Below are 111,647 nucleotides of genomic sequence, written 5' to 3'. Positions count from 1 at the left end.
TCCTCGTCCAAGGCCGCCGCCGTCGGGGGTGAGGCCGGCCGACGGCAACGGGCCCCGGCTCCCACTCGGGGAACCGGGGCCCGTCACACGACACCGCGGGTCAGCGCACGAACACCCCCGCCTGTCCCGCCAGGTCCAGGAAGTACTGCGGCGCCACACCCAGCACCAGCGTGACCGCCACGCCGACGCCGATCGCCGTCATGGTCAGGGGCGACGGAACCGCCACCGTCGGGCCCTCGGGCCGCGGCTCGCTGAAGAACATCAGCACGATCACGCGGATGTAGAAGAACGCCGCGATGGCCGACGAGATCACACCGACCACGACCAGCGGTGCCGCACCGCCTTCAGCCGCCGCCTTGAAGACGGCGAACTTCCCCGCGAACCCGGAGGTCAGGGGGATGCCGGCGAAGGCGAGGAGGAACACCGCGAACACGGCCGCCACCAGCGGCGAACGACGCCCGAGCCCCGCCCACTTGGACAGGTGGGTGGCCTCGCCGCCGGCGTCCCGTACGAGCGTGACCACGGCGAACGCGCCGATCGTCACGAACGAGTAGGCCGCCAGGTAGAAGAGCACGGACGAGACGCCGTCGGGCGTGGTCGCGATGACACCCGCGAGGATGAATCCGGCGTGCGCGATGGACGAGTACGCCAGCAGCCGCTTGATGTCGGTCTGGGTGATCGCGACGATCGCGCCGCCCAGCATGGTGACGATCGCGACACCCCACATGACCGGCCGCCAGTCCCAGCGCAGGCCGGGCAGGACGACGTACAGGACGCGCAGCAGCGCACCGAAGGCGGCGACCTTGGTCGCGGCGGCCATGAAGCCGGTGACCGGGGTGGGGGCGCCCTGGTAGACGTCCGGCGTCCACATGTGGAACGGCACGGCGCCCACCTTGAACAGCAGACCCATGACGATCATCGCGGCGCCGATGAGCAGCAGCGCGTCGTTGCCCATGGTGTCCGCGAGCGCCGGGTTCACGCTGGTGACCGTGCCGTCGACGACCTGCGCGATCGTCGCGTACGACACCGAGCCGGCGTAGCCGTAGAGCAGGGCGATGCCGAACAGGGTGAACGCGGACGCGAACGCGCCGAGCAGGAAGTACTTGACCGCGGCCTCCTGCGACATGAGCCGCTTGCGGCGGGCCAGCGCGCACAGCAGGTACAGCGGCAGCGAGAAGACTTCCAGGGCGATGAACAGGGTCAGCAGGTCGTTGGCCGAGGGGAAGACCAGCATGCCCGCGACGGCGAACAGCAGCAGCGGGAAGACCTCGGTGGTGGTGAAGCCTGCCTTGACGGCCTCCTTCTCGCTGTCGCTGCCCGGCACGGAGGCGGCCTGGGCGGCGAAGGAGTCGACGCGGTTGCCGTGCGTCACCGGGTCGAGCCGGCGTTCGGCGAAGGTGAACAGGCCGACCAGGGCGGCCAGCAGGATGGTGCCCTGGAGGAACAGGGCCGGTCCGTCGACGGCGATCGCGCCCATCGCCGCGATGCGGGCCTTGGTGGTGCCGTACCCGTCGGCGGCCAGCGCGACGACCGCGGCGAACGCCGCCGCCAGCGCCACGACGGCCACGAAGAACTGGGCGTGGTAGCGGTACTTTCGCGGCACGAAGGCCTCGACCATGATCCCGACGATCGCCGCGCCGACGACGATCAGGGTGGGCGACAGTTGCGCGTATTCGATCTTCGGCGCGTCGATCTTCGCGATCGGGTCGGCCGCGGTTGTCCACAGGCTGTGGACGGCTGCTGTGCTCACTTGGCCGCCTCCACCTCGGGCTGAGGGTCTTTCTGCTGTACGTCGGACAAGGTCTGCTTGACCGCCGGGTCGATGACGTCCGTGACCGGCTTCGGGTAGACGCCCAGGAAGATCAGCAGCACGATCAGCGGGGCGACGACGACGAGCTCCCGCACCCTCAGGTCCGGCATCGCGGAGACCTCCGGCTTCACCGGGCCGGTCATCGTCCGCTGGTAGAGGACGAGGGTGTAGAGCGCGGCGAGGACGATGCCGAAGGTGGCGATGATCCCGATCACCGGATAGCGCGAGAACGTGCCGGCCAGGACCAGGAACTCGCTCACGAACGGCGCCAGTCCCGGCAGCGACAGCGTCGCGAGGCCGCCGATCAGGAACGTGCCGGCGAGCACCGGGGCGACCTTCTGCACCCCGCCGTAGTCGGCGATGAGCCGCGAGCCGCGCCGCGAGATGAGGAAGCCGGCGACCAGCATCAGCGCGGCCGTCGAGATCCCGTGGTTGACCATGTAGAGCGTGGCGCCGGACTGGCCCTGGCTGGTCATCGCGAAGATGCCCAGGATGATGAACCCGAAGTGCGAGATCGACGCGTACGCCACCAGCCGCTTGATGTCCCGCTGTCCGACGGCGAGCAGGGCGCCGTAGATGATGCTGATCACGGCGAGGACGAGGATGGCGGGCGTCGCCCACTTCGACGCCTCCGGGAAGAGCTGGAGGCAGAAGCGGAGCATCGCGAAGGTGCCGACCTTGTCGACGACCGCCGTGATGAGCACGGCGACCGGGGCGGTGGACTCCTGCATGGCGTTCGGCAGCCAGGTGTGCAGCGGCCACAGCGGCGCCTTCACCGCGAACGCGAAGAAAAAGCCCAGGAAGAGCCAGCGTTCGGTGTCGGTCGCCATGTCGAGCGAGCCGTTGGCGCGGGCCTCGGCGATCTCCGTCAGCGAGAAGTTCCCGGCGACCACGTACAGCCCGATCACCGCGGCCAGCATGATCAGCCCGCCGACCAGGTTGTAGAGCAGGAACTTCACGGCCGCGTACGACCGTTGCGTGGACGCCGCCTTTTCGCCGTGCTCGTGGGCGCGGTCCCCGAAGCCACCGATGAGGAAGTACATCGGGATGAGCATGGCTTCGAAGAAGATGTAGAAGAGGAAGACGTCGGTGGCCTCGAAGGAGAGGATCACCATCGCCTCGACCGCGAGGATCAGCGCGAAGAAGCCCTGGGTGGGCCGCCAGCGCTTGCTGCCCGTCTCCAGCGGATCGGCGTCGTTCCAGCCGGCGAGGATGATGAACGGGATCAGCAGCGCGGTGAGCGCGATGAGCGCCACCGCGATGCCGTCCACGCCCAGCTCGTAGCGGACGCCGAAGTCGGCGATCCACGCGTGCGACTCGGTGAGTTGGTAGCGGTCGCCGCCCGGGTCGAAGCGGACCAGGACGGCGATCGCCAGGGCGAGCGTGGCGAGTGAGAACAGCAGCGCCAGTGACTTGGCGGCGTTGCGCCGCGCGGCCGGGACGGCGGCCGTGGCGATCGCCCCGATCGCCGGGAGCGCCGCCGTCGCTGTCAGCAGAGGAAAGGACATCGGTATCAGACCGCCCTCATCAGCAGGGTCGCGGCGATGAGGACCGCCGCACCGCCGAACATCGAGACCGCGTAGGAGCGCGCGAAGCCGTTCTGCAGCTTGCGCATGCGCCCGGAGAGGCCGCCGACCGAGGCCGCCGTGCCGTTGACGACGCCGTCGACCAGGGTGTGGTCGACGTAGACCAGGGACCTGGTGAGGTGCTCGCCGCCGCGGACCAGGACGACGTGGTTGAAGTCGTCCTGGAGCAGGTCGCGGCGGGCGGCCCGGGTGAGCAGCGACCCGCGCGGGGCGACGACCGGGACCGGGCGGCGGCCGTACTGGGCGTAGGCGAGCGCGACGCCGAGGAGCATCACGGCCACCGTGGACAGTGTGACCGTCAGCGCGCTGATCGGCGGGTGTCCGTGGTCGTGGCCGGTGACAGGCTCCAGCCAGTGCACGAAGCGGTCGCCGATGCTGAAGAAGGCACCGCCGAAGACCGAACCGACGGCCAGCACGATCATCGGGATCGTCATGACCCGGGGCGACTCGTGCGGGTGCGGCTCGGCGTGCTCGCCGTGCTGCTCCGCGGCCGGTTCGACGCTCGGCTCGGCCGGGGACGGGGTTCGGGCGTGACGCCAGCGCTCCTCGCCGAAGAACGTCATCAGCATCACGCGCGTCATGTAGTAGGCGGTGACGGCCGCGCCCAGCAGTGCGCAGCCGCCGAGGATCCAGCCCTCGGTGCCGCCCTTGGCGAAGGCCGCCTCGATGATCTTGTCCTTGGAGAAGAAGCCGGACAGGCCGGGGAAGCCGATGATCGCGAGGTAGCCGAGACCGAAGGTGACGAAGGTGACCGGCATGTACTTGCGGAGGCCGCCGTACCTGCGCATGTCGACCTCGTCGTTCATGCCGTGCATGACCGAGCCGGCGCCGAGGAACAGGCCGGCCTTGAAGAAGCCGTGCGTCACCAGGTGCATGATCGCGAAGACGTAGCCGATGGGGCCGAGGCCGGCGGCGAGGACCATGTAGCCGATCTGCGACATGGTCGAGCCGGCCAGTGCCTTCTTGATGTCGTCCTTCGCGCAACCGACGATCGCACCGAACAGGAGCGTGACGGCGCCGACGATCGTGACGACGAGCTGCGCGTCGGGGGCCGCGTTGAAGATCGCTCCGGAGCGGACGATGAGGTAGACGCCGGCGGTCACCATGGTCGCCGCGTGGATGAGGGCGGAGACCGGGGTCGGGCCCTCCATCGCGTCCCCGAGCCAGGACTGCAGCGGCACCTGGGCGGACTTGCCGCAGGCGGCGAGCAGCAGCATCAGCGCGATGGCGGTGAGCTGGCCCTCGGTGGCGTCTCCGGCGAGGCCCGCCTCCTCGTGCGTGCCCAGCAGCGGGCCGAAGGCGAAGGTGCCGAAGGTGGTGAACATCAGCATGATGGCGATCGACAGGCCCACGTCGCCGACGCGGTTGACCAGGAAGGCCTTCTTCGCGGCGGTGGCGGCGCTGGGCTTGTGCTGCCAGAAGCCGATGAGCAGGTAGGAGGCGAGACCGACGCCCTCCCAGCCGACGTACAGCAGCAGGTAGTTGTCGGCGAGGACGAGCAGCAGCATCGCCGCGAGGAACAGGTTCAGGTAGCCGAAGAAGCGGCGGCGCCGCTCGTCGTGCTCCATGTACCCGACCGAGTACAGGTGGATCAGCGAGCCGACGCCCGTGATCAGCAGCACGAACGTCACCGACAGCTGGTCGAGCCGGAAGGCGACGTCCGCCTGGAAGCCCTCGACCGGGATCCAGCTGAACAGGTGCTGGGTCAGCGTCCGCTGGTCGGCGTCCCTGCCGAGCAGGTCGGCGAAGAGGACGAGGCCGATCACGAAGGAGGCGGTCGCCAGCAGTGTGCCGATCCAGTGGCCGACGGCGTCGAGCCGGCGGCCGCCGACCAGGAGGACGGCCGCTCCGAGCAGTGGCGCCGCGATCAGCAGCGCAATCAGGTTCTCCACGATTCTTCCGACCCCTTACAGCTTCATCAGGCTGGCGTCGTCGACCGAGGCCGAGTGGCGGGAACGGAACAGCGACACGATGATCGCGAGTCCGACCACGACCTCCGCGGCGGCGACGACCATCGTGAAGAAGGCGATGATCTGGCCGTCGAGATTGCCGTGCATCCGGGAGAAGGCGACGAGCGTGAGGTTGCAGGCGTTGAGCATCAGCTCGATGCACATGAACACGACGATCGCGTTGCGCCTGATCAGTACGCCCGTCGCGCCGATCGTGAACAGCAGGGCGCCGAGATAGAGGTAATTGACCGGGTTCACTTCGACGCCTCCTCGGTCCGCCGGGAGTTCTTCAGGTGCGGCGGGTCGATGGCGGCCCGCTCCAGGCGCTCCTCGGCGCGCCGTTCCAGCGCCTTGAGGTCGTTCAGCGCCTCGGCGGACACGTCCCGGATCTGGCCGCGCTCGCGCAGGGTCTTGCTGACCGTGAGGTCGGACGGCGTGCCGTCGGGCAGCAGGCCCGCGACGTCCACGGCGTTGTGCCGGGCGTACACGCCGGGTGCCGGCAGCGGCGGCAGCTGCCTGCCCTCGCGGACGCGCTGCTCGGCCAGCTCGCGCTGGGTCTTGGCGCGCTCGGTGCGCTCGCGGTGGGTGAGCACCATCGCGCCGACGGCGGCCGTGATGAGCAGGGCGCCGGTGATCTCGAAGGCGAAGACGTACTTGGTGAAGATCAGGGCGGCGAGGCCCTCGACGTTGCCGCCCGCGTTGGCCTCGCCGAGGCCGTTGAACTCCGTCAGGGAGGCGTTGCCGATGCCTCCGACCAGCAGGACGCCGAAGCCGAGCCCGCACAGCAGGGCCAGCCAGCGCTGGCCCTTGATGGTCTCCTTCAGGGAGTCCGCCGCGGTGACGCCGACGAGCATCACCACGAACAGGAACAACATCATGATCGCGCCGGTGTAGACCACGATCTGCACGATGCCCAGGAAGTAGGCGCCGTTGGCGAGGTAGAACACCGCCAGGATGATCATGGTCCCGGCGAGACAGAGCGCGCTGTGCACGGCCCTCTTCATGAAGACGGTGCACAGGGCGCCGATCACCGCGACGGTGCCGAGCACCCAGAACTGGAACGCCTCGCCGGTGGAGGTGGAGTAGGCCGCGAGCTGTGTGGTGGAGTGGGCGGCGAGCTGAGCGCTCATCGGCCGATCACCTCCTCCGCCGCCGGCTCGCCCTCACCGAAGGTGGAGGCGGCCTCCTGGGGGTCCTCGCCCTGGGACACGGCGACCTGCCGCTCGGTGCCGGGCGCGGCCTCCGTCACCAGGCCCCGGTAGTAGTCCTGCTCGTCCGTGCCGGGGTAGATGGCGTGCGGCGTGTCGACCATGCCCTCGTCCAGGCCGGCCAGCAGCTGTTCCTTGGTGTAGATCAGGTTGGCGCGGCTGGAGTCGGCGAGCTCGAACTCGTTGGTCATCGTCAGCGCGCGCGTGGGGCACGCCTCGATGCACAGGCCGCACAGGATGCAGCGGGCGTAGTTGATCTGGTAGACGCGCCCGTACCGCTCGCCCGGCGAGTAGCGCTCCTCCTCCGTGTTGTCGGCGCCCTCGACGTAGATGGCGTCGGCGGGGCAGGCCCAGGCGCACAGCTCGCAGCCGACGCACTTCTCCAGGCCGTCCGGATGGCGGTTGAGCTGGTGCCGTCCGTGGAAGCGCGGAGCCGTGGTCTTCTGCTGCTCCGGGTACTGCTCGGTCAGCCGCTTCTTGAACATGGCCTTGAAGGTCACGCCGAAGCCGGCCACGGGGTTCTGGAAACCGGGCTTGGTCTCCTTGGGCTCCTCAGCCATCGGACGCCTCCTTTCCATCCAGAGATCCGTCACTCTGAGTATCGGGCCCACCACTGACAATCAGCTCCCGCTCCCGGTGCGAGCGGCGCCTGGGCACCGGCGGCAGCTCCTGTCCGGGCAGCGGCGGCACGGGGAACCCGCCCGCCATCGGGTCGAAGCCGGCGGGTTCGGCGGGCGCCTCGGCCTGCTTGCCGCGCTCGCGGAACATGTCCGCGATGAACGAGAGCAGCAGCAGGACCAGGACGGCACCGCCGACGTAGAGGGCGATGTCGGCGAAGTCGTAGTTCTCGTTGCGCAGGGTCCGCACGGTCGCGACGAGCATCAGCCAGGTCACCGAGACGGGGATGAGGACCTTCCAGCCGAGCTTCATCAGCTGGTCGTACCGGACCCGCGGGAGCGTGCCGCGCAGCCAGATGAAGAAGAACAGCAACAGCTGGACCTTGACGGTGAACCAGAGCATCGGCCACCAGCCGTGGTTCGCGCCCTCCCAGAAGCCGCTGATCGGCCAGGGTGCCCGCCACCCGCCGAGGAAGAGCGTCACCGACACGGCCGAGACCGTCACCATGTTCACGTACTCGGCGAGCATGAACATCGCGAACTTGATCGACGAGTACTCGGTGTTGAAGCCGCCGACCAGGTCGCCCTCGGACTCCGGCATGTCGAAGGGGGCGCGGTTGGTCTCGCCGACCATCGTGACGATGTACAGGATGAAGGAGACCGGCAGCAGGACGATGTACCAGCGGTCCTGCTGCTGCTCGACGATCGTCGAGGTCGACATCGACCCCGAGTAGAGGAACACCGACGCGAACGCGGCGCCCATGGCGATCTCGTAGGAGATCATCTGCGCGCAGGAACGCAGTCCGCCCAGCAGGGGGTAGGTGGATCCGGAGCTCCACCCCGCCAGCACGATGCCGTAGATGCCGACCGAGGCGACCGCGAGGATGTACAGCATCGCGATCGGCAGGTCGGTGAGCTGCATCGTGGTGCGCTGGCCGAAGATCGAGATCTCGTTGCCGGCCGGGCCGAAGGGGATCACCGCGATCGCCATGAAGGCCGGGATCGCCGCGACGATCGGTGCGAGGACGTACACCACCTTGTCGGCGCGCTTGACGATGATGTCTTCCTTCAGCATCAGCTTGATGCCGTCGGCGAGCGACTGGAGCATGCCCCACGGGCCGTGCCGGTTGGGGCCGATGCGCAGCTGCATCCAGGCGACGACCTTGCGCTCCCAGACGATGGAGAACAGCACGGTCACCATCAGGAAGGCGAAGCAGAAGACCGCCTTGATCAGGACCAGCCACCACGGGTCGCGGCCGAACATCGAGAGGTCCTCAGCGGCGAGGTACGGGCTCATGCCTCCACCTCCTGGGGGGCGTGGGCGGCGGACGTCGCCGGGCCGATGCGGACGAGGGAGCCGGGCCGTGCCCCGGTGTCGGAGGCGACGCCCCCGCCCACGGAGTTCAGCGGAAGCCACACCACCCGGTCGGGCATCTCGGTGATCCTCACGGGAAGTTCCACGGAACCGGTGGCGCCGGTCATCACGAGGACATCACCGTCCTCGACGCCGGCTTCGGCTGCCGTGGCGGCGGACACGCGCGCGTGTGCGGCGTGCCGCGTCCCGGCGAGCGCCTCGTCGCCCTGCTGGAGGACGCCCTGGTCGAGCAGCAGGCGGTGCCCGGCGAGAACGGCCTCGCCGGCGGCGGGCCGCGGCAGGACGCCCGCGGTCTCCAGGGGTTCGGTGGCCCGCGGTCCGTCCCAGGCGCCGAGCCGGTCCAGCTCCGCGCGCGCGGTGCGCAGATCCGGCAGGCCGAGGTGGACGTCCATGGCGTCGGCGAGCATCTGCAGCACGCGCGCGTCGGCCGGTGCCAGGCGGCGGGTCATCTGGTCGGGCTTGAGCGCGGCCTCGAAGAAGCGGACCCGGCCCTCCCAGTTGAGGAAGGCGCCCGCCTTCTCGGCGACCGCCGCGACGGGCAGGACGACGTCGGCGTGCCGGGTGACCTCGCCCGGCCGCAGTTCCAGCGACACCACGAAGCCGGCCTCGGCGAGCGCCTCACGCGCGCGCGCCGGGTCGGGGAGGTCGGCGACCTCCACACCGGCGACGAGCAGCGCCTGAAGCCTGCCGTCCGCGGCGGCCTCGATGATCTGCCCGGTGTCCCGGCCGTAACGGTGCGGAAGCTCGGCGACGCCCCAGGCGGCGGCGACCTCGTCCCGCGCGCGCGGGTCGGTCGCCGGACGTCCGCCCGGCAGCAGCGACGGCAGCGCCCCCGCCTCGATCGCGCCCCGCTCGCCGGCCCGGCGCGGGATCCACACCAGCTCGGCGCCGGTCGCGGACGCGGCCCGTGCGGCGGCGGTGAGGCCACCGGCGACGGCGGCCAGCCGTTCGCCGACGACGATCACCGCGCCCTCGGCGCGCAGCGCCTCGGCGGCCGTGGCCCCGGAGTCCTCCAGGCCCACTCCGCTCGCGAGGGCGTCCAGCCACTCGGTCTCGGTGCCCGGAGCGGCCGGCAGCAGCGTGCCGCCCGCCTTCTCCAGACCCCGGGTGGCGTGCGTGGCCAGCGAGAACACCCGCTGTCCGTGCTTGCGCCAGGCCTTGCGCAGCCGCAGGAAGACGCCGGGTGCCTCCTCCTCCGACTCGAACCCGACGAGCAGGACGGCGGGCGCCTTCTCCAGCGAGGCGTACGTGACGCCCCTGCCGTCGAGGTCGCGGCCGTGTCCGGCCACCCGCGCCGCCAGGAAGTCGGCCTCCTCGGCGCTGTGCACGCGCGCGCGGAAGTCGATGTCGTTGGTGTCGAGCGCCACGCGCGCGAACTTGCTGTACGCGTAGGCGTCCTCGATGGTGAGGCGACCGCCGGTCAGCACACCGGTCCGGCCGCGGGAGGCGAGCAGCCCCTGGGCGGCGATCTGCAACGCCTCCGGCCAGGAGGCCGGTTCGAGGTCCCCTTCGGCGTTGCGCACCAGCGGCGTCTCCAGCCGGTCGCGCTGCTGCGCGTACCGGAACGCGAACCGCCCCTTGTCGCAGATCCACTCCTCGTTGACCTCGGGGTCCGGGGCCGCGAGGCGCCGCATGACCTTGCCGCGCCGGTGGTCGGTGCGGGTGGCGCAGCCGCCGGAGCAGTGCTCGCACACCGACGGCGAGGACACCAGGTCGAAGGGCCGGGAGCGGAACCGGTACGCGGCCGACGTCAGTGCGCCGACCGGGCAGATCTGGATGGTGTTGCCGGAGAAGTAGGACTCGAAGGGGTCGCCCTCGCCGGTGCCGACCTGCTGGAGCGCGCCCCGCTCGATCAGCTCGATCATCGGGTCGCCCGCGACCTGGTTGGAGAAGCGGGTGCAGCGGGCGCACAGCACGCACCGCTCGCGGTCGAGCAGCACCTGTGTGGAGATCGGCACGGGCTTCTCGTAGGTCCGCTTGCGGCCCTCGAAGCGCGACTCGGCCTGGCCGTGCGACATGGCCTGGTTCTGCAGGGGGCACTCGCCGCCCTTGTCGCAGACCGGGCAGTCGAGCGGGTGGTTGATCAGGAGCAGCTCCATCACACCGTGCTGGGCCTTCTCGGCGACCGGCGAGGTGAGGTGGGTCTTCACCACCATGCCGTCGGTGCACGTGATGGTGCAGGAGGCCATGGGCTTGCGCTGGCCCTCGACCTCGACGATGCACTGGCGGCAGGCGCCGGCCGGGTCGAGGAGGGGGTGGTCGCAGAAGCGCGGGATCTCGATGCCGAGCTGTTCGGCGGCGCGGATGACCAGGGTGCCCTTGGGCACGCTGATCTCGGCGCCGTCGATGGTCAGCGTGACGAGGTCCTCCGGCGGGACCGCCGCCTCTCCCCCTCCGGCGGGAGCGTTGGTGGTCACGGTCATGCGTTCACCTCCGTGCGGTCGGCCCAGGCCGTCGACTTGGCCGGGTCGAAGGGGCAGCCGCGGCCCGCGATGTGCTGCTCGTACTCCTCGCGGAAGTACTTCAGCGAGGAGAAGATCGGCGAGGCGGCACCGTCGCCGAGGGCACAGAAGGACTTGCCGTTGATGTTGTCGGCGATGTCGTTCAGCTTGTCGAGGTCGGACATCGCGCCCTTGCCGGCCTCGATGTCGCGCAACAGCTGCACGAGCCAGTAGGTGCCTTCGCGGCACGGGGTGCACTTGCCGCAGGACTCGTGGGCGTAGAACTCGGTCCAGCGGGTGACGGCACGCACGACGCAGGTCGTCTCGTCGAAGCACTGGAGGGCTTTCGTGCCGAGCATGGAACCCGCGGCACCCACTCCTTCGTAGTCCAGGGGGACGTCGAGGTGCTCGTCGGTGAACATGGGGGTCGAGGAGCCGCCCGGCGTCCAGAACTTCAGGCGGTGGCCCGGTCGCATGCCGCCGCTCATCTCGAGGAGCTGGCGGAGGGTGATGCCGAGCGGGGCCTCGTACTGGCCGGGGCTGGCGACATGGCCGCTGAGCGAGTACAGCGTGAAGCCCGGGGACTTCTCGCTGCCCATCGACCTGAACCACTCTTTGCCGTTGTTCAGGATCGCGGGAACCGACGCGATCGACTCGACGTTGTTCACCACAGTCGGGCACGCGTAGAGGCCCGCGACAGCAGGGAAGGGGGGACGCAGCCGCGGTTGACCACGGCGGCCTTCGAGCGAGTCCAGCAGTGCGGTCTCCTCACCGCAGATGTACGCGCCCGCGCCCGCGTGCACGGTGAGTTCGAGGTCGAGTCCGCTGCCCAGGATGTTCTCGCCGAGGTAGCCCGCCGCGTAGGCCTCGCGCACGGCCTCGTGCAACCGCCGCAGAACGGGGACGACTTCACCCCGCAGATAGATGAAGGCGTGCGACGACCTGATGGCGTAACACGCGATCACGATGCCCTCGATGAGGCTGTGCGGGTTCGCGAAGAGGAGCGGGATGTCCTTGCAGGTTCCCGGCTCCGACTCGTCGGCGTTGACAACAAGATAGTGCGGTTTTCCATCACCCTGGGGGATGAACTGCCATTTCATCCCCGTCGGGAATCCCGCCCCGCCGCGCCCGCGCAGACCGGAGTCCTTGACGTACGCGATCAGGTCGTCCGGCGACATGGCGAGCGCCTTGCGGAGTCCCTCGTACCCCTCGTGCCTCCGGTAGACGTCCAGCGACCAGGACCTGTCCTCGTCCCAGAAGGCCGACAGCACGGGTGCGAGCAGCTTCTCGGGGCTCGGGTCTTTCAGCTCGGGTGCCAAGGTCATCACTCCCCCTCCTCGGCGGTGGGCCCGGCCGGGTGGGCCGGGTCGGAGGCCGACGTGTCCTGCGGCGCGTCGTGCGAACTGAGGTGCTCGGACGGTGACGGCCGGTGCACGGCGTCCTGCGGTTCGTCGTGCGGTCCGCCGTCGCGGGGGTGGACCACACGCGCGGGTGCGGTCTCGCCCTTGGCCAGGCGCAGGCCCACCAGCGACGCGGGTCCCGCGCTGCCGCTCGCCTCGACGGCTCCCTCGCGCTCGTCGGGGAAGCCCGCCAGGATCCGGGCGGTCTCCTTGAAGGTGCACAGCGGCGCCCCGCGGGTGGGCGAGACCGTCCGGCCGCCGCGCAGGTCGTCCACCAGGCGCTTGGCGCTCTGCACGGTCTGGTTGTCGAAGAACTCCCAGTTGACCATCACGACCGGCGCGAAGTCGCAGGCCGCGTTGCACTCGATGTGCTCCAGGGTGATCTTTCCGTCGTCGGTGGTCTCGCCGTTGCCGACGCCGAGGTGCTCCTGGAGCGACTCGAAGATGGCGTCGCCGCCCATCACCGCGCAGAGCGTGTTGGTGCAGACGCCCACCTGGTAGTCACCGCTCGGCCGGCGCCGGTACATGGTGTAGAAGGTGGCGACCGCGGTGACCTCGGCGGTGGTCAGCTCCAGTACGTCCGCGCAGAACCGCATCCCGGTGCGCGTGACGTGTCCCTCCTCCGACTGCACGAGGTGCAGCAACGGCAGGAGCGCGGACCGGGAGTCGGGGTAGCGGGCGATGATCTCGCGCGCGTCCCGCTCGAGCCGGGCTCGGACGTCGTCCGGGTACGCGGGCGCGGGCAGCTCGGGCATGCCCAGGCTGACGCCCCGCTCGGAAGAAGAGGTGGTCACCGGTCGACGCCTCCCATCACGGGGTCGATGGACGCGACGGCGACGATGACGTCGGCGACCTGGCCGCCCTCGCACATCGCCGCCATGGCCTGAAGGTTGGTGAAGGACGGGTCGCGGAAGTGGACCCGGTAGGGGCGGGTGCCTCCGTCGGAGACGGCGTGCACCCCGAGTTCGCCCTTGGGCGACTCGACGGCCGCGTACGCCTGTCCCGGCGGGACGCGGAACCCCTCGGTGACCAGTTTGAAGTGGTGGATCAGGGCCTCCATGGAGGTGCCCATGATCTTCTTGATGTGGTCGAGGGAGTTGCCGAGGCCGTCCGGACCCAGGGCGAGCTGGGCGGGCCAGGCGATCTTGCGGTCGGCGACCATGACCGGGCCGGGCTGGAGCCGGTCCAGGCACTGCTCGACGATCCTCAGGGACTGGCGCATCTCCTCGAGGCGGATGAGGAAGCGGCCGTAGGAGTCGCAGGAGTCGGCGGTCGGGACGTCGAAGTCGTACGTCTCGTAGTCGCAGTACGGCTGCGTCTTGCGCAGGTCGTGCGGCAGGCCGGTGGAGCGCAGGATGGGGCCGGTGGCGCCGAGGGCCATGCAGCCGGCCAGGTCGAGATAGCCGACGTCCTGCATACGGGCCTTGAAGATGGGGTTCCCGGTGGCGAGCTTGTCGTACTCCGGGAGGTTCTTCTTCATCTTCTTCACGAACTCGCGGATCTGGTCCACCGCGCCGGGCGGCAGGTCCTGGGCGAGTCCGCCGGGGCGGATGTACGCGTGGTTCATCCGCAGGCCCGTGATGAGCTCGTAGATGTCGAGAATCATTTCACGATCACGGAATCCGTAGATCATGATCGTGGTGGCACCGAGTTCCATGCCGCCGGTGGCGATGCACACCAGGTGGGAGGACATCCGGTTCAGCTCCATCAGGAGCACCCGGATGATCTTGGCCCGCTCGGTGATCTGGTCCTCGATGCCGAGGAGCTTCTCGACGGCGAGACAGTAGGCGGTCTCGTTGAAGAAGGACGTCAGGTAGTCCATGCGCGTCACGAACGTGGTGCCCTGGGTCCAGGTCCGGTACTCGAGGTTCTTCTCGATGCCGGTGTGGAGGTAGCCGATGCCGCAGCGGGCCTCGGTGACCGTCTCGCCCTCGATCTCCAGGATCAGGCGCAGCACGCCGTGAGTGGAGGGGTGCTGGGGACCCATGTTGACGACGATGCGCTCGTCGTCGGCGCGGGACGCGGACTGGACGACCTCGTCCCAGTCGCCACCGGTGACCGTGTAGACGGTGCCCTCGGTGGTCTCCCTGGGGGAAGCGTGCGAAGTGCTCACGAGTACGACCTCCGCTGGTCCGGAGCCGGGATCTGGGCGCCCTTGTACTCGACGGGGATGCCGCCGAGGGGGTAGTCCTTGCGCTGCGGATGGCCCTGCCAGTCGTCCGGCATCATGATCCGCGTCAGGGCCGGGTGACCGTCGAAGACGATCCCGAAGAAGTCGTAGGTCTCGCGCTCGTGCCAGTCGTTGGTGGGATACACCGAGACCAGCGACGGAACGTGCGGGTCGGCGTCGGGGGCGCTGACCTCGAGGCGGATCAGCCGGTTGTGGGTGATCGAGCGCAGGTGGTAGACGGCGTGCAGCTCGCGCCCCTTGTCGTTCGGGTAGTGCACGCCGCTGACGCCGGTGCACAGCTCGAAGCGCAGGGCCGGGTCGTCGCGCAGGGTGCGGGCGACGCGCAGCAGGTGCTCGCGCTCGATGTGGAAGGTGAGCTCGCCGCGGTCGACGACCGTCTTCTCGATCGCGTTCCCGGGGAGGAGTCCCTGTTCCTCCAGCGCGCCCTCGAGTTCGTCGGCGACCTCGTCGAACCAGCCGCCGTAGGGACGGGCGGCGGGGCCGGGCAGGCGGACCGAGCGGACGAGGCCGCCGTAGCCGGAGGTGTCGCCGCCCTCGGCGGCGCCGAACATGCCGCGCTGGACGCGGATCTCCTCGCCGCCCTGGCCGCGCTGACCGGGGAGGTTGGAGGCGGAGAGGTCCTTCTCGGGGTTGGTCCCGTCGGCCCCTGCGCCGGTGTCGTTGGCGTCGCTCACCGCAGCAGCCCCTTCATCTCGATCGTGGGCAGGGCCTTGAGCGCCGCTTCCTCCGCCTCGCGGGCCGCCTCCTCGGCGTTCACGCCCAGCTTGGAGTTCTGGATCTTCTGGTGGAGCTTGAGGATCGCGTCCATCAGCATCTCCGGGCGCGGCGGACAGCCCGGCAGGTAGATGTCGACGGGGACGATGTGGTCGACGCCCTGGACGATCGCGTAGTTGTTGAACATGCCGCCCGAGGACGCGCACACCCCCATGGAGATCACCCACTTGGGGTTCGGCATCTGGTCGTAGACCTGCCGCAGCACCGGCGCCATCTTCTGGCTGACCCGGCCGGCGACGATCATCAGGTCCGCCTGGCGGGGCGATCCCCGGAAGACCTCCATGCCGAAGCGCGCCAGGTCGTAGCGGCCGGCGCCGGTGGTCATCATCTCGATGGCGCAGCAGGCGAGGCCGAACGTGGCGGGGAAGACGGACGCCTTGCGCACCCAGCCCGCGGCCTGCTCGACGGTGGTCAGCAGGAAGCCGCTCGGCAGCTTTTCTTCGAGTCCCATGACTAAAGGCCCCTCAGTCCCATTCCAGGCCGCCGCGCCGCCACACGTACGCGTAGGCGACGAAGACGGTGAGCACGAAGAGCAGCATCTCCACGAGCCCGAAAAGCCCCAGGGCGTCGAAGGTGACGGCCCAGGGGTAGAGGAAGACGATCTCGATGTCGAAGACGATGAAGAGCATCGCCGTCAGGTAGTACTTGATGGGGAAACGCCCGCCGCCGGCCGGCGTGGGGGTCGGTTCGATACCGCACTCGTAGGCCTCGAGCTTGGCGCGGTTGTACCGCTTCGGACCGATCAGCGTGGCCATGACCACGGAGAAGATCGCAAAGCCTGCCCCGAGGGCTCCCAGTACGAGGATGGGCGCATACGCGTTCACCGCTCCTCGCTCCTCTCAGTCGGCACTGACTGCTGGCGATGGCATCGAGCTCACAGCCGCCCCACACGCCCCACGAACCCCGGTCGTCCCGGCGAAGATCGCGAACATGTGAAGCAGGTCACAAGCCCAACTGCCTCGCATCTTATGCCTGCCGGTCTGTGATCTGCGACACGGGGTATTGCACAAGCTTTGTGATCTCCACCACCTGACGAAGGATCATGAAGTCATATCAGCGGTGATCTTCGTACGAGATGCGTCAGAGTGATCACAAGAAGTGACATTTACGTTCGTCGTCGCAGGTCGCGCGCTGCGTCTCAATATCAAGAGAGTTCCTCTGCATGCAAATTCGCGCTGGACCCGGTGCCCTGATAGAGGCTGCGTTCACACATCAGGGGGAGCTCGGGGGCGGAGTGTGGACACGTGCACGCGTTCACGAGCGGAGCCGAGCGGTCCGTTCGCGCGGGACGCGGGTGTCGGGGTAACCGTTCCGTGACCTCCGCCACATCGGCCAGGGGTGCCCAAGAACCGGGCTTGGCCAACGGCCCCAACCGGTGGTAAGCGCGGGGCAATTCGGGCGTAACGACGAAAGCCCATGATCACAGGCTTGATCACCTGCGTCCGCAATGTCCGTCACGGCGTCAATAAAGGGTGACGTGGGAGGTGTTCGGGCCGCCGTTGAACAATTGTGGCGCAGCACACGTTTCTTGAAGGTATGGAGGAGCCCCTGATACCGCTTGTACCCATGTCCCACACCGCTCACATACGCAGCCACCGGAAACCCCGCCGCAGCGCGTCGACGATCGCGATGCGGGCCGGAGTCGCCAGTGGTGTCCTCGGCACGCTGGCCGTCGCCACGGCGGCAGGATCGGCCAACGCCGCCGAGCCGGTGACGCAGACGCTCGAAATGCCCGTGTTCACGGGTGACCTGGCCACCCAGGTCGCACAGTCCGCGCAGGCCACGCAGCAGGCCGCCGCGAACTACCAGCTCCAGGCCGAGCGTGACGCGGCCGCCGCCGCAGCGGCCAAGGAGGCCGCGAAGGACCTCGCCGCCGCCAAGAAGGCCGAGGCGAAGAAGAAGGCCGAGGAGGCCCGTCGGGCCGCCGCCGAGGCCGCCGCCTCCCGCTCCGAGGAGCGGACCGTCCTGTCCACGTCGTCGTCCTCGTCCGCGTCGACGACCGCCTCCGCCCCGGCGAGCGGCAGCGTGGCGACGGTCATCTCCTTCCTGAAGGCGCAGTTGGGCGACGCCTACGTCATGGGCGCCACCGGCCCCAACGCGTGGGACTGCTCCAGCCTCGTGCAGGCCGCGTTCCGTCAGGTCGGTGTGGACCTGCCGCGTGTCTCGCAGGACCAGTCGATGGCCGGCACCGACGTGTCGCTGTCCGACCTTCAGGTCGGCGACATCCTCTACTGGGGCGGGAAGGGTTCCGCCTACCACGTGGGCGTCTACATCGGGAACGGCCAGTACCTGGACGCGGCCAACCCCTCCAAGGGCGTGGTGATCCAGGACCTGTCCGGGTACCCGGCGTCGGGTGCCGTGCGCGTGCTCTGATCCGAGCCGCACACCTCGCACGGACAGCACACTTCAGACGAATCACACACAGCGCACGAACAGCGCACAACGCACGAGACACGACGCACAGCGCACGAACCACGCACAACGCACCGGCGGTGCAGAGTGCGCGAACCACGCACAACGCACGGATGACGCATGTCGCGCGGGTCGTCACAGATCGCGCGCAGTGCGACGATGCGCCGTAAGGGCCGCAGCCGCTCGGGGGCAGCGGCCCTTGTCGCTCTCCGGCATCCTCGGGTCGGACCGGTCGGAACTCCCACGGCCGTCCGCGAGTTGACGGAGGGACAGACAGCCCGCGACGGACGTGCCGGCCGCCCGGGCAAGCGCGCGAAAATCCCGGGTGCCCTCGATGACGAGCGGCCGGCCGTCCTTGTCGAACCCCCGCACCACCGCCCGGGACCGGCCACCGCGACGGACGCGCGGCCATCCTTGTCGAACCCCCGCACCACCGCCCGGGACCGGCCACCGCGACGGACGCGCGGCCGTCCTTGTCGGACCCCCGTACCACCGCCCGGGGCCCGGGACCGGCCACCGCGACGGACGCGTCTGCCTGGACCGGCCGTTGTGCCGGGAGCGCGGGGAGGCGATGCGGCAGTGACGGCCCGGCGCGACGAGGTCCTCGTGCGCCGGGCAACGGGCTGCGGACTCCTGACGGCCGGGCCCCGAGGTCGGGTCCCTGACCCGTCAGGCCTTCGGGGCCACCTTGCTCAGGCCGTTGATGATGCGGTCCATCGCGTCGCCGCCCGTCGGGTCGGTCAGGTTCGCGAGCATCTTCAGGGTGAACTTCATGAGCAGGGGGTGCGTCAGGCCGCGCTGGGTCGCGATCTTCATGACCTTCGGGTTGCCGATGAGCTTCACGAAGGCGCGGCCCAGCGTGTAGTAGCCGCCGTAGGTGTCCGCGAGGATCCGCGGGTAGCGCTGGAGGGCCAGTTCGCGCTGGCCGGGGGTGGCGCGGGCGTGGGCCTGGACGATGACGTCGGCGGCGATCTGCCCGGACTCCATGGCGTAGGCGATGCCCTCGCCGTTGAAGGGGTTCACCAGGCCGCCTGCGTCGCCGACCAGCAGCAGGCCCTTGGTGTAGTGCGGCTTGCGGTTGAAGGCCATGGGCAGGGCGGCGCCGCGGATGGGGCCGGTCATGTTGTCGGGCGTGTAGCCCCAGTCCTCCGGCATGGACGCGCACCAGGCCTTCAGCACCTCGCGCCAGTCGAGTTCCTTGAAGGAGTCGGAGGTGTTGAGGACGCCCAGGCCGACGTTGCTGGTGCCGTCGCCCATGCCGAAGATCCAGCCGTAGCCGGGCAGCAGACGGTCCTCTCCGGGGCCGCGGCGGTCCCAGAGCTCCAGCCAGGACTCCAGGTAGTCGTCCTCGTGGCGCGGGCTGGTGAAGTACGTGCGGACGGCGACGCCCATCGGGCGGTCCTCGCGGCGGTGCAGGCCCATCGCCAGGGAGAGCCGGGTGGAGTTGCCGTCGGCGGCGACCACGAGCGGGGCGTGGAAGGTGACCTCACGCTTGTCGTCGCCCAGCTTGGCGTGCACGCCGGTGATGCGGCCGGTGCGGTCGTCGACGATCGGGGCGCCGACGTTGCAGCGCTCGTGGAGGCGGGCGCCGGCCTTCTGGGCCTGGCGGGCGAGCTGCTCGTCGAAGTCGTCGCGCTTGCGGACGAGGCCGTAGTCGGGGAAGGAGGCGAGATCCGGCCAGTCCAGCTGGAGGCGCACACCGCCGCCGATGATCCTCAGGCCCTTGTTGCGCAGCCAGCCGGCCTCCTCGGAGATGTCGATGCCCATGGCCACGAGCTGCTTCACCGCGCGCGGGGTGAGACCGTCACCGCACACCTTCTCGCGTGGGAACGCGGTCTTCTCCAGCAGGAGTACGTCGAGTCCGGCCTTGGCGAGGTGGTACGCGGTCGTGGAGCCGGCCGGCCCCGCGCCGACGACGATCACATCGGCGCTGTTTTCGGAGAGAGGCTCAGTCACGACGGTCACGGCGGGATCTCCCCAAGTTCGACAAGTGCGTGCCGACCGGCACTGGACATGGGCAGTCTATTCAGCAGAATTGATCACCCGGCTGAAGGGCTGCCCCGTGAACCGAGTTCTCCCCGAAGTACGGTTGCGCGTCCCCACGGACGAGGACGCGGTGGCCTGGCACCGGGTCTTCGACCACCCGGACGTCATGGAGTTCCACGGCGGCCGGTCGGCGGGGCTGTCGGTCTACGAGGAACTCACCGCCCGCCAGCGCAGACACGACGCCGAGCGCGGCTTCTGCCTGTGGACCGTGCTCGACGAGTCGGGCGGGGTCATCGGCTTCACCGGCGCCCAGCCCTGGGAGCGCGCCTGGGGCCCGACCGGCGAGATCGAGATCGGCTGGCGGCTCGGCCGGGAGTACTGGGGCCGCGGATACGTCACGGCCGCCGCGCGGATCACCCTGGAGCGGGTGCGGGCGGCGGGGGTGCCGGCCGTCGTGGCCATGGTCGACGCGGGCAACGCCCGCTCGATCGCGGTGACCCGGCGGCTCGGGATGCGGCTTGCCGAGGTGTTCACGACACCGCAGTCCCGGCGCGAGGGCCACTGCTACCGCCTCGACCTCCAGCCGCCCCGGCACCCGGAAGTCACCGTCGGTAGCCGACTGTCACAGTAAGCCATCGAGCGCTTCCGGACGTCACCCCGGGGCGGTTACCCTTCCAGTACCGCTGGGGGTGACATCTGTGCTCATACGGCCCAAAACACCCGAAGTGCGCGTGCCCAGACTTGTCGGTCTGATGGCCATGGACGCGCGCGAGGCGGCCACGGCAGGAGGAGTGCTGCTGGCCGCACCCGACCGGCCCGACTTCCACCGCACCGTCGTCGACTACGTCGTACGGCAGTACCCGCCGCCCGGGGCCGAGGTGCCGCGCGGCGCGGTCGTCACCGTGTGGTTCGACTTCGCCGAGGGCGAGGGCGGCGGAGGTTCGGGCGTGCGCGAGCCGCGTCTGCCGAGCCCGGGCGGGGGCGGCATGCGGCGCGAGCTGGACCAGCCGGGAGACGCCTTCGAGACGGCCGCCGGGTGAAACCGGCGGCCGCGACGCCGGGTGCTCAGCTCTCCTTGAAGCCCCGGTGCAGGGCGACCACGCCGCCGGTCAGGTTGCGCCAGGCGACCTTCGACCAGCCGGCCTTGCGCAGGTGCTCGGCCAGCGCGGGCTGGTCGGGCCAGGCGCGGATGGACTCGGCGAGGTAGACGTACGCCTCGGGGTTGGAGGACACCGTGCGTGCGACGGGGGGCAGGGCCCGCATCAGGTACTCGGTGTAGACGGTGCGGAAAGGCGCCCAGGTGGGGTGCGAGAACTCGCAGATCACGACCCGTCCGCCGGGCCGCGTCACCCGGTACATCTCGCGCAGCGCGCCGTCGAAGTCCTGGACGTTGCGCAGGCCGAAGGAGATCGTGACGGCGTCGAAGGTGTCGTCCCTGAACGGCAGCCGCGTCGCGTCGCCCGCCGTGAACGGCAGCCAGGTGTGCTTCCTCTTGCCCACCTGGAGCATCCCGAGGGAGAAGTCGCAGGGGACGACGTAGGCGCCGGTGCGGGCGAAGGGCAGGGACGAGGTGGCCGTGCCGGCCGCCAGGTCGAGGATCTTCTGCGCGGGGCGGGCGTCGACCGCCCGGGCGACTTCCTTGCGCCACCTCCGGTCCTGGCCGAGCGAGAGGACGTCGTTCGTCAGGTCGTACCGTTCCGCCACGTCGTCGAACATCGAGGCGACTTCGTGCGGCTGCTTGTTCAGGGAAGCGCGGGTCACCCGCCCATTGTGGCAAAGCCGCACCGGGGGTCGTGCCGGAGGTGGATCGTCACCGCCGCATGACGCCCGTGGAGGGGCGGAGCGGGCCGGCCCAGGCGCAGGCGCAGGTGGGGTGGGCGACGCGGACCCTGGCGAGAACCGGCGAGGACGCGGGCGAGAACCGGTGAGGACGCGGGCGAGAACCGGTGGGGGAACGAGGCGCGGGCTATCGCCGGCGGTACACCAGGCGGCCCTCGACCACCGTCGCCACGCAGGTCGCGGCGCCGCGCTCGGGGAGGGCCGCCTCGTCCGGGACGTCGAAGACCGCGAAGCGGGCGGCGGAGCCGGGCTCCCTCGGCGGGGCGAACTCCACCGGCAGACCGCTCGCGAAGGGGTCGAGCGAGGGCACCCCGTCGGGGCGGCCCAGCCGGCCCACCACTGCGAGGCCCGAGCGCTGTACGGCGTCGCGCACCGCGCGGTTGCGCAGGGGGGTGCAGGCCGCCGCGACGGTGCCGTGCGCCAGCATGCGCTGTACCGCGCGCCGGGCGCTGCCGCCCCAGCGGACGTCGTCGAGGGACGGCGCCATGGCCGCCAGCGCCTCCCCGGTCAGCGGCTCGGTGCCGAGGTCGTCGGCCTCGCGCGGGTCCGGGTGGTAGGCCTCCTCCAGCAGCTCCGTGCCGTGCAGGTTGACGAGGCCGGGTGTGAGGATCCCGGGCCACTGCCGCACCCGCGCCCGGGGATGCGCGGCGACGAGTTCCTGGAGGGGTCCGATCCCGGCGATCCAGGCCCCCTGGACGGCGAACGCCCGTCCCGTGGTGTCGGCGTGAAGAGTCAGCAAGGCCGGGTCAGTTGGACGCGAGGATCTTCAGCTCGGGGTGCGCCGTGCCGCCCGCGATCGCCGTCGAGGAGATGTGGGAGGCGACGCGCTCGTCGACGGGGTCGTTCGCCGGGTCGTCGTGGACGACCAGGTGCTCGTACGTCGTGGAGCGCTGCGCCGGGACGCGGTCCGCCTTGCGGATCAGGTCGATGATCTCCATGCGGTTGGAGCGGTGCTTGGCGCCGGCCGAGGAGACGACGTTCTCCTCCAGCATGATCGAGCCCAGGTCGTCCGCGCCGTAGTGCAGGGACAGCTGGCCGATCTCCTTGCCCGTCGTCAGCCACGAGCCCTGGATGTGGCGGACGTTGTCGAGGAAGAGACGGGCGATCGCGATCATCCGCAGGTACTCGAAGAGCGTGGCCTGGGTGCGGCCCTTCAGGTGGTTGTTCTCGGGCTGGTAGGTGTACGGGATGAAGGCCCGGAAGCCACCCGTCCGGTCCTGTACGTCACGGATCATGCGCAGGTGCTCGATGCGCTCGGCGTTGGTCTCGCCGGTGCCCATCAGCATCGTCGACGTCGATTCGACGCCGAGGTTGTGCGCGGCCTCCATGATCTCCAGCCAGCGCTCGCCGGACTCCTTCAGGGGCGCGATCGCCTTGCGGGGGCGCGCGGGGAGGAGCTCCGCGCCTGCGCCCGCGAAGGAGTCGAGGCCCGCCGCGTGGATGCGCTGGATCGCCTCCTCCACGCTCACCTTCGAGATCCGCGCCATGTGCTCGACCTCGCTCGCCCCCAGGCTGTGGATGACGAGCTGCGGGAACGCCTCCTTGATGGCGGAGAAGTGCCGCTCGTAGTACTCCACGCCGTAGTCCGGGTGGTGCCCGCCCTGGAACATGATCTGGGTGCCGCCCAGCTCCACGGTCTCCGCGCACCGGCGCAGGATGTCGTCGAGGTCGCGGGTCCAGCCCTTGGCCTTGTCCTTGGGGGCCGCGTAGAAGGCGCAGAACTTGCACGCCGTGACGCACACGTTCGTGTAGTTGATGTTCCGCTCGATGATGTACGTCGCGATGTGTTCGGTCCCGGCGTACAGCCGGCGGCGTACGGCGTCGGCGGCGGTGCCCAGGGCGTGCAGGGGCGCGTCGCGGTAGAGGTCGAGCGCCTCCTCCGGGGTGATCCGCCCGCCTGCGGCGGCACGGTCGAGCACAGACTGGAGGTCGGCCTTCTCGGTCACCGGAGCGTCCCTTTCGTCAAGGGTTGTGGATCGTCAGGGGTTGACGGACGGACCGAACCAGCCTACGCCAGCCCTTTCCGGGCCCGGACCTCAGGCCGCGTCCGTGCGGGTGCCGGAACTCGGAGCCCCCTGGGGGCGGCTGGTCCGGGGCCGGCGGCGAGTTTTGGGGTGGTGCTCGCGACGACGGCCGGACATGGGCCACGAGCGCATGGAACGGGACATCAGAAACTAGGCGCTGCCGTACGCGCCGACCAGCAGCCCGAGGAACGTCCCCGTGATCAGGAAGGGACCGAACGCGATGGCCGTACGGCGCCCGGCCCGCCCCGCCACGACGAGCGCACCGCCGTACAGCGCGCCGAGCACCAACCCGGCCAGGGTGCCCAGCATGACGGTGGGCCAGCCGTACCAGCCGAGGACGGCGCCCGCGCCGAGCGCCAGCTTCACGTCGCCGTAGCCCATGCCGTCCGGGTTGAGCAGGTGCAGCACGAGGTAGCCGGCGCCCAGGCCGAGGCAGCCCAGCAGGGAGGTCGTCCAGTCCCCGGCGTGTCCGGGCAGCAGCGCGGCCGCTCCCAGCAGGGCCGGGACGCCGGCGGCGAGCGGCAGGGTGAGCGGGTCGGGCAGCCGCCGCACCCGCACGTCGACGACCGCGAGCAGCACCCCGACGGGCACCAGCAGCAGCCACACGACGAGTTCGGGCCGGACGCCGGTGGCGAGGGCGACGGCGACGGCGACGAGGCCGGTGCCGACGGGAAGGCACGGACCCGCGGGACCGTACGACGCCGCGCAGACCCGGCAACGGGCCCGCCCCACCCAGCCGCGCACGGGGTGCCCGTCGGGGCAGTGGCGCAGCCAGCCGGGGTCCTCCGCGGCCTCCTCGTCCTCGTCCGCCTCCCGCAGTGGCACGGAGAACCGGTAGACGGCCCGCGGCAGCACCGCTCCCGTCACCGCCCCCCACACGGCGGCGGCCACGGCGATCAGCAGGACGTCGTTCGACAGGGTGAGGTTCATGGGCGCGTCGAGCCTACCGGCGCGTGGGACGTCCGTAACCGGCTGAACCGCTTCGGCCCGACTTCGGTCCCCAGGGCCCGAGTTGGGGGAACCACTCCCCCGCCGACGGGACGGGCGGGGAGGCTCGGATCCCGGCGGGCTCCCGGGGCGGGGCGCCCTCCGGGGGCGGCGAGTCGCGTGGGGCGGCCCGGGCGTCCGGCGCCGCGGAGGTCGCCGGGCCGGTGTTCGCGCGCACGGCGGACCGGGTGGCCGCCCTCGCGGACGTCGTCCGAGCGGCTCCTCGGCCGGGCGAGCCCGGCGGCGACGTCTCCCCCGAGCTCTGGGCAGCCGTCGCACGGAAGCGAAGCCCTTCCGAGCGTTCGTCTCCGTCGGCATGACAGTCCGTCCGGGCGCGCCGCAACGGCTCTGGGCGGTCATCCGGGAAGCCTCCGGGAGGCGGTCGGCGTGGCTCTCGGAGTGCCGCCCTGAATCCTCCACACTTCGCTCACGCGGCCCCTCCGGGGTCGTGAAACGGCCGTGCCATGATCCCCAGGTGTGGCACTTCTTCCGGTGAGCAGAGGGACCCTGGCGACCGACGCGCGGGTATGGGCGGCGGTTCGGACGATCGGCGCGCGGCACGGCGTCGACTACACGGACGACGCGGGCGTGCGCGAGCTGCTCGCGGAGCGCCGGGCGGCCGTGGAGGCGACGCAGCACGGCTGGGCGGCCTGGGTGGGCGGCCTCGCGTTGACGGCGGGCGTGATCTGGCCGTTCGCGGTGCACATGGTGCCGTCCCTCGCCGCCCGGCTGCCCCTGGCGTACGCCCCTGCGGGTCCGCTGCTCGTCGTCGCCGTGGCCGCCCTCACCGCCCTGCGCCTGCGCTGGAAGCGCGAGCTGACGCACCCCGCGCTGGTCGGGTACCGGGAGGTCCTGGCCGTGGCCCGCGCCCACGGCCTGCCCCTGACCCGGATCCCGGCCTGGCTGGAGGGGAAGTCGTACGGCGGCACCGGGAAGGGGGCGGTACCGGTACCGACGTACCCGCCGGCGACGCCCGCACCGACGGCACCGACGGCACCGGCAACGCCGGGAGCGCACGCGCCGGCGGCCCCCGTGCCCGCCGTGCCGCCCGCCGTTCTCGCCTACGAGAAGGCCGTCGACGAGGGCGGCTGGCACGACGAGGCCGGCTGGCTGCTGCTCTTCGCCGGGGCGATCGGGGCGGGCTGGGGCTGGTCGCAGGACCGGCCCGTCGGTCTGGCCGCCCTCGTCCTCGTCCCGCTCGCCGTTTGGGTCTGGCTGGCCGGCCGCCGCCAGGGCAGGGAGAAGGAACGGCTCCGCGCGGAGGCCCTCGCCCACGTCCACGCCCTCACCCGGGCCCAGGCGGCCGGCGCCCCGGCACCGGAACTCCCGCCCGCGCTGCGGCGGTTGCTGGACGAGGAGGAGCAACTCGGCCGCCCCGGCGGCCCACAGCACCCGCAGCACGCCCGGCACCCGCAGCACCCGCAGAGCGAGAGCACCCCGTGAGTACCGCGACCGGAACCGGGACCGGAACCCGCCCGCGTCCCCGACAGCCCCGACGTCCCCTGAGCCGCCTCCTCGCCCTCCTCTCCGTCGCCCTCCTCTCCCTCGCCGCCCCCTGCGCCCCCGCGACAGCCGCGACGACCGCCACCGCGACGATCACCACCACCCGGCCCCCGGCAACCCCACCCGCCCCCCACCCGGCAGCCGCCACCGCCGCCGACATCGCCGCCCAGGCCGACCACCTCGCCGACCGGCTCCGGGCGAACCCCGTCCACGTCACCGACCAGCTCCCGCGCGCGGTCCCCCGTTCCACCGCCCCTGAGTTCGCGGCGCTCGCGCGGCGGACCGGGGTGCCGACGTACGTGATGGTGCTGCCGGGGTCCAGCGGCGTGGACGGCACACGGCTGATCGCCGCCGTGCACGACCGGTTGGCCCGGGACGGGCTGTACGTGCTCGTCGACGACGTGTCGGTGCGGGAGGCCACCGCCTTCGGCGTCCGCGCGCCCGTCGCGGACGCCCTGACGGCGACCAGGTACGAACTGCCCCACGACGCCGGCCCCCTTCTCGGTATGGAACGGTTCACGGAGGTCGTCGCCCAGGGCGCCGCGGAGGCGGCAGCACGGGCGGAGAGGGCGCGCGCGCAGCACGGCGGCGACGGGGACGGCCCCCCGGAGATGTACATCGGCCCCACGGACCGCGACAACCAGTCCTTCCTCACGGGCATCCTGCTGACCGCCGTCCCGCTGTCGCTGGCGGCCGTGACGGGGTACGTGCGGCGGTGGCGGCGGCGTCTGCCCCTGACCGTGCGGGTGGCGACGCGGTCGCCCCGCGGGTCGTGGTTCGCGCCCGTGTCGGCCGTGCTCGCCGCCGGGGCGGTCGCGCTCACCGCCGCCCTCGTCTTCGACCAGACACGCACCGGTGCCGCGCCCGCGCCCACCGCCGCCGACCTGTCCGCGCGGGTCGACCGGGTGGCCGCCGGGCTGGCGGAGGACCCGGTGTACCAGGATCCCGAGAGCCCTCGGATGCTGGACGAGGCGCAGGTCGACGGCGTGCGCGAGCGCATCCGCGCCTTCGCCGGCTCGGACGGCGGCGGGCCCGTGTACGTCGCCGTCGTCGCGCAGACGAGCGAGGACGAGTCGGCCGGGGATCCTGGCCTGTTCGCCGCGTCGGTGCGGGAACGGCTGGGCGAGGACGGGGTGTACGTCGTCGCCGACCCGAGCAGCGGCTTCATCGACGTGTTCAACCACGGTCTGCGTCTCGACGGCGACCGTCTCGCCTTCGACCTCCCGGAGTCCGTCGCGTACGGCGACGAAGCGGCGGACGAGGCCGACGACCACCTGCTGGGCGAGCGGCTCGACCGGCTGATGACGTACCTGGACGACTCCCCGCGCACCGCCGAGCCGGACACGCCCGTCGATCCCGCACCGGCTCCCGACCCGGTGGCGCAGACCACGCTCCGCCCTCTGTTCTCCGGCGACTTCCTGCCCGGCCTGCTGCTGGGCGCCGCGGGCGCGGGGGCCCTGCTCGTGCTCGTCGCGGGCGGCCTGGGCGTCACCGGCGCGGTTCTGCGGCGCCGGCACCCGGAGCCGCTGCCGACCGAGCTGCTGCCGTACACCGCGCCCGCCGAGCCGTCACCGTCCTACCTGCACCTGGTGGCGCGGAGCGAACTCATGACCCTGACGCGGCAGTTGGAGGCCCGGCGCGTGGACGTGGCGGCCGCCGCGCCCCGGCTGCGGGAGTGCCTGGACGCCGCGCTCCTCCTCGTCGGCGGTGACGCCGCCCGGCTCGACGACCCCGCGACCGCTCCGCGGGACCCGGCGGCCCTGGTGGCCGTGACGGTCCTCGCCCGGGCGGGCCGGGCCGCGCTCGCCGGGCAGGTGGACGACGCGTGCTGCGGCGTGAACCCGCTGCACGGCCCGGCGGTCGCCCGGCACCACGTGCGGGTCGCGGCCGAGGGTCCGCACCGGCGGATGCTTCCGGTGTGCGCGGAGTGCAAGGACCTGGCCGTCGCGGAGCCGCGCACGATCCCGGCGCTGCTGCTGCGGCTGCCCGGCGCGCGGGAGCCGTACTTCGACGGCGAGGGCCCCCTGTCGGCCGTGCCGCGGGGTGTCGCGGGGCTGGTCGCCGCCGTGCGGGCGCAGCGGAGCGGGGCGGCGGCTACCTGACCTTCGCCATGCGGGCCACGGGGTTGCCCTCCGCCGCGCTGTCGGAGGAGTAGGTGAGGTCGTCGCCCGTGGGGGTGAGGCGGATGGTGTGGGGCTCGGGATTGCAGCCGGCGTGGTTGCTCTCGTCGCCCACGGACGTGGCGACGACCTCCCGGTCCGTGACCTGCTTCAGGGTGAGGACATCGAGACAGACCCCGCCGAGCAGGTCGGTCTGCCGCAGCCGTCCCAGCTCGCCGCCCACGGCGGCCCGCTGGACCGTCAGCCGGAAAGTCCCCATCGGCAGCTTGCCGTCGAGCCCGCTGCCCGGGCCCTCCCAGGTGCCGAGGTAGCGCTCGGGCAACGCGGCGGGCCCCGCGCCGACGCTCGCACTGGCACTGGCACTTGCGCTGGCACTCGCGCTGGCGCTCGACGTGGCCGCCGGCGGTGCCGAATAGGCGTCACCGGTCGGGTCGCCCTCGTTCCCGCCACCACCCTCCCCCGGCAGCAGGTCGAACAGGAACACCGAGCCCAGCGTGACCGCCGCCATCGCCCCGGCGACGGCCAGCGCGACGGTGCAGCTCAGTCGCCGCCCGCGGCCGCCCTCACCCGGCGTCGCGGCGGCCGCCACGGTCACGGAGACCCGCCCCGGCTGCTCGTCGGCGTCGCGGGGCGCGGGAACCGCGTCGACCGGCGGCGACACCATCACTGGCGGCGGCCCGAACTCCCCCACGGTCACGGGCGCCTTCACCTCCGCCCCCGCCGAACCGCCGTCCGGCGCCCTCCCCTCCGCCGGGCCTCCGTCGGCCACCGCCGAACCGCCGGCCCCCACCCCTGCCCCGCCCCCCGCCGAAGCGGAGTCCTTCCCCGCCGGCGCAGAGGCCTCCCCCGCCGACACGCCGCCGCCCCCCGCCGAGAGATCCCCACCCCCCAGCGAAGGACTGCTGAAGCCGACCGGTCCGGACACCGGTCCCGCAAGCGGGGCGGGCCCGCCGGCCGGGCCCGCCCCGGCCGCCTCCAGGTTCAGCAGCGCGACGGCGCTCCGCCCCACCTGTTCCACCACCGGCCCCGGCAGCCAGCCGTCCGCCACCAGCCGTGCCGTGCCGCGCGGAGCGAGCCAGCGGGCCACCTCGGCGGGGGCCGGCCGGGCGGACGGGTTCTTGTCCAGGCACGCCGCCACGACCTCCCGCAGCTCACCGTCGAGCGCGCCGAGCACCGGTTCCTCGTGGACGACCTTGTAGAGCAGGGAGGCCGAGGAGTCCCCGGGGAAGGGCGGCTCGCCGGTCGCGGCGTACGCCAGGACCGCCCCCAGCGAGAAGACGTCGGCGGCGCCCGCGACCCCCTCGCCGAGGATCTGTTCGGGTGCCATGTAGCCGGGGGAGCCGACCGACACGCCGGTCGACGTCAGGGACGCGGTGCCGTCGGTGGCGCGTGCGATGCCGAAGTCGATCAGGAGGGGGCCGTCGACGGTGAGCAGGACGTTGGACGGCTTGACGTCCCGGTGGACCAGTCCGAGGTCGTGCACCGCCGCCAGCGCCTCGGCGAGGCCGGCCCCCAGCACCCGGGCGGTGTGGTCGGGCAGCGCGCCGCCGCCGGCGACGGCGGCGGCGAGGGAGGGACCCGCCGCGTACGCGGTGGCGACCCAGGGGACCGGCGCCTCGGGGTCGGCGTCCAGCACGGGCGCGGTCCAGGCGCCTCCGACCCGCCGGGCGGCCTCGACCTCGCGCCGGAAGCGGGCGCGGAACTCCTCGTCGAGCGCGAGGTGCGGGTGGACGATCTTCACGGCGACCGTGCGGCCGCCGCCGCTGCGTCCCACGTAGACGCGGCCCATCCCGCCGGAGCCGAGCCGGCCGAGCAGCCGGTAGGGCCCCACGGCGGTGGGTTCGTCGGCTCCCAGCGGCTGCATGACGTCCACCCTGCGTCCCCCTTGCCCCGTGCGCCTCACCCCGTCCGCCCGGCCGGTCGGCCGGCCGGTTCCGGCCGGCACTCCAGCAGGGTAGTGACCGCGCGGTCACGGCTGAAGCAGGTCCACCTTCACGTCGGCGGGGAAGCCGGTCGTCGGCCCGACGCGCCGGGCGAACTCCGTCACGGCCTCCAGCTGGGGCGCGCCGAAGCGGAAGTCGAGGGTGGTGAAGTACCGCTCCAGGACGCTTTCGTCGAAGGCCTCCCAGCGGGCCGCCTGTTCGGCGACCTTGCCGACCTCCTCCAGGGAGAGGTTGCGGGAGGCGAGGAAGGCCTCGTGGACCCGCCGGGTGATGACCGGTTCGCGCTCGAGGTAGTCGCGGCGGGCGGCCCACACCGCGAAGACGAACGGCAGGCCGGTCCACTCCTTCCACAGGGCGCCGAGGTCGTGCACCTGGAGCCCGTACCGGGGCCCGTCCAGCAGGTTGGCGCGCAGGGCCGCGTCGCCGATGAGGACGGCCGCGTCGGCCTCCTGCATCATCAGGCTCAGGTCGGGCGGGCACGTGTAGTACTCGGGCCGGACGCCGAAGCGGTCGGACAGCAGCAGCTGGGCCAGGCGCACGGAGGTGCGGGAGGTGGAGCCCAGGGCGACCCGGGCGCCGTCCAGCCGGTCCAGCGGGACCTGGGACACGATCACGCAGGACATCACCGGGCCGTCGCATCCGACGGCGATGTCGGGGAAGGCGACCAGGTCGTCCGCGTTCTTGAGGAACTCGACGAGGGTGATCGGACCGATGTCGAGGTCACCGTGCACCAGCCGCTCGCTGAGCTTCTCCGGGGTGTCCTTCGTGAGCTCGAAGTCGAGGAGCGTGCCGGTTCTCGCGAGCCCCCAGTACAGGGGCAGGCAGTTCAGGAACTGGATGTGTCCGACGCGCGGCCGGGTGCGGGGATTGTCCACATCGCGAGGCTAGACCCCGGGGGGTGCGCCGCGGAGTCCGCCCCCCGGGGCAACCCGTTCACGGGGTCTTCAAACCTCCGGGTGACGTGATCTTGACCTCTGTTGCATTCGGCTGCCCGCGTGCTAGGCTCGCCGCAAGTTGCAGTTTGGTTTCCCTTGCAGTACAGAGCCTGCGGAGCATGTGACCGCGGGCTCTCGTCGTTTTCAGAAGTATGCAGTTGTGCAGCACTGTTTTCACACTTGCAGGTTCTGGAGCAGGGCAACCCTTTGGGCCCAAGGAGGGCTTATGGCTACCGGAACCGTTAAGTGGTTCAACGCCGAAAAGGGCTTTGGCTTCATCGCCCAGGAAGGCGGCGGCCCCGACGTCTTCGTCCACTACTCCGCGATCAACGCCTCGGGTTTCCGCTCCCTCGAAGAGAACCAGCAGGTCTCCTTCGACGTGACCCAGGGCCCGAAGGGCCCGCAGGCGGAGAACGTCACCCCCGTGTGATCGTTCTTCCCGTGTGATCGTCCTGCGTGTGAACGCAGTCTGAGTGCAGTACCCAAGGAGCCCCGCGCCGTTCGGCCGGGGCTCCTGCCTTTCCCGGCCCCGGCCCCTCGACTTCCGGTCCTGGCTCCTCGATCTCCGGTCCTGGCTCCTCGATCTCCGGCCCCTGGGCCTCCGGCCCCTTTCGGACGCGGCCGGCCAGGTGAATTCCCGGCGAACTCTCCCCCTCGCCCCTCTCCGGCGGCCGTCTCACACGTGCTGCATCACGAGCACGAACGTCGTCCCCGGCTCCAGCGCCTCGTACAGATGGGGGACGTCCCCCCGGTACGTCAGGTAGTCCCCGGGGTCCAGTTCCACCGTCTCGCCCACCGGCCCGGCCTTCACCCGCCCCGTGCTCACGATCAGGTGCTCGACCGTGCCCGGGATGTGCGGCTCCGACGCCCGGACCGCACCCGGCTCGGCCCTCAGGTGGTAGAGGTCGCGCCGGGCGCCGGGCGGGCTGGCCGACAGCAGGGTGGCGACGTAGTCGGCCTGATCCGAGGCGACCGCGGGTCCCCGGCCGGCGCGGACCACCCGCACGGCCGGGGCCGGCGGCTCCACCAGCACGCTGAAGGGGACGCCCAGCGCCACGGCCAGGGCCCAGACCGTCTCCACGCTCGGGTTCCCGCTCGCCGCCTCCAGCTGGGACAGCGTGGACTTCGCGATGCCGGCCCGTTTGGCGAGTTCGGACAGGGAGAGCCCGACCCGGGTGCGTTCACGACGCAACGAGGCGGCGATCCAGTCGAGGGGCAGGCGGGGGGGCGGGGGGGCGGCCTCGGTCATGTCGTTCGCTCCATCGGTATGTTCGTTCGCCTTGACGAACACCATCGTCTCTGTTCATTGTAGGAAACATGCGTTCGCTTCTCCGAACACCCTCGTTGCTCCGAAACCCGCTGGTCCGCGACAGTTCCCTGGTCTGGCTCGCCAGTGGTGTCGTCGGCGTCTCCTTCGGGGCGATCTCCGTCGCCGGGGGCCTGCCGGTGTGGGTGCCCGTGGTGATGTCCCTCGTCGTGTACGCGGGCTCCGCCCAGTTCAGCGCGGTGGGGGTGCTGCTGGCCGGCGGCGGTCCGGTCGCCGCCGCGGTGACCGGGCTGCTGCTCAACACCCGGACGGCCGCCTTCAGTCTCGCCGTCGCCGACCTCCTCGGCCCCGGCCGGGCGGCCCGCCTCCTCGGCGCGCACCTGGTGACCGACGAGACGGTCGCCTTCGCGCTCGCGCAGCCGGACCCGGCGCGGCGGCGGACGGCGTTCTGGGTCTCCGGCCTCGGCCTGTTCGCCGTGTGGAACGTGGGCGTGCTCGCCGGGGCGCTGGCCGGCGGGGCCCTCGGCGACACCGCCGCCTACGGCCTCGACGCCGCCTTCCCCGCCGTCCTCGTCGCCCTGGTCCTGCCCGCCCTGCGCGCGGACCGGCCGCTGCGGCGGGCGGCGTCCGTGGGTGCCGTCGTCGCCCTGGCGGCGACCCCCGCCGTCCCCGCCGGTGTCCCGGTGCTGCTGGCGCTCGCCGGGCTGTTTCTGTACGGCCGCGGGAAGGCCGCCGTATGAACGCGTCGGTCGTGGCGGTGATCCTGGTGCTGGCGGTCGGGACGTACGCCTTCCGGCTGGTCGGGCCCGCGCTGCACGGGCGGGTCGACCTGCCCGCCCGGGTGCAGGAGGTGCTGTCGGCGGGTGCGGTGGTGCTGCTGGTCGCGCTGCTGGCGACGGGGGCGCTGGCCGAGGGCGGCGGCTTCGCCGGGTGGGCCCGGCCGGCCGGGGTGCTGGTGGGCGCGGTCCTGGCCTTGCGGCGGGCGCCGTTCCCGGTGGTGGTGCTGGGGGCGGCCGTCTCAACGGCTTTGCTGCGCGCGGCGGGTGTGGCATGACAAGCTGATCATGTGGACAACTCCGAACAGCAGGACAACCCCTCTCCCGCCCCCCGCACGCCGGTGAACACACTGGCGCTCGGCATCTCGGCCGGCACGGCCGTCGGCGTCGCGCTCGGACTGACCGTCTTCGACAACCTCGGGCTCGGGCTCGCCCTGGGCCTGGGGCTGGGCACGGCCCTCGGCCTGGGCGCGGGCGCCGCCCGCGGACGCGGCGACAGCGGCGAGGAGGGTCCGGGGCTGCCACCGCAGTCATAGGCTCCGGCCATGACCGACACCGACTTCCTCACCGCCACCCGTACCTTCTATGACGCGATCGCCGAGGACTACGCCGACCGCTTCGGTGGCGCGATGGCGTTCAGGCCGATGGACCGCGCCGTGCTCGCGGCGTACGCCGAACTCGTCGGCGACGGCGGGAGGGTGGCCGACCTCGGCTGCGGTCCGGGACGGGTGACCGGGTACCTCGCCGGGCTGGGGCTCGCGATGTCCGGGCTGGACCTGTCGGAGTCGATGCTCGCGATCGCCCGGCGCGAGAACCCGGGGATCCCGTTCGCCCGGGGTTCGATGCTGGAGCTCGACGGCCATGCGGACGGTTCCCTCGACGGGGTCGTCTCCTGGTACTCCTCCATCCACACGCCGGTGGACCGGCTCCCCGCCCTCTTCGCCGAGTTCCGCCGTGTGCTGGCCCCGGGCGGACATCTGCTGCTCGCCTTCCAGGTCGGCGACGAGCCGAGGCGCCACGACCGTCCGTGGGGCCACCCGGTGGCCCTGGACTTCCAGCGTCGCAGTCCCGACGCGATGGCGGATCTGCTGACGGCGGCCGGCTTCGCCCTCCGCTCCCGGACGGTCCGCGAGCCCGAACCCGAGCTCGACGAGCAGGTCCCGCAGGCCTACCTCATCGCCCGCCGGCCCGCCTAGGACGTGTTCTGCCGGGCCCGGGCCGGGCGGTGGTGCCCGCCCCCCGGCCCGGCCTTCCCCCGCCAGGCGGCGAGGGCCGTCTGCGCCCGGTCCCGCCGCCCGCCCCGCGGCCCCTGTCCCTGGGACGGGCCGTCCGCCACCGGGACGCGCTCGGCCCGCCGGCCCGGGCCGTCGCCGACACGGTCGTCGAGAGCTGCGCTACCCGAGCGCGATCTCGGCCCACACCGTCTTGCCGACGTCCCGCTCCGTGACGCCCCACGTCCTCGCCAGCACGGTGACCAGGATCAGCCCCCGGCCCCCCTCCTCCTGCGGGTCCCGCACGATCCGCAGCTTCCGGTCCCCGCGCGTGTCACTCACCTCGACACGCAGCGTGTCCTCCGGGAGCAGCATGAGACGCAGCTCGAAGTCCCGCCCCGGCACCCGGCCGTGCGTGACGGCGTTCGCCGCCAGCTCCGCGACGACGTGCTGCGCGATGTCGCTCACCTCGCCGTCGTGGGGGTAGCCCCAGGCGTCGAGCTGCTGCGCGGCCAGCCGCCGGGCCAGCCGGGCGCCGCGCGGAGTGGAGCTCAGACGCAGGGCGAGGGTGGAGATCTGGGTGGAGATTTGCGAGTTCACGTGACTCAGCGTGGTCCGTTGTCTCTACGCTGCCCAGGGGCGACCCGGCGACTCTGCGTAGCCGTACGGCTGCGCTTCGATCTTCGTACGGGCCGTCGGACGTGACCACGAGGACGTGAAGGCGGGTGGGGCGTGAAGGACGAACGGGAGCGGAGGCCGGAGACACCGGCGGAGGCGGACGGGACGACGGGGTTGTTCACCGCACTGGGGAAGATGCTGAAGCTCTTCCGCGAGCGGAAGGGGCTCACGCAGAAGGAGTTCGGCCAGTTGGTGGGGTACGGCCCCGACGCGATCTCCTCCATGGAACGGGGAGTGCGGCTCATCCGCCCGGAGGTGCTGGAGAGCGCGGACGAACTGCTGGACGCCGGGGGTGTGCTGAAGGAGGCGGTGCCCGAGGTGCGCGAGGCGATGGGGAGGGTTCGGACGCGGCATCCGGAGTGGTATCGGGGGTACGCGGCCATGGAGGCGGAGGCACTTGAGCTGCATCACTACTCCAACAATGCCGTGCACGGCCTCCTCCAGACGTGCGAGCACGCATACGCGGTGTTCGCGAAGCGACGGCCCTTCCTGAACGCGGAGACGATCGAGAGGCGAGTCGCCGACCGGCTCTCGCGACAGCAGATCTTCGAGCGCTGGCCCGCGCCCATCGTGAGCTACGTGGTCGAGGAGGCCGTGCTGGACCGGCCTATCGGCGGACGGGAGGTACACGCGGGGCAGTTGCAGCACCTGCTGAACGTGAGCCTTCGACAGAACGTCGAGATCCAGGTGATGCCGACCCGAGTGGACGAACACCCCAACCTGGGCAGTTCGTTCAACCTGCTGACGCCCAAGAAGCACGCCCAGGTGGCATACACCGAGGCCCAGGGCTACCCCCGGCTGATCACCGACCCGGAAGAGGTCCGCAAGATCGCTGACCGCTGTGGAATTATGCGAGCGATGGCTCTCTCGCCCAGGGAGACCCGCACGTTGATCGAAAAGAAGCTGGAGGAGCTATGAGCAGCGAGGGCCTCACCTGGTTCAAGTCCAGCTACAGCGACGGCGAAGGCGGGGACTGCCTGGAGGCCGCCTACACCTGGCGCAAGTCGACCCACAGCGACGGCGAAGGCGGCGAGTGCCTCGAGGTCGCCGTCTGCCCCGACACCGTCCATGTCCGCGACTCCAAGAACCCCAGCGGGCCCCGCATCGGTCTCTCCCCCACCGCCTGGGCGGACTTCCTCACGCACGCCGGGGCGGTCTGACGCGTCGCCACGTGTCCTCCGTCAGCACGGTCGGCGCCGCCCATGCCGTCTCGAACGCCTCGCGGGCGAAGACGAAGGGGCCGATCCCGAGCTCTCCCCACTGCTCGCGCTGCGGCTGCCGGAAGGACGACCAGGTGATCGTCGTCGGCGTCACCGTGATCCGGGCGAGCAGCGGCCAGCACTGCCAGATGCCGCACGGGCAGCCGAGGAGCGGGGCGCTGTCGGCGGCGGTGCCGAAGTGGTGGGGGCGGTCGGCGAGGTCCGGTACGCCGAGGCCGTCGTACTGGTCGCGCAGCGTCTCGGCGAGCTCGGCCTCGTCGTCCTCGTCCTCGAACTCGCCCTCCAGTTCCCGCCGCCACAGCTCCCGTGTCGCCTCCGCCGCGTACGCGCGCAGGTCCCTGTCGTCGACCCGGACGCCCCAGAGCAGGGAGACCGGGTCCTCGGACCAGGGGTACTGGAAGAACTCGACGGTGTTCACGGTCCCTGGGTATACAGGCTTTCCACCGTCTGGGCGAAGTCCCGCATGATCGCCTCGCGCCGCAGCTTCATCGACGGCGTGAGGTGGCCGTCCGTCTCGGAGAAGTCCCGGGGCAGCACGGCGAACCGGCGGATCGACTCCGGGCGGGACACCAGCTTGTTGGCCTCGTCGATCGCGCGCTGGAGGACGGCGTACAGCTCCTCGTCGCCGATCAGCAGCTCGACCGGCACCGGGTGCTTGCCGTTCATGTTGCGCCAGTGGGTGAGGCCGTCAGGGTCGATGGTCAGCAGCGCGGAGACGTAGGGGCGGCCGTCGCCGAGGACCATCGCCTGGGAGATGAGGGGGTGCGAGCGCAGCCAGTTCTCCAGCGGGGCGGGGGCGACGCTCTTACCGCCCGCCGTGATGATCATCTCCTTCTTGCGGCCGGTGATGGTGAGGTAGCCCTCGTCGTCGAGTTCGCCGATGTCCCCGGTGGCGAGCCAGCCGTCGGGGGCGGCGGACACGACACCGCCCGCCGCCGGGTCCCAGTAGCCGCGCAGGACGTGGTCGCCGGCGATGAGGATCTCGCCGTCGGCGGCGATGCGGATCTTCGTGCCGGGCATCGGCCAGCCGACCGTGCCCAGGCGGGGCTTGAGCGGTGGCGTCACGGTCGACGCGCCGGTCGTCTCCGTCAGGCCGTAGCCCTCGTAGATCTCGATGCCGGCGCCGAGGTAGAACGCGGCGAGGCGGCGGCCGAGGGGCGAGCCGCCGCAGATGGCGTGCCGGACCCGGCCGCCCATGGCGTTGCGGATCCGGCGGTAGACCAGTGGATCGTAGAAGGTGCGGGCGGCGCGCAGGGTGGCGGCGGGGCCGTGCCCGGTGCCGGTCTTCTGCGCCTCGACGGCCTCGCCGTAGCGGACGGCGACGTTCACGGCGCGGTCGAAGGAGGTCAGCCGGCCGCCCGCCTCGGCCTTGGCGCGGGCCGTGTTGAAGATCTTCTCCAGCATGTACGGGATGGCGAGGAGACAGGTGGGTCTGAACGCGGCCAGGTCCGGGAGGAGGTGCTCGGACTTCAGGCTCGGCGCGTGGCCGAGGCGGACGCGGGCGCGGACGCAGGCGATGGCCACCATCCGGCCGAAGACGTGGGACATGGGGAGGAAGAGCAGGACGGACAGGTCCTCGCCGTCGGACTTGAACACCGGGTAGAGCAGTTCGATGGCGTTGTCGATCTCGGCGAAGAAGTTGCCGTGGGTGAGCGCGCAGCCCTTGGGGCGGCCGGTGGTGCCGGAGGTGTAGATGAGGGTGGCGAGGGTGTCGGGCACCAGCATGCCCCGGCGGACGTCGACCTCGGCGGTGGGCACGTGCTGCTCGCCCAGTTCGGCGAGGCGCTCGACGTGCCCCTTGTCGATGACCCAGACGTGCTCGAGGTCGGGCAGCCGGTCGCGTTCGGGGCCGAGGGCGGCCGCCTGGCCGACCGTCTCGGTGATCAGGGCGACGGCGCCGGAGTCCTGGAGGATCCAGCGGACCTGGAAGACGGAGGACGTGGGGTAGACGGGGACGGTGACCAGGCCGGCGGCCCAGGCGGCGAAGTCGAGCAGCGTCCACTCGTAGCGGGTGCGGGCCATGACGGCGACACGGTCGCCGGGCGTCAGGCCCTCGGCTATCAGCCCCTTGGCCACGGCGAGGACCTGCGCGGCGAACTCCGCGGCCGTGACGTCCAGCCACCGCCCCTCCTCGGTCCTGCGGCTGAGGACCACCGCGTCCGGGACGGCGGCCGCGTTGTCGAAGGGCAGGTCGGCGAGCGAGCCGTACGTCACGGGACGCGCGAACGGCGGAACGGACGCCTCCCGCACGGCCCCGTCCAGCCGTCGGGTCTCGGGTTCCACGAGGGCGCGGGGAGCGTCGAAGTCTGCGGAGGTGGAGTACGGGGTGGACACGGGCAGCTCCCTGGGCGTGCAGCGACGAACTGCTTGCTGCATGACGTACGTGCCTCACACGTCGAGGCGTTCAACCGGGACGGAACCGCAGAAAGGGGTTACCGACGGTTAGGTAGGGGATCGTACGGGGCCCACGTGTGGGGGGTGTGCGGGTTCGGGGGTGGTCCGGGGCCAGGCCTGTGCAATCTCGTGAGTTACGTGAGTGACCCTCACGTACCCCACACGCCCTCCTGACCTAGACTTACCCCGGGTAACCTTACTTCGGAGTCAGCACCTGGGTCCGGGTCCGCTGGAGATCCGGGCACATGTCCTCGCGCGATCCAGGCAGACCGAGGGAGACCGACATGGCCGACCGCTATCTGAACTTCACCGGCACCGCACCCGGACGTTTCCTCACCCGGCGCCTGGGACTGCCCCAGCCGACGGCCCTGCGCCGCTGGTCCCCCGAACACCCGTCGCTGCCGGGCGGGTTGCTGCACCTGACGGCCGGATCGTCGTCCCTGGACGCGGCACCCGTCCTGGCGCGCACGGGACTCGGCCCGGCGGACGGCGCGGAGCCGGTCGCCGCGGTCGTCCTCGACGCGACCGGCGTGCGGGACGTCGACGGGCTCGCGCAGGTGCACGCGGCCCTGCACCCCGTCCTGCGGTCGGTCGCGGACAGCGGGCGGATCGTCGTCCTCGGCGCGCCGCTCGACCCCGAGGGCACCGACCACCACCGGGCCGCCGCCCAGCAGGCACTGGAGGGCTTCACCCGCTCCCTCGGCAAGGAGATCGGCCGGGGCAGGACCGTCAACCTCGTCCGCCTGACGGACGCCTCCGCCGCCGAGTCCACCCTGCGCTTCCTGCTCTCCCCCAGGTCGGCGTACGTCAGCGGCCAGGTGATCCGGGTGGCCGGCGGCCCGGGCCACCACGAGGTTCCCGCCCCCGACGACCCGGACCGGCCGTTCGCCGGCCGCACAGCCCTGGTCACCGGCGCCGCGCGGGGCATCGGCGCGGCGGTCGCCGGGACGCTGGCGCGGGACGGCGCGCGGGTCGTCGTCCTCGACGTGCCGCAGGCCGAGGCGGAGGCGCGACGGCTCGCCGAACGCCTCGGCGGTGGAGCCACGGCCCTCACCCTGGACATCACGGCCGCCGACGCCGGCGAGCGGATCGCCGCCGAACTCCCCGACGGACTGGACGTGTTGGTCCACAACGCGGGCATCACCCGGGACCGACGACTGGTCAACATGCCCGCGGAACGGTGGAGTCCCGTCCTGGAGGTCAACCTCGCGAGCGTGCTGCGCGTGACCGACGCGCTGTTCGCCAAGGGCACGCTGCGGGCGGGCGGACGGATCGTGGCCACCGCGTCCATCGCGGGACTCGCGGGCAACGCGGGCCAGACCAACTACTCGGCGAGCAAGGCGGGCGTGGCCGGCCTGGTCCGCGCCCTCGCCCCGCGCGCCCTGGCCGAGCACGGGGTGACGGTCAACGCGGTGGCCCCCGGTTTCATCGAGACGCGGATGACGGCCGCGGTGCCGCTGCTGATCCGCGAGGCGGGACGCCGCATGAACTCCCTCGCCCAGGGCGGACTGCCCGTCGACGTCGCCGAGACCACGGCCTGGCTCGCGCACCCCGGCTCCGGCGCGGTGAACGGGCAGGTCGTGCGGGTGTGCGGCCAGAGCCTGCTGGGGGCGTGATGACCACCCTGACCGCCGCCCCGTCCCTCGGCCCCCTGCTCGCCCGCGGGGCCCTGCTGTCCCCCTTCAAACGGCCCCGCCCCGGCGCGGACTTCAGCGGCCCGCTGCTGAAGCTGCCCGCTCTCGGTGTCGACCTGGCCCGTCTCGCCGTCTACGAGCGGGTGTGCGGCTTCGCCCCGACCGGCGACGACGCCCTCCCCGCCACCTACCCGCACGTCCTGGGCTTCCCGCTGGCCATGCGCCTGATGAGCGGCCGCGACTTCCCGCTGCCGCTGCTGGGCCTGGTCCACACGTCGATCGAGATCACCCGCCACCGCCCGCTGAGCGCCACCGAGCGCTACGACCTCGCCGTGCACGTCGACCACCTGGCGCCGCACCGACGGGGCACGCAGGCGTCCGTCGTCACCGAACTGCGGCAGGGCGCGGACGTCGTGTGGGAGTCGACGAGCACCTATCTGGCCCGGCACCGCACACCGCCCGGACCCGCAGTCCCCGAGGGACCCGCCGAGCCCGGGGCGCCCGGGGTGGCCGCCGCCGATGCTCCGGGGCGGGACCCCCTGCCGGTGCTGGACGAATGGCGGCTCGCCGCCGACGTGGGCCGCCGGTACGGGGCCGTCTCCGGCGACCGCAACCCCATCCATCTGCATCCGCTCACCGCCCGCCTCTTCGGCTTCCCGCACGCCATCGCCCACGGCATGTGGACCGTCGCCCGCTGCCTCGCCGCCCACGGCACCCCGCAGGCGGTACGGGTCACGGCGGAGTTCCGGGCGCCCGTCCCCCTGCCGAGCACCGTGGCCTTCGCGGCGGACGGCCGACGCTTCGAGCTGCGCGGGACGGACGGGGCCGGCCGGGTGCACGTGAGGGGGCGGGTGGATCCGCTGCCCTGAGACGGGACTCCGGGTCAGGTCTCCGGGCCAGGGTTCCGGGTCAGCGCTCCGTAGCGGGCTCCGGGTCAGCGCTCTGGGTCAGCGCTCCGGGCGGGGCTCCGGGTCAGGGCTCTGGGTCAGCGCTCCGGACGGGGCTCCGGGTCAGCGCTCTGGGTCAGCGCTCCGGGCGGGGCTCCGGGTCAGGGCTCTGGGTCAGCGCTCCGGACGGGGCTCCGGGTCAGCGCTCCGGACGGGGCTCCGGGTCAGGGCTCTGGGTCAGCGCTCCGGACGGGGCTCCGGTGCAGGATCCGGGTCAGGGCTCGGGAGCGGCCAGGGGTGGCCCGTCATCAGGTTGCCCAGGCCGGCCCAGGCGAAGTTCATCAGGGTCGCCGCCGCCTGGCGGGCCGTGACGCCGTCCGTGGTGTTGGCCCAGGCCGCCAGGGACTCGGCGGCGCCGACCAGTGCCTCGGCGAGGCCGGCGACCTCGTGGTCGGGGAGGGTGGGGTCCCGGTGCGCGTCGCGCGCGGCGACGGCGATGAGCTGGGTGACGAACGCGACGATCTCCTCGCGCATCGCCCTGACCTCGGCCGCGAAGGGCTCGCCGTGGGTGCGGGCCTGGAGGTGCAGGACGGACCAGGCGTGCGGGTGCCGTGCCGTGTGGGCGAAGAACGCCAGCAGGCCGTCCCAGAGCTGGCGGTCGGCGGGCAGGTCGGTGCGCACACCGGAGCGGACGGCCTCGACCAGCGCCCGGGCTTCCCGGCGGATGCAGGCGGTGAAGAGGTCCTCTTTGGAGTTCAGGTACAGGTAGACCAACGGCTTGGACACGCCCGCCAGTTCGGCGATCTCGTCCATCGACGCGGCCATGTACCCCCGTCGCCCGAAGATCTCCACGGCTGCGTCCAGCATCTGCTGCTCACGGACCGCACGCGGCATCCGCTTCGTCTTCACGGCACCCATGGGGCAAGACTAGTTGGGGGGACGGGGCGGTGACCCCCTCGCGCGGTACGGCCCCTAGGACGCCTGCGCCTGACCCTGTGCGGTGTCGACCGCCTCGTCCTCCTGGGAGCGGTTGGCCTCCAGGTTGGCCTTCATCCGGTCCACGCGCCGCACGACCGTCTCCGAGGCGCGGTCGCGCTCCTTGCGCAGCACCACGAAGCTGATCGGCGCGGAGAGCACCAGCGAGAGCAGGACGATCCACATGCCGTTCGACGAGCCGAGGCCGCGCGGGAAGACGCCGAAGTAGACGAGCCCCCAGACGGCCACGAGGCAGCCCGCGAAGACACCGAGGCGCATCAACGTGTAGCGGAGCATCTCAATACCACTCTTCCGATCCAAAAGGGGCCGTCGTCCAGTGAAGCACGCCGGGCGGCCGATCGTGCAGCGGGGGCGGGCCGCGCGGGCGGTCACCTCAGCGGCAGCAGCATGACGATGTCCTCGCGGTCGTCGCCCGGCGCCACGCGGATCGCGTCCGGTACCCGGCCGACCTCCTGGTAGCCGCAGGAGGCGTAGAAGTGCTCCAGGCCGAGGCCGCCGCGGCAGGTGAGCCGTATCGCGTCGATGCCGTCCAGGCCGCGGGCCGCGTCGGCGGCGGCCGCCAGCAGGGCACGGCCCTGGCCGGTGCCCTGGCAGCGGGGGTGGACCATCACGGTGTAGAGCCACAGCCAGTGGGTCATCAGCCGGTGCGTGTTGAGGGTGAGGAACGCTGCCGCCGCGACCCGCCCGTCCGCGTCCTGTCCCACCAGCAGCCGGGTGCGGCCCTCGGCCATCTGCACGAGATGCTGCACCAGCGCCGGCCGCCCGTCCTCGCGCGTCACCGGTGGCACGAAACCGACGGCCCCGCCCGCGTTCACCACGTCCGTCCACAGGTCGAGGAGGCCGTCGCGCAGGCCGGGGGTGAAGGCCGGGTCGAGAGTGAAGGTAAGCGGCACCCTGGCATTCTAGCCATTACGTCGGCTTGTACGACAAAGCGCGGGCGGCCACCGTCAGGTCCGCCACCAGCCCCTCGTACGCGGCCTCGCGGTCGTCGGAGCGCAGCACCGAGGAGGGGTGGACGGTGGGGACCAGCCGCTCGGGGCGGCCGTGGATCTCCCGCTCCAGCACCGTCCCGCGCACCTCGGTGACCCTGAACGACGACCCCAGCAGCGCCTTGCCGGCCGTCGCGCCCAGCACCACGACCAGCTCGGGCTCCACCGACGCCAGCTCGGCGGCCAGCCAGGGGCCGCACGCCGCCGCCTCCCGCAGGGTGGGCGCCTTGTGGATGCGGCGCTTGCGGGGCTCGGCCCGCGTGAACTTGAAGTGCTTCACGGCGTTGGTGACGTACGCCTCGGCCGGGTCGATGCCGGCCTCGGCGAGGGCGCGGTCCAGCAGTTTCCCGGCGGGGCCGACGAAGGGTCTGCCCTGGCGGTCCTCCTGGTCACCGGGCTGCTCACCGACGAGCATGACGCGGGCGTGCGGGGAGCCCGCGCCGAACACGGTCTGGGTGGCGTCCCGGTGCAGGGGGCAGCCCCGGCAGTCGGCGGCGGCCTTGCGCAGGGCCGTCAGACCGCCGCGGTCGGGGAGGAAGGGTTCGGCGGTGTAGGCGTCCTCGGGCGCGCGCGTGGTGACCATGGGGCCCGAGTACCCGCGCGGTGACGTCGGTCCCACGTGTGCGCCGGTGGGCGCATCCGGCCCCGCCCGCCGAGGACGCCGAGCACGGGCGGAGCCGCACGGACACCGGCCCGGCACCCCGCGGCGGGCCCGCCGCCTCGCGCGGTCACACGCGCATCGGCTGCGGGGACTCCCTGCGGGACGCGTCCGGGCCCGGGTACTCGCGGATGATCTCGTACCGCGTGTTCCGCTCCACCGGGCGGAAGCCCGCGTCGCGGATCAGGTCGAGGAGGTCCTCGCGGGTCAGCTTGTTCGGGGTCCCGTAGTTGTCCGCGTCGTGGGTGATCTTGTACTCGACGACCGAGCCGTCCATGTCGTCCGCGCCGTGCTGGAGCGCGAGCTGCGCGGTCTGGACGCCGTGCATCACCCAGAAGACCTTGACGTGCGGGACGTTGTCGAACAGCAGCCGGGAGACCGCGAAGGTCTTCAGGGCCTCGGCGCCGGTCGCCATCTGCGTCCGGGCCTGGAGCCGGTTGCGGACCTTGCCGTCCTGCATGTCCACGAAGTCGTGCTGGTAGCGCAGGGGGATGAAGACCTGGAAGCCGCCCGTCTCGTCCTGGAGTTCACGCAGCCGCAGGACGTGGTCGACGCGGTGGCGCGGCTCCTCGATGTGGCCGTAGAGCATCGTGCACGGGGTCTTCAGCCCCTTCTCGTGCGCCAGGCGGTGGATGCGCGACCAGTCCTCCCAGTGGGTGCGGTGGTCGACGATGTGCCGGCGGACCTCCCAGTCGAAGATCTCCGCGCCCCCGCCCGTCAACGACTCCAGACCCGCGTCGATCAGCTCGTCGAGGATCTCGGAGGCGGTCAGCCCGGAGATCGTCTCGAAGTGGTGGATCTCGGTGGCGGTGAAGGCCTTGAGGGAGACGTCCGGCAGGGCCGTCTTCAGTTCGCGCAGCGAGCGCGGGTAGTAGCGCCACGGCAGGTTGGGGTGCAGCCCGTTGACGATGTGCAGCTCGGTCAGGTTCTCCGACTCCATCGCCTTGGCGAGCTTCACCGCCTCCTCGATGCGCATCGTGTACGCGTCCTTCTCGCCCGGCTTGCGCTGGAACGAGCAGTAGGCGCAGGACGCCGTGCACACGTTCGTCATGTTGAGGTGGCGGTTGACGTTGAAGTGCACGACGTCGCCGTTGAGCCGCGTCCGCACCTCGTGCGCCAGGCCGCCGAGCCACGCCAGGTCGTCCGACTCGTACAGCGCGATGCCGTCCTCGCGGGTCAGCCGCTCACCGGAGCGGACCTTCTCCTCCAGCTCGCGCTTGAGCCCGACGTCCATGATCATCCCTCTCGTAGACAGTCTCCGTAAACCGTACGCCCGCACCGCTAGACCTCTTCGGGAAGGTCACCCACCCGGTTCTCCCACTTGGTGGAGAGCACGATCGTGGTCCGGGTGCGGGAGACGCCCTTGGTGCCGCTGAGCCGTCGGATGATCTTCTCCAGACCGTCCACGTCGTTGGCCCGCACCTTGAGCATGAACGAGTCGTCGCCGGCGATGAACCAGCAGTCCTCGATCTCGCTCAGGTCCTTCATCCGCGCCGCCACGTCCTCGTGGTCGGCGGCGTCGGAGAGGGAGATGCCGATGAGGGCGGTGACACCGAGGCCGAGGGAGGCGGCGTTCACCGTGGCCCGGTAGCCGGTGATCACACCGGCCGCCTCCAGCCGGTTGATGCGGTCGGTGACGCTGGGTCCCGACAGGCCGACGAGGCGCCCCAGCTCCGCGTAGGAGGCCCGGCCGTTCTCCCTCAGGGCCTGGATGAGCTGCCTGTCCACCGCGTCCATGCGATCGAAGCCTTCCGAATGAGTTCCTGAAGTGATGAGAGGTACTGCGACTTGCTCAGAGGGCGTTCACGACGTCCGGGTTCCGGTGCCGCCGCCGAGATCGCCCTCCCAGCGGCGGTAGAGGCCGTGCGCGACACCGGCCGCGTCGAGGACCCGGCCCGCCACGAAGTCGACCAGGTCCTGGATGTGGGTGGCGCCCGCGTAGAAGGCGGGGGAGGCGGGCACCACGCTCGCGCCCGCGTCGTCCAGGGCGACCAGGTGGCGCAGGGTCTGCCCGTTCAGCGGGGTCTCCCGGACGGCGACGACCAGCGTCCGGCGCTCCTTCAGCGTCACGCTCGCGACCCGCTGGAGCAGGTCCTTGGAGAGCCCGAGGGCGACACCGGCGACACAGGCGGTCGAGGCCGGCACGATCAGCATGCCCTTCGCCGGGTACGAGCCGGAGGACGGGCCGGCCGCCAGGTCTCCCGCGTTCCAGTACCGCACCCCCGTGACGTCGACGTCGAAGGCGTCCGGCTTCCCGTCGGCCCCCCGGGCCAGCCACTCCCGCAGGTCGTCCCGCCAGTGCGCGTCCCGGAAGGAGATCCCCGTCTCGTCCAGCAGGGTGAGCCGCGAGGCCCGGCTGACCACCAGGTCCACCGCCTCGCCCCCGGCGAGCAGCGCCCGCAGCACAGCCGCGGCATACGGCGTACCGGACGCCCCGGACACCCCCACGATCCAAGGCACGCGCTGCGTTTCTCCTGCGTTCACACCTTGAGCGTACCGGTGGGCGGAAAGGTCTTCAGGACGGGTGGGGCCCGCGCTGCACGGTGCCCTCGCCCCCGCACGGCACCCGCCCTCACCCGAACGGGCTACACGGTGAGCCCCCGCACCACCAGGTCCAGCAGCGCGCACACGAACAGGGCGATGCCGATGAAGCCGTTGACGCTGAAGAACGCCCTGTTCACACGGGACAGGTCGTGCGGGCGAACGATCGTGTGCTCGTACACGAAGGCCCCCGCGACGATCACCAGGCCCAGCCAGAAGAAGGCGCCCGCGCCGGTGGCCACGGCGTACCAGACGAGGAGGGCCGTCGTGATCGCGTGGCAGACGCGCGCGCCGTGGATCGCCGCCGGGACGCCGAAGCGGGCCGGGACCGACATGACACCGATCTCGCGGTCGGACTCCACGTCCTGGCAGGCGTAGATCAGGTCGAAGCCGCCGATCCAGACGCCCACGGCGAGGCCGAGGATCACCGCGTCCCAGGACCAGGAACCGGTGACCGCCAGCCAGCCGCCGACCGGGCCCATCGCCTGGGCCAGGCCCAGGATGGCCTGCGGGAAGTTCGTGAACCGCTTGCCGTAGGGGTAGACCACCATCGGGATCACGGCGACGGGGGCCAGCGCCAGGCACAGCGGATTGAGCAGGGCCGCCGAGCCCAGGAAGACGGCCAGCGCGAGCAGCGCACCGGTCCAGGCGTGCCGTACCGACATCGCGCCGGTCACCAGTTCACGCTGGGCCGTCCGCGGGTTCCTCGCGTCGATCTCGCGGTCGATGATCCGGTTGACCGCCATCGCGAACGTGCGCAGGCCCACCATGCAGACCGTGACGAGGAGCAGGCGGCCCCAGTGGATCTCGCGGTCCGTCCGGAACATCGCCGTGAGGGAGGCGATGTAGGCGAAGGGCAGCGCGAAGACCGAGTGCTCGATCATCACCAGGCGCAGGAACGCCTTGGTGCGCCCCGGCCGGGGCACCGCGGCGGAGGCGCCGCTCACAGCCCGTACTCCTTCCAGCGGCGGTCGACGAGGGCCGCCGTGCCGGGGTCCGACAGGACCATGTCCGGCCAGCCGCCGTCGCGCGTGTAGCCCTCCTCGGGCCACTTCCTCGTCGCGTCGATACCCGCCTTGCCGCCCCAGAACTGCTGGTAGGAGGCGTGGTCGAGGTGGTCGACGGGGCCCTCGACGACACTGAGGTCGCGCGCGTAGTCGGTGTTGCCGAGGGCGCGCCAGGCGACCTCGTGCAGGTCGTGGACGTCGCAGTCGGAGTCGACGACCACGATCAGCTTGGTCAGCGACATCATGTGGGCGCCCCAGATCGCGTGCATCACCTTCTGCGCGTGCTTGGGGTACTTCTTGTCGATCGAGACGATCGCGCAGTTGTGGAAGCCGCCGGCCTCGGGCAGGTGGTAGTCCACGATGTCCGGGACGATGATCTTGAGCAGCGGCAGGAAGAAGCGTTCCGTCGCACGGCCGAGCGGGCCGTCCTCCGTCGGCGGGCGGCCGACGACGATCGACTGGAGCAGCGGCCGCTTGCGCATCGTCACGCAGTCGATCGTCAGCGCCGGGAACGGCTCCTGCGGCGTGTAGAAGCCGGTGTGGTCGCCGAAGGGGCCCTCGGGCAGCATCTCGCCCGGCTCCAGCCAGCCCTCCAGGACGACCTCCGCCTGCGCCGGCACCTGGAGCGGGACGGTCTTGCAGTCGACCATCTCGATCCGCCTGCCCGCGAGGAACCCGGCGAACAGGTACTCGTCGATGTCGCCGGGCAGGGGGGCGGTGGAGGCGTAGGTCACGGCGGGCGGGCAGCCGAAGGCGATGGCGACCGGGAGGCGCTCGCCGCGCCGGGCCGCCACCTGGTAGTGGTTGCGGCTGTCCTTGTGGATCTGCCAGTGCATGCCGATCGTGCGCTTGTCGTGGCGCTGGAGGCGGTACAGGCCCAGGTTGCGGATGCCGCTCTCCGGGTCCTTGGTGTGGGTCAGGCCCAGGTTGAAGAAGGAGCCGCCGTCCTTCGGCCAGGTGAACAGGGCGGGCAGCCGCTCCAGGTCCACGTCGTCGCCGTGCAGGACGACCTCGTGCACCGGGGCGTCCTTCACCTTCTTCGGCGGGACGTGCGCCATCGCGCCCAGCTTGCCGAAGGCCTCCCGCACGCCCACGAAGCCGTGCGGCAGCTCCGGCCTGAGCAGCCCGCCGATCTTGTCGCTGATCTCCGCGTACGACGTCAGCCCGAGCGCCTTCAGCAGGCGGCGGTCGGTGCCGAACACGTTCATCGCGAGCGGCATGGCGGACCCGCGGACGTTCTCGAAGAGCAGCGCGGGCCCGCCGGCCTTCTGCACCCGGTCGACGATCTCCCCGACCTCGAGATACGGATCGACCTCCGCCTTGACGCGCTTGAGGTCGCCTTCGCGTTCCAGTGCCCTGAGCAGGGAACGAAGATCGTCGTAAGCCATGGGGCCAAGTATCCCCGAGCGACTACCCTGGCCCAGTACCTGGGGCCCGTGCTCGTGGCCCCGACGACCACTTCGCTGGAGAGGCCCCATGCTCCGGGTACTGATGTTCCTCGTGCCGCTGGCGCTGAGCGTGTACGCGTTCATCGACTGCATCAGCACCAAGGACGACGAGATCCGCCACCTGCCCAAGCCGCTGTGGGCGATCCTCGTGCTGCTCTTCCCGCTGGTCGGATCGGTTTCCTGGCTGATCGCCGGCAAGCGGCGCAGCCCGGCCGCCGAGGGCTGGTCCGGGGTCCGCGGCGGCGCCGGCCGGGCCGACCGGCGGTGGGTCGCGCCCGACGACAACCCCGAGTTCCTGAAGTCCCTCGACGGCGAGGACGACGACACGGACGGCACGGGGAAGAACAAGCGGGACGACTCCTGACGTGGAGCTGCGGCTGCTGGCCACGTTCGAGAAGGTCGCGACCGTCCTGAGCTTCACCCGGGCCGCCGCGGAGCTGAACTACGCCCAGTCCAGTGTGACCGGCCAGGTCCGCGCCCTGGAGGACTCCCTCGGCACCCAGCTCTTCGACCGGCTCGGCAGCCGCATCCGGCTCACCGAGGCCGGCGAGCGGCTGCTGCCGTACGCGCGGCGGATGCGGGAGCTCGCCGACGAGGCGCGGGCGGCGGTCACCGACGGGGAGGAACCCTCCGGGACCCTCGCGATCGGCACGATGGAGTCGCTGACCTCCTACCGGCTGCCGCCGCTGCTCGAACTCTTCCACCACCGGTACCCGAAGGTGCGGCTGACGCTGCGCACCACCCTCGGGGACGAGACCCGGCAGGCGCTGCGGCAGGGAACGTACGACGTGGGGTTCCTGATGGAGCCCGAGACCGAGCACGCCGGCCTGGAGAGCGAGGTGCTCGCCGTCGAGCCGCTGGTGCTGGTGGCCGCGCCCGGACACCGGCCGGCCGGGACACCGCTCGCCACGTCCGACCTGCTCGGCGAGTCGCTGCTCGCCACCGAGCCGGGCTGCGCCTACCGGGACCTGTTCGAGCGGGAGCTGACGGCGCTGGCCCCCGTGGAGTTCCGGGAGTTCGGCACGATCGAGGCCACCAAACGCGCGGCGGCGGCCGGCCTCGGCATCGCGCTGCTGCCCGAGGTGACGGTCGCCGCCGAACTGGACGGGGGCTCGCTGGTCCGGCTGCCGTGGGAGCCGCCGTTCACGCTTCGCACGCAGGTGGCGTGGCGGGCCGGAAAGCGGCTTCCGGCGCATGCCCGGCTGTTCCTCGAGCAGGCGCGGCGGCTCGTGGCCGAGGAAGCGTGACCTTCAGACTCGCCAGCACGATCAGCGGCACGCCCAGCGCCTGGACGAGGCCGATGCGGTGGCCGTACACCGTCGCGTCCACGACCATCGCGACGGCCGGGTAGACGAAGGCCAGCACAGCGATCTTGGACGTCGGCAGCTGGGCGTAGGCGGCGTACATCAGGACGTACATCAGGCCGGTGTGGATCAGGCCGAGGCCCACCAGCCAGCCCGCGTCGGCACCCGTGCCGCGCAGGACGGCGACGTCGGCGAAGGGCAGCAGGAGCGGGATGCCCACGACGACCTGGACGAGGGCGATCAGATGGGGCCGCACCCCCGTGATCTGTTTGGTGACGACGGTGGACAGGCCGTACAGCAGGGCGGCCAGCAGGGCCTGTCCGACGCCGAGGAGGTACCGGCCGTCGCCGCCCGTGACGTCGGCCGGGGTGACACCCGAGACGAGGACCAGCCCGGCGAAGGCGACGCCGATCCAGCCGGCCCTGGCGGCGGTGAGACGCTCGCGGAGGAGGACGGCGCCGAGCAGGACGACGTAGAACGGCTGGGTGTGGTAGACGACCGTCGCCACGGAGATGGACGTGTTCTCGAACGACGCGAAGAGCAGCACCCAGTTGAAGACGATGAACACCCCGCCGAGGACCGCCAGTCCGAGGGTGCGCGGCGTGAAGCCGTGGTCGCGCAGCCAGCCGCGGGCGGCGACGTAACCGCCGAGCGCGAGCGCGCCGAACAGGACCCGGGAGAACACGACGTCGAACGGCGCGGCACCCGACTCGACGACGAAGACACCGAGGGTGCCGGACAGCACCATCGCGGTCGTGAGCTGGGCCGTGGCCTTGTGCGGTGAGGTCATGGCCCCGAAGGTAGGAGCGGACCGTACGGCCGGTCCACGCGCCGGTGGGGCGTCCTGCCGATGGGCCCATCGGAGCTGCCGATGCCTTCAGCCCTATGGGGCCTTGCACTGTGAGGGCCCGCAGGGGCGGGCCCGCTCAGCTGGCCGACGTGTTCCGTGTCGTCTCGGCTGCCTCGGTGATGGCGCGTTGCCTGAGATCGCCGAACAGCTGCATCGTGACGGCGGCCAGGACGTCGTCTCCGCCAACGGTCCGCCGGTCCCCGCGGCGGGTGGACAGGGCCAGGAGGGGGTCCTTGAGCAGCGGGGCCGGGGCCGGCTCGCCCGGCACCACCAGACTGACCGTCCCGAACCGCTTGACCCCGCCCTCTCGGACGACCTTGGCCGCGTCCCGGGCCAGGGCCGTCAGGAACACGCTCGCGATTCCGTCCAGGTCGCGGACCATCGCCGGGACCGCCCTCACACCCCGGCTCCCCAGCAGCCTTCTCACCCCGGCCTCGAACCGGTGGGCGCCGGCCACACCACTCGGTGTACGCGCCCCGCGGCGCTCACGAAGAGACACGAGCGCACCATCGGCGTTGCGGACCTCGCCCAGCAGGCCGTGGAAGGTCGGGCTGTGCAGGTACCACGCCGATCCCACCTCCGCCTCGACGTTCCGGTCGATCGCCGAGATGAGGTCCTTGGGAATCAGCCTCTTCCTGGCCTCCTCGGCCGCCGCGCTTCTCGCGCCGTCGATGATCTCCGTCAGCACGGTCCGCGTCACCGACGCGGCGGCCCACGCGGCCGGCCGGGAGACGTGCAACGAGGTCACGTCCCTGAACACCGCTTTGACGAGCTGAGGCTTGAACGGCAGGTCGGTCACGACGGAAGCGGTCTGCGGACCGCTGCGCTCGGTGCGTGGGGGTTGTGTGGTCATTTGAGAATGCGCTTTCTGCTGTCGGAGGTGTGTCAGTGGCCCATTTCCGCACCGGGCGGCGGGACCAGAGAGCTCTGCGGAGGGCGCCGAGCCGGCACAGGGCCTGACGGGCGGGGCCGCCGGCACACAGAGGTGCAGGCGGCCCCGCCCGGATTCTCGGCGTTCCGGCGACCGGGCGTGCGGCAGGGGTGCCACCCGGGCGACGCGCTGTGGTGCGGCGCCGTGCCGGTCAGGCGACCTGGTACCTGCCGACTTCCAGGAACTGGCGCAGTGCTTCGGGTGTGTTGTCGTCGAGGGCGGCGTGCGCTGCCGCGCGCAGGGCCGGGCTGGTGGACGGGTCGGCGAGGATGCGGGCGATGGCGACGCGGTCGTCCTCGGCCTGGGCGATCCGGTAGCCGGTCTCCAGCCAGGCGCGGATCGCGTCGGAGTCGTTGGCGTCCAGGAGGGCGTTGACCTCGGCGATGACGCGCCGGCCGCTGTCGGGGTCGGCGAGCAGGCGCGTGATGGCGACGCGGTCGTCCTCGGCCTGGGCGATCCGGTAGCCGGTCTCCAGCCAGGCGCGCATCGCCTCGGGGTCGTTGGCGTCCAGGAGGGCGTTGGCTTCTCGTGTCACGCGCCGGCCGCTGTCCGGGTCGGCGAGGATCCGGGCTATGGCCACCCTCAGGTCGTCGGCGTCCGGCTCGTCCGCCGACGAGGACACCACGGCCGCCGTCACCGTGGCCGGTGCCGCCGTGGCGGCGAAGGACGGGGTGGCGAGCAGGAGGGCCGGGGCGAGGATGCCCGCGGCGATGGCGGGCGCCAAGCGATGCAGTCGCAAGGGGAATGCTCCTTTTCGTTTGCTGCGGAGGTGAGTTGAGAACGCCTCAGGGCGTTCACTCCGGTGATGCTGCCACCTGGGTCTGACAGTGGCTGTTGTCCCGCTGCGGTCGCAGGGCACGGTCGCCGCGGACGTGGCCGGTGTTTCATGGCGGCGCGCCTTCGAGAAGGGCGGCCTTGAGCGCGGCTCGTGACGGTCGGGGCATGATCGAGGCGAGACGGTGCCCGGGGGCGGTCGTGGCGTGGTCCGAGGTTGTGGTGGTGCGCGACGGGGTTCGGCTCGTCTGCCGGGACCGGGGCAGGCCGGGGGAGCCTGTCGTGCTGCTGCACGGCTTGGCCGGTCGTGCGGGTGAGTGGGAGGTGGTGGCCTCGCGGCTGATCACCCGGTAGCGGGTCGTCGCGGTCGATCAGCGCGGGCACGGCGCGAGCGAGCGTCATCCGCAGGATGTCTCCCGGGCCGCCTATGTCGCCGACGTCGTCGCCGCAGCATGCTGGGGACGACTGCGAACTTCCTTCCGGAACGATCAGTAAGTCCCCGTGCGGCCCCGGTCGTGGCCGGGCCACCCCGGGCCTCGGTGACCCGAGAGGGCGTCCCCGCGCAGCACCACCAGCGCGGTGACCCCGGACGGGATGCTGTTGTGTCGCAACTGGGCGTCGAATCCGTACAGTTCGCACAGCCGTGCCACCACGTAGAGGCCAAGGCGCTCGGTGACCGCGGCGTCCGCTGCGGTAGGCGGTGCGGTCAGCCGGTGGTTGACGTCCGCGAGGTGCTCGGGGCTGAGGCCGACGCCCCGGTCCTGGATCTCGACCATGAGGCGGCCGTCGGACAGCCAGCCCGCCCCCACCCGGACCCTGGTCGACCGCGGTGAGAACCGGGTGGCGTTCTCCATCAGTTCGGCCAGCAGGTGCGTGAGACCGGTCACGGCCCGGCCTACGACCCCGACCTCCGGGATCTCCGAGAGCGCGATCCGCTCGTACTGCTCCACCTCGGAGGAGGCGGCCCGCACCACGTCGACCAGCGGGACCGGCTCGGCGAACGGCCGGCCGGGCCGAACACCGGCCAGGACCTGGAGGACGCCGCTGGTGCGCCGCTGCCGCGTCGCCAGGTGATCCACGCGGAACAGCTTCTCCATCTGGTCGGGGTCCGACTCGTTGCTCTCCAGCTCGGTGATCAGCTCCAACTGGCGGTTCAGCAGGGCCTGTTGGCGGTGGGCCACGGTGGTGAGGACGGCCTCGTGACGGACGCGTGCCACGGCGTGCTCGGTGACGACCCGCACCGCCGTTCGGTGCAGCGCGTCGACCGCGCGGGCGACTTCCCCGACGTCGTCGGCGGTGTCGGTGCCGATCGGCTTGACGGCGGTGTCGACCTGCTCGGGGTGCGACCGCGCCAACTGGTGGGACAGTTCGGGCAGCCGCACCTCGGCGAAGTGGAGCACCGCGTCCCGGAGCTGCCGCAGCGCCGCCGACCCGTCGCCGGCCGCCGGCCGGCGGTCCTCGCTGATCCGGCGTTCCCGGTGCTCGCGTTCGGCCCGTTCCTCCGCGACCGCGAGGTCCGCCTCGAGTTCCGCGCAACTCAGCCGGACCGCGTCGCGCTCCCGCACCGCTTCGGCGAGCTCGGCTTCCCGTTCCCCGATCGTCGCGCGCAGACGCGTGCAGCGCTCCTCCAGGTCGGCCCTCTGCCGGCGGTACAGGTCGAGCCGGGTGCCCAGGTCGTGCGGATCGGCCGCGCACGCCGCCTCGATCTGCCGCAGGTGCGCCGTGAGGTCGCCCAGTTCGAGCCGGTGGTGGCAGACGTCCCGTTCGAGGTCGTGGATGCGCAGTTCGGCCTGGGCCCGCTTGAGGACCGCGTCCTCCAGACGGTCGGCGGCCATCTGCTCGTCGTAGCGGGCGGGCCGTTCGAGCCGCAGGGCGTCACGGTGGCGCTGGTACACGTGGGCCTGTAAGTCGGCGGTGACCGCACCGCCGCTGCGCTCGCAGGCCGACGTCATCAGGACGTCGAGGAACTGCTTGGGGGGAATGCGCCGGCCCTCGAGGTAGCGGGTGACGGCGGGCGGGCTGACGTGGTGGCAGGCGGCGAACTCGCGCGGGCTCAGCCCGGTGGCCTCGAACAGGCCCCGCATCGCGAGCGCCAGGCCGCGGGCCTGCGGGGAGAGGTCCGGCGGCAGCGGGCCGAACCCCTTGACGTGCTCCACATCCCCGAAGGAAGGTCCCCCACCACCACCGAACGCGTGCTTCCCCACTGACCGACCCGCCTCTCCGTGCCCTTCGAGGTCATAGGTTCCCACCCTTTTCACCGCTTTCGCGCCCGGTCGGCGAGGGCGCCGGAGAACGGCACGGCGAGGCTCGTGCCGGTTCCCCGGGGGGCGTGGGAGAAGCTCCTCCCTGGTGATCGCGGCCGGTGCCCGTGCGAGTGGACCGGCCCACGGTCCCGGCCCGGAGCGCGGGTTCCGGGGCGGGCGTCACTCGCCGATGTCCTCGTTCCACAGGGCCGGGTTCCTCTCGACGAAGTCGCGCATCATCGCCACGCACTCGGCGTCGTCCAGCACCAGCACCTCCACTCCGTGCTCGGCGAGCCAGTCGTGACCACCGTGGAAGGTGGTCGCCTCGCCGATCACCACCCGGGAGATGCCGAACTGCCTGACCAGGCCGGAGCAGTACCAACACGGGGAGAGGGTGGTCACCATCGTCGTACCGCGGTACGACCGCTGTCGTCCCGCCGCCCGGAAGGCCGCCGTCTCCGCGTGCGTCGAGGGGTCGCCGTCCTGGACGCGGCGGTTGCGGCCGCGGCCGAGGAGGGTGCCGTCGGGGCCGTGGAGCGCGGCGCCGATCGGGATGCCGCCCTCGGCGAGTCCGGCGCGGGCCTCGGCGACGGCGATGGCGAGCCAGGTGCGTGCCTGTGCCTGATCCATGCCCTCACTGTCCCGGGGCCCGGGCCGCGGGGCAACGTGCGGCCCGCACGCGTCGGCGCCCGGGGCGCGCGCTCGGAGGTCCCTGCACCATGAGCGCCTGATCAGGCCGCGTGGTCCGATGCCGTGCAGCGCGAGGCCGCGTCGTGCGGGGCGAGGGCGGCGGGGTCCGAGAAGGCGCTGTGCGCGGCGTGGAAGGCGGCGGTGGCGGAAGCAAGGGGACACGGAGGTCCCGAGGACGCCATCGACCACGAGCTCGATTACAGGGCCGGTGCGCTCCACCGTGTCGAGATTCGCCGCGAAATGTCCAGGCCAAGGGCGGGTAATCTGTGCCGATCACCGCCGCGTCTGGGGCAGTTGGGCCCCGTGGGAGGAACGGTCATGGTTGCTGCTCCGGTGCTGGAGGAGCTGCGGGAGGTCTGCCAGCCGCAGGCCAAGCTGGCGAGCCGCAACGGCGAGCACTGGGCGGGCCGGCTGTACATGCGCCGGATCTCCCTCCGGCTCACCCGGCAACTGGTGCGCACGCGGATCACACCCGACCAGCTGACCTGGACGATGGTGGTGTGCGGGATCCTCTCCGGGGCCGCGCTGCTGATCCCCGGCCTCCCCGGAGCCGTCCTCGCCGCGCTCCTCATGCAGCTGTTCCTGCTCTTCGACTGCGTGGACGGCGAGGTAGCCCGCTGGAAGGGCCAGAACAGCGCGACCGGCATCTACGTCGACCGGCTCGGCGCCTACCTCGCGGACGCGGCGCTGCTGACCGGCTTCGGCTTCCGGGCCGCCGAGTCCGGGCTCGGCGGCTGGGCGGGCTTCAACGGCTGGGTCTCCCTCGGCCTCGCCGCCGCCCTCGGCGTGGTCCTGCTGAAGGCCTCCACCGACCTGGTGGACGTGGCCCGCGCCCGCCGTGGCCTGGGCGTCGCCGACGACGAGTCCACCCGGCCGCGCTCGCAGGGTGTCGCCTCGGTCCGCCGGCTCGCCGCCGCCTTCAAGATCCACCGCGTCACCAACGGCATCGAGGCCTCCCTGGTGCTGCTGGCCGTCGCCGTGGCCGACGCGGCGACCGGCGGCATCGAACCGACCCGCTGGGCCCTGACCGCGATCGCCGCCATCACCTGGGTGATGGTCCCGGCCCACCTGCTGTCCATCCTGTCGTCCTCCCGGCTGCGGTGAGGGCGCGGGGCGGTCACGGTCGGTCCGGGCCGCCGCCGTCGAGGTGGTCGAGGTAGTCGTGCAGGCGGCCCGCGCCCGAGAGCATGGTGCGGGTGCGTGAGGTCAGGGTCCGGGCGCGGTCGGTGAGCGCCGTGCGCAGGGCCTCGGTGTCGCCCTCGCGGCGCAGGCCCTCCAGGACCGGGCGGATCTGGTCCAGGAGGTGGTGAGCGCGGCGCAGGGCGCGGACGACGCGCGCGTCGCGCACGTCGGCGGGCCCGTAGAGGCGGTAGCCGGTGCCGTGCTCGCGGGGCGGCGCGATCAGCCCGGCCGCCTCCCACACCCGCAGCGCCGACGTCCGTACGCCGAGCAGCTCGGCGACCTCCCCGATGCGCAGACCGGAGCGGGGCCCCGCCTCGGGCGGCTCATCCGCCAGCGCCTGAAGTGCCTCGCCGGTCGCCCGCAGGGCCGTGCGCTCCTCGTGCAGCGCGGCGTGCGCCGCGTCGACCAGGGCGAGGGCGCCCGGCACGTCACCGGCGTGCACGGTCCGCATGATCCGCGTCGCCGTCACCGGCCCGTACCCCGGCTGGAGCGCGCGGTACGTCAGCAGCGCCCGCCGGTGGTGTTCCCCGAAGGTCCGGTAGCCGGATTCGGTGCGCTCGGCCGGGGGCAGGACGCCGGCCTCCTCGTAGTTGCGGATCTGCTGGGTGGACAGGCCGGCGAGGCGGGCCAGGTCGACGGTGCGCAGCCGCCGTTCCTCGGTGTGGTGCCGGGCGGGTTTCGTCATCGTGGGGGGACACGGTAGCGGGGTGTGCGGGCGGTTCTGCCGGGTGGGCGGCGGCCGGGGGGGCCGGCGGGGTCGCCTCACGGGCTCAGCCCGCTCCGAACCCGCCACCGGCACGCCCCACTTCCGCAAGGGCGACGACGGCCGGTGCGCCACCCAGGTCTTCGGCGCCCCCGACCACGGCGGCTGCGCGGGCGCGTCCGCCGTCCGGACCGTGCGCGGCACGTCGGACGGCGGTTTCCGGAAGGGAAGCCCGGCCGGCCTCACGGGGTCCGGGGCAGGCCCTCGTCCGCCACCCGCAGCAGCAGCTTTCCGGTGCTCCCCCGTCCCCCCATCAGCCGGTGCGCCTGCGCGGCGTCCGGCAGGGGGAACTCGGCGGTGACCGGCAGGGTGACCGTGCCGTCGGCCACCGTGGCGAACGCCCGGCCGGTGAGGGCGCGCAGGGCGGCGGGGGCGGTCCGGGCCAGGCTCAGGACGGAGAAGCCGGACACCGACAGGCCCGTGGGGTACAGCTCCGGCTGGCCCACGCTCCACGGCTCGGCCCCGCTCGCGTTGCCGAAGGAGACCAGGCGGCCGTGGACCGCGAGGGAGGCCAGGGAGGCGCGGAAGGTGTCGCCGCCGACCGGGTCCAGGGCCAGGTCGACCCCGCGCTCGCCGGTGGCCGTCCGGACCGCCTTGTCGAAGTCGCCGACGAACACCTCGTCGTAGCCGTGGGCACGGGCGTACTCGGCCTTGGCGGCGGAGGACACCACGCCGTACACCGCGCCCGCGCCCGCCGCCCTGGCCAGTTGGCCCACGACCGTGCCGATGCCGCCCGCCGCGCCCTGCACGAGGACGCTCTCACCGGGCTGGAGCCGGCCGACGGTGTGGACCAGGGCGTACGCGGTCGGCAGCACCGTGGGCAGGGTGGCCGCCGTGCGCAGGCCGACGCCGGGCGGGAGCGGGAAGACCGTCGCGGCCTCGGCGACGGCGACCTCGGCGTAGCCGCCGCCGTCGGTCAGGGCGGTCACCTCCTGGCCGACGGCCAGGCCCTCGACGCCCGCTCCGAGCGCGCGGACCCGGCCGGAGACCTCCAGGCCCGGGCGGAAGGGCAGCGCGGTCACGCGGTAGCCCTCGGAGCGGGCCTTCAGGTCGGCGAAGTTCACTCCCGCGTAAGCCACGTCGACGGCCACCTGTCCGGGTCCCGGCTCGGGGACCTCGGCCTCCGTCACCTCCAGGACCTCGGGACCGCCGTACCTCTGGATCTCGATCGCGCGCATGCCGGACCCCCGGTTCTGTTCCGTCACGAGTGTTCAATGAAAAGCGAACACCCATGACTGTATGGTTTTCATCGAACACTTCGCAAGGCGCCGCCCGGAAGGAGCCGACCATGACGCAACGCCCCGTCGGTCACCGTGCCGCCCCCGAGCACACCCACCCCGACGACGTCCCCGTCCTCACCGCCCTCGCCGCGCTCGCCGACCCCGTACGCCTCACCCTGGTCAGGGAGCTGGCCGGCTCGCCCGAGTGGTCGCGGGCCTGCGGCAGCTTCGACGTGCCGGTCGGGAAGGCCGCCCTGAGCCACCACTTCACCGTGCTGCGCGGCGCCGGTCTGGTCGAACAGCGCGACGAGGGGGCGCGGCGGGTCAACCGGCTGCGCCGGACCGAGTTCGACGCCCGCTTCCCGGGCCTGCTGGAACTGGTGCTGCGCGAGGACTGACGCGGGCATCCGCGCACCCCGCCGGAAATTTCGTGACCAGACGGACACCACGCGATCTAGCCGACACCAACTTCCTCTCTTTACCCTGGCGTTGAGGACCGAGCCTGGGGGAGGTGCGGTGCACGGACGGTTGTACGGACGGGGGGCGCTGTTCGACGTGGAGCCGGTCGGCCTGGTGCCGCGGCTCGTCGGGCTGCGGCCGTACGAGCATCTGGCGACCAGAGCCGAACACACGGCGGAGTTACCGCTGTTGGTGCTGGCGGGCGGCAGGGGGCTCGGCAAGAGCGCGGTGCTCGCCGAACTGCGGGACGCCTACACCGAACACACCCGCAAGGGCGAGGCGCGAAGACGCACCCCGGTCGCGCTGATCGACTGCGAGGACGAGCAGTTCGCCCGGCCGCCGCACGAGGAGAACCCGGAGTCCTGGTCCCCGGTGTGGCAGGCACTGCTGGTGCTCGCCGAGCAGCTCACCGAACCGGTGAAGGCGGCCGGGCAGCTCACCTTCCCCCGGCTGACCGCCGGGCTGGTGGCGGTGCGGGCCAGCGACTGGAGCGGTCGGGCCGACTCCGAACGCATCCGGCGCGAGCTGGTGCGGATCCTGCTGCTCAACGAGCGCGGGTCGCGCTTCAGCATGGCCGGACGGTGGGCGACCCGGGTCGCGACGGGGGTCATCGGGGCGACGAGCGGGCAGGGCCCGTTCGTGGCGGCGGCCATCGAGGCCACCCTGGAGGCGCTGTCCGAGGGGTTCACCTCCCACAAGGAGCAGAAACCGTCCACCTGGTACCGCACCTACCCCAACGCGGGCGGCAACGCCAAGCGCGGCCTGCTGCTGCTCGCCGGGAACTTCCGGGCCGGCACCACCTCGCGCGAGCACGCCGAACGCTGGCTGGTGCGGGCCCTGCTCGCCGACCTAGCCGAGGCCTACTCCGGGCTCGGCTCACACCTGCGGCGGCTGGGCCGGCCCCTGGTGCTCCTGGACAACGCGCGCGGCGGGCCCGGCCCCGGCCTGCTCGACGCGGTCCTGCGGGACCGGGCCGAGGGCAGCGCCGACCAGGTCGTGTGCGTGGCCACCGTCCGCGGCACCGACCTGCCGACGCTCACCGACGCCGTGCACCGGGAGCTGCCGGAGGTGGCCCGCGCCACCGAGTGGGAGCCCGGCAGTTCGCCGTCCTCGCGGGCGCTGGTGGTGCCCCTGCCGCCGCTGTCCCCGGACGACACCCTGCACATGGTGGGCGCGGTGTGCGCCGACAGCGAGGTCCCGTCCCGACTCCCGCACGCCACACACCGGCTGACCGGCGGCAACCCGCTCGGCATCGTGCTGCTCGCCACGGCGGCCCGGCAGCACCCCGGCCTGGCCGGCTCGCCCGCCCGCCTGCTCACCTCGCGCATCCGCCTGGAGGAGGACCGGGCCGACGACCACCCCGTCTACGGTGAGCTGCTCCGCCGCCTCGTCCCGGCCGACCGGCTCGACGAGCTGACCGTGCTCGCCGCCGCCCACGACCACGACTCCGCGGTCGCCCTGGCCGCCGCCCACCTCCCGGACGACTTCGGCGCCTCGGGCGTGCGGTCGCTGCGCGTGCGCCTCGCCGAGGAGGGGCTGCCGGCCGCGCCGGGCCACTTCGTCGGCGACCCGTTCGTGCGCACCCTCCTGCTGCTGCGCCTGCACCACCGCGACGCCGACCACGGCGGCTGGCGCGAGGTCCACGAGACGCTGATACGGCACTACACCCGGGACGACGCCGATCCCGCGCACGCCCGCTACCGGCTGCACCACGAGCTCGCCCTCGGGGACACGGCCGGCGCCGTCGCCCACCTGCGCGACACCTTCGCCGTCCTCGACACCCGCACCTGGCTCGACACCCTGTGCTTCCTCGCCTCGGCGCCCTACTTCCACGCGCACGACGACGAGGGCCGCGACGCGGACGACCACGACGACCACCGCGCGGCGATCGCGCTCGGCCGCACCGACGCCGACCACAGCCCGCCGGAGGGCGCGGACGCCCTCCTGCACCTGCGCGTACGGCGGCTGCTGCACGCGGTGTGGCAGGTCACCGACCCGCTGGTGCTGCCCGATCCGAGGGTGTGCGGACGGCTGGAGTTCGAACTGCTGCAACTGTCCGACCTGCGGCCCGCCGGGGGCGCGCTGCTGTTCACCACGTCCCGGGCCTGGCCCCGGGACGCACGCGCCGGCCGCCCCCTGCGCACACCGGCCGACGACGGATCCGACGACGCGGACGGGGAGGCGTGATGGCGCGGGGCGAGGGCAGTGCGCTGGTGCGGTGGCTTCGGGAGATCTGGGAGATACGGCTCTACCGGTACGTGGCCCTGCTGGTCACGCTCGTGGTGCTCGCCGGCGCCGTCGTCGCCGTACGGGCGCTGCTGGACGAGGACCGCTCCTGCGCGCCCGGCGTGACCCGCCCCGAGGGCAGCGACGAGTGCGTGGGCGTGACCTCGACCGCGTACGACTTCGGGCGGCCGCAGTTCCGGGACGCGGCGCGGGCCATCGACCGGGAGAACGACCGGCTGAAGGACGGCACGTACGTGACGGTCGCGCTGATGCTGCCGTACACCGCCACCACGCCCTCCACCCTCAGCGACATCCAGCACGAGGTGCAGGGCGCCTACCTGGCGCAGTGGCAGGCCAACCACACCTCCAACGGGCAGGCCCCGGCGATCCGGCTGGTGCTCGCCAACCCCGGTGCCACCAGCGAGCACTGGGAGCTGCTGGTGGACCGGCTGGAGGAGATGGCCAAGGGGTCCGACCGGCTGCGCGCGGTGGCCGGGGTCGGCATGAGCACCGACAACAACAAGAAGGCCGTCGCGGAGCTGACCCGGCGCGGCATCCCGGTCGTCGGTGCCTCCATCACCGCCGACGACCTCGCCAACGGACAGGACGGCAAGGACCCCTTCCCGGGTCTCGCCCGCGTCTCCCCCACCAACACCGACGAGGCCCGCGCCCTGGCCTCCTTCGCGAAGGTGAGCGCCGGGCGGGCGCTGCTGGTGTACGACAAGCCGGGCGACCCGTACACGCGCACGCTGCAACGGTCGTTCGCGCAGCTGATCAAGGGCTCGCCCTACGAGCCGCAGCCGTTCACCCCGCCCGCCGACCGCACCCGGGAGGGCACGACCGCGAACACCTTCCGGCAGATCACCCACCTGGTGTGCGACACCTCGCGGGAGACCGACACGATCCTGTTCGCCGGCCGTCACACCCAGCTGCGGCAGTTCATCAACGCGCTCGGCACCCGGGGCTGCCAGGACCGCAGGTTCACGCTGCTGACCGGCGACGAGGGCTCGTACCTGTCCGGTGACACCAAGCTGGACCGCACCGCGCTCAGCCACAACCTGTCCGTGCGCTACACCGCGCTCGCCCACCCGGACGCCTGGACGCGGAGCCCCGCCGGGCCGGGCGGCTCGGCCCGGGACGCGCGGACCCTGACCGACCTGCTGGCCCGCAGCACGCGCGAGCCCGTCGGCCCGATCGGCGCCACCGCACTGGAGGACGGCCAGCTGATCATCGCCTACGACGCGATCCGGCTGGCCGTGCACGGCATCCGCGAGGCCACCCCGCCCGGCGCCACCGTCCCGCCGGCGGCCGACGTGGGCCTGCAGTGGCCGCAGGTCAAAGGCTCGCTGCGGGTGAACGGGGCGAGCGGCTGGATCTGCCTGGACGTGCACGGCAACCCCCACGACAAGGCCGTACCGATCGTGGAGCTCCGGCCCGAGGGAGGCTCCCGCTTCGTCCGGGTCGCGTGGCCGGAGGGAAAGCCGCCGGAGCCGGAGTGCCTGCCGCCGTCGTAGGGGGTGCTCCGAAAGTCGTGTGCGGTGGCCCGCGGTGTCCGGTGCGTGCTCTCGGCGTGCCGGACGAAAGCGCTCGTTCTGGGTGTACTCGGGCTTTCGGCCGGTGCGGCGAGAGGGCGTGGGATGCGGGACTTTCGGAACACCCCCCGGGTCGTGCCGTCGGGGACTTCCCGTGGACGCGGCCTGATCACCGCGCCAGGCCCCGGGAGCCCCTCCCCAGGTTTTCGATCAATCGTTCGAAGCGGGCGCGCCAGCCGGGCTCGCTCTCGCCCTCTCCCTCGAACTCGTGGGTGAAGCGCAGCGCGCTGGCGTCCTCCCCCTCGCGTTCCAGATGGAAGCGGATCCGGCCGCCGCCCTCCACCGTGTACTCGGCGACCCGGTCCACGTCCCAGGCGGTGACCTGCCCGGCGCCCAGGCCGCGCAGCGCGACCGTGCCGCCGAGCCGGGGTTCGAGGACGTCGACGTCGGTCCACCAGGCGCCGAGTCCCTCCGGGGTGGTGAGCGCCGGCCAGACCGCCTCCATGGACCGCGGCAGCCGCACGAGGAAGTGCAGGATGCGCGTGCTTCCGTGGGTCTGGCTGGTGCCCTGTTCGACGGAACCGGTCATGACACCAGCCTGACCCCTGCCGCAGGCTCGCGCACCCCTGAGGGCCCTTGAAGCCCCGGACGGAAAGAGAGGCCGATAAGCCCGGCGTCCGGTGCGAGCACAGAGGCCGGTTCCTGTGACCTGAGCCACGGGAACCGGCCTCTGCCGTCCGGACCTACACGCCGGCGTAGGAGTGCTTGCCGCTCACGAAGATGTTGACGCCGTAGTAGTTGAACAGCCAGCAGCCGAACGCGATCAGGGCCAGGTAGGCGGCCTTGCGCCCCTTCCAGCCGGCCGTGGCCCGGGCGTGCAGGTAGCAGGCGTAGGCGACCCAGGTGATGAAGGACCAGGTCTCCTTGGGGTCCCAGCCCCAGTAGCGGCCCCAGGCGTCACCCGCCCAGATCGCGCCCGCGATGATCGTGAACGTCCACAGCGGGAAGACGGCCGCGTTGACGCGGTAGGAGAACTTGTCGAGCGAGGCGGCCGCCGGCAGCCGGTCCAGGACCGAGTTGGCGAACCGGCCGGGCCGGCCGCCGCTCGCGAGCTTGTTCTCGTAGGAGTCCTTGAACAGGTACAGGATCGTGGCGACGGCGCCCACGTAGAACACCGCGCCGCAGAAGATCGCGGTGGAGACGTGGATGTACAGCCAGTACGAGTGCAGGGCGGGGACCAGCTGGTCACTGGCGGTGTACAGGACGGTGACGGCCAGACCGAGGTCGAGGAGGACCGTGGTGATCAGGAACAGCCCGAGCCAGCGCACGTTCTTCTTCAGCGCCAGCAGCCCGAGGTACACGCCGACGGCCACGGTGGAGAAGGTGATGTTGAACTCGTACATGTTGCCCCACGGAGCCCGCTGCACCGACAGGGCCCGCGCGAGCACACCGCCGAACTCGATCAGGAAGGCGAGCACCGTGAGGGAGATGGCGATCCGCCCGTAGAGGTCGCCCTGCTCGTCCCCGCCGTGCGCGCCCGGCCCGTCGGGCACGTCCCGTGCTCCGGCCGCCGCCCGGACCACGACCTTGGGCCGCTCCAGGACGGCGGTGCCGCCCTCCTGCTTCACGGTGACGGCCGGCCCCGCGGCCTTCGTCGTGGTGGTGGCGGTGAGCGCGGCGGCCGTGCGGCCGACCTTGCTGCGGGAGCCCAGGAGCCATTCGGCGATGTACGCGAAGAAGGCCAGGGTGTAGACGGCCATCGCGGAGTAGATCAGCGTGTTGCTGGTGTTCGCGAGGTTTTCGTTGGTGGCGGCGGCCAGCTCGGTCGCGGCGGCGAGAGTCACTTCTCAGCCCCTTCGGCAGGTACGGCTCGGGGGTCGGGGGACGCGGAGGGGTCGCCCTCGGGATCAGGTGCCCCGGGGGCCTGGTCGTACAGGGTCGCGGCGAGGTCGCCGAGTTCCTCGGGCACCTTGGCGGACTCGCTGCGGCCGAGGCCGGCCATCTCGACGACGGTCACCCCGTCCTCGCCCCCGACCGCCCGCACCCACACCCGGCGGCGCTGGATGAACAGCGACCCGGCAAGGCCGAAGATCGCCACGACGGCGCCGGTGAGCGCCCAGCCGCTGGCGGGCTGCTCGGTGACCTGGAAGTTCGCCCACTCCTTGGTGCCCTCGTAGGTGATCGAACCCGCGCCGTCCGGCAGCGTCATGGTCTCCCCGGGCTTGAGGTTCTCCCGCATCTGGAGGCCCTTGGAGTCCTTGAAGCCCTTCATGTGCTTCTTGTCGAGCTGGTACACGCTCTGCGGGATGCCCGCGTCGACGCCGAGGTCGCCGTGGTAAGGCTCCAGGTTCAGCACCGGGTTGAGCAGCGCGGGGAACGCGGAGGAGACCTCGTTGCCCTTGACGTACGTCGGCAGGAAGAAGGACTGGAAGGCGAGCTGCTCGCTGACGCCCTTGGCGTTGCGGTAGCCGTCGAGGGCCTTGATCACGCCGGACGAGGTGACGTTGGAGTCCAGCGGCAGCAGCGGCACGGCGTCGTGGTAGACGACCTCGCCCTTGCCGTCGCGCACGGTGACGACCGGGGCGTAGCCGTGGGCGGTGAGGTAGACCTTCGTGTCGCCGATCTCCAGCGGGTGGTTGACCTTGACGACGGTCCTGCGGTCCTTGCCGTAGGCGCCCACGCTGTAGGTGAGGGACGCCTGGTAGGTGCGGGGGGTGCCCTTGTTGGGGCCGGAGACCTCGTAGGTGCCGACGAAGTCGTCGAGGGTGAAGCTGAACGGCTCCAGGTCGTCGGGATCGAAGAGGGTGCCGGACTTGAAGTCGTCGTACTGGGTGAGGGTGTTGGAGAAGCCGTCGCCCTCGACGACGAGCTTGTTGCCCTCGGTCTTGAACAGCTGGCCCCACGCGAAGGCGACCAGCATCACGATCAGCGCGATGTGGAAGGCGAGGTTGCCGACCTCGCGCAGGTAGCCCTTCTCCGCGGCGACGGCGTCCCCCGCGAGGTGAGCGCGGAAGCGGCGCCTGCGCAGCAGGGCGAGCGCGGCCTCGCGCACCTGCTCCGGCTCGGCCCGGGTGCGCCAGGTCGTGTACGCGGGCAGCCGGGTCAGCCGCCGCGGCGCACCCGGCGGGCGGCCGCGCAGCTGGCCCACGAACTGCCAGGTGCGGGGCACGATGCAGCCGATGAGGGAGACGAACAGCAGGATGTAGATCGCGGAGAACCACACCGAGCTGTAGACGTGGAAGAGGCCCAGCTTGTCGTAGACGGGCGCGAGGGTGGGGTGGTCGTTCCGGAACTCGGCGACCTTGGTGGCGTCGGTGCCGCTCTGCGGGATCAGCGAGCCGGGGATCGCGCCGAGCGCGAGCAGCAGCAGGAGCAGCAGCGCGACCCGCATGGAGGTCAGCTGCCGCCAGAACCATCGGGCCCAGCCGAGCACGCCCATGGCGGGCACGCCGGCCAGGATCTCCGCGGGCGCGGTGGACAGCTGGGAGCCGGCCGCGCCGAGGTCCTGCTCGTCCGGGGACGCCGGGGTCTCGGCGGACGCCGTGCCGACGGTGCTCTTGCTCATGGATCAGATCCCCACAGTGAAGCCGGCGGACCAGGACTGCATGTCCTGCACGAGGCGGTCCCAGGCACCGGTCAGCAGCAGCAGACCGGTCACGATCATCATCGTCCCGCCGATCCGCATCACCCAGACATAGTGGCGCTTGACCCAGCCGAAGGCGCCGAGCGCCTTGCGGAAGGCGACCGCGGCGAGCACGAAGGGCACACCGAGGCCGAGGCAGTAGGCGACGGTCAGTACGGCACCGCGGCCGGCGCTGCCCTGCTGGGAGGAGAGCGCGATCACGGAGGCCAGCGTCGGACCGATGCAGGGGGTCCAGCCGATGCCGAACAGCGCGCCGAGCAGCGGGGCGCCGGCCAGCCCCGTGGCGGGCCTGCGGTGGAAGCGGAACTCCCGCTGGGTCATCCAGGGCATCAGGCCCATGAAGAAGACGCCCATGAGGATCATGAACACGCCCAGCACCTTGGACAGGACGGCTTGGTTCTCCACGAGCGTCTCGCCGAAGTAGCCGAACAGCGCGCCGCTGGAGACGAACACGGCGGTGAAGCCGAGCACGAACAGGGAGGCGCCGGCCACCATCCGCCCGCGCCGGGCCTCGGCCAGGTCGGTGCCCGCGACACCGGTGACGTAGGAGAGGTAGCCGGGGACGAGCGGCAGCACGCAGGGGGAGAAGAACGAGACGAGACCGCCGAGCAGCGCGATGGGCAGGGCCACCAGCAGCGCTCCGTTGAGCACCGTGGAGTTGTAGCCGTCCGCGGCGAGCGTGGTGACCGCGCTCACGTCACTTCTCCGCGAGGATCGGGGCGATCATGGAGCGCAGCTTCTCCTCGCTGAGCGGGGCCTGCGACCGAGCCGCGATCTTGCCCTCCCGGTCGAAGACGAGCGTGGAGGGGATCGCCTGCGGGTTGAGCGTGCCCTTCTCGAAGCGGAGCATCAGCTTGCCGGTTGGGTCGAACAGGCTCGGGTAGGTGACGCCCTGCTGCACCTCGAAGCGCCGGGCGTTGTCGGCGTTGGTGTCCCGGGTGTTGATGCCGACGAACTGCACGCCCCGGCCCTTGAGGTCGGTGTACACCTTCTCGAAGTTGGGCGCCTCGGCACGGCAGGGCGCACACCAGGAGCCCCACACGTTCAGGACGACGATCTTGCCCTTGTAGGAGGCGACGTCGAGCTGCTTGCCGTCGACGGTCCTGCCGGACAGGTCCGGGGCCGCGGACCGCTCGCCCCTGGCGACGGTGGAGATGCCGTCCGCGCCCATCACGAAGTGCGTGTCACCGCCTCCGCCGGAGGTGCCCGGGGAGGTGCACGCGGAGACGAGCAGCGTCGCGGCGGCGGCACCGGACGCCACCCAGGTGAGCACGGTGCGACGCGAGCGGGTCCGGGTGGTCGAGCTGGTCGAACGCAGGGGGGCGCGGCTGGCGGCACTCATGTGAAAAGTTTCGCATGCCCGGTCCGGGGATCTCGGCCGCCCCCCTTGTGGGTGGAAAACCGCATTTCAGGCGGCGTTCGACGGACTCCCGGAGGCCGTGTTCGCGGAGCCCGTGGACGCCGCCCCGAGGAACGTCTTCCAGCCGCCGGCCGGCCGCTCCCCCACCTCCAGGGTGCGCAGCTTGGCGAGCACCTCCGGCCTCTGGACGTCGATCCAGTCGACGAACTGACGGAAGGAGACCAGCCGCACGTCCGCGCCCTTCTCCTTCTCGCGGGCGATGTGCTTGAACGCCTCCTCGACGGCGTCCATGTAGATGCCGCCGTTCCACTGCTCGAAGTGGTTGCCGACGAAGAACGGCGCCCGGTTCGTCTCATATGCCCGCTTGAATCCCTGGATGTACGCCTGGGCGGACTGCTCGCGCCAGCGCGGGTAGTTGTGGGCGGGCGCCTTGGTGGAGTTGACCGACTGGTTGGCGAGCATGTTGTAGTCCATCGAGAGGACCTCGAAGCGACGCCCGGGGAAAGGTATCTGCTGCAACGGCAGGTCCCATATGCCCTGGCGCTTGTCGGGCCACACCTGCCGGCCGCCGGGCGAGGAGGCGTCGTAGCGCCAGCCGAGGGCGCGGGCGGTGGGCAGCAGGTTGTCCTGACCGAGCAGACAGGGCGTACGGCCGCCGACGAGTTCCTTGTCGTAGTCGAAGGGCAGCGCGGGCAGGTCGGTCCAGCCGGTGTTGGTGCGCCACTCCTTGACGAAGGCCTTCGCCTGGTCGATCTCGTTGCGCCACTGCGCCGGCGTCCAGTGGCCGACCGAGCCGTGCCCCTCGCCGCAGAAGTGCCCGTTGAAGTGCGTGCCGATCTCGTGACCCTCGAGCCAGGCACGGCGGAGGCCGGTCAGCGTGTCCTTGATGTGCCCGTCGGTGAGGTAGCCGATGTCGGAGGCGCCGCGCGGGTTGTTCGGCGGGTCGTAGAGCCGCTTCTTCGACTCGGGCAGCAGGTACAGCCCCGAGAGGAAGAAGGTCATGGACGCGCCGTGTTCCTTGGCGAGGTCGAGGAAGCGCGGGAAGAGCCCGTTGCCCACCTCTCCCGCCCCGTCCCAGGAGAAGACGACGAACTGCGGCGGCTCCTGCCCCGGCTCCAGCGGCTCGGGCGCGGCCGGCTGGTGGGGCTGCCTGCCGGTGAAGGAGGTGGAGCCGTCACCGAGGGGCCTGGCGGGGGCCGAGGGGCTGGCGGAACGATTCTTCCCCGAGCCGGAGGAACCCGTCGTCCGCGTCGAGCCCTCTGAGGGGGTGGAGTCGGCGCACCCCGCGAGTCCGGCGGCGGCGACCGCGCCGGCACCGAGTCCGAGTGCTCCCCTGCGGGTGAGAGTGCGCATGGCAATCCCCGTTCGTCACGTGCTCTGGTGGTCACCCAGTCAGAGGACGGGACGAACGGGGAGGTTCCGCCGAATCGTCAGGATTCCGTAACAGACGTAGCAAGTCGGCCGGTCGGAACCCGGGGGCGAGAGCCCGGGGGCGAGAGCCCGGGGGCGAGAGCCCGGGGGCGAGAGCCCGGGGGCGAGAGCCCGGGGGCGACTACGCCCCGAAGGCCCTGCCCTTCCCCTTCACCGGCCTGGCCCCGGCGAGCAGATGCGGGGGAACCAGGTCACGGGCGGGCTCGGTGTACCCGACGGACACGATCCGGTCGCCCTGATACGTGAACGTCGTCAACGAGGCGAGCGTGCACTGCCGCTTGCGCGGGTCGTGCCACAGACGCCTCCGCTCCACGTACGACCGCACGATCCAGATCGGCAGCTGGTGGCTGACCAGCACGGCCTCGTGGCCCCGGGCCCGGTCCTTCGCCGATTCCAGCGCCCCCATCATCCGCACCACCTGGTCGATGTAGGGCTCGCCCCAGGATGGCCTGAACGGGTTGTAGATGTGCCGCCAGTTCTCGGGCCGGCGCAGTGCCCCGTCCCCTATGCCGAACGTCTTGCCCTGGAAGACGTTGCCGGCCTCGATGAGCCGCTCGTCGGTGGCGAGGTCCAGCCCGTGCGACTTGGCGATCGGCGTCGCCGTCTCCTGCGCCCGCTCCAGCGGGGAGGCGCAGACGTAGGTGACGTCCCGGGTGGCGAGGTGCTCGGCGACCCGGTCGGCCATCCGCCGGCCCAGCTCGGAGAGGTGGTAGCCGGCGAGCCGGCCGTAGAGGATGCCGTCCGGGTTGGCGACCTCGCCGTGCCGCACCACGTGGACGACGGTGATGTCGCTGCTGCTCATTCGGTGGCCTCCGCCGCCGCTCGGGCCGCCGCCGGGAGGGCGTCGGCGATCCGCTGGATGGCCCGGTCGTCGTGGGCCGTGGACACGAACCAGGACTCGAAGGACGACGGCGGCAGGTAGACGCCGTTCGCCAGCAGCGAGTGGAAGAAGGCGGTGAAGCGGAACGACTCCTGCGCCTTGGCGTCCTCGTAGTCGCGGACGGGCCGGTCCGTGAAGAAGACGGAGAACATGTTGGAGGCGCTCTGCAGGGTGTGCGCGACACCCTCCTTGGTCAGCGCCTCCGAGACGAGCGCCTGGATCCGCTCCGAGGTCGCGTTGACCCTGGCGTAGGCCGCGTCGTCGAGGAGGCGGAGCTGGGCGAGCCCGGCGGCCGTGGCGACCGGGTTCCCGGACAGGGTGCCGGCCTGGTAGACCGGCCCGGCCGGCGCGAGGTGGGCCATCACGTCGGCCCGCCCGCCGAAGGCGGCCGCGGGGAACCCGCCGCCCATCACCTTCCCGAACGTCATCAGGTCGGGCCGGACGCCGTCGATGCCGTACCAGCCGGCGCGGCTGGTACGGAAGCCGGTCATGACCTCGTCGGAGATGTACAGGGCGCCGTTGTTCGCGCAGGCGTCCTTCAGCCCCTGGTTGAACCCGGGCAGCGGCGGCACCACGCCCATGTTCCCCGGCGAGGCCTCGGTGATGACGCAGGCGATCTCCCCGGGGTGCCGGTGGAACGCCTCCTGCACGGCCTCGAGGTCGTTGTACGGCAGGACGATGGTGTCGCCGGCCTGGGCCCCGGTGACACCGGGGGTGTCGGGCAGCGCGAAGGTGGCCACACCGCTGCCGGCCGCGGCGAGCAGCGAGTCCACGTGCCCGTGGTAGCACCCGGCGAACTTGATCACCTTGGTGCGGCGGGTGAACCCGCGGGCGAGCCGGATGGCGGACATGGTGGCCTCGGTCCCGCTGGAGACGAGCCGCACCTGCTCCAGGGGCTCGATCCGCTCGACCATCTCCTCGGCGAGCGCGACCTCGCCCTCACCGGGCGTGCCGAAGGACGTACCGCGGACGACGGCCTCCTGCACGGCCGCGATGACCTCCGGGTGGGAGTGTCCGAGGATCATCGGCCCCCACGAGCAGACCAGGTCGACGTACTCCCGCCCGTCGGCGTCGGTGAGGTAGGGACCCTTCCCGGACACCATGAACCGGGGCGTGCCGCCCACGGCCCGGAAGGCACGCACCGGGGAGTTCACGCCCCCTGGCGTGACGGCGGCCGCACGGTCGAACAGGGCCTGCGAGACGGGCGCATCGTATGAATAGGGCAATTCGCTCATGACCTGCGGCTACTCCGACCTTCTCCGACTTCTGGGACTGGGGTTGCCAGTGACATCCTCAGGGTAGGCCAGGGCCGGTCGCGGCCGGCGGGGCCGCCGACGCCACGGACCCGTGCTGACCGGACGGCCAGTCGCCGCGCGTCCGCCATCTGCGAAACTGTGGCAGGTAGACGCAGCTCACACCGACGATCGGGTCGAAGGGCTGCGAAGATCCCTGCGGACAGGTGTTTCACCGCACGTTTCGGCGGGCGGCCGTGGGGGAGGTCACTGACACGATGATCGGGTTGCGCGGCGGGGGCCACGCGTCCTAGAAAAGCAGTCGGGTGGAGATATGCATCGCGGTGGCGGACTGGGCGAGGGGACTGACGACCTGGGTCCTCGACGTGCCCGGCGGGGAAGGCACCGGCGCGACGCGGAGGAAACTGCGGAGAGTACGGAAGCACGTCAGGCACAGGCTGGACCGGGTGAACCGGAGCGGATCGATCGGCGTATCGACCGCCGGGTCGACCGCCTCCGGGCGGGGAGCAGGAATGGTGGTCGGGTGGGGGTGACGTACAAGTACTTCGGCGCGCCGGACGGCGCGACGGCGGCCCGCGTCCCGATCTCGATGCGCCCCGAGGAACTCGGCGGCGACGAGCTCGGCATGAACGGCATGTTCACCAAGATCAAGCCGGAGACGATGGCGGCGATGGTCCTCACGGGCATCGAGGGCGTCCCCCTGCACAAGGTGCCCCCGCTGGAACTGGTCGTCCTGCACCCCGACTACGCGGTCGTGAAACTCCCCATGACGGTCGTCGACCCCCTCCGCGACATAGGCGAGGAGGCCGTGGGCGCGGCGGCCTTCATCTGGTCGACGGTCCCCGACCGCGGCGGCCCCCGGGACGCGTTCAACGTCTACCAACTGCTGCACGAGTGGCAGGACTTCAGCCATCGGTTGCATGAGGCGGGGCATCAGCCTTATTGCCTGGTGTGGCCCTGAGCCACAGTTTTGCAGGGGTCGGGCGGGGTCTTCGGGCCTCGCCCTTTTCCGTGCCGGGGAGGGGCCGCCAGGCGGCCAGGGCACAGTTGCTTCTCCGGCGGTACCGATGTGTCACGGTCCCGGCCGACCGCTGGGGACCGATCAACTCCGTGACGGGGAACGCCCAGCAGGACGGGGACCGGCCTCCTCGACTCACGGGGACAGTGTCCGGGGTTTGCGGTGCTTGCCGGTGCCCGTCGGTGGCGGCTGTCTCAGGAGCCACGGTGACAGCCGCCGACGTCTTCACCATCATGGACGGCGACCCCCTCCCCGGCCGTATGCGCACCCTCATCGGCGACTTCCACCGAGACCTGCTCGTCCTGGCCCCTTCCACTACCTACGCACGCGAATGGGCAGACCGCCTACGTACCGAATGGAGCTGAACGTGATCGACCTGCGTCACTTCCAGCACGGGAACCTCCCCGAGAGCTTCCGGCAACTGCGACGTGCACGACGACGCCTACGCCGACGCCATGGACGACCCCTTCAACCAGCGATTCCCCTGGTTCGTCGACCACTGGTCAAGCATGGAGGACTTCACTTGCGTCGTGGCGTACGACGGAGACGAGCCGACCGGCTTCGCCTACGGCGCCCCGCTCAGCCCCGGCCGGGAGTGGTGGCGCTCCACTGACTACGCGCCCGGCAACGGCTATACCTCCACCTACGCGGTGTCCGAACTCATGGTGCGGCCTCAGTGACGCAAACAGGGCATCTCCGAACGCCTCCACGAAGCGCTGTTGAAGGAACGTACAGAGGACCTCGCCGTACTCCTGGTCGACGTAACCCACCCCAAGGTGCAGGCGCTCTACGAATCATGGGGATACACCAAGGTCGGCGAGCAACGGCCGTTCGCCGACGCACCGCTGCTCGCGGTCATGGTCAAAGACCTTCGGGACCGAGTCGCCGTCAGTCAGTGACGAGACGGCTGTCGAACCCGGCCCGCACAAGTCGCTCGTAGGCGTCATACACATCCGCCGGCACTTCCTGCTCCACGGCGAAGCCGAGCTTCGGATACTCGATCACCCGTTGCAGATCGCCCACCAGCATGTCCACGACGAGCTTCTCGTCGCCGATCGACTTGATGTAGTCGCCCAACTCCAGCGGCTCCGAAGCGCACACGACCTCCGCCTCGGGCCACAGCTTGCGGCAGGTCGCGTACGAACGGCGCTCCATGTACGGCTTCGAGATCAGCAGCAGCGACTCGACCCCGATGCCGGCCTCGGCCAACAACTCGCGGGAGAAGGCGATGTTCTGGCCGGTGTTCGCGGCCTTCGGCTCGACCAGGATCGCGTCGTCCGGCACGCCGAGGCTCAGCGCGTGCTCGCGGTAGTGGACGGCCTCGCCTCGCGGGAAACGGGCACGGGTTGTGGGACTGTTGCCGCCGCTGAACACCACGACGGGAAAAAGGCCGGCGTGGTACAGATCAGCGGCAGTGGTGGCCACGCCCGGATCATGGCTGCCCAGTCCGATCGCCGCCGAGCACGGGCGCAGCTCGTGTCCCATCTGGTGGTAGTTCCAGACCAGCGTCGCGTCGTGGAACTGCTCGGAGGTGATCACGCGCTGTCGGCGTACCAGCACTGTCTCTCCCTGAAGTCGGAGTCATGGAGGTCGTCCACATCATCCACGGACCCCGGCCCGATCACCGTCTGTATGCGCCCTGCTCCGTTCCAGGGCACATGACAGGGCACATGAGCCCGGGTCTGCCGGTCGGGCGGCGGCCTCGTGACGGTCCTCGCCCGTCCGTACAGCCGCTCCCCCGCGTCACGGGCTCCGTCGTGGTCGAGTGCCGCACGGCGCGGGTGGGTACCCTCGCGGGGTGAACACCTACTGGCACGTCGTTCTGCCGCCGCTCTGCGCCTGAACGGGCGCGGGCACCGGTGGTTCTGATCCCCGGCCCCGGCCACCCGCGGGGTGGCCAGGGGTTCCCGTCGTGCGTCCGTTCCGGACCCGGTCCCTGACGCATACGACGACGGAAGATCCACGACTGTGCCGAACCGTACGACCCCTCCGACTCCCGCGCGCCCGGCCCCCGCCGGCCCGCGCCCCGCCCGCGCCGGACTCCTCTGCGGACCCGCCCCCATCCTCGTCGCCGCCGTCCTGTGGGGGACGACCGGGACCGCCGCTTCCACGGCGCCGGCCGCCGCGCCGGCGGCGGCCATCGGCTGCGCCGGGCTCACCCTCGGCGGCATCCTGCTGTTCCTGACCTCTCGCGGCGCCCGCTCCCTGCCCGCCGCCTGCACGCGCTCCGAACGGTGGCTGCTCCTCCTCGGGGCGCTGGCGGTGGCCGGATATCCGGTCACGTTCTACCCGGCCGTTGCGCGGACCGGCGTGGCCGTGGCCACCGTGACCGCGCTGGGCAGCGCACCCGTGTTCACCGGACTGCTGGCCTGGATCACCGGGCAGGCCCGCCCGACCGCCCGCTGGACCTGCGCCACCGCGACCGCCGTGCTGGGCTGCGCCCTCCTGGTGCTGGGTCCCGGACTCGCCGGACACGGCACGCCGACGGACCTGACGGGCGTCGCGCTCGCCGCGGCGGCGGGGCTGTCGTACGCCGCCTACTCGCTGGTCGGCGGCGGGCTCATCACCCGCGGGCACTCCTCCGACGCCGTCATGGGCGTGCTGTTCGGCGCGGCCGGGCTGCTCGTCCTGCCGCTCTTCGCCTCCGTCGACATGCGTTGGCTCGCCACCGCTCGCGGCGCGACGGTGGCCGGGTACCTCGCCCTGTTCACCGTCTGTCTCGCCTACCGGCTCTTCGGGCACGGGCTGCGCCGCACCCCGGCGTCGGTGGCGACGGCGCTGACGCTGGCCGAGCCCGCCGTCGCCGCGGTGCTGGGCGTCGTCGTCCTCGGCGAACGCCTTCCCGTCGCCTCCCGGTGCGGGCTCGTCGTCCTCGCGGTGGGGCTGGTCCTGCTGACGGCCCCGGCCCGCAGCGGGACCGGTCGCGCGAAGCGGTAGCGGTAGCGGTAGCGGCGACGGCGCGGTGGAGCGCCTCCCACCGCGCCGTCGGTGTCGTCCACGTGCCTCCCGGGGGCCGGGTCAGGCCGCCGTCGCCAGGGCGGCGGCGGACTCCTCCGCGTCGAGCAGGGTCGTCAGCGTCGCCCGGGCGCGGGCCACACGGGAGCGGACCGTGCCGACCGGGCAGTCGCTGACCTCGGCGGCCTCCGCGTACGGGAGGCCGAGCAACTGGGTCAGGACGAACGCCTCCCGCCGGTCGTCCGGGAGGACCGCCAGCAGGTCCAGGAGGGCGATGCCGTCGTCGAAGCCCGGCAGGCCCCGCGGCTGGGCCCGCTCGACGGCCAGTTGCCAGTCCGGGACGTCCGACAGCCGCGGCCGGGCGGCCGCGTGCCGGTAGCTGTCGACGACGGCCCGGCGGGCGATGGACAGCAGCCATGAGCGGGCGGATGAGCGGCCCTCGAAGCGGTGCAGGCTGCCGAGCGCACGCAGGAACGTGTCCTGGGCGAGGTCGTCCACAGCCTGGGGATCGGCGCAGAGGTGGGCGACGTACCGCGTGACGTCGCGGTGCAGGGCCTGCACGAACCGCTCGACGGCGTCGGCGTCACCGCCGCGGGCGGCCAGCGCCCAGGCGGTGATCGACTCGTCGAGCGACTCGGTTCCGGTCCTCGCGCCGTGCGAGGTGGGCAGGGCAGACGTGATCACCTGGTGTCCTTCTCGGATCCGTGGTCCGGACCGGGGCGCGCGAGGGCGCGGGCGGTCCGGTGAATGGGGTGTCGGGCCCTACGGCGCGGCGGTCCGGCGGCGTGATGCCACCGCAGAGCCCGCGCGGGCGTACGGCCGGGGCCCGAGGCGCACACGGGCGGCCCCGGGCGAACCGGCTGCCCCAGGGCGTGTCTCGAAAGCCCCGTCCGGCCCGGCCTCCGGGCCGACGACACTGCTCTCGAAACGCGCCCTAGACGACAGCCGTCCCCACGGGCGGCCCCCGAGAAGTGATCGCGTGGACGAGAGGACGACACCGCGGCGACCGGTCCGAGCGCGGTCGGCGCACGCGACTGCGGGGGCGATCGGGGGCGACGGGCAGCGCCAGCGGCAGCCGCAGCGGGGCCGCAAGCCATCCGGCCACGGCCCGCAGCATCCGGAAGGCGGCCCGCTCGCCGTGGGCCAGCCACAGGCCGGTGAGCAGCGCGGCGAGGAGGTGGGCGGCGAGCATGCCGAACGACGACGAGCCGTCGCCGAGCAGGGGATGGCCCGTGTGGTCCGCGGCGGCGTGACCGGTGTGCCCCGGGTGGGACATGTGGGCCATGTCCATCGCGTCGCCCATGCGCGAGGCCGGGGGACCCGCCGCGTCCCCGCCGCCCACGCCGTCCCGGGGTGCCACCGCGGACGCCGACTGCGCCAGCGAGAACGCCCGGTGCAGCGCCGTCTGCGCCGCAACCACGACGGCCACCACCAGCGGCAGCCCCCGCTCCCGGCCCGCCAGGCACCAGCCCACGGCGCCGGTGCCGGCCACTGCGGCGGCCAGCACCCACGCGGTCACGTGCGCGCCGGACATCAGGACGTGGCCCAGGGCGGCGAGCAGCACGCACACGGCCGCGAACACCGCGGCCCGTACCGTGCGCGTGCACCACCCTGCCGTCATGGCGCCTCATCCTCGCATCCGGGCGTCGATCGTCGTGCGGAAGTACGGATTGTCCCCCGCCGCCCGCCCCCGGGTCCGGGTCACCGATGTCCGTGGGCCCGGATGGGGTTGACTGCCGTCATGAGTACCGATGCCGTCGCGTCACCTGAGAACCGGACGCAGACAACCGAACTGAGGCGCTTTCAGGAGCCGGACTCGGTGGAGGAGTTGACCGCGCTGCTGCATCGCGCCTACGCCGACCACGCCGCCGCGGGCCGGACCTTCCTCGCCTCCTGCCCGAGTGTGGAGGACACCCGGTCCCGACCGGGGCAGGGGGAGTGCTGGGTCGCGGTCGACGCCGGGGGCGCCCTGGTGGGGACGGTGACGGTGTCGGGCTCGCACCAGGCCCCGGAGGGGTGTCCGGGGCCGCGGGGGGCGGGCTCGTTCTGGCACCTGGCGGTGGATCCTTCGCTGCGGGGCAGCGGGCTGGGCGGGCGGCTCCTCGCGTGGGCGGAGTCGCGGATCGCGGCGCTGGGCGCACGGCACGTCGTCATCGACACCCCGTCCACGGCACGGGAACTCGTGTCCTGGTACCGGCGGCGCGGCTACGCCCCGGCGGGGTCGTCGCACCGGCCCGTCACCGACCACGACAGCGTCGTCCTCGCCAAGTCCCTGCCGCAGGACGGGCCGCGCGTGCTGAACCTCTGGCGGGGTCAGCTCGGCGCGGTCCCCGAGTCGGTCTGGGACCGCACGGATCTGGAGGTGCTGATCCTCGCCGACAACGGCCTCACCGACCTGTCCCCGCGGATCGGGCGCCTGTCACGGCTGACCACCCTCGACCTCGGCCACAACCTGCTCACCTCGGTCCCCGACGCGTTGGGCGACCTGACCGGCCTCAGCGGCTTCCTCTACCTGCACGACAACGGGCTCACCCGCCTTCCGCACACGCTGGGCGGGCTGTCCCGGCTGCGCTACCTCAACGTCGGTGAGAACGCGCTCACCGAACTCCCGGACGCCGTCGGGGGGATGACGGGCCTGATCGAGCTCCGCGCCCAGCACAACCGGCTCACCGCCCTGCCCGACGCCCTCGGCCGGCTCTCCCGGCTGCGCGAACTGTGGCTGCGCGGCAACGACATCACCGGCCTCCCGCCGTCCACGGCCGGCCTCGCCGACCTGCGCCACCTGGACCTGCGGGAGAACGCCCTCACCGAACTCCCGCCGTCTCTGGCGGAGTTGCCGCGGCTGCGCCACCTCGACGTCCGCGGCAACCGGATCACCCGGCTGCCCGACTGGCTCCTCGGCCTGCCCGCCCTGGAGAAGCTGGACCTGCGCTGGAACCCGTGCGCACCCGCACCGGCGCTGGTGGCCGCGCTGGAGGGACGGGGGTGTGTCGTCCTGGAGTGAAGGGGCGGGTGTGTCGTCCCGGCGTGGAGGGGGCGGGGTGTGTCGTCCCGGCGGAGGGGCGGGGCGCCGCCCGTCCGGGGTGGTCACTCGGTCCGCTCCGGGGGGACGCCCCTGCGGCCCGCCCCCTGCGGCCACACCACCTCCACGGGCAGTCCCGCAGCGCGGGCGTCGCGGACGGCGTCGGCCGTGCTGCCGCGTCGGCCGCTGGGCGGCTCGCCGTTCCAGACGGCGACGAAGCGGTCGGCGCGCTGGACGAGTACGGCGTTGGCAGCCTCGTACGCCCGCCGGTCGGACCGGTCGCGGGGCAGGACCAGGACCTCGTCGGCGGCCTCGACGAGCCGGTCGAAGAGGACGGCGTGCGCGGGCTCGACCTTGGTGCGGCGGTAATCCCGGGCGGGGACGACGACCGTCAGCCGGCCGCCCGCCGCCAGGACGGCCTCGGCGAAGAGCGAGTCGGCGCCGGCGGCGAGGCAGGAGACGCCGACGAGGTCGCCGTCCCGCGTGTACCGCGCGAGCAGGTCGTCCAGGGCCGCGCGGATCAGCGGGACGCTGTCCTCGGTGAGGTCGGTGTGCCCCGTCACGGCGATGGTGGTCACGCGTGCCCGCCCTTCTCCTGCCCGCCCTTCTCCTGCCCGCCCTTCTCCTGCGGGACGGGCCGCCCCGGTTCCCCCGCGGAGACGATGCCGCAGCCGCCGAGAAGTCACGTACGTTCACCCGTCCCTCGCCGGACGGGCCGCCCCCGTCCCCCGCGGACAGGATGCCGCAACCGCCGACGCGGAGGGCACCCGGCCGGCCGGCGGCCGCGCTGTCGCCCCCTCACTTCACCCCCACCGTCCGCAGCACCGTGAGCGCCACCGTCCGGGGGCTTCCGCCGACGCCGGGTATCGCGATCAGCTCCAGCAGCGCCCGTCCGACGGCCTCCTCGTCGACGGCCGCCAGCGCGGCGGCCTCCCGGTCGTTCAGCACGCGTCCGCTCCCCTCCTCGTCGGCGGCGCTCATCGCCGTCCGCACGCCTCCGCAACACGCATATGCATACGCATAACTGCTCACCTGACGACGCCGTCAGTCCCCCCGGGGGCGCGCCGCACATCAGCCGGTGACGGCGTCGGCTTCCGGGTCCGCGCGCCCGGCGTGAGCCGATGCCGCCGCCGGTTCCCGGGTTCACGCCCGGCCTCAGCCGAGGCCGCTGACGCCGTCTGCCCCTCCCCCGGCCCGCGCCCGGCCTCGGCCGATGGCACCGCCCGCCCCCGGTCCGCTCCCCGTGTCGCCCGGCGTCGCCGTCGTCCCCGGGGGTCCGCTCCGGGCGTCAGCCGATGACATCGTCGGCCCCCGAGCCCGCGCCCACCGTGAACCCGATCACCGATCCGCCGCCCTCGCGCCGGGAGGCGAACGCCGCTCCCCCGTGGGCGAGGGCCACCTCCCGGACGATGGACAGGCCGAGGCCGGAGCCCGGCAGGGAGCGGGCGTCGGCGGCGCGGTAGAAGCGGTCGAAGACGCGGGTGAGGTCGGTGTCGGTGATGCCGGGGCCGCGGTCGAGGACCTCGACGCGGACGGTTCCGGGCCGCGCCGGGCCGGCGACGTTGATCTCGATGGGCGTCCGGCCCCCACGGTCGAACTTGGTGGCGTTCTCCACGAGGTTGGACAGCGCCCGCTGGAGCATCCCGGGCCGCCCGTCGGTGGTGGTGTCGCCGCTCGCGCGGACCAGGATGCGCCGGCCGGTGCGGCGGCGGGCGATCCCGGCGACGTCCTCGGCGAGGTCGGCGAGGTCGATCCGCTGCGGGGGCTCGGTGTCGGACTGGCCGGCGGCGAGGTCGACCAGCTCGTTGACCAGGTCGGTCAGCTCGCGGGCCTCCTGGCCGAGGTCGGCGACGAGTTCGTCGCGGGTCTCGGGGGGCAGTTCGTCGATGCGGCGCAGCAGGGAGATGTTGGTCCGCAGGGACGTCAGCGGGGTGCGCAGTTCGTGGCCGGCGTCCTGGACCAGACGGCGCTGGTCCTCCTCCGACTGGGCGAGCCGGCCCAGCATGCGGTCGAAGGCGCGGCCGAGGCGGCCCACCTCGTCGTGGCCGGTGACGGGGACCTGCACACCGAGCCGGCGGGTGCGGGCGACGTCCTCGGCGGCGGTGGTGAGGATGACCAGGCGGTGGGTGATGCGCCGGGCCAGCCACCAGCCGAACAGGCCGGCGCCCGTCACGACCGCGAGCATCAGCACGATCGTGCGCTGCTGAAGCGCCCGCAGCAGGTCCTCGGTGTCGCTGAACTCCTGCGCGACCTGCACGGCGCCCCGGCCGCCGCCGAGGGAGACGGTCGCGACGCGGTAGACGTCGCTGCCGACGTCGACGTCCTCGTGCTCGGTGATCCGCCCGGCCGTCGTGGCGGCGGCGACCTCGCGGTCGGCGTCCCTGACGGGCAGCCCGGGGTTGCCGGGGTCGACGACCGCGCCGTCCGGGCCGAGGACCTGGACGTCGGTCCGGGCCGGCCGCACGATGTCGTGGCCGGGCGCGGACGAGGAGAAGTCCTCCGGGACCATCGCCCGGTCGCGGACCTCGTCCCGCAGGTCCTGCACGACCTCGTCGAACACCGACTCCTGGTCCACCCGCACCAGCCGGGCGGCGGCCCCGTACGACAGGACGCCGACGAGGAGCGTGACGGCGGCCGTCACCGCCGCGAAGGACACCGCGAAGGTGGTGCTGAGCGAGGCGAGCCGCCCCCGCCGCCCGGAGGGCCATCCGCGCAGGCCGCCCATGCCGCGCTCCTCAGTCCTCCCGCAGCACGTAACCCACACCCCGCACGGTGTGGATCAGCTGCGGGGCGCCTGGCTGGTCCAGCTTGCGGCGCAGATATCCGACGTAGACCGCGAGGTTCTTGGAGCCGGGGCCGAAGTCGTAGCCCCAGATGCGGTCGTAGATGGTGGAGTGGTCGAGGACGATGCCCGCGTTGCGCACGAGCAGCTCCAGCAGCTCGAACTCGGTGCGGGTCAGCTCCAGCTCCCGCTCCCCGCGCCAGGCCCGCCGCGCCCGCGGGTCCATGCGCAGCCCGGCGGCCTGCACGAACCGCTCCGACGGAGGTGCCGGCCGCACCACCTCGGCGGGGGCCGGGGGCGCGGTGCGGCGCAGCAGGGCGCGCAGCCGGGCGAAGACCTCCTCGACGTCGAAGGGCTTGACGACGTAGTCGTCGGCGCCCGCGTCGAGGCCGGCGATCCGGTCGGCGGTCTCCACGAGCGCCGTCAGCATGAGGATGGGCGTGCGGTCGCCCTCGGCGCGCAGCACCCGGCAGACCTGGAGGCCGTCGATGCCGGGCATCATCACGTCGAGGACGAGCACGTCCGGTGGTGTGCGGTGGGCGTGCGCGAGTGCCTCGACGCCGTCGGCTACCGCGGTGACCTCGTAGCCCTCCAGGGTCAGGGCGCGCTCGAGGGCGTGGCGGATGGCGCGGTCGTCTTCGGCGAGCAGCACGGTGGGAGGCACGCTCCTCAGTCTGCCAAGGCCCCTGTCGGTTGTGCGGCGGCCGGGGTCCCCCGGGGGCCCTTCTTACTGGGCTCTCACCGTCGGCTCGGCGCCACGAGCCCCGCCCGCCGTGCCGTCACGGGCCTCACGGGCCACGAGCCCCGCCCGCCGTTCCGTCGCGGCGCCACGAGCCGCGTCGGCCGTCGCACCCACGACGCCGCGACCCCCGTCAGCCGTCAGCCGTCAGCCGTCAGCCGTCAGACCGGAGACGGCGCGGGTCTCGACGGCCGTCACACCCGCGACGCCGCAACCCCCGACGGCCGTCACACCCTCAGTGCCGCGAGTCGCTCCTCGAACGGCACCACCGGGAGGGTGTCCCGGGTGGGACGGGCCGCCGGCAGTCCGTTCATCAGCCCGGCCAGTTCCCCGGCCGCCCGCTCGATCCGCTCGGGCAGCCCCTCGGCGCCCCAGTCCTCCGAGGCGGCGTACACCGCGGTCGGCACCACGACGGCCCGCAGGTGGGCGAAGAGGGGGCGCAGCGCGTGCTCCAGCACGAGCGAGTGCCGGGCGCTGCCGCCGGTCGCCGCGACCAGCACGGGCTTCCCGGTCAGCGCGTCCTTGTCGAGCACGTCGAAGAAGGACTTGAACAACCCGCTGTAGGACGCCGAGAACACGGGGGTGACGACGATCAGCCCGTCCGCGGCCGTGACCGCGTCCAGTGCGGCCGCCAGGGCCTTGCCGGGGAACCCGCTGGTGAGGTGGTGGGCGATCTCGACCGCCAGTTCGCGCAGCTCGACGACCTGCACCTCGACCGGGGTGTTCCGGCCGACGGCGGTGGCCAGCCGGTCGGCCAGCAGCCGGGTGGACGACGGGACGCTCAGTCCCGCCGAGACGACGACGAGGTTCATGCGACGGTCTCCTTCCGGGCGGTGGCGAGCAGGGACCGGTGGGTCGGTGCCTCCGGCGTGCCGGCCGGCCGGCCCTTGGCGAACTCCTCGCGCAGCACCGGCACGACCTCCTCGCCGAGCAGGTCGAGCTGTTCGAGGACGGTCTTCAGCGGCAGGCCCGCGTGGTCCATCAGGAACAGCTGGCGCTGGTAGTCGCCGGCGTACTCGCGGAAGGACAGCGTCTTCTCGATGACCTGCTGCGGGGAACCGACCGTCAGCGGAGTCTGCTCGGTGAAGTCCTCCAGCGACGGGCCGTGCCCGTAGACGGGGGCGTTGTCGAAGTACGGCCGGAACTCGCGGACGGCGTCCTGGGAGTTGCGGCGCATGAACACCTGGCCGCCGAGGCCGACGACGGCCTGTTCGGGGGTGCCGTGCCCGTAGTGGGCGAACCGGTCGCGGTACAGCTCGACCATCCGCTTGGTGTGGTCGGCCGGCCAGAAGATGTTGTTGTGGAAGAAGCCGTCGCCGTAGAAGGCGGCCTGCTCGGCGATCTCCGGGGAGCGGATGGAGCCGTGCCAGACGAACGGCGGGACCCCGTCCAGCGGCCGGGGCGTCGAGGTGAAGCCCTGGAGCGGTGTGCGGAACGTGCCCTCCCAGTCGACGACGTCCTCGCGCCACAGCCGGTGCAGCAGGGCGTAGTTCTCGACGGCGAGGTTGATGCCCTGGCGGATGTCCTGCCCGAACCAGGGGTAGACCGGGCCGGTGTTGCCACGCCCCATCATCAGGTCGACGCGCCCGTCGGCCAGGTGCTGGAGCATCGCGAAGTCCTCGGCGATCTTCACCGGGTCGTTGGTGGTGATGAGGGTGGTGGAGGTGGAGAGGATCAGCCTCTCCGTGCGCGCGGCGATGTAGCCGAGCATCGTGGTCGGCGACGACGGCACGAAGGGCGGGTTGTGGTGCTCGCCGGTCGCGAAGACGTCGAGGCCGACCTCCTCGGCCTTCAGCGCGATGGCGACCATGGCCTTGATCCGCTCGCGCTCGGTCGGCGTACGGCCCGTGGTGGGGTCCGGCGTGACGTCGCCGACCGAAAAGATCCCGAACTGCATGGTCGCTCACCCTCCAAATGGTTGACTGTTCAACTATACCGCTGAACAACCGCCCCGGACCCCCTGTTCCCGGGTACCCCCGGCTGTCGGTGCCCCGCCCTACGATCGCCCCATGGCCGCCCCCCGCCGTGACACCCGAGGCATCGTCGACGCCGCGGAACTCCTCGCGCGCGTCCGCTTCCGCCGCCGCGAACCGGCCGAGCCGCTACGGCCCTACCTGGAGCACTACTGGCTGATCGACTGGGACCTGGAGCAGCCGTACGCCTCCCACGTCGTCCCCCACCCGTCGGTCAACATCGTGTTCCAGCGGTACGAGGGCGAGGCCCCGTTCGCCGAACTCGCCGGCATCGGCCTCGGTCTCTTCACCCAGAAGCTGGCCGGCAGGGGGCGGGTGTGCGGGATCAAGTTCCGCCCGGGCGGCTTCCGCCCCTTCGCGCCGGCCCACCCGGTCGGCGACTGGACGGGCCGCCGGGTCCGCCTCCCGGACGCCGATCCGGAGCCCGTTCTCTCCCCCGACGACGAGGACGCCCGCGTCGCCGCCCTCGACACCTTCCTGCTGTCCCTCGACCCCCGCCCCGACCCCCGGGCCGAGCAGGCGATGGCCCTGGTCGACCGCGTCCGCGCCGACCGCGCGATCCGCCGCGTCGCGGAGCTCGCACGGGCGGAGGGCGTCTCGGTACGACTGCTGCAACGCCTCTTCGCCGCGTACGTGGGGGTCGGCCCGAAGTGGGTCGTCCTGCGCTACCGCATCCACGAGGCACTGGAACGGGCGGAGACCACGGCAGCCGTCGACTGGGCCTCCCTGGCCGCCGAACTGGGCTACTCCGACCAGGCCCACCTGGTACGCGACTTCAGGACGACGGTGGGGGTGCCGCCCACGGCGTACGCACCCGGACAGGGGCGCGGCGCCCGGCCCCCGGCGGGCCGACCGGACCCGCGCGCAACGCCCGCGCCCCCGGCGGACCCACCCGGCGGGCGCGGCACGGCCGCCCGGCCACCGGGGGACCCGCCGGGACGGCCCCACCGGCACACACCCGCCAGGACGGATCCCCGGGACGAACCGGCCAGGACGGATCCGCCCGGGCGGCTCACACCTGCTTCTCGTCGCGCGGGCGCGGCAGGATCGCCTCCAGCGTGACGTCGCGCAGTTCCTGCCAGCGGTCCATGAGGTCGATCCGCTGGTGCAGGACGTCGGAGATGTGCTGCACGCCGTAGAAGGAGGCGACCATGAGGTGGGCGGCGGCCCGCGGCGTCATGCCCTCCCGCAGCAGGCCCTCCCGCCGCGCCTCCTCGAACAGCTCGGTGAGCAGCCTGATCCAGCCGACGTACGGTTCGGGCAGCGCGGTGCCGATGAGCGACCGCTCGGACTGCAACCGGGTGGCCGCCTGCACCACGGGCTCGCCGCGGAACGCCTCGGCGGTGCGGTCCAGCAGCCGGAAGACCGTCTCCCGCGGATCGAGCCCCTCGGCGCGCACCTCGGCGAGGATGTCGGGCCAGAGCTGGTAGTTGCTCTCGACCACGGCCACGGCCATGGCTTCCTTGTTCTTGAAGTGGAAGTAGACCGCGCCCTTGGTCATGCCGACCCGCTCGGCCACGTCGACGACTGAGGTGGCGCTGTAGCCACGCTCGGCGAACAGCCGGGCCGCGGTGTCGAGCACCTTCTCACGGGTCCGCACCGCACGTTTCTGCATCGGCCGGCGCTGTTCCGTGTCATCTGCGGGTGTCGACGTGGTGGTCATGGTGGTGCTCGCTTTCCGGTGGTTTGCGCACGTCGTCAAGCGGACTGAGTCATTCGGCCGCCCTTCCGAGGATGTCAGATTTCCTCGTTGCAATATACCTTCTCGAAGGTATATTTCTTCCTCGGCGGGGCCGCGGGTCCCGCCGACAGCTTGTGCTCAGCGTCTGCTTCATCCATCTCACTGGGGGCGAGAATGAGTGTTGACGTGCTGATGGCGAGTGCGCACGGGGGTGGGCACGGACCGGACCTGGAGCGGATCGTTCCGCAACGACTGGTCCACAAGACCGCGGCGCGCGAGGTGCTGCTGACCGACGCGGTGCGCGTGCGCCCGGGGCACTTCTACCTCGCCTTACGACAGCCGGCCGGACACGGTCTGTACCGGTCCGACGTGGCGGCGGCGACCGACTCGACGCTGTTCGTGGAAGGGCTGCGGCAGGCCGCGATCTACCTCTCCCACCGCTTCTACGGAGTACCTCTCGAGCACCCCTTCATCTTCTGCGGACTCGACTTCCGCGCGGTCGTGCCGGACGAGGGGGCGGACGCGGACGAGGACGCCGACGCCTCCCCGGTCCTGGAGGTCACCTGCCGCGAGACGGCGCGCCGCACTCCGCGCCGGACGGTCATGAGCCTCGACGCCCGTCTGCTGGCCGGCGGTGAGGTCCGCGCCGAGGGCAGCGTGTCCTGGCAGGCGGTGCACCCGGACCGCTACGCGGCGGTGCGCAGCCGCGGCCTCGGAGGCGTCGAGCCGACAGCCCCCGACCGGACGAGGGGCGACGACGCGACGGGGAGCGGCGACGCGGCGGGAGGCGGCGGCCGAGCGGGAGTCGGCACCCCGAAGGCCGACGGCACCCCGGCGGGCAGCGGCGGGCCGGCGGGCAGCGGCGGGCCGGCGGGGTACCGGCTGCTCGCACCCACCCGGGTGGGCCGCGACAGCGCCGCGGACGTGGTGGTGGCCGGGCCCGCGGGAGCGGGTCAGGACCTCACGGCCACCGGGGCGTGGGGTGACGAGGAGTCGGGTGACGGAGAGTTTGCAGGAACCTTTCTTCTGCATGTCGACCAGACCCACCCCGTCTTCTTCGACCACCCCAGCGACCACGTCCCCGGCATGCTTCTGCTGGAGGCGTTCCGTCAGACCTCGCGGGCCGCGCTCGGACCGTCCGCGGATCGCGCGCACGCTTGGGTGATGTCCCGGGGCGCCGTCGAGTTCGCCGCGTACTGCGAACTGCACGCCCCGGTCCGCCTCGTCGTCCGCCGGTCCGCGGAGGGCGGCGCGGTGGTGCTCCGCATGGCGGCCGTTCAGCACGAGCGGGTCGTCGCCACGGCCCGGGCGCACTGGACGCCGGTGAACGCCGACGCGCAGCTCGCCTCCCGCCCGGCCCGCGCGAGGAGCGCGGCATGACGGGCGGCACGAGGACGGCGTCGGTGACGTCCGCGGTGACGCCGCGAGGTGCGGCTTCCGGGACGGGCACGGAGAGCGGTGTCCCCCAGGAGGGCGCCGCTCGGCACGGCGGTGCGGCCGGGCCCTCGGGGCTGCCGGCCGGGCCGACGGGAGACGGGATCGCCGCGTTCGTCGGCGGCGTAGGCGGCGCCGCTCGGCACGGCGGTGCGGCCGGGCCCTCGGGGCTGCCGGCCGGGCCGACCGGAGACGGAATCGCCGCGTTCGTCGGCGGCGTAGGCGGCGCCGCTCGGCACGGCGGTGCGGCCGGGCCCTCGGGGCTGCCGGCCGGTCCGACCGGAGACGGGATCGCCGCGTTCGTCGGCGGCGTACGTCCGGCGCGAGGGGGCGGTGGCCGTGCTACCGCGACCGCGGTCGCGGTGGCGCCGGCTCCCTCGGTCGCCGAGCAAACGGCGGGCGTACGGACGCCGGCCACGGACGGACCCGTGACCGGGGCCGTCGGCCACGTCGCCGGGGAACGGCGGATGACCGGGGTCGTCGGCCACGTCGCCGGGGTACGGCGGCCCGCCGGGCTCGGCGGTTCCTTCGGAGCCGCGGGTTTCGGCGGGGGGCGGGCGGAGGGGCTGGCGACCGGGGCCGCCCGGGTGGCCGGGGTCGCGGGCCCGCGGGCGGCGCAGGCCGACCGGCGGCGCAGGCTCGACCGTGACGTGATCGCCGAGATCACCCGGGCCGGCTTCAACCGCCATTTCGTACCCCGTGAGCACGGCGGGGTCGCGGGCTCGTTCACCACGCTGGTGTCCGCCGCCGCGCGGGTCGGCGAGAGCTGCACCTCCGCGGCCTGGGTCGCGGCGCTGTTCGCGGCGCACGGACGGCTCGCCGCCTACCTCCCCGAGCGCGCCCGCAGGGAGTTGTGGGCGACCTCCCCCGACACCCGCATCGCGGCCGGTGTCGCGCCGCCGGTGCTCGACGCCCGGGCGGTGCCCGGTGGTTGGGAGCTCACCGGGGAGTGGCCGAACGTCAGCGGGGCCGACTTCGCCGACTGGGTGCTGCTCGCGGCCCGGGCCGAGGTGCCGGGCACCCCGGTGTCCACCCTCTTCCTCGTACCGGTGCGGGACTGCACGGTGCTGGACACGTGGCAGACCCTCGGCATGCGCGGGACGGGCAGCAACACCGTCCGTGTCGACCGGGCGTTCGTCCCCGTCCACCGCACCGTGCCGCGGGAGCGGCTGCTGCGGCCGCGCGAGGCGGGGGCGGCCCGCTGCCACAGCGTCCCGTACCCGCTGGTCGCGGCACTGATGTTCGCCGGGCCCGTGCTCGGCGCCACCCGCGGCGCGCTCGCCGAGTGGGTGGGTGTGGTCCCGGACGGGCTGGCGGCAGGAGGGGTGCCCCGGATCGCGCAGGTCCTCGCCCGGTCGTCGGCCGAGCTGCGCGCCGCCGAGCTGCTGATGAAGGCGGCCGCGGTGCGGGCGGACCGGGCCGGGGCGGACGGACTGACGGTGGCGGAGAACGTACGGGACGTGGTGGCCGCCGTCGAGATGTGCGTGCGGGCCGTGGACCGCCTGTTCCGCGCCCGCGGAACCGAGGGGCAGGCCGAGGGCGACCCGGTGCAGCGCCGCTGGCGGGACGTTCAGGCGGCGTCGACCCACGGGATGCTCCGCTTCGACCCGTCCGCCATGTCCTACGCGCAGGCCGTGCTCGGAGCGGCCGTGGGCGCAGCCGGCCGGCCCGACGGGGCGTAGGGGTACCGGGACGGACGGATGCCGGAGCCGGTGGAGAGGGCCCCTCTACGAGGGTTTCCTCGGCGCCGGCTCCTCGCGGAGACTTCCGCGCGAACGTCTCCTCTTAAAGGTCTCCTCGCGAGGCTTCCTCGCGAAGGTTTCCTCGCAACGTCTCGTCGCGAACCTCTCCTCGCGGTGGTGAGGCGGTGAGCGCGGGGTCGTGGCCGGCCGGCCGGTTCGCCGGCCCGCGACGCACGAAGGGAGCGCCCCGTAGGGGGCGCTCCCTTCCGTCTGCCCGGGGCCACGGCCGGTCAGACGGGGCAGCTCGTGGCGGCGGCGGGGGTGCGCAGCGCGGCGGTCACGAGGCGCCACAGGGCCTCGATCCGGTCCCGGACGGGCAGGTCGCGGTGGGGGGCCGGTACGTGCTGGAAGCCGAAGACCAGGGACAGCACCAACTGCGCCACGGACTCGGGCGAGTGGGACGGCTGGATCTCACCGGCGGCCTGCGCCCGCTCGGCGTTGCGCACCAGGAAGTCCCAGACCTGGTCGAGCAGCCGGCCGTCCCGCCCGTCCGGCAGCTCGAACGCGAGCCGGAAAGCGGCCCGCACCCGTATGTCGGCCCAGACCTCGCAGGTGAGGGTCACCGTGAAGGCGCGCAGGGTGCACAGCGGGGTGAGCCGGGCGGTGTCGGTCTCGGCGAGCACGCGCTGCCACATCCCCGCACCGTGCCGGATCAGTGTCCGCGCGAGCTCCTCCTTGGAGGAGAAGTGCCCGTACAGGGCGCCCTTGGTCAGATCGGTGGAAGCGACGATGCCGCTCAGTGTCGTCCGGGTGTATCCGAGGGTGACGAACTCCTCGGCCGCCGCGTCGAGGATGACCTCGTACGTCCGGCGCGCACGGTCTTGTTTGACCATCCCACCTCCTCGTGTCGGCCCCCCGTGAAAAATACCATCTCAAAGGTATGTTTCCGTGGTCAGGCGTTCAAGCTCGTAGTCGGCCATGTACTCCGGCGTAAAAAACCTTCCCGAAGGTATTTGTTTGTGTATGATGGCGTCAGGCCGATCGGCGCGCCGCCCTCGGCCCGGAGCCTGTGAGAGCGATGGGGGATCGCAGCCGTGTGGAGCCGAGAGACAAGTCAGCTTCAAGCAGCCCCGGCCTACGCCGTCGTCCTGGGGCTGAGAAACGACCTTCAGCGCTACGGCATCGAACGGATGCTGCAGTCCGCCCCCGCGGTGGAGGGCATGCGGTCGCACCCCGAGTCGGCGCGTGCCGTGAGCGACGCCCGCGGCTCGGGGGCCGCCTTCCTGCTGCTGTCGGCCGGCGAGATCGACGCCGAGACGGCGGAGGCCCTCGCGTCGCTCGGCCCGGACGACCCGAAGGTGCTGCTGCTCGTCGACGACGAGGAGACCGCGGACCTGGAGCGGATCGCGTCGGTGCGCAGTGCCGGCATCCTGGCGGTACGCGACCTCAGCCCCGAGTCCCTGCACGACGTCATGCTCAGGGCGGCACGGGGAGAGGTGCCGCTGCCGGCCGGGCTGACCCGGCGGCTGCTCGCGCCCGCCCGGGTCACGGCCGAGACCAGGCCGCTGCCACGGCTCACTCCGCGGGAACGCCAGACCCTCGACCTCATGGTGGACGGGTTGAGCAACAAGCAGATCGGCCGCCGCCTGCTGATCTCCGAGCACGGCGCGAAGCGGCTGGTGGCCAACGTCCTGGCCAAGCTGGACTGCCCCAACCGCACGACGGCCGTCGCCCGCGCCTTGCGCGAGGGTCTGTACGGCGGCTGACAGGGCCCGCGTCACCTGCCACGCCCCATCGAACGGAACCGCCAGCAGAAGGGACCACGCCCCACCATGGAGACCACCCGTGCCTTCACGTCCGCGGCGTTCTTCGACGTCGACGAGACCCTGATCACGGTCAAGAGCATGTTCGAGTTCCGGCGTCACTGGCTGGCCGCGCACGGCGACGACGACGGCAGCGCGTACGCGGCGGAGTGGGCGGACACCAGAGCCAGGGCCGAGGCCGGCGTCGACCGCAGCGAGATCAACCGCGCCTACTACCGGCGGTTCGCCGGCCGCACCCTCGCCGAACTCCTCGACGCCGGGCACGCCTGGTACGAGGAGTACCGCCGGCGCCCCGACGCCTTCGTCGCCGCGACGATGCGCGCGGCCGCCGAGCACCGCGCCGCCGGCCACGCGGTGGTGCTCGTGTCCGGCTCCTTCCGCGGCGTCCTCGACCCGCTCGCCGAGGAACTCGGCGCCCACCGCGTGCTGTGCACCGAGCCGCTGACGGACGCCGACGGGGTCCTCACCGGAGAGGTGTCGCGCCCGATGATCGGCCCGAACAAGGCTCGGGGCGTCCGCGAGACGATGGCCGATCTGGGCGTGCGTCCGGAGAACTGCTTCGCGTACGGCGACCACTCCAGCGACCTGGAGATGCTGGACCTGGTCGGCAACCCCCGCATGGTCGGGTCGGACCCCGTCCTGGCCGAGCACGCGCGCCGACGCGGCTGGCCCGTCCTGCCCGCGGCCGCCGGCGCGGCGGCGTAGGCGGACCGCCCCACGCCCCACGACCGCCCCCTGCGCCCGCGCCCGCGCCCGTGCACCGGTCCGCCGGATCGCGGCGCCGCACGGCGACCTCCACGACCACGCCACGGCCCAGCCCTGGCCACACCACCAGCACCAGCACCAGCACCAGCACCAGCACCAGCACCAGCACCAGCAACCACAGCAACCACAGCAACCACAGCAACCACAGCAACCACAGCGAAAACGGCTGTCCGCCTCGCGCGGGCAGCCGTTCTTCTTTTTTCCGCCCCCCTTTCCGTCGCATCCCGGTGTTTCTCCTCCGCATCCGGCGCTCTGGAAATCCAGGTATGCCCGACCGGCCATACCCACCGGCGCAGTAGCCGTCCAGTGATGCCAAGTGCGGCGCACCAAAGGGCCGTTGTGGACCTTCGTCGCCCCGCCTAGGCTCGAACCGAATTCAAACGGACCGAATGACCTTTCCCTTTCCTGAGGCAGTTCTTCCCGGATCCCCGTCTGAGTTCCGGCCCTTCTCACAAGGCGGCAGCCGGCCGCTCGAAACATGGGAGAGAAGTGTGGCGACATCTCTGGTGAACCGCATGGCGCGCTTCGGCGACGCCGACGCCGTCGTCTTCGACGGCACCACCTACAGCTACAACCAGTTGCTCGGCATGGTCGACGACTGGCGGAAACTGCTCGACGCCCACGACGTGCGCCCCGGAGAGGTGGTGACCCTGGAAGGGGCGTACTCGCCACAGGCCTGCGCCGGTCTGGTCGCGCTGATCGAACGCTCGGTGGTGGTCGTGCCGCTCACCGTGCTGCCGGAGGCGAAGCGCGAGGAGTTCCTCGACGTCGCCGAGGTCGAGGTGACCCTCACCATCGACACCGACGGCAGCCACGGCGTGCGCCGCACCGGCCGCCGCGCGGAGCACGCGCTCTACGGCCGGCTGCGGGCCGCTCAGCGCCCCGGGCTGGTCCTCTTCAGCTCCGGCACCACCGGCCGCAGCAAGGCCTCCGTGCTGGACTTCGCCAAGGTGCTGGCGCGCTACGGCGAGGGCGGCAAGCCCCGGCGCATCCTGTCGTTCCTCAGCCTGGACCACATCGGCGGCATCAACACCCTGCTGCACACGCTCACACAGGGCGGCACCGTGGTCACCGTCGGGGAGCGCACGCCCGACTCGGTGTTCGCCGCGGTCGAGCGGCACGGCGTGGAGGTCCTGCCGACCACCCCGACGTTCCTGAACATGGTGCTGATCTCGGGCGCGCTGGAGCGCTACGACACCTCCGCCCTGCGGCTGGTCACCTACGGCACCGAGCCGATGCCGGAGCGCACCCTCCGCCGGCTCGCCCGGGAGCTGCCCCACGTGCGGCTGAAGCAGACGTACGGGCTGTCCGAGCTGGGCATCCTGCCCACCAAGTCACGCGGCGACGACACCCTCTGGGTCAAGCTGGGCAACGCCGGCTTCGAGCACAAGATCGTCGACGACGTGCTGTGGATCCGCTCCGACATGGCGATGCTCGGTTACCTCAACGCCCCGGCCCCCTTCGACGACGAGGGCTTCTTCAACACCCAGGACGTGGTGCAGACCGACGGCGAGTGGATCAGGATCCTGGGCCGCCGCTCGGAGATCATCAACGTCGGCGGGGAGAAGGTCTACCCCAGCGAGGTCGAGAGCGTCGTCCTGGAGGTCGACGGCATCGCCGAGGTCACCGTCGCGGGCCGGCCCAGCCCGGTCACCGGCATGGTGGTGAAGGCGACCGTGCAGCTGGCCGACGGCGTGGAGGAGGACCCGCGGTCCGTGGCCCGCCGGGTGCGCGCGCACTGCCGTACCAAGCTGGAGCCGTTCAAGGTCCCCGCGGTGGTCGAGGTGTCGGACGAGCGGCACCACTCCGACCGCTTCAAGAAGACCAGGGCCCTGGTGTGACCGCCGCAGGAGGGACCGGGGCGGGAGCCGGTGCGGGAGCCGGCCGGGTCGCCGTCGTCAGCGGCGGCAGCCGGGGACTCGGCAGACTGCTGGTGGAGCGGCTGCTGGGGGACGGCTGGAAGGTCGCCACCTTCAGCCGCTCGGCGACCGACTTCGTCAAGGACACCGTGGCCGAGCACCCCGACCGTTTTCTGTGGGAGTCGGTCGACCTGGTCGACCGCAAGGCCCTGCGGAGTTTCGTGACCACGGCGGCCCGCACGCTCGGCGGCATCGACCTGCTGATCAACAACGCGGCCGTCCTCAACAAGCAGGAGCTGTTCCTCACCACGTCGGCCAGGCAGGTCGACCTGCTCCTCGCCAGCAACCTGGCGGCACCGATCGCCCTCGCCCAGGCCTGCGCGCGCGTCATGAGCAACGGCGGCGGCGGCCAGATCGTCAACGTGTCGTCCATCAACGCCGTACGCGGCTATCGAGGAGTCGCCGTCTATTCGGCGACCAAGGCGGGGCTGGACGGATTCAGCCGCAGTCTCGCCCGCGAGCTGGGCCCGCTGAACATCCGGGTGAATTCCATCGTCCCCGGATTCTTCGACAGCGAGATGACCACCGAGGTCACCGAGCAGAACCGCGAGCGCATCGCGCGCCGCACTCCGCTCGGCCGGCTCGCCGACGCCGAGGAAATCGCCAACGCCGTCCTTTTCCTCGTTTCCGACCAGTCCTCGTTCATCACCGGACAAACGATCATCGTCGACGGAGGAATCACATGCTAGCGCCGGGTGCCGTCAAGAACATCGTCATCGACCACATCACCGAACTCCTCAAGGAAGCCGGCGTCGAGCACGGCGAGATCACCGGAACCGAGCAGCTCAACGGCATCGGCCTGTCCTCGCTGCTGCTCGCCCGGCTGATCATCCAGCTGGAGACCGACCTCGACGTGGACCCCTTCGCCGACGAGGACCTGGTCATCTCCGACCTGCGCACCGTCGACGAGCTGGTCGACGCCTACGAGCGGGCGCTGAGCCTGTCCATCGCGGTGTGAGCCGCGTCCGTTCCGCCCTCCGGATGCCCGGCAGGGAAGTCCGGACCCCACCCAAGGCCTTTTCCAGAAGGGAGTCGTACACGATGTCGCACGCGGCACAGGAGACCGTGGTGGTCGTCGGCGACCGGTTCGAGGAGTTCCTCGCCCAGCGCGGTACGGTCGCCGCGACCGAGCTCCTCGCCCGGCTGCGCGCCGGGGACCTGCCGGAGCGCCTGGAGATCTCGATCGGTCAAGGGCTCAGCGCCGACCAGCTCGGCGAACTGTCGGTGCTCGCCTCGATGAACGCCAACGTGCTCATACGCCAGGGTGAGGTGCCCGTCCACGCGGCCCGTCACCTCACCCACAAGCACCAGGCGCAGAACGTCCTGATCGGCCCGGTCGAGGAAGCCGGCGAGCGGACGTACCGGGCGCCGCTGCTGCTCGACCAGCGCGTCGAGGTGCTCGCCGACCACCTCACCGGCCTGCACATCCCGGCCGTCACCCTGCTGGAGGCGGCCCGCCAGACCTGGACCGTGGTCACCGAGCGATACCTGCTCGACGGCGAGCAGCCCACCCGGTTCGTGATCAGCTCGGTGAACTCGTCGTTCCACCACTTCGTGTTCCCGCTGCCGGCCACGGTCGAGTACCGGCTGCGCGACCGGCAGGCGTCTCCGGCGGGCGAGTCCATCGCCTTCACCGTGAGCGTGCTCCAGGGCGGTCGGGCCGCGGCCGTCTTCGAGGCCGAGATCCGGGTCATCCCGCTCCGGCTCGCCGAGAAGCAGGAGGTCATGGCCGCGCGCACGGCCATCCGCGAGGAGTGCGCGGCGCCGGCTCCCGTGGCGGCGGCCGACGGGCGCGAGCCGGCGCTGGCCGGCGCGGGCGGGCGGTGAGCGGGGGTGCTCTGGACCGTCCACTGCACCGACGGGCCCGGCGCGGCGGAGCGACGGAGCGACCTGCGCTCCGCGCACTCCGCCCGCCTGGGCACCGCCCGGCCGCGGCCCCTGCTGTACGGGCCCCTCGTCGGCGACGACGGTGAGGGCGCGGTCGGCAGCCTGTTCGTGCTGAGCGCGCCGGACCGCGACACCGTCCGGCGGTGGGTCGAGGAGGACCCCTTCCACACCGGCGGGGTGTGGCAGACGGTGCGGATCGCCGCACTGCGGCTGTCGGACCGGTCGCCCGTGCGCATCCCCGACGAGGTCACCGAACGGGCCCCCGACCGGCTCACGGGCTGAGGTCCGCCCGGCTCACCGGCCCAACCGCCCGTCGACCGGGCGCCCGGCCTCGCGGTGCGCGCCACTCCGTACGGCAGCGGAGGGAGGACGACCGGCTCACCGGCCGAACCGCCCGACCGGCTCACCGTCTGCGTGTCCGCCCGGACGCCGGTCCGTGGGCGCTCGGCCGGACGCCGGTCACCGCGGGCGCTCGGCCGGGCCGGATCCGCAGGCCTCGCCCGGGCCGGATCCCGGGTACGGCGTCGCCGGCGAAGGCGCCGGACCGGTCGGGAGCCGGCCGGCGCCCCGCCACCCCCGACGCCCCTCTCTCCCCCCACCATCCCGCACCCCCGACCACACCTCTCCCCCCACATCCCTCCTCCCCCACGGCCCTCTCCCCCCACGCCCCTCTCCCCCCACGCACCTCTCCCCCCACGCACCTGTCACCCCCGCTCCCCCAAGCACCCCGCCTCCACCGACAGAAACCCCTTCACACGAAAGGCAGTTGACGCATGTCCGCTCCCCTTCTGCTCGTCACCGAAGCCCCTGTCCGGCCCGAGGCCGACGGACAGGCCGTCAAGGCATGGCTCGACCTGCACGCCCGCCGCTCCTCCGACGCCCGGCTGTACCGGTCCGTCGAGGGCGCCGACACGCTCCTCGAACTCCGGCCCCTCGGTGACCTGTCGGAGCTGGCCGCACTGCGCGACGAGTGGCGCGAGCTGTTCGACGCCGTCTCGCCGCACCTGGCCGGCGACTTCCGGCGCCAGGTCCAGGAGTTCGTCGAGGCCCCCAAGGACACCGCCGGAGCGCTCCCGGACACGCCGTACGTGCAGCTGCGCCGTGTCGAGGTCAAACCGCCGGTGCTGTCCGAGTACCGGGCCTGGCGCGACCGCACCATCTTCGAGACGGTGCGGGGCGCGGACGAGTCCGAGGTGTGGCTGGCCTACCACTCCCTGCTGAGCACCGACGCCGGTGTGCTGTTCGTCGCCGGCTTCAGCTGCGAGCCCGAGCGGCACAACGGCGTGTACCGGACGCCGGCGTACGAGGCGATCCTGGAGGAGGTCCGCGAGAAGTACATCGTGCCGGTCGGCGGCGAGGGCGGCCTGTTCACCAAGACGTACGCCCGGATCGAGGGCTGAGCGTCATGCGGTCGAAGAGCTACGAACTGAGCCTGACCACCCAGGGGCCGACCTACCCGCCCAGCGAGGTCATGAACGGCGACGGCGACTTCGTCGTCATCGGCCGGGTCAACCGGCGGGGTCCCGACGGGACCGTGACGTCGGAGTGGGGCCGGGCGATCGTCTCCCCGGACAGCCCTCTGCCGCCGCACGGCGACAACCTCCCGTACACCATCGTGCGCGAGCTGCCCGAGCACCTCGACGCCGCCGACCGGGACATGGTGCTGTACACCCTGCCGCTGCCGCTGCCCATCAACAACTACCCGATGCTGTTCGCCCCGGAGCAGTGCCCCGACGCGCACGCGGTACGGCGGCCCAGCTTCCCCTTCCACGAGGTCCCGATCCCCGACTTCCGGCCCGAGGACGGACGCCGGGTGAACCGGCCGGTGACGCTCGGGCAGTGGGTGCGGGCCCAGGGCTGGCTGGACGTGTCGCTGGTCGACGGCGGCCGGGCGGCACAGTTCAGCTTCGAGTTCTCCGGTCTCGTACCGGACAGCATGTACACCGTCATGTCGCTGCGGGAGAACGACCTCGCGCCGGCACCGGTCGGCCCCTTCCGGCCGGGACCGCTCGGCGCGCCCAACGTCTTCATGGCGGACGAGGACGGGAAGGGGCGGTACCGGGCGACCCTGCCGAACCCCTTCCCGGCACCGGGCGAGCCCGGCCCGCGCCGCATCGTCAACGTGGTGCTGCTGTGGATGAGTTACGGCATGAACTACGGCGGGGCGATCGGGTTCTACGGGCTCGGCGGCGACATCCACGCCCAGCTCAAGCTGCGCGAGCCGAGCTTCCAGGAGTTCACCACGACCGCGGGCTGACCGGGTGGCCGACCGGGCATACCCGGTCGGCCACGGCCCTCCGGGCATGGCCGACCGGAATGGCCATGGGGAATGGCCAAGCGGAATACCCGACCGGAGTGGCCGACCGGAATGGCCGATCAGAATAACCGGCCGGAATACCCGGCCGGAATGGCCGGTCGGAATGGCCGGTCGGAATGGCCGGTCGGGGTAGTTGAAATCGGCGTTGTCCGTCTTTCTCGAACTCGATAGATTCACAGAGCAGTTGGAGGTAATCCATGCCTGTCATCCAGGTCACCGTGTGGAAGCAGCGCGACGAGGTCGCCAAGGAGCTCATCGAGGAGCTCACGGCCACCACGCAGAAGGTGCTGGGACTTCCGCTCGACAAGATCACCGTTTATCTGAGCGAAATTCCCGCGAACCGCTGGGGAGAGGCCGGCGCGCTCGGCTCGGACCCGGACTTCGCGGAACTCAGCAGGCGGCGCTGACCTCCTTCCGCACCAAGTCCCCCACCAGTGAGGAAGTCGAAGACCATGGGAGAGAACGTGGCGGAGGTCCCCCGCCTTACCGGACCGCAGCGGCGCATCGGCGCTCGCGGCCCACTCGTCGGAGCGATCGGCCTCGGCTGCATGGGCATGAGCGGCGAGTACTACGGCCCGGCCGACGACGCGCGCTCCGTCAAGGTCATCAACGCGGCGATCGACGCCGGGGCGACCCTCATCGACACCGCGGACATGTACGGCCGCGGCCACAACGAGGAGCTGGTCGGCCGGGCCGTCCGGACCCGGCGGGACGACATCGTGCTCGCCACCAAGTTCGGCATCCGGCTGGCGGACGGCAAGCGGTGGAACGACAACACCCCGGCCTACGCACGGCAGGCGCTCGAGGCCTCGCTGCGCCGGCTCGGCGTCGAGACGATCGACCTGTACTACGTCCACCGCTTCGACGGGGTGACCCCGGTCGAGGACACCATCGGCGCGCTCGCCGAGTTCGTCGCGGAGGGCAAGGTGCGGCACATCGGGCTGAGCGAGGTCAGCGCGGCCCATCTGCGGCGGGCGCACGCCGTTCACCCCGTCGCGGCGGTGCAGAGCGAGTTCTCGCTGTGGACGCGGAACGTGGTCGACGACGGCGTCCTGGACGCCTGCCGGGAGCTGGGCGTCGCCCTCGTGCCGTACTCGCCGCTGGGACGCGGCTTCCTCACCGGTGCCGTGCGCAGTGTGGACTCCCTGCCCGAGGGCGACTTCCGGCGCGCCAACCCGCGCTTCGCGGACGGCAGCCTGGAGGCGAACCTGCCGCTGCTCGACACCGTGGCGGAGATCGCCGACGCGCACGGCGCGACCAAGGGGCAGGTCGCCCTGGCCTGGGTCCTCGCCCAGGGGGACGACATCGTCCCGATCCCCGGCACCAAGCGCATGGAGTACCTGGCGGAGAACCTCGGCTCGTCCGCCGTACAGCTCAAGGAAGACGAACTGGCCGCCCTGGACACGGCGTTCGCCGCCGAGCGGGTGGTGGGTGAGCGGTACCCCGCCGCGATCATGCCGGTCACCCGCTGACGAGCGCGCCGCCCGGCGCGTGACGGGCGGCCGCACACCACCCGCGGCCTCCCCGCCGGCGGTCGGCCGTCCGCCGCCGGCGACGGGTCTCCGCGCCCGGCCCCCCGACCGCGTGGGCCCGATCCTCCAGCCCCCCGTCCGGGCCCACGCACCGGCTCTCCCGCCACCGTTCCTCCCCGGCCCCTCCCGGCCCACGCCCCGCACCCTCCCGATCCCCGACCCCCAGAAGGGAACCGCCATGTCCACCGAGGCCACCGTGGCCGCCGCCGTGTCCGAGCGGGAAGCGCACGGCGCCCAGGTGATGCGCACCCTCGGCATCGACCCGGACGCCGTGATCGCCGGACTCGCACCGCTCGACGAGCGGTTCGGCCACACCGTCGTCGAGTACGTCTTCGGTGACATCGTCGGCCGACCCGGACTCGACCTGCGCACCAGGGAGCTGGCGACGCTGGCCATCCTGACCGCGCTCGGCGGCTGCGAGGCGCAGCTCGAGACGCATCTGCGCGCCACGCTGCGGGCCGGCGCCACCCGCACCGAGATCGTCGCCCTGCTCACCCACGTCACCGCCTACGCCGGCATCCCCCGTGTGATGAACGCCCTGAACGTGGCCAAGCGCGTCCTGCCCCCGGCGGACCAGGACGCCTGACGCGCCGCCCCGACCCGCACCCGACCCGCCTCCGACCAGCGGACCTCCCTGACACCCCTGGAGCTCTCGTGACCACCTCACCGACCGAATTCCGAGCCACGGCCGGCACGGCGCCGGCCGCCGGGCCCCGCACGACCGGCGCGGCCCGGCGGCAGGACCCCGCGGAGCGCAGCCCGTTCGTGCGCTGGCTGTCCGTGCTCACCCTCGGCCTCGGCGTCTTCGCCATCGTCACCTCCGAACTGCTGCCGGTCGGCCTGCTGCCGCCGATCGCGCAGGACGTGGGCGTGTCGAACGGCGTGGCCGGTCTGACCGTCACCCTCTACGGCGCCGTCGCCGCGCTCACCGCCGTCCCGCTGACGGCGCTGTTCGGCCGGCTGGACCGCCGCTGGCTGATCACGGGCCTGATGGCCGTGCTGGTCGCCGGCAACATCGTCACCGCCCTCGCCCCCAACTACACCGTGCTGATCGCCGCCCGCATCCTCATGGGCTTCGCCCACGGTGTCTTCTGGTCCACCGTGCCCGGCACGACCGTCCGGCTGGTGCCCGAGAAGGACGGGGTGAAGGCCACCGCGGTCGTCCTGTCCGGCATCTCCATCGCGTCCGTGCTGGGCGTGCCGCTCGGCACCTTCCTCGGCCAGCAGACGCACTGGCAGGTCGCCTTCTACGCCATGGCGGGCCTGGGCGGCCTGGTGCTGCTCGGCGCTCTGACCCTGCTGCCCTCGCTGCCCCCGCAGGGCCGCACCGACCTGGGTGCCCTGCGCGGGCTGCTGCGGCACGCGCCGCTGATGACCGCGCTGCTGGTCACCACGCTGACCATGATCGGCCACTACCTGGCCTTCACCTACATCGCTCCGTACCTGGAGGAGGAGACGGGCCTGGACGCCGACCTGATCAGCATCCTGCTGCTGGTCTTCGGCATCGCCGGAGTCGTCGGCAACTTCATCGCGGGCGCCACGGTGGCCCGGTCGCTGCGCACGTCCCTGCTGGTCGCGGTCGGCGCGATGACCGCGTCCCTGGTGGTCTTCGCCGCGCTGAAGGACTGGGAGTTCATCGCCTACCCGGTGCTCCTCGTCTGGGGACTGGCCTACGCGGCCCTGCCCGTCTGCCTGCAGACCTGGGTCATGCAGTCCGGACAGGACGCCCCGGACTCCGCCTCCGCCATGTACATCACGTCCTTCAACGCGTCGATCGCCCTCGGGTCGCTCTTCGGCGGCCTGACCGTCGACCACGTCGGGCTCGGCAGCGTCCCCTGGATCGCCGCGGCCCTGGCGGCGGCGGCCCTTCTCGCCGCGGCGCTCGGCCGGCAGGACGGCGCCCGCAGCGGCGCCTAGGCTCCTCACCCACCTGGTAGCCACCCCGCCCGGGTCCGCGGCCGGTCCCTCCGACCGGCCACGGACCCGGGCTGCCCGCCATCCGCGGCTACTGCTACCGCTACCGCTACCGCTACCGCATGATCCGAACGCGGCATCGTCCGCACGCGGCATCGTCCGGACGGCGAACCCCTAAGGCACGATCACCAACCGCCCCCGGGCCCCGCCCTCCGACATCCGGGTGTGCGCCTTCGCGGCGTCTGCCAGGGGAAACACCTCGGCCACGCGGAGGGTCAGCGCCCCCTCGTCCACCAGCGCGGCCAGCTCCGCCAGCCGCGCGCCGTCCGGGTCGACCTCGACGGCGGTCGTCCGCACGCCCCGCTCCGGGGCGGGCTGGGCCTGCGGGATCACCCCCGCGTAGGCGCCCCCGTCCCGCACCCACGCCAGCGCCCGCTCCCCCAGCACCGCGGCGTCCAGCACCCCGTCGAACGCGCCCGCGCCGGGGTCCGCCGCTACGAAACCGACCGCCCCCAGGGAGCGGACGAACTCCTCGTCGTCGTCCCGGGCCAGTCCGGTCACCGCCAGGCCCCGGCGCGCGGCGAGCTGCACGGCGTACCCGCCGACCGCCCCCGCCGCCCCGGTGACCAGCAGGGAGGCGCCGGGCGCCAGGTCCAGCAGATCGAGCGCCTGCGCGGCGGTCAGGGCGTTCAGCGGCAGCGTCGCCGCGTGCGCCGCGTCCGCCGACGCCGGCGCCTTCGCCACCGCGTCCGTGTCGACGACGACGTACTCGGCGTGGGTGCCCAGCGGCTTCACCATGCCGTAGTCGAGGGCCACGACCTCGTCCCCCACGTTCCACGCGGTCGCCACGCCCGTCGCGTCCACGGTGCCGGCCACGTCCCAGCCGAGCCCGATCTGCTTGCCGGCGCCCCCGAAGACACCGGACCGCACCCCGGCGTCGACCGGGTTCAGCGTGGCCGCCGCCACCTTGATCCGCACCTGCCGGGCCGCCGGCTCGGGCAGCTCCGTCTCCACGATCTCCACGACCTCGGGCCCGCCGAAGGCCCTCACCACTGCTGCACGCATGACAACTCCCCCTGGATTCCGGGTGTGTGGACTAATTCCGTCCTGCTGACCGCAACCCTAGGAAGAGTTACTATCCAGGAGGAAGTAGTTACCCGAAGGTGCCTACGTCACCCCGAGGAGAGTCATGGCGACCATGTCGGCGGCCCAGCGGCGCGAGCAGGCGCGCACCGAGTACGACGCGTTCCTGCGCGGCTGCCCCACCAACCAGCTCCTCGACCGCCTCAGCGACAAGTGGGTCAGCCTGGTCGTCTCCGCCCTCGCCGCCGGGCCCATGCGCTACAGCGACCTCTCCCGCAAGATCGCCGGCGTCAGCCCCAAGATGCTCACCCAGACCCTGCGCACTCTGGAACGCGACGGCCTCCTGACCCGCACGGTCACCCCCTCCGTCCCCGTCCGCGTCGACTACGCGCTCACCCCGCTCGGCCGCAGCCTGTCCCTGCTGCTGGTAGCGGTGAAGGACTGGGCGGAGGTCCACTTCGAGGAGGTCCGGGCGGCCCGCGAACGCTACGACGCGCAGGCCTGACCCCTACCGCACGAGCGGCAGGGCGTCCGTGTAGCCGTTCACCGGCCGCTCCGCCTTCTCGACGCTCCGCGCGTCCAGCGCGACCTGCGCCGACGCCGTGCCCAGCGTGCCGCCCGGGTGCCAGGTCCCCGTCACCGTCACCCAGGTGTCGGCGGCCGGTGCCGCCACGCCGTACACGCGCACCTTCACCGACTGGGCGTCCGCCGCGCAGCACGACAGCATGATCCGGGTCAGGTACCAGCCCTCGCCCCCGTCGGCGGGCGTGACGAACCCGGTCATCAGGACCGTGCGCCCGTTGATGGCCCGCCCGGTGTCCTGCTGCACCCGCTGGGTGAAGTCCCGAAGCGTGATCGGCAGCGGCGAGGTCGCCGGCAGCGGGTCGAAGTCGTCCTGCTCGACCACGGCGACGGCCTTCGGCGCGGCACGCGAGGCGGTGTACGAACCGAGCGCGGGCGGGGCGTGGAACAGCAGACTCAGCGCGGGCAGGAACAGCAGCCAGGCCACCCGGGGCAGACCGGAGTGGTCGTGACCGTGGTCGTGACCGTGCCCGTGGTCCTCCGCCGGGCCGGCGGCCCGCCGCCACGACCACGCCTCCGCCACCGCCAGCCCGACCAGCACCAGCCCCGACGCGATCAGCAGCGGCCGCATCCCCTCCTTCACGTACCGGAGGTACAGGTCGGTGAAGAGCGACGCGTGCAGCACCCCCACCCCGCTCAGCACCAACAGCCCCACCTGCGCGAACCGCCTCACGCCGGCACTCCTCACGGCAGCACTCCTCACGCCGGCACTCCTCACGGCAGCACTCCTCACGGCAGCACTCCTCACGCCGGCACCCCTCACAGCAGCACCCCTCCCACCACCACGCTGCACACCACCGCGACGACGGCCGTGGCGGCGGAGAAACGCACGGCGAAGGCCCGGCCGAACGTGCCCGCCTGCAGGGCGATCAGCTTCAGGTCGACCATCGGCCCCACCACCATGAACGTCAGCCGCGCGACCGGTGAGAACCCGGCCAGCGAGGCCGCCACGAACGCGTCGGCCTCCGAACACACCGCGAGCACGATCGCCAGCACCGCCAGGAACAGCACCGACAGCCACGGCGAACCCGCGAACGCCTCCACCACGGACCGCGGCACCGCCACGTTGAACGTCGCCGCCGCCATCGCCCCGACCACCAGGAACCCGCCCGCGTGCAGGAAGTCGTGCTGGAAACCCCGCCGGAACTCCGTCCACCGGTTGTGCCCCGGCCGGTGCCCCGTGTGCCGCGCGGCGGGCCGCAGCCACTCCTCGCGCCCCAGCCAGAGCCACAGCCACCCCATCACGGCCGCCGCCACCAGCGAGGCGAGCAGCCGGGCCACGACCATCTCCGGGTTCCCGGGGAACGCGATGGCCGTCGCCGTCAGCACCACCGGGTTCACGGCGGGGGCCGACAGCAGGAACGCGAACGCGGCGGCCGGGGTGACCCCCCGCCCGATCAGGCTGTTCGCCACCGGCACCGAGGCGCACTCACAGCCCGGCAGCACCACCCCCGCGGCCCCCGCGACCGGCACCGCCAGCGCCGGCCGCTTCGGCAGCAGCCGCGTGAACAGATCCGCCGGCACGAACGCGTTGATCGCCCCCGACAGGGCCGTCCCCAGCAGCAGGAACGGCAGCGCCTGCACCGTCACGGCCAGACAGACCGTCCGCCACGCCTGCACGGCCGGCTCCTCCAGCGACCGCCCCACCAGCACCAGCACGGCACCCGGCAGCACTGCCGCCCCCACCAGCAGCCACACCCAGTGCCGCGGCAGACCGCGCCCACGCTCCGCGCCGACGGCCGGGTCCGCCCCGGCCACCCCCGCGCCGCTCTCCCGGACGTCCTGCGTCACGGGACCAGCCCGCCCCGCAGCCGCACGACCTGTTCCCCGCCGAACTCCACCGTCCGCCGCATGTGCCGCACGATCACCGCGAGCTCCGCGTCGTCCAGGTCCTCGAAGACGGGACTCCAGTCACCGCCCAGCCGCTCCCACGTCCGCCCGAACTCGGCGATCCGCTCCGGCACCGTCACCACCAGGACCCGCCGCCGGTCGGCCGCGTCCCGCTGCCGCACCACGTACCCGGCCTTCTCCAGCCGGTCCACCAGCCGCGTCGCCGAGCCGGTGGTCAACCCCGTCAGCTCCGCGACCCGGCCCGTCGTCACCGGCTCCCGCTCCAGCGACAGCAGGTTCAGACACTGCAGATCGGTGGGATGCAGGCCGAGCCGGTCGGCGACGGCCTGGTTGAACAACGCGAACGCCGCCACGTACCGCCGCGACACGGTGGCCAACTCGCCCAGCAACTGCCCCCGCACGCTCCCGGCCATCACCCGCACACCCCTTCGTCAGCACGTCCGCAGATCGTACGACGCCCCACCCTCCCCACCCGCGCGCGCCGGACACCGTGCCCCAGAGCCAGAAGGCCCCGCGCAGGGCCGTCCCCCTGCACCCCTCGATAGGAGGAAGAACGCGGGACACACCACCGGCCGGGCGCGGCGGCGGCCTCGCCGACCCGCCGGCCCGGCACAGGGACCCCGCCCGCGTCGCTCAGACGGGCTGCTCCTCTTCCTCCGTCTCTTCCTCCTCCGCCAGCAGCCCCAATTGCCCCAGGAAGTCCAACTGATCGAAGTACAGCCGATAGCTGACGATCTTCCCGTCCCGCACGGTCGCCAGGTCCACCCCGCGGATGCTGAACTCCCTCTGCGTCGCCGGCAGCGACTGCCCGTCGGGCAACTGCAACGGGCCCGTGTTCCGCCCGCTGTAGACCCCTTCGTCGATGGCCGTGTCCCCGACCTCGCAGGCGTACAGCGACTCGAACGCGGCCTCCGGCACCGCCTCCGTCATCTGCCGCCAGTACGCAACGATCTCGTCCCGGCCGTGGATCTCCCCGGCGTCCGGCGTGACGGCGACCGCGTCCTCGGCGTACAACTCGGCGATGGCCTCGAGATCCGGCTTCGTGGTCAGCGCCTGGGTGAGCCGGTCCATGACCTCACGTGCCTCGCCCATCGATCCACCTCTCCCGCACAGGAGGACCACCCCCCTCATTCTCCCACCGGGCCCGCCGCCGGGCCGCCCGGAGCGTGAGATCACCGGCCGCCCGCCCACGGCACGCGCCTATCCTGGCCGAGCAGGCTTTCGACCCCGCCGTCCCCCGTCCGAGGAGCAGCCCCCATGGCCACCGCCGCACCGTCCGCCGCCTCCCGCATCGCCGTCGTCACCGGTGCGAGCAGCGGCATCGGCGCCGCCACCGCCCGGCAGCTCGCCACGGCCGGCTACCGCGTCGTCCTCACCGCCCGCCGCAAGGACCGCATCGAGGCGCTCGCCGAGGAGATCGTCGCGGCCGGCGGCGCGGCGACCGCCTACCAGCTGGACGTCACCGACCGCGCCGCCGTCGACGAGTTCGCCACGGCCTTCCGGACGATCGGCGTCCTGGTCAACAACGCGGGCGGCGCGCTCGGCGCCGACCCCGTCGCCACCGGCGACCCCGACGACTGGCGCACGATGTACGAGACGAACGTCATCGGCACCCTCCACCTCACCCAGGCCCTGCTGCCCAAGCTGGAGGCGAGCGGTGACGGCACGGTCGTGGTCGTCTCCTCCACCGCCGGTCACGGCACGTACGAGGGCGGCGGCGGCTACGTCGCCGCCAAGCACGGCGCCCACGTCCTCGCCGAGACCCTGCGCCTGGAGATCGTCGGCAAGCCGGTCCGCGTCATCGAGATCGCACCCGGCATGGTCAAGACCGACGAGTTCGCCCTGACCCGCTTCGGCGGCGACCAGGACAAGGCAGCGAAGGTGTACGAGGGTGTGGCCGAGCCCCTCACCGCCGACGACGTCGCCGAGACGATCACCTGGGCCGTCACCCGCCCCAGCCACGTCAACGTCGACCTGCTGATCCTGCGCCCCCGCGCTCAGGCCTCCAACACGAAGGTGCACCGGGACCTGTGACGACACGGGAGGACAGCCCCGAACGGGCCGCCGAGCGACGCCGCCTCGCCCAGGAAACGAGGAACGAACGCCAGGTCTGGTACTTCCTGGCGTACTTCCTCTTCGGCATCCACATCATCGCCTTCGTGATGATCTACGCGGTACGGCACGGCAACTGAGGAGCCATCACCGGCGTCCTGAACGACGTGGACCGACACATCGCCTTCGAGACCCTGCGCAACTTCCGTGACCTGGGCGGCTACCGCACGCCGGACGGACGCCACCGCGTCCGTCCCGGGATGCTGTTCCGTTCCGACTCCCTCGGCAGGCTGACACCGGACAGCCCCGACTGGGACCGCTTCCTCTCCCTGGGCATCCGCACGGTGATCGACCTGCGCCACCCCTGGGAGGCGGAACGCCGGGGCGTGGTCCCCGCCCACCCCTCCTTCACCCGTCACAACCTCAGCATCGAGCACCGCCCGTACAACCAGTCCGCGCAGACCCCGGACGTCGACCCCGGTCCCTACCTCGCCGAGCGCTACATGGAGGTCGCGGAGGACGGGCGAAAAGAGATCCGCGCCGCCCTGGAGCTGATAGCGGAGACCGACGCCCCCCTGGTCTTCCACTGCGCCTCGGGCAAGGACCGCACCGGCCAGCTCGCGGCCCTGGTCCTCGGCCTGCTGGGCATCGACGACCAGGTCGTCATCGAGGACTTCAGCCTGACGGAACTGGCCGCGCCGGCGCTGCTCGCCGACTGGCGGGCCCGCGAGGGCCGCTCCCCCGCCTGGCCGAGCTTCGGCCGCGCCCCGGAGGCGGTGATGCGCCTCTACCTGGCCGCCCTGACCGCCCGCTACGGCTCCGTGGACGGCTACGTCACCCAGGCACTCGGCATGGACGCGCACTCGTTGTCCGATCGCCTCCGTACCCGCCTCCTGGAGCCCACCCCGACCACCTGGCCCGAGCTCACCTTCCGCAGGGCGACCCCGCAGGACACGCCCGCGCTGGTGCGCCTCCACGACACGGCGGCCCTGTGGCAGCTGGCCCGCGGCATCGACCAGTGGCGGCTCGGCGAGAAGGACGAGGCCCACTTCCTCACCCGCATGCGGGAGGGCGAGGTCTGGCTGGCCCACACCGGCCCCCACCTGGCCGGCGCCTACGAACTCTGGTGGGACGACCCGGCCGCCTGGGGCCCCCGCCCGCCCGAAGCCGGCTACGTCCACCGTGTGATGGCGACCCCCCACACGGCTCCTCCCGCGACAGGCCGCGCCCTGCTGACCCACGCCGAGTCCCGCATCACCGCGACCGGCCGCCCCCACGCCCGCCTGGACTGCCTGGCCTCCAACCCCCGCCTGCGCGCCTACTACGAGGCGGCGGGCTACGAGGCCGTGGGTGAACAACGAGCGAAGCAGGGCGGCCCGAACGGCCCCTACGCGGTGACGCTGCTGGAGAAGCGGCTCGCCTGACATACGCAGGGGGCCCGGGCCGACCGGCCCGGGCCCCCTGCGCACGGATCACCCCTTCACACAGACGACCTGCTTCAGCTTCGCCACGACCTCCACCAAGTCCCGCTGCTGGTCGATGACCTGCTCGATCGGCTTGTAGGCGGCCGGGATCTCGTCCACGACGCCGGAGTCCTTGCGGCACTCCACGCCCCGCGTCTGCTCCTCCAGGTCCTTCGTCGAGAAGCGGCGCTTGGCGGCGTTGCGGCTCATGCGGCGACCCGCGCCGTGCGACGCCGAGTTGAAGGCCTTCTCGTTGCCGAGTCCCTTCACGATGTACGACCCCGTGCCCATGGACCCCGGGATGATCCCGTACTCGCCGGAGCCGGCCCGGATCGCGCCCTTGCGGGTCACGAGCAGGTCCATCCCGTCGTAGCGCTCCTCGGCCACGTAGTTGTGGTGGGCGCTGATCTCCGGCTCGAAGGTCGGCTTCGCCTTCCTGAACTCCTTGCGGATCACGTCCTTCAGGAGCGCCATCATGATCGTGCGGTTGTACTTCGCGTACTCCTGCGCCCAGAACAGGTCGTTGCGGTAGGCCGCCATCTGCGGGGTGTCCGCGACGAAGACGGCCAGGTCGCGGTCGATCAGGCCCTGGTTGTGCGGGAGCTTCTGGGCGACGCCGATGTGGAACTCCGCGAGCTCCTTGCCGATGTTGCGGGAACCGGAGTGCAGCATCAGCCAGACGGTACCGGTCGTGTCGGTGCACACCTCGACGAAGTGGTTCCCCGAGCCCAGCGTCCCCATCTGCTTCGTGGCCCGCTCCTCACGGAACTTCACGGCGTCCGCGACACCCCCGAAGCGCTCCCAGAAGTCGTCCCACCCCCCGGCCGAGAAGCCGTGCAGCCGTCCGGGGTCGACGGGGGCGTCGTGCATTCCGCGGCCGACCGGGATCGCCTGCTCGATCCTCGACCGCAGCCGGGACAGGTCCCCCGGCAGGTCGTTGGCGGTGAGCGACGTCTTCACGGCGGACATCCCGCAGCCGATGTCCACACCCACCGCGGCGGGGCAGACCGCGCCCCGCATCGCGATGACCGAGCCGACCGTGGCGCCCTTGCCGTAGTGGACGTCCGGCATCACGGCCAGCCCCTTGATCCACGGCAGGGTCGCGACGTTGCGCAGCTGCTGGAGTGCGCCCTCCTCCACCGTCGCGGGGTCGGCCCACATACGGATCGGGACCTTCGCGCCCGGCATTTCCACGTACGACATATCGTCCTCATTCCCCCGGAAACACAACAGAAGTCTGGAATCGCAAAACCGGTGCCAAGGTCGACGAACCGGACGGCGGACCGGCATCCACGGTGTTGCGTGCGATACACATTGTCTGCAGGGGCCGCCCTCGTCCGGCAAGCGAATAACCAGCGGGGACACCGGACGGGCGCGCCACATCCGCCACACCAGTCACCCACGGGGTGACCGTCGAGAGGAGCCGACCGTGCAGCGGAAGGCCTATGTACCCGGCGTCGCCGCACTCCTCGCGGCACTGCTGGCCGGCTGCACCGGCAGTTCCGACGACGGCGGCCCGACGGACAACTCCAACCCCGGCGCGGCGGGCACCGCGACCGCCGCCGCCCAGCCGGGCCGGTTCGACACCCTTCCGCAGGCGTGCGGCGCGATCAGCCGCTCCTCGCTGGACGCCCTGCTCCCCGGCCTCGCGCAGATCGCCGACGAGGTGCAGCGCGAGGCGGCCTACGCCGGTGAGGCGACCCAGACGTTCGACACGGACCGCAAGGCGGGCTGCCGTTGGAAGGTGCAGTCGGCGGAGGCGACCGACCACCTGTCCGTCGACTTCGAGCGGGTGGTGTCGTACGACAACGCCGTCAGCGACGACAGCGAGGCGGAGGAGTTGTTCGCGCTGAAGGTGACGGCGGCCGACCTGCCCGTGCCCGCCGCCTCTCAGACGACCTCCACGCCGAGTCCGAGCACGACGGGTCCGACGGGGCCGACGACGGGCTCCACGCCCGGCCCCACCGCGGGCTCGAGCATCGCCCCCCTGCTGTCGGCGAGCCCGGCCCCCTCCGGCTCCTCCTCTTCTTCGTCGCCGTCGCCTTCGGCGTCCACCACTCCGGCCGAGCTCCAGCCCCGTCTCCTGGACGACGTGGGTGACGAGGCGTTCGTCGACGACGTGCTCGACAGCTCCGGTTCAACGGCGAAACAGCGCACGGTGACTGTGGCGTTCCGCACGTCCAACGTCATCGTGACCATCCGGTACGAGGAGCAGCCGACGACGATCGGCACGGTCCCGGACAGCAAGGAAATGCAGGACAGGGCCCGGAAACTGGCCTCTCAGCTCGCCGACTCCCTCGGCGGCTGAGGCTCGTTCGGCCGCCGGCGCCGTCCGTCCGCCGAGCGCCCGAACCGGAACCGCACAGCTTCTCCACGGCGTACCGTGGCCCCTCGGACCCGATCCGACCGCAGGAACCACGAGCGTCATGAGTGAAGGAACCATGCAGCGACGAGCCCAGCGAGACGACCAGCGTGACCAGCGTGCCGAGCGCACGGACCGTGCCCGAGGCCTCAGCAGGGTCCTCGTCGCCGCGGCCGCACTCCCCGTGATGCTGATCGCCGCGGGCTGCTCCTCGGACTCCGGCTCCGGCTCCGGCTCCGGTGGCAGTGCCCAGGAGAACGCGGGCGTGACCACGAGCACCTCCCCGAGTCCCTCGCCGAAGGTGCAGGCGGCGGCGTTCAAGACGCTGCCGGAGCCGTGCGCGGTGCTGTCGCAGAAGACCCTGACGGAGCTGGTGCCGAAGGGCACCAAGGGCAAGGCGGGCTCGTCGGGTGACAGCGCGACGCGTGGCTCCTGCTCCTGGTCGAGCCTGGCGAACAACGGCGTGAAGGGTTCGCAGTTCCGCTGGCTGAACGTCTCGCTGCTGCGCTTCGAGTCGGATGCGACGACGGGTTCCGGTGACCAGCAGGCGCAGGAGTACTACGCCAAGCAGGTCCAGGACTCCAAGGCGGTGACGGGGGCGCAGGGCGTGAAGTCGCAGCCGCTCACGGGCACGGGCGACGAGGCGACGAGCGTGCGCTACGACCTGAAGAAGAAGGAAGGCGCCTTCAAGCAGCAGACGGTCGTGGCGCGGGTGGAGAACGTCGTCGTGACCGTCGACTACAACGGCGCGGGCCTGGCCGGTGAGAAGACGCCGAACGCGGACACCCTGACGAAGGCCGCGGAGAAGGCGGCCAAGGAGGCGGTGGCGTCGGTGCGCTCGGCCAACGGCGAGGGCTCGGGCGGCGGTTCGGCCGTGCCGACCCCGTCGGGCGGCGCCTCCGGTGCCTCGTCCAAGGCCCCGTCCGCAGCCCCGTCGGTGTCGGCGTCGCAGGCGGCGGCGTCCGCCTCGCCGAAGGCGACCGCGCAGAAGAGCTGACGGACCGGCACCACGTGCGCCGCACTGATGTGCCACCCTGTTGCGCGCAACAAGACGCAAGGGGAGGGGAGTGGGCGTGGCTGCGCCAATCCAGCTGACTCGGATGCACCGCGTTCTCATCGGTGTGGTCGTGACCGGCGCCGTGATCATCGCCGGCATCGGCTTCGCCGGCTCCTACGCGGCGGTGCGCGAGCTGGCGATCCAGAAGGGCTTCGGGAACTTCTCCTACGTCTTCCCGATCGGCATCGACGCGGGCATCTGCGTCCT

The 111,647-nt window shown here is 72.3% G+C and carries 111 protein-coding genes and 4 pseudogenes; 49 read left to right on the top strand and 66 right to left on the bottom strand.

The window, feature by feature from the left end; all coding sequences use genetic code 11:
* Positions 1-100: 100 nt before the first annotated feature.
* Genes nuoN through ACZ4YY_RS29645 form a run of 14 tightly spaced genes read right to left on the bottom strand, consistent with a single transcriptional unit; the run spans position 101 to position 16,175 of the window.
* A complete protein-coding gene (gene nuoN, locus ACZ4YY_RS29710; RefSeq protein ID WP_468297084.1) occupies positions 101-1,750 on the bottom strand; it encodes an NADH-quinone oxidoreductase subunit NuoN in 1,650 nt (549 codons plus the stop codon).
* On the bottom strand, positions 1,747-3,318 hold the full coding sequence (locus ACZ4YY_RS29705; protein WP_468297081.1) for an NADH-quinone oxidoreductase subunit M: 1,572 nt from the start codon (positions 3,316-3,318) through the stop codon (positions 1,747-1,749). The genes nuoN and ACZ4YY_RS29705 overlap by 4 nt, the downstream gene beginning before the upstream one ends.
* A 5-nt stretch (positions 3,319-3,323) precedes the next feature.
* The gene (nuoL, locus tag ACZ4YY_RS29700) at positions 3,324-5,288 is read right to left on the bottom strand and encodes an NADH-quinone oxidoreductase subunit L (protein WP_468297078.1); all 1,965 of its coding nucleotides are present in this window, start codon (positions 5,286-5,288) and stop codon (positions 3,324-3,326) included.
* Positions 5,289-5,303: 15 nt separating this feature from the next.
* Entirely contained in the window at positions 5,304-5,603 is a 300-nt protein-coding gene (nuoK, locus tag ACZ4YY_RS29695) for an NADH-quinone oxidoreductase subunit NuoK (RefSeq protein WP_468297074.1), read from the bottom strand.
* Positions 5,600-6,475, bottom strand: a complete 876-nt coding sequence (locus ACZ4YY_RS29690) for an NADH-quinone oxidoreductase subunit J (protein ID WP_468297070.1) — start codon at positions 6,473-6,475, stop codon at positions 5,600-5,602. Before ACZ4YY_RS29690 ends, nuoK begins: the two co-directional genes overlap by 4 nt.
* Complete coding sequence (nuoI, locus tag ACZ4YY_RS29685; protein ID WP_468297065.1) at positions 6,472-7,113, bottom strand: NADH-quinone oxidoreductase subunit NuoI; 642 nt, start codon at positions 7,111-7,113, stop codon at positions 6,472-6,474. The genes ACZ4YY_RS29690 and nuoI overlap by 4 nt, the downstream gene beginning before the upstream one ends.
* Positions 7,106-8,467, bottom strand: a complete 1,362-nt coding sequence (gene nuoH, locus ACZ4YY_RS29680; RefSeq protein WP_468297060.1) for an NADH-quinone oxidoreductase subunit NuoH — start codon at positions 8,465-8,467, stop codon at positions 7,106-7,108. The genes nuoI and nuoH overlap by 8 nt, the downstream gene beginning before the upstream one ends.
* The gene (locus ACZ4YY_RS29675) at positions 8,464-10,968 is read right to left on the bottom strand and encodes an NADH-quinone oxidoreductase subunit G (RefSeq protein WP_468297056.1); all 2,505 of its coding nucleotides are present in this window, start codon (positions 10,966-10,968) and stop codon (positions 8,464-8,466) included. Before ACZ4YY_RS29675 ends, nuoH begins: the two co-directional genes overlap by 4 nt.
* Positions 10,965-12,311 carry an NADH-quinone oxidoreductase subunit NuoF gene (gene nuoF, locus ACZ4YY_RS29670; RefSeq protein WP_468297053.1) on the bottom strand — a complete coding sequence of 449 codons (1,347 nt, stop codon included), beginning with the start codon at positions 12,309-12,311 and terminating at the stop codon, positions 10,965-10,967. The genes ACZ4YY_RS29675 and nuoF overlap by 4 nt, the downstream gene beginning before the upstream one ends.
* On the bottom strand, positions 12,311-13,180 hold the full coding sequence (gene nuoE / locus ACZ4YY_RS29665; RefSeq protein ID WP_468297050.1) for an NADH-quinone oxidoreductase subunit NuoE: 870 nt from the start codon (positions 13,178-13,180) through the stop codon (positions 12,311-12,313). The genes nuoF and nuoE overlap by 1 nt, the downstream gene beginning before the upstream one ends.
* Entirely contained in the window at positions 13,177-14,499 is a 1,323-nt protein-coding gene (locus ACZ4YY_RS29660; RefSeq protein WP_468297047.1) for an NADH-quinone oxidoreductase subunit D, read from the bottom strand. Before ACZ4YY_RS29660 ends, nuoE begins: the two co-directional genes overlap by 4 nt.
* Positions 14,496-15,251, bottom strand: a complete 756-nt coding sequence (locus ACZ4YY_RS29655) for an NADH-quinone oxidoreductase subunit C (RefSeq protein ID WP_468297044.1) — start codon at positions 15,249-15,251, stop codon at positions 14,496-14,498. Before ACZ4YY_RS29655 ends, ACZ4YY_RS29660 begins: the two co-directional genes overlap by 4 nt.
* Positions 15,248-15,802 carry a NuoB/complex I 20 kDa subunit family protein gene (locus ACZ4YY_RS29650; RefSeq protein WP_009310345.1) on the bottom strand — a complete coding sequence of 185 codons (555 nt, stop codon included), beginning with the start codon at positions 15,800-15,802 and terminating at the stop codon, positions 15,248-15,250. Before ACZ4YY_RS29650 ends, ACZ4YY_RS29655 begins: the two co-directional genes overlap by 4 nt.
* Positions 15,803-15,815: 13 nt before the next feature.
* Complete coding sequence (locus tag ACZ4YY_RS29645; RefSeq protein ID WP_030494815.1) at positions 15,816-16,175, bottom strand: NADH-quinone oxidoreductase subunit A; 360 nt, start codon at positions 16,173-16,175, stop codon at positions 15,816-15,818.
* 712 nt (positions 16,176-16,887) lie between these two features.
* Between ACZ4YY_RS29645 and ACZ4YY_RS29640 the strand changes: the two genes are divergently transcribed.
* Entirely contained in the window at positions 16,888-17,724 is an 837-nt protein-coding gene (locus ACZ4YY_RS29640; protein WP_468297040.1) for a C40 family peptidase, read from the top strand.
* Positions 17,725-18,432: 708 nt separating this feature from the next.
* Here the strand turns inward: ACZ4YY_RS29640 and ACZ4YY_RS29635 are convergent.
* Positions 18,433-19,728 carry a geranylgeranyl reductase family protein gene (locus ACZ4YY_RS29635; RefSeq protein ID WP_468297037.1) on the bottom strand — a complete coding sequence of 432 codons (1,296 nt, stop codon included), beginning with the start codon at positions 19,726-19,728 and terminating at the stop codon, positions 18,433-18,435.
* 97 nt (positions 19,729-19,825) lie between these two features.
* Here ACZ4YY_RS29635 and ACZ4YY_RS29630 point away from each other — a divergent pair, with 97 nt between their 5' ends.
* Positions 19,826-20,380 carry a GNAT family N-acetyltransferase gene (locus tag ACZ4YY_RS29630; RefSeq protein WP_468297034.1) on the top strand — a complete coding sequence of 185 codons (555 nt, stop codon included), beginning with the start codon at positions 19,826-19,828 and terminating at the stop codon, positions 20,378-20,380.
* A 94-nt stretch (positions 20,381-20,474) separates the two neighbouring features.
* A complete protein-coding gene (locus tag ACZ4YY_RS29625; RefSeq protein ID WP_468297031.1) occupies positions 20,475-20,789 on the top strand; it encodes a PASTA domain-containing protein in 315 nt (104 codons plus the stop codon).
* A gap of 25 nt (positions 20,790-20,814) precedes the next feature.
* On the opposite strand, the gene ACZ4YY_RS29620 is transcribed toward ACZ4YY_RS29625, so the two are convergent.
* The 4 genes from ACZ4YY_RS29620 to ACZ4YY_RS29605 form a co-directional block, all read right to left on the bottom strand.
* Positions 20,815-21,510, bottom strand: a complete 696-nt coding sequence (locus ACZ4YY_RS29620; RefSeq protein WP_468297028.1) for a demethylmenaquinone methyltransferase — start codon at positions 21,508-21,510, stop codon at positions 20,815-20,817.
* 205 nt (positions 21,511-21,715) lie between these two features.
* Positions 21,716-22,327 carry a hypothetical protein gene (locus ACZ4YY_RS29615; RefSeq protein WP_468297025.1) on the bottom strand — a complete coding sequence of 204 codons (612 nt, stop codon included), beginning with the start codon at positions 22,325-22,327 and terminating at the stop codon, positions 21,716-21,718.
* Positions 22,328-22,334: 7 nt separating this feature from the next.
* A complete protein-coding gene (mqnC, locus tag ACZ4YY_RS29610) occupies positions 22,335-23,534 on the bottom strand; it encodes a cyclic dehypoxanthinyl futalosine synthase (RefSeq protein WP_468297021.1) in 1,200 nt (399 codons plus the stop codon).
* A 228-nt stretch (positions 23,535-23,762) separates the two neighbouring features.
* The gene (locus ACZ4YY_RS29605; protein WP_468297016.1) at positions 23,763-24,542 is read right to left on the bottom strand and encodes a prepilin peptidase; all 780 of its coding nucleotides are present in this window, start codon (positions 24,540-24,542) and stop codon (positions 23,763-23,765) included.
* Positions 24,543-25,091: 549 nt separating this feature from the next.
* On the opposite strand from ACZ4YY_RS29605, the gene ACZ4YY_RS29600 reads away from it, so the two are divergent.
* Both ACZ4YY_RS29600 and ACZ4YY_RS29595 read left to right on the top strand, forming a co-directional pair.
* Positions 25,092-26,042 carry a hypothetical protein gene (locus ACZ4YY_RS29600; RefSeq protein ID WP_468297013.1) on the top strand — a complete coding sequence of 317 codons (951 nt, stop codon included), beginning with the start codon at positions 25,092-25,094 and terminating at the stop codon, positions 26,040-26,042.
* Complete coding sequence (locus ACZ4YY_RS29595; RefSeq protein ID WP_468297009.1) at positions 26,039-28,204, top strand: hypothetical protein; 2,166 nt, start codon at positions 26,039-26,041, stop codon at positions 28,202-28,204. Before ACZ4YY_RS29600 ends, ACZ4YY_RS29595 begins: the two co-directional genes overlap by 4 nt.
* On the opposite strand, the gene ACZ4YY_RS29590 is transcribed toward ACZ4YY_RS29595, so the two are convergent.
* Both ACZ4YY_RS29590 and ACZ4YY_RS29585 read right to left on the bottom strand, forming a co-directional pair.
* Positions 28,197-30,086, bottom strand: a complete 1,890-nt coding sequence (locus tag ACZ4YY_RS29590) for a serine/threonine-protein kinase (protein WP_468297005.1) — start codon at positions 30,084-30,086, stop codon at positions 28,197-28,199. The two genes, ACZ4YY_RS29595 and ACZ4YY_RS29590, sit on opposite strands and share 8 nt — an antisense overlap.
* A 105-nt stretch (positions 30,087-30,191) precedes the next feature.
* Positions 30,192-31,040, bottom strand: a complete 849-nt coding sequence (locus tag ACZ4YY_RS29585) for a menaquinone biosynthetic enzyme MqnA/MqnD family protein (protein ID WP_468297000.1) — start codon at positions 31,038-31,040, stop codon at positions 30,192-30,194.
* Positions 31,041-31,326: 286 nt separating this feature from the next.
* On the opposite strand from ACZ4YY_RS29585, the gene ACZ4YY_RS29580 reads away from it, so the two are divergent.
* Entirely contained in the window at positions 31,327-31,530 is a 204-nt protein-coding gene (locus ACZ4YY_RS29580; RefSeq protein ID WP_003992177.1) for a cold-shock protein, read from the top strand.
* A gap of 246 nt (positions 31,531-31,776) precedes the next feature.
* Here the strand turns inward: ACZ4YY_RS29580 and ACZ4YY_RS29575 are convergent, their stop codons facing one another.
* Positions 31,777-32,349 (bottom strand): helix-turn-helix domain-containing protein, encoded by a 573-nt coding sequence (locus tag ACZ4YY_RS29575; protein WP_468296997.1) that lies wholly within the window; start codon positions 32,347-32,349, stop codon positions 31,777-31,779.
* 68 nt (positions 32,350-32,417) lie between these two features.
* Between ACZ4YY_RS29575 and ACZ4YY_RS29570 the strand changes: the two genes are divergently transcribed.
* The 4 genes from ACZ4YY_RS29570 to ACZ4YY_RS29555 are packed head-to-tail and all read left to right on the top strand — an operon-like array spanning position 32,418 to position 34,339.
* Positions 32,418-33,107, top strand: coding sequence for an AzlC family ABC transporter permease (locus tag ACZ4YY_RS29570; protein ID WP_468296994.1), 690 nt, complete (start codon positions 32,418-32,420; stop codon positions 33,105-33,107).
* Positions 33,104-33,421: an AzlD domain-containing protein gene (locus ACZ4YY_RS29565; RefSeq protein ID WP_468296991.1), complete on the top strand. Its 318-nt coding sequence runs from the start codon at positions 33,104-33,106 to the stop codon at positions 33,419-33,421. The genes ACZ4YY_RS29570 and ACZ4YY_RS29565 overlap by 4 nt, the downstream gene beginning before the upstream one ends.
* 12 nt (positions 33,422-33,433) lie before the next feature.
* The gene (locus ACZ4YY_RS29560; RefSeq protein ID WP_468296987.1) at positions 33,434-33,679 is read left to right on the top strand and encodes a glycine zipper domain-containing protein; all 246 of its coding nucleotides are present in this window, start codon (positions 33,434-33,436) and stop codon (positions 33,677-33,679) included.
* A 9-nt stretch (positions 33,680-33,688) separates the two neighbouring features.
* Positions 33,689-34,339 (top strand): class I SAM-dependent DNA methyltransferase, encoded by a 651-nt coding sequence (locus tag ACZ4YY_RS29555; protein ID WP_468296983.1) that lies wholly within the window; start codon positions 33,689-33,691, stop codon positions 34,337-34,339.
* 198 nt (positions 34,340-34,537) lie between these two features.
* Here the strand turns inward: ACZ4YY_RS29555 and ACZ4YY_RS29550 are convergent, their stop codons facing one another.
* Positions 34,538-34,954 carry an ATP-binding protein gene (locus tag ACZ4YY_RS29550; RefSeq protein WP_468296981.1) on the bottom strand — a complete coding sequence of 139 codons (417 nt, stop codon included), beginning with the start codon at positions 34,952-34,954 and terminating at the stop codon, positions 34,538-34,540.
* Positions 34,955-35,086: 132 nt separating this feature from the next.
* On the opposite strand from ACZ4YY_RS29550, the gene ACZ4YY_RS29545 reads away from it, so the two are divergent.
* Both ACZ4YY_RS29545 and ACZ4YY_RS29540 read left to right on the top strand, forming a co-directional pair.
* On the top strand, positions 35,087-35,950 hold the full coding sequence (locus tag ACZ4YY_RS29545) for a helix-turn-helix domain-containing protein (RefSeq protein WP_468296978.1): 864 nt from the start codon (positions 35,087-35,089) through the stop codon (positions 35,948-35,950).
* Entirely contained in the window at positions 35,947-36,192 is a 246-nt protein-coding gene (locus ACZ4YY_RS29540; protein ID WP_468296975.1) for a DUF397 domain-containing protein, read from the top strand. The genes ACZ4YY_RS29545 and ACZ4YY_RS29540 overlap by 4 nt, the downstream gene beginning before the upstream one ends.
* Here ACZ4YY_RS29540 and ACZ4YY_RS29535 read toward each other — a convergent pair.
* A complete protein-coding gene (locus ACZ4YY_RS29535) occupies positions 36,170-36,670 on the bottom strand; it encodes a hypothetical protein (protein WP_468296973.1) in 501 nt (166 codons plus the stop codon). The two genes, ACZ4YY_RS29540 and ACZ4YY_RS29535, sit on opposite strands and share 23 nt — an antisense overlap.
* The gene (locus tag ACZ4YY_RS29530; RefSeq protein WP_468296969.1) at positions 36,667-38,586 is read right to left on the bottom strand and encodes an AMP-dependent synthetase/ligase; all 1,920 of its coding nucleotides are present in this window, start codon (positions 38,584-38,586) and stop codon (positions 36,667-36,669) included. The genes ACZ4YY_RS29535 and ACZ4YY_RS29530 overlap by 4 nt, the downstream gene beginning before the upstream one ends.
* Before the next feature lie 344 nt (positions 38,587-38,930).
* On the opposite strand from ACZ4YY_RS29530, the gene ACZ4YY_RS29525 reads away from it, so the two are divergent.
* Together ACZ4YY_RS29525 and ACZ4YY_RS29520 are read left to right on the top strand one after the other, a co-directional pair.
* On the top strand, positions 38,931-40,262 hold the full coding sequence (locus ACZ4YY_RS29525) for a 3-oxoacyl-ACP reductase (RefSeq protein ID WP_468296965.1): 1,332 nt from the start codon (positions 38,931-38,933) through the stop codon (positions 40,260-40,262).
* Positions 40,262-41,149, top strand: a complete 888-nt coding sequence (locus tag ACZ4YY_RS29520; RefSeq protein ID WP_468296961.1) for a MaoC family dehydratase — start codon at positions 40,262-40,264, stop codon at positions 41,147-41,149. Before ACZ4YY_RS29525 ends, ACZ4YY_RS29520 begins: the two co-directional genes overlap by 1 nt.
* Before the next feature lie 255 nt (positions 41,150-41,404).
* On the opposite strand, the gene ACZ4YY_RS29515 is transcribed toward ACZ4YY_RS29520, so the two are convergent.
* The 9 genes from ACZ4YY_RS29515 to ACZ4YY_RS29475 all read right to left on the bottom strand — a co-directional run bounded on the left by ACZ4YY_RS29515 (position 41,405) and on the right by ACZ4YY_RS29475 (position 48,746).
* The gene (locus ACZ4YY_RS29515; RefSeq protein WP_468296958.1) at positions 41,405-42,085 is read right to left on the bottom strand and encodes a TetR/AcrR family transcriptional regulator; all 681 of its coding nucleotides are present in this window, start codon (positions 42,083-42,085) and stop codon (positions 41,405-41,407) included.
* Between the two features lie 54 nt (positions 42,086-42,139).
* On the bottom strand, positions 42,140-42,439 hold the full coding sequence (locus ACZ4YY_RS29510; protein WP_468296955.1) for a DUF4229 domain-containing protein: 300 nt from the start codon (positions 42,437-42,439) through the stop codon (positions 42,140-42,142).
* A 92-nt stretch (positions 42,440-42,531) separates the two neighbouring features.
* Positions 42,532-43,056: a GNAT family N-acetyltransferase gene (locus ACZ4YY_RS29505; protein WP_468296952.1), complete on the bottom strand. Its 525-nt coding sequence runs from the start codon at positions 43,054-43,056 to the stop codon at positions 42,532-42,534.
* A 16-nt stretch (positions 43,057-43,072) separates the two neighbouring features.
* Positions 43,073-43,735 carry a UdgX family uracil-DNA binding protein gene (locus tag ACZ4YY_RS29500; protein ID WP_468296950.1) on the bottom strand — a complete coding sequence of 221 codons (663 nt, stop codon included), beginning with the start codon at positions 43,733-43,735 and terminating at the stop codon, positions 43,073-43,075.
* A 145-nt stretch (positions 43,736-43,880) separates the two neighbouring features.
* Complete coding sequence (gene mqnE / locus ACZ4YY_RS29495) at positions 43,881-45,044, bottom strand: aminofutalosine synthase MqnE (RefSeq protein ID WP_468296947.1); 1,164 nt, start codon at positions 45,042-45,044, stop codon at positions 43,881-43,883.
* 47 nt (positions 45,045-45,091) lie between these two features.
* Positions 45,092-45,547 carry an Lrp/AsnC family transcriptional regulator gene (locus ACZ4YY_RS29490; RefSeq protein WP_468296944.1) on the bottom strand — a complete coding sequence of 152 codons (456 nt, stop codon included), beginning with the start codon at positions 45,545-45,547 and terminating at the stop codon, positions 45,092-45,094.
* Between the two features lie 66 nt (positions 45,548-45,613).
* Positions 45,614-46,270 carry a UbiX family flavin prenyltransferase gene (locus ACZ4YY_RS29485; RefSeq protein ID WP_468297193.1) on the bottom strand — a complete coding sequence of 219 codons (657 nt, stop codon included), beginning with the start codon at positions 46,268-46,270 and terminating at the stop codon, positions 45,614-45,616.
* A 125-nt stretch (positions 46,271-46,395) separates the two neighbouring features.
* Complete coding sequence (gene mqnP / locus ACZ4YY_RS29480; protein WP_468296941.1) at positions 46,396-47,298, bottom strand: menaquinone biosynthesis prenyltransferase MqnP; 903 nt, start codon at positions 47,296-47,298, stop codon at positions 46,396-46,398.
* Entirely contained in the window at positions 47,295-48,746 is a 1,452-nt protein-coding gene (locus ACZ4YY_RS29475) for a menaquinone biosynthesis decarboxylase (protein WP_468296936.1), read from the bottom strand. Before ACZ4YY_RS29475 ends, mqnP begins: the two co-directional genes overlap by 4 nt.
* An 88-nt stretch (positions 48,747-48,834) precedes the next feature.
* On the opposite strand from ACZ4YY_RS29475, the gene ACZ4YY_RS29470 reads away from it, so the two are divergent.
* Together ACZ4YY_RS29470 and ACZ4YY_RS29465 are read left to right on the top strand one after the other, a co-directional pair.
* Complete coding sequence (locus ACZ4YY_RS29470) at positions 48,835-49,170, top strand: PLD nuclease N-terminal domain-containing protein (RefSeq protein WP_468296933.1); 336 nt, start codon at positions 48,835-48,837, stop codon at positions 49,168-49,170.
* Position 49,171: 1 nt separating this feature from the next.
* Complete coding sequence (locus ACZ4YY_RS29465) at positions 49,172-50,053, top strand: LysR family transcriptional regulator (RefSeq protein ID WP_468296930.1); 882 nt, start codon at positions 49,172-49,174, stop codon at positions 50,051-50,053.
* Here the strand turns inward: ACZ4YY_RS29465 and ACZ4YY_RS29460 are convergent.
* From ACZ4YY_RS29460 to ACZ4YY_RS29450, 3 genes are all read right to left on the bottom strand, one after another.
* On the bottom strand, positions 49,950-50,900 hold the full coding sequence (locus ACZ4YY_RS29460) for a DMT family transporter (RefSeq protein ID WP_468296927.1): 951 nt from the start codon (positions 50,898-50,900) through the stop codon (positions 49,950-49,952). The two genes, ACZ4YY_RS29465 and ACZ4YY_RS29460, sit on opposite strands and share 104 nt — an antisense overlap.
* Positions 50,901-51,036: 136 nt before the next feature.
* Positions 51,037-51,813: a hypothetical protein gene (locus ACZ4YY_RS29455; RefSeq protein WP_468296925.1), complete on the bottom strand. Its 777-nt coding sequence runs from the start codon at positions 51,811-51,813 to the stop codon at positions 51,037-51,039.
* Positions 51,814-52,042: 229 nt separating this feature from the next.
* A complete protein-coding gene (locus ACZ4YY_RS29450) occupies positions 52,043-52,630 on the bottom strand; it encodes an ALF repeat-containing protein (RefSeq protein ID WP_468296922.1) in 588 nt (195 codons plus the stop codon).
* A 203-nt stretch (positions 52,631-52,833) separates the two neighbouring features.
* Here ACZ4YY_RS29450 and ACZ4YY_RS29445 point away from each other — a divergent pair.
* A pseudogene (locus tag ACZ4YY_RS29445) lies at positions 52,834-53,112 on the top strand (alpha/beta fold hydrolase); the annotation flags it as partial.
* A 41-nt stretch (positions 53,113-53,153) separates the two neighbouring features.
* On the opposite strand, the gene ACZ4YY_RS29440 reads toward ACZ4YY_RS29445, so the two are convergent.
* On the bottom strand, positions 53,154-54,821 hold the full coding sequence (locus ACZ4YY_RS29440; protein ID WP_468296919.1) for a sensor histidine kinase: 1,668 nt from the start codon (positions 54,819-54,821) through the stop codon (positions 53,154-53,156).
* Positions 54,822-55,088: 267 nt separating this feature from the next.
* Positions 55,089-55,538 carry a nucleoside deaminase gene (locus tag ACZ4YY_RS29435; RefSeq protein ID WP_468296916.1) on the bottom strand — a complete coding sequence of 150 codons (450 nt, stop codon included), beginning with the start codon at positions 55,536-55,538 and terminating at the stop codon, positions 55,089-55,091.
* Between the two features lie 378 nt (positions 55,539-55,916).
* On the opposite strand from ACZ4YY_RS29435, the gene ACZ4YY_RS29430 reads away from it, so the two are divergent.
* Complete coding sequence (locus ACZ4YY_RS29430) at positions 55,917-56,702, top strand: CDP-alcohol phosphatidyltransferase family protein (protein ID WP_468296913.1); 786 nt, start codon at positions 55,917-55,919, stop codon at positions 56,700-56,702.
* A gap of 13 nt (positions 56,703-56,715) precedes the next feature.
* On the opposite strand, the gene ACZ4YY_RS29425 is transcribed toward ACZ4YY_RS29430, so the two are convergent.
* Together ACZ4YY_RS29425 and ACZ4YY_RS29420 are read right to left on the bottom strand one after the other, a co-directional pair.
* On the bottom strand, positions 56,716-57,465 hold the full coding sequence (locus ACZ4YY_RS29425) for a MerR family transcriptional regulator (protein WP_468296911.1): 750 nt from the start codon (positions 57,463-57,465) through the stop codon (positions 56,716-56,718).
* Between the two features lie 260 nt (positions 57,466-57,725).
* Positions 57,726-58,721, bottom strand: coding sequence for a quinone oxidoreductase family protein (locus tag ACZ4YY_RS29420; protein ID WP_468297190.1), 996 nt, complete (start codon positions 58,719-58,721; stop codon positions 57,726-57,728).
* A 110-nt stretch (positions 58,722-58,831) separates the two neighbouring features.
* On the opposite strand from ACZ4YY_RS29420, the gene ACZ4YY_RS29415 reads away from it, so the two are divergent.
* The 3 genes from ACZ4YY_RS29415 to ACZ4YY_RS29405 all read left to right on the top strand — a co-directional run bounded on the left by ACZ4YY_RS29415 (position 58,832) and on the right by ACZ4YY_RS29405 (position 62,962).
* The gene (locus tag ACZ4YY_RS29415) at positions 58,832-59,161 is read left to right on the top strand and encodes an ArsR/SmtB family transcription factor (RefSeq protein WP_468296907.1); all 330 of its coding nucleotides are present in this window, start codon (positions 58,832-58,834) and stop codon (positions 59,159-59,161) included.
* Between the two features lie 118 nt (positions 59,162-59,279).
* Positions 59,280-61,409, top strand: a complete 2,130-nt coding sequence (locus tag ACZ4YY_RS29410) for a hypothetical protein (RefSeq protein ID WP_468296904.1) — start codon at positions 59,280-59,282, stop codon at positions 61,407-61,409.
* A complete protein-coding gene (locus ACZ4YY_RS29405; protein ID WP_468296900.1) occupies positions 61,409-62,962 on the top strand; it encodes a hypothetical protein in 1,554 nt (517 codons plus the stop codon). The genes ACZ4YY_RS29410 and ACZ4YY_RS29405 overlap by 1 nt, the downstream gene beginning before the upstream one ends.
* Positions 62,963-63,149: 187 nt before the next feature.
* Here ACZ4YY_RS29405 and ACZ4YY_RS29400 read toward each other — a convergent pair whose 3' ends face one another.
* The 8 genes from ACZ4YY_RS29400 to hemL form a co-directional block, all read right to left on the bottom strand.
* Positions 63,150-63,569 carry an SRPBCC domain-containing protein gene (locus tag ACZ4YY_RS29400; RefSeq protein ID WP_468296897.1) on the bottom strand — a complete coding sequence of 140 codons (420 nt, stop codon included), beginning with the start codon at positions 63,567-63,569 and terminating at the stop codon, positions 63,150-63,152.
* 154 nt (positions 63,570-63,723) lie between these two features.
* Complete coding sequence (ccsB, locus tag ACZ4YY_RS29395; protein WP_468296894.1) at positions 63,724-64,824, bottom strand: c-type cytochrome biogenesis protein CcsB; 1,101 nt, start codon at positions 64,822-64,824, stop codon at positions 63,724-63,726.
* Positions 64,821-66,545, bottom strand: coding sequence for a cytochrome c biogenesis protein ResB (gene resB, locus ACZ4YY_RS29390; protein WP_468296891.1), 1,725 nt, complete (start codon positions 66,543-66,545; stop codon positions 64,821-64,823). The genes ccsB and resB overlap by 4 nt, the downstream gene beginning before the upstream one ends.
* 3 nt (positions 66,546-66,548) lie before the next feature.
* Entirely contained in the window at positions 66,549-67,319 is a 771-nt protein-coding gene (locus tag ACZ4YY_RS29385) for a cytochrome c biogenesis CcdA family protein (RefSeq protein ID WP_468296886.1), read from the bottom strand.
* A gap of 1 nt (position 67,320) precedes the next feature.
* Entirely contained in the window at positions 67,321-67,965 is a 645-nt protein-coding gene (locus ACZ4YY_RS29380) for a TlpA family protein disulfide reductase (protein ID WP_468296883.1), read from the bottom strand.
* Between the two features lie 66 nt (positions 67,966-68,031).
* Complete coding sequence (locus ACZ4YY_RS29375) at positions 68,032-69,336, bottom strand: polysaccharide deacetylase family protein (RefSeq protein ID WP_468296881.1); 1,305 nt, start codon at positions 69,334-69,336, stop codon at positions 68,032-68,034.
* Between the two features lie 199 nt (positions 69,337-69,535).
* Entirely contained in the window at positions 69,536-70,216 is a 681-nt protein-coding gene (locus ACZ4YY_RS29370) for a histidine phosphatase family protein (protein ID WP_468296878.1), read from the bottom strand.
* Positions 70,213-71,529, bottom strand: a complete 1,317-nt coding sequence (hemL, locus tag ACZ4YY_RS29365) for a glutamate-1-semialdehyde 2,1-aminomutase (RefSeq protein WP_468296875.1) — start codon at positions 71,527-71,529, stop codon at positions 70,213-70,215. Before hemL ends, ACZ4YY_RS29370 begins: the two co-directional genes overlap by 4 nt.
* A 331-nt stretch (positions 71,530-71,860) precedes the next feature.
* On the opposite strand from hemL, the gene ACZ4YY_RS29360 reads away from it, so the two are divergent.
* The 3 genes and pseudogenes from ACZ4YY_RS29360 to ACZ4YY_RS29350 all read left to right on the top strand — a co-directional run bounded on the left by ACZ4YY_RS29360 (position 71,861) and on the right by ACZ4YY_RS29350 (position 73,464).
* A complete protein-coding gene (locus ACZ4YY_RS29360) occupies positions 71,861-72,508 on the top strand; it encodes a hypothetical protein (RefSeq protein ID WP_468296872.1) in 648 nt (215 codons plus the stop codon).
* A gap of 257 nt (positions 72,509-72,765) precedes the next feature.
* Positions 72,766-72,930 (top strand): annotated as a pseudogene (locus ACZ4YY_RS29355) (XRE family transcriptional regulator); the annotation flags it as partial.
* Positions 72,921-73,464: pseudogene (locus tag ACZ4YY_RS29350) on the top strand (GNAT family N-acetyltransferase). The pseudogenes ACZ4YY_RS29355 and ACZ4YY_RS29350, both read left to right, overlap by 10 nt.
* On the opposite strand, the gene ACZ4YY_RS29345 reads toward ACZ4YY_RS29350, so the two are convergent.
* Complete coding sequence (locus ACZ4YY_RS29345) at positions 73,454-74,050, bottom strand: YdcF family protein (protein ID WP_468297186.1); 597 nt, start codon at positions 74,048-74,050, stop codon at positions 73,454-73,456. The pseudogene ACZ4YY_RS29350 and the gene ACZ4YY_RS29345 overlap by 11 nt on opposite strands.
* Positions 74,051-74,533: 483 nt before the next feature.
* Here ACZ4YY_RS29345 and ACZ4YY_RS29340 point away from each other — a divergent pair, with 483 nt between their 5' ends.
* Positions 74,534-75,502: an EamA family transporter gene (locus tag ACZ4YY_RS29340; protein ID WP_468296869.1), complete on the top strand. Its 969-nt coding sequence runs from the start codon at positions 74,534-74,536 to the stop codon at positions 75,500-75,502.
* Between the two features lie 81 nt (positions 75,503-75,583).
* Here ACZ4YY_RS29340 and ACZ4YY_RS29335 read toward each other — a convergent pair whose 3' ends face one another.
* Together ACZ4YY_RS29335 and ACZ4YY_RS29330 are read right to left on the bottom strand one after the other, a co-directional pair.
* Positions 75,584-76,204: a sigma-70 family RNA polymerase sigma factor gene (locus ACZ4YY_RS29335; RefSeq protein ID WP_468296866.1), complete on the bottom strand. Its 621-nt coding sequence runs from the start codon at positions 76,202-76,204 to the stop codon at positions 75,584-75,586.
* A 250-nt stretch (positions 76,205-76,454) separates the two neighbouring features.
* On the bottom strand, positions 76,455-77,141 hold the full coding sequence (locus ACZ4YY_RS29330; RefSeq protein WP_468296861.1) for a hypothetical protein: 687 nt from the start codon (positions 77,139-77,141) through the stop codon (positions 76,455-76,457).
* 198 nt (positions 77,142-77,339) lie between these two features.
* Between ACZ4YY_RS29330 and ACZ4YY_RS29325 the strand changes: the two genes are divergently transcribed.
* Positions 77,340-78,524: a GNAT family N-acetyltransferase gene (locus tag ACZ4YY_RS29325; protein ID WP_468296858.1), complete on the top strand. Its 1,185-nt coding sequence runs from the start codon at positions 77,340-77,342 to the stop codon at positions 78,522-78,524.
* Positions 78,525-78,607: 83 nt separating this feature from the next.
* On the opposite strand, the gene ACZ4YY_RS29320 is transcribed toward ACZ4YY_RS29325, so the two are convergent.
* From ACZ4YY_RS29320 to ACZ4YY_RS29295, 6 genes are all read right to left on the bottom strand, one after another.
* Positions 78,608-79,120 (bottom strand): hypothetical protein, encoded by a 513-nt coding sequence (locus tag ACZ4YY_RS29320; RefSeq protein ID WP_468296856.1) that lies wholly within the window; start codon positions 79,118-79,120, stop codon positions 78,608-78,610.
* Between the two features lie 220 nt (positions 79,121-79,340).
* Positions 79,341-79,523: a hypothetical protein gene (locus ACZ4YY_RS29315; RefSeq protein WP_468296853.1), complete on the bottom strand. Its 183-nt coding sequence runs from the start codon at positions 79,521-79,523 to the stop codon at positions 79,341-79,343.
* Positions 79,524-79,830: 307 nt separating this feature from the next.
* Complete coding sequence (locus ACZ4YY_RS29310) at positions 79,831-81,267, bottom strand: sensor histidine kinase (RefSeq protein ID WP_468296850.1); 1,437 nt, start codon at positions 81,265-81,267, stop codon at positions 79,831-79,833.
* Positions 81,268-81,277: 10 nt separating this feature from the next.
* Positions 81,278-81,988: a response regulator transcription factor gene (locus ACZ4YY_RS29305; protein ID WP_468296847.1), complete on the bottom strand. Its 711-nt coding sequence runs from the start codon at positions 81,986-81,988 to the stop codon at positions 81,278-81,280.
* 302 nt (positions 81,989-82,290) lie between these two features.
* Positions 82,291-82,875: an FMN reductase gene (locus ACZ4YY_RS29300; protein WP_468296844.1), complete on the bottom strand. Its 585-nt coding sequence runs from the start codon at positions 82,873-82,875 to the stop codon at positions 82,291-82,293.
* Positions 82,872-83,960: an LLM class flavin-dependent oxidoreductase gene (locus ACZ4YY_RS29295; protein WP_468296842.1), complete on the bottom strand. Its 1,089-nt coding sequence runs from the start codon at positions 83,958-83,960 to the stop codon at positions 82,872-82,874. The genes ACZ4YY_RS29300 and ACZ4YY_RS29295 overlap by 4 nt, the downstream gene beginning before the upstream one ends.
* Before the next feature lie 112 nt (positions 83,961-84,072).
* On the opposite strand from ACZ4YY_RS29295, the pseudogene ACZ4YY_RS29290 reads away from it, so the two are divergent.
* Positions 84,073-84,849, top strand: a pseudogene (locus ACZ4YY_RS29290) (DUF6597 domain-containing transcriptional factor); the annotation flags it as partial.
* A 199-nt stretch (positions 84,850-85,048) separates the two neighbouring features.
* On the opposite strand, the gene ACZ4YY_RS29285 reads toward ACZ4YY_RS29290, so the two are convergent.
* Positions 85,049-85,651, bottom strand: a complete 603-nt coding sequence (locus ACZ4YY_RS29285) for a ScbR family autoregulator-binding transcription factor (RefSeq protein ID WP_468296839.1) — start codon at positions 85,649-85,651, stop codon at positions 85,049-85,051.
* A gap of 258 nt (positions 85,652-85,909) precedes the next feature.
* On the opposite strand from ACZ4YY_RS29285, the gene ACZ4YY_RS29280 reads away from it, so the two are divergent.
* Entirely contained in the window at positions 85,910-87,097 is a 1,188-nt protein-coding gene (locus tag ACZ4YY_RS29280) for an AfsA-related hotdog domain-containing protein (protein ID WP_468297182.1), read from the top strand.
* A gap of 482 nt (positions 87,098-87,579) precedes the next feature.
* Positions 87,580-88,833: an acyl-CoA dehydrogenase family protein gene (locus tag ACZ4YY_RS29275; protein WP_468296836.1), complete on the top strand. Its 1,254-nt coding sequence runs from the start codon at positions 87,580-87,582 to the stop codon at positions 88,831-88,833.
* A gap of 290 nt (positions 88,834-89,123) precedes the next feature.
* On the opposite strand, the gene ACZ4YY_RS29270 is transcribed toward ACZ4YY_RS29275, so the two are convergent.
* Positions 89,124-89,726, bottom strand: a complete 603-nt coding sequence (locus ACZ4YY_RS29270; protein WP_468296834.1) for a TetR family transcriptional regulator — start codon at positions 89,724-89,726, stop codon at positions 89,124-89,126.
* A 201-nt stretch (positions 89,727-89,927) separates the two neighbouring features.
* On the opposite strand from ACZ4YY_RS29270, the gene ACZ4YY_RS29265 reads away from it, so the two are divergent.
* The 13 genes from ACZ4YY_RS29265 (at position 89,928) to ACZ4YY_RS29205 (ending at position 100,993) form a co-directional block, all read left to right on the top strand.
* Positions 89,928-90,599 carry a LuxR C-terminal-related transcriptional regulator gene (locus tag ACZ4YY_RS29265; protein ID WP_468296831.1) on the top strand — a complete coding sequence of 224 codons (672 nt, stop codon included), beginning with the start codon at positions 89,928-89,930 and terminating at the stop codon, positions 90,597-90,599.
* A 66-nt stretch (positions 90,600-90,665) separates the two neighbouring features.
* Positions 90,666-91,361, top strand: coding sequence for an HAD family hydrolase (locus ACZ4YY_RS29260; RefSeq protein ID WP_468296828.1), 696 nt, complete (start codon positions 90,666-90,668; stop codon positions 91,359-91,361).
* A 551-nt stretch (positions 91,362-91,912) separates the two neighbouring features.
* Positions 91,913-93,262, top strand: a complete 1,350-nt coding sequence (locus tag ACZ4YY_RS29255) for a class I adenylate-forming enzyme family protein (RefSeq protein ID WP_468296823.1) — start codon at positions 91,913-91,915, stop codon at positions 93,260-93,262.
* Entirely contained in the window at positions 93,259-94,029 is a 771-nt protein-coding gene (locus tag ACZ4YY_RS29250; RefSeq protein ID WP_468296820.1) for an SDR family NAD(P)-dependent oxidoreductase, read from the top strand. The genes ACZ4YY_RS29255 and ACZ4YY_RS29250 overlap by 4 nt, the downstream gene beginning before the upstream one ends.
* Entirely contained in the window at positions 94,023-94,298 is a 276-nt protein-coding gene (locus tag ACZ4YY_RS29245) for a phosphopantetheine-binding protein (protein ID WP_468296817.1), read from the top strand. The genes ACZ4YY_RS29250 and ACZ4YY_RS29245 overlap by 7 nt, the downstream gene beginning before the upstream one ends.
* A gap of 83 nt (positions 94,299-94,381) precedes the next feature.
* Positions 94,382-95,167: an AfsA-related hotdog domain-containing protein gene (locus tag ACZ4YY_RS29240; RefSeq protein ID WP_468296814.1), complete on the top strand. Its 786-nt coding sequence runs from the start codon at positions 94,382-94,384 to the stop codon at positions 95,165-95,167.
* Between the two features lie 6 nt (positions 95,168-95,173).
* The gene (locus ACZ4YY_RS29235; protein WP_468296811.1) at positions 95,174-95,509 is read left to right on the top strand and encodes a YciI family protein; all 336 of its coding nucleotides are present in this window, start codon (positions 95,174-95,176) and stop codon (positions 95,507-95,509) included.
* 491 nt (positions 95,510-96,000) lie between these two features.
* Complete coding sequence (locus ACZ4YY_RS29230; protein ID WP_468296807.1) at positions 96,001-96,627, top strand: hypothetical protein; 627 nt, start codon at positions 96,001-96,003, stop codon at positions 96,625-96,627.
* Positions 96,628-96,632: 5 nt separating this feature from the next.
* Positions 96,633-97,484: a hypothetical protein gene (locus ACZ4YY_RS29225; protein ID WP_468296802.1), complete on the top strand. Its 852-nt coding sequence runs from the start codon at positions 96,633-96,635 to the stop codon at positions 97,482-97,484.
* A gap of 257 nt (positions 97,485-97,741) precedes the next feature.
* Complete coding sequence (locus ACZ4YY_RS29220; protein WP_468296799.1) at positions 97,742-97,951, top strand: tautomerase family protein; 210 nt, start codon at positions 97,742-97,744, stop codon at positions 97,949-97,951.
* A gap of 45 nt (positions 97,952-97,996) precedes the next feature.
* The gene (locus ACZ4YY_RS29215; protein WP_468296796.1) at positions 97,997-99,016 is read left to right on the top strand and encodes an aldo/keto reductase; all 1,020 of its coding nucleotides are present in this window, start codon (positions 97,997-97,999) and stop codon (positions 99,014-99,016) included.
* Between the two features lie 238 nt (positions 99,017-99,254).
* Positions 99,255-99,662 (top strand): carboxymuconolactone decarboxylase family protein, encoded by a 408-nt coding sequence (locus ACZ4YY_RS29210; protein ID WP_468296793.1) that lies wholly within the window; start codon positions 99,255-99,257, stop codon positions 99,660-99,662.
* A 68-nt stretch (positions 99,663-99,730) separates the two neighbouring features.
* Positions 99,731-100,993: an MFS transporter gene (locus ACZ4YY_RS29205; RefSeq protein WP_468296790.1), complete on the top strand. Its 1,263-nt coding sequence runs from the start codon at positions 99,731-99,733 to the stop codon at positions 100,991-100,993.
* A gap of 171 nt (positions 100,994-101,164) precedes the next feature.
* On the opposite strand, the gene ACZ4YY_RS29200 is transcribed toward ACZ4YY_RS29205, so the two are convergent.
* Positions 101,165-102,055: an NADP-dependent oxidoreductase gene (locus ACZ4YY_RS29200; RefSeq protein ID WP_468296787.1), complete on the bottom strand. Its 891-nt coding sequence runs from the start codon at positions 102,053-102,055 to the stop codon at positions 101,165-101,167.
* Positions 102,056-102,179: 124 nt separating this feature from the next.
* Here ACZ4YY_RS29200 and ACZ4YY_RS29195 point away from each other — a divergent pair, with 124 nt between their 5' ends.
* Complete coding sequence (locus ACZ4YY_RS29195; RefSeq protein WP_468296784.1) at positions 102,180-102,578, top strand: winged helix-turn-helix transcriptional regulator; 399 nt, start codon at positions 102,180-102,182, stop codon at positions 102,576-102,578.
* 3 nt (positions 102,579-102,581) lie between these two features.
* Here the strand turns inward: ACZ4YY_RS29195 and ACZ4YY_RS29190 are convergent, their stop codons facing one another.
* The 4 genes from ACZ4YY_RS29190 to ACZ4YY_RS29175 form a co-directional block, all read right to left on the bottom strand.
* Complete coding sequence (locus tag ACZ4YY_RS29190; protein ID WP_468296782.1) at positions 102,582-103,328, bottom strand: TIGR03943 family putative permease subunit; 747 nt, start codon at positions 103,326-103,328, stop codon at positions 102,582-102,584.
* Positions 103,329-103,414: 86 nt separating this feature from the next.
* Positions 103,415-104,446, bottom strand: a complete 1,032-nt coding sequence (locus ACZ4YY_RS29185; RefSeq protein WP_468296775.1) for a permease — start codon at positions 104,444-104,446, stop codon at positions 103,415-103,417.
* Positions 104,443-104,919: a MarR family winged helix-turn-helix transcriptional regulator gene (locus tag ACZ4YY_RS29180; protein WP_468296772.1), complete on the bottom strand. Its 477-nt coding sequence runs from the start codon at positions 104,917-104,919 to the stop codon at positions 104,443-104,445. The genes ACZ4YY_RS29185 and ACZ4YY_RS29180 overlap by 4 nt, the downstream gene beginning before the upstream one ends.
* A 220-nt stretch (positions 104,920-105,139) precedes the next feature.
* Positions 105,140-105,598, bottom strand: a complete 459-nt coding sequence (locus ACZ4YY_RS29175) for an ester cyclase (protein WP_468296769.1) — start codon at positions 105,596-105,598, stop codon at positions 105,140-105,142.
* Positions 105,599-105,763: 165 nt separating this feature from the next.
* Between ACZ4YY_RS29175 and ACZ4YY_RS29170 the strand changes: the two genes are divergently transcribed.
* From ACZ4YY_RS29170 to ACZ4YY_RS29160, 3 genes are read left to right on the top strand one after another with little or no spacing between them, the layout of a single operon-like run.
* A complete protein-coding gene (locus tag ACZ4YY_RS29170; protein ID WP_468296766.1) occupies positions 105,764-106,540 on the top strand; it encodes an SDR family NAD(P)-dependent oxidoreductase in 777 nt (258 codons plus the stop codon).
* Positions 106,537-106,698: a hypothetical protein gene (locus tag ACZ4YY_RS29165; RefSeq protein ID WP_468296764.1), complete on the top strand. Its 162-nt coding sequence runs from the start codon at positions 106,537-106,539 to the stop codon at positions 106,696-106,698. Before ACZ4YY_RS29170 ends, ACZ4YY_RS29165 begins: the two co-directional genes overlap by 4 nt.
* Before the next feature lie 27 nt (positions 106,699-106,725).
* Positions 106,726-107,982: a tyrosine-protein phosphatase gene (locus ACZ4YY_RS29160; RefSeq protein ID WP_468296760.1), complete on the top strand. Its 1,257-nt coding sequence runs from the start codon at positions 106,726-106,728 to the stop codon at positions 107,980-107,982.
* A 48-nt stretch (positions 107,983-108,030) separates the two neighbouring features.
* Here ACZ4YY_RS29160 and ACZ4YY_RS29155 read toward each other — a convergent pair whose 3' ends face one another.
* Positions 108,031-109,224: an RtcB family protein gene (locus tag ACZ4YY_RS29155; RefSeq protein ID WP_468296757.1), complete on the bottom strand. Its 1,194-nt coding sequence runs from the start codon at positions 109,222-109,224 to the stop codon at positions 108,031-108,033.
* A 226-nt stretch (positions 109,225-109,450) separates the two neighbouring features.
* On the opposite strand from ACZ4YY_RS29155, the gene ACZ4YY_RS29150 reads away from it, so the two are divergent.
* The 3 genes from ACZ4YY_RS29150 to ACZ4YY_RS29140 all read left to right on the top strand — a co-directional run.
* Positions 109,451-110,329 carry a DUF3558 domain-containing protein gene (locus tag ACZ4YY_RS29150; protein ID WP_468296752.1) on the top strand — a complete coding sequence of 293 codons (879 nt, stop codon included), beginning with the start codon at positions 109,451-109,453 and terminating at the stop codon, positions 110,327-110,329.
* A 118-nt stretch (positions 110,330-110,447) separates the two neighbouring features.
* Positions 110,448-111,380: a DUF3558 family protein gene (locus ACZ4YY_RS29145; protein ID WP_468296749.1), complete on the top strand. Its 933-nt coding sequence runs from the start codon at positions 110,448-110,450 to the stop codon at positions 111,378-111,380.
* A 76-nt stretch (positions 111,381-111,456) separates the two neighbouring features.
* A partial coding sequence (locus ACZ4YY_RS29140) for a DUF2637 domain-containing protein (protein ID WP_468296744.1) occupies positions 111,457-111,647 on the top strand: 191 nt, incomplete at its 3' end.

This window comes from Streptomyces sp. NPDC030143, from assembly GCF_055573695.1.
Note: the sequence above shows the minus strand (reverse complement) of the source record. Positions and strands in the feature narration are given on the sequence as shown.

Bases quoted from the DNA above. Each gene is read 5' to 3' on its own strand.
- ACZ4YY_RS29675 (WP_468297056.1), bottom strand. From the start codon at position 10,968: ATGACCGTGACCACCAACGCTCCCGCCGGAGGGGGAGAGGCGGCGGTC.
- ACZ4YY_RS29435 (WP_468296916.1), bottom strand. From the start codon at position 55,538: ATGGATCAGGCACAGGCACGCACCTGGCTCGCCATCGCCGTCGCCGAG.
- ACZ4YY_RS29425 (WP_468296911.1), bottom strand. From the start codon at position 57,465: ATGACGAAACCCGCCCGGCACCACACCGAGGAACGGCGGCTGCGCACC.
- mqnE (WP_468296947.1), bottom strand. From the start codon at position 45,044: ATGGACGTCGGGCTCAAGCGCGAGCTGGAGGAGAAGGTCCGCTCCGGT.
- ACZ4YY_RS29170 (WP_468296766.1), top strand. From the start codon at position 105,764: ATGGCCACCGCCGCACCGTCCGCCGCCTCCCGCATCGCCGTCGTCACC.
- ACZ4YY_RS29430 (WP_468296913.1), top strand. From the start codon at position 55,917: ATGGTTGCTGCTCCGGTGCTGGAGGAGCTGCGGGAGGTCTGCCAGCCG.
- ACZ4YY_RS29705 (WP_468297081.1), bottom strand. From the start codon at position 3,318: ATGTCCTTTCCTCTGCTGACAGCGACGGCGGCGCTCCCGGCGATCGGG.
- ACZ4YY_RS29295 (WP_468296842.1), bottom strand. From the start codon at position 83,960: ATGCAGTTCGGGATCTTTTCGGTCGGCGACGTCACGCCGGACCCCACC.
- ACZ4YY_RS29640 (WP_468297040.1), top strand. From the start codon at position 16,888: ATGGAGGAGCCCCTGATACCGCTTGTACCCATGTCCCACACCGCTCAC.
- ACZ4YY_RS29490 (WP_468296944.1), bottom strand. From the start codon at position 45,547: ATGGACGCGGTGGACAGGCAGCTCATCCAGGCCCTGAGGGAGAACGGC.
- ACZ4YY_RS29195 (WP_468296784.1), top strand. From the start codon at position 102,180: ATGGCGACCATGTCGGCGGCCCAGCGGCGCGAGCAGGCGCGCACCGAG.
- ACZ4YY_RS29175 (WP_468296769.1), bottom strand. From the start codon at position 105,598: ATGGGCGAGGCACGTGAGGTCATGGACCGGCTCACCCAGGCGCTGACC.
- nuoI (WP_468297065.1), bottom strand. From the start codon at position 7,113: ATGGCTGAGGAGCCCAAGGAGACCAAGCCCGGTTTCCAGAACCCCGTG.
- ACZ4YY_RS29230 (WP_468296807.1), top strand. From the start codon at position 96,001: ATGTCCGCTCCCCTTCTGCTCGTCACCGAAGCCCCTGTCCGGCCCGAG.
- ACZ4YY_RS29555 (WP_468296983.1), top strand. From the start codon at position 33,689: ATGACCGACACCGACTTCCTCACCGCCACCCGTACCTTCTATGACGCG.
- ACZ4YY_RS29650 (WP_009310345.1), bottom strand. From the start codon at position 15,802: ATGGGACTCGAAGAAAAGCTGCCGAGCGGCTTCCTGCTGACCACCGTC.
- ACZ4YY_RS29565 (WP_468296991.1), top strand. From the start codon at position 33,104: ATGAACGCGTCGGTCGTGGCGGTGATCCTGGTGCTGGCGGTCGGGACG.
- ACZ4YY_RS29455 (WP_468296925.1), bottom strand. From the start codon at position 51,813: ATGACCACACAACCCCCACGCACCGAGCGCAGCGGTCCGCAGACCGCT.
- ACZ4YY_RS29225 (WP_468296802.1), top strand. From the start codon at position 96,633: ATGCGGTCGAAGAGCTACGAACTGAGCCTGACCACCCAGGGGCCGACC.
- ACZ4YY_RS29570 (WP_468296994.1), top strand. From the start codon at position 32,418: ATGCGTTCGCTTCTCCGAACACCCTCGTTGCTCCGAAACCCGCTGGTC.
- ACZ4YY_RS29475 (WP_468296936.1), bottom strand. From the start codon at position 48,746: ATGGCTTACGACGATCTTCGTTCCCTGCTCAGGGCACTGGAACGCGAA.
- ACZ4YY_RS29460 (WP_468296927.1), bottom strand. From the start codon at position 50,900: ATGACCTCACCGCACAAGGCCACGGCCCAGCTCACGACCGCGATGGTG.
- ACZ4YY_RS29375 (WP_468296881.1), bottom strand. From the start codon at position 69,336: ATGCGCACTCTCACCCGCAGGGGAGCACTCGGACTCGGTGCCGGCGCG.
- ACZ4YY_RS29690 (WP_468297070.1), bottom strand. From the start codon at position 6,475: ATGAGCGCTCAGCTCGCCGCCCACTCCACCACACAGCTCGCGGCCTAC.
- ACZ4YY_RS29260 (WP_468296828.1), top strand. From the start codon at position 90,666: ATGGAGACCACCCGTGCCTTCACGTCCGCGGCGTTCTTCGACGTCGAC.
- ACZ4YY_RS29510 (WP_468296955.1), bottom strand. From the start codon at position 42,439: ATGCTCCGCTACACGTTGATGCGCCTCGGTGTCTTCGCGGGCTGCCTC.
- nuoF (WP_468297053.1), bottom strand. From the start codon at position 12,311: ATGACCTTGGCACCCGAGCTGAAAGACCCGAGCCCCGAGAAGCTGCTC.
- ACZ4YY_RS29215 (WP_468296796.1), top strand. From the start codon at position 97,997: ATGGGAGAGAACGTGGCGGAGGTCCCCCGCCTTACCGGACCGCAGCGG.
- ACZ4YY_RS29310 (WP_468296850.1), bottom strand. From the start codon at position 81,267: ATGGGCGGCCTGCGCGGATGGCCCTCCGGGCGGCGGGGGCGGCTCGCC.
- ACZ4YY_RS29315 (WP_468296853.1), bottom strand. From the start codon at position 79,523: ATGAGCGCCGCCGACGAGGAGGGGAGCGGACGCGTGCTGAACGACCGG.
- ACZ4YY_RS29345 (WP_468297186.1), bottom strand. From the start codon at position 74,050: ATGGGACACGAGCTGCGCCCGTGCTCGGCGGCGATCGGACTGGGCAGC.
- ACZ4YY_RS29540 (WP_468296975.1), top strand. From the start codon at position 35,947: ATGAGCAGCGAGGGCCTCACCTGGTTCAAGTCCAGCTACAGCGACGGC.
- ACZ4YY_RS29470 (WP_468296933.1), top strand. From the start codon at position 48,835: ATGCTCCGGGTACTGATGTTCCTCGTGCCGCTGGCGCTGAGCGTGTAC.
- ACZ4YY_RS29240 (WP_468296814.1), top strand. From the start codon at position 94,382: ATGTCGCACGCGGCACAGGAGACCGTGGTGGTCGTCGGCGACCGGTTC.
- ACZ4YY_RS29500 (WP_468296950.1), bottom strand. From the start codon at position 43,735: ATGGTCACCACGCGCGCGCCCGAGGACGCCTACACCGCCGAACCCTTC.
- ACZ4YY_RS29380 (WP_468296883.1), bottom strand. From the start codon at position 67,965: ATGAGTGCCGCCAGCCGCGCCCCCCTGCGTTCGACCAGCTCGACCACC.
- nuoH (WP_468297060.1), bottom strand. From the start codon at position 8,467: ATGAGCCCGTACCTCGCCGCTGAGGACCTCTCGATGTTCGGCCGCGAC.
- resB (WP_468296891.1), bottom strand. From the start codon at position 66,545: ATGAGCAAGAGCACCGTCGGCACGGCGTCCGCCGAGACCCCGGCGTCC.
- ACZ4YY_RS29285 (WP_468296839.1), bottom strand. From the start codon at position 85,651: ATGCAGAAACGTGCGGTGCGGACCCGTGAGAAGGTGCTCGACACCGCG.
- ACZ4YY_RS29145 (WP_468296749.1), top strand. From the start codon at position 110,448: ATGAGTGAAGGAACCATGCAGCGACGAGCCCAGCGAGACGACCAGCGT.
- hemL (WP_468296875.1), bottom strand. From the start codon at position 71,529: ATGAGCGAATTGCCCTATTCATACGATGCGCCCGTCTCGCAGGCCCTG.
- ACZ4YY_RS29180 (WP_468296772.1), bottom strand. From the start codon at position 104,919: ATGGCCGGGAGCGTGCGGGGGCAGTTGCTGGGCGAGTTGGCCACCGTG.
- ACZ4YY_RS29245 (WP_468296817.1), top strand. From the start codon at position 94,023: ATGCTAGCGCCGGGTGCCGTCAAGAACATCGTCATCGACCACATCACC.
- ACZ4YY_RS29590 (WP_468297005.1), bottom strand. From the start codon at position 30,086: ATGCAGCCGCTGGGAGCCGACGAACCCACCGCCGTGGGGCCCTACCGG.
- ACZ4YY_RS29270 (WP_468296834.1), bottom strand. From the start codon at position 89,726: ATGGTCAAACAAGACCGTGCGCGCCGGACGTACGAGGTCATCCTCGAC.
- ACZ4YY_RS29415 (WP_468296907.1), top strand. From the start codon at position 58,832: ATGACGCAACGCCCCGTCGGTCACCGTGCCGCCCCCGAGCACACCCAC.
- ACZ4YY_RS29605 (WP_468297016.1), bottom strand. From the start codon at position 24,542: ATGAACCTCACCCTGTCGAACGACGTCCTGCTGATCGCCGTGGCCGCC.
- ACZ4YY_RS29515 (WP_468296958.1), bottom strand. From the start codon at position 42,085: ATGGGTGCCGTGAAGACGAAGCGGATGCCGCGTGCGGTCCGTGAGCAG.
- ACZ4YY_RS29405 (WP_468296900.1), top strand. From the start codon at position 61,409: ATGGCGCGGGGCGAGGGCAGTGCGCTGGTGCGGTGGCTTCGGGAGATC.
- ACZ4YY_RS29280 (WP_468297182.1), top strand. From the start codon at position 85,910: ATGGCGAGTGCGCACGGGGGTGGGCACGGACCGGACCTGGAGCGGATC.
- ACZ4YY_RS29300 (WP_468296844.1), bottom strand. From the start codon at position 82,875: ATGAACCTCGTCGTCGTCTCGGCGGGACTGAGCGTCCCGTCGTCCACC.
- ACZ4YY_RS29580 (WP_003992177.1), top strand. From the start codon at position 31,327: ATGGCTACCGGAACCGTTAAGTGGTTCAACGCCGAAAAGGGCTTTGGC.
- ACZ4YY_RS29360 (WP_468296872.1), top strand. From the start codon at position 71,861: ATGCATCGCGGTGGCGGACTGGGCGAGGGGACTGACGACCTGGGTCCT.
- ACZ4YY_RS29520 (WP_468296961.1), top strand. From the start codon at position 40,262: ATGACCACCCTGACCGCCGCCCCGTCCCTCGGCCCCCTGCTCGCCCGC.
- ACZ4YY_RS29420 (WP_468297190.1), bottom strand. From the start codon at position 58,721: ATGCGCGCGATCGAGATCCAGAGGTACGGCGGTCCCGAGGTCCTGGAG.
- ACZ4YY_RS29400 (WP_468296897.1), bottom strand. From the start codon at position 63,569: ATGACCGGTTCCGTCGAACAGGGCACCAGCCAGACCCACGGAAGCACG.
- ACZ4YY_RS29575 (WP_468296997.1), bottom strand. From the start codon at position 32,349: ATGACCGAGGCCGCCCCCCCGCCCCCCCGCCTGCCCCTCGACTGGATC.
- ACZ4YY_RS29525 (WP_468296965.1), top strand. From the start codon at position 38,931: ATGGCCGACCGCTATCTGAACTTCACCGGCACCGCACCCGGACGTTTC.
- ACZ4YY_RS29330 (WP_468296861.1), bottom strand. From the start codon at position 77,141: ATGACGGCAGGGTGGTGCACGCGCACGGTACGGGCCGCGGTGTTCGCG.
- ACZ4YY_RS29210 (WP_468296793.1), top strand. From the start codon at position 99,255: ATGTCCACCGAGGCCACCGTGGCCGCCGCCGTGTCCGAGCGGGAAGCG.
- ACZ4YY_RS29200 (WP_468296787.1), bottom strand. From the start codon at position 102,055: ATGCGTGCAGCAGTGGTGAGGGCCTTCGGCGGGCCCGAGGTCGTGGAG.
- ACZ4YY_RS29155 (WP_468296757.1), bottom strand. From the start codon at position 109,224: ATGTCGTACGTGGAAATGCCGGGCGCGAAGGTCCCGATCCGTATGTGG.
- ACZ4YY_RS29370 (WP_468296878.1), bottom strand. From the start codon at position 70,216: ATGAGCAGCAGCGACATCACCGTCGTCCACGTGGTGCGGCACGGCGAG.
- ACZ4YY_RS29220 (WP_468296799.1), top strand. From the start codon at position 97,742: ATGCCTGTCATCCAGGTCACCGTGTGGAAGCAGCGCGACGAGGTCGCC.